This window comes from Acinetobacter sp. 1125_18A (genome assembly GCF_052824985.1).
Genome location: NZ_VTDG01000005.1, coordinates 1 through 114,193 on the forward strand (window position 1 = coordinate 1; position 114,193 = coordinate 114,193).

The window sequence follows — 114,193 nt, forward strand, 5'->3', positions numbered from 1 at the left end:
CGCAGTCAATCCAAGGTGTTGCAGAGCCGAAAATATATTGGCAAAATTCATTTTTTTATCAAACTTAAAATAATATTAATATTTATGAATATTTAATCAAAAAAAACGATTGAATCCTAGTTTATTGATCGGTTAATTTTTTAAAATTTGTAAAAAAATCTCAACATTAAATGCTTAATGTTGAGATTTATATTTTTAATTCAAATTGTTATATAGACTAAATGCTATTCGCTGTCCATCATTGACTGGCTCATACCGACTGTATTAAAACCAGCATCGACATATAGGATTTCACCAGTGATCCCATTTGCCCAAGGTGAGCATAGGAATAAGGCTGCATTACCAACGTCTTCAATCGTAACATTACGTTTTAACGGTGCAATTTTTTCATTAGCATCTAACATTTTACGGAAAGATTTAATCCCAGATGCCGCTAAAGTACGGATTGGACCTGCTGAAATTGCATTTACACGGATACCTTCAGCACCTAAGCTTGATGCTAAATAACGTACCCCTGCTTCCAAAGATGCTTTCGCCATACCCATAACATTATAGTTTGGCATAACAGACTCTGAACCTTGGTAAGTTAAAGTCAATAAACAGCCTTGGCGAGCCAACAATAAAGGTTTTGCTGCGCGTGCCATAGCAACAAAACTATAAGCGCTGATGTCATGGGCAATTTTAAAACCTTCACGATCTGTGACGTCCGTGAAATCACCATCAAGTGTATGCGCAGGTGCAAAGCCGATTGAATGTACAACACCATCCAAACCATCCCAATGCTTCGCTAATTCAGCAAATGCATGGTCAATTTCAGCATCCACAGCAACATCACAAGGGAAAACTAAAGTAGAACCGAATTGTTCTGCAAAATCATCTACACGTTTTTTTAGTTTATCGTTTGGATAAGTAAATGCGAGTTCTGCACCTTCACGATGTAATGCCTGAGCAATACCAAATGCAATGGATAATTTACTTGCAATACCCGCGATTAAAAAGCGTTTACCTGCCAATAGTCCTTGTGCCATGAAATTCTCACCTGATCAATTTTGTAAGCATAATGCCAAGTCTTGACCCATAACTAAATTGCATAATGCATCTTTTTTTAAAAGTTTACTAAAAACATAAAAAAAGCGCACTGAATCGAGTGCGCCTTTTCAAATCTATCAATCTATATAAAGGGAATGATTAATCATCACCTTGCAACAAGCTCAATAAACGTAAGAATGAATAGTACATCCATACCAATGTTGCCAATAAAGCGATACCACATAACCATTCATAAGCTTTCGGTGCACGTTGTGCAGCAGCAGATTCAATCAAATCGAAATCAAGAATCAAGTTCAATGATGCGATCACCGCAACAAATGCAGCAAAACCAATACCTAAAATGCTGCTTTCAAATAAGAATGGAATGCTTGAACCAAAAGCCAAACGCATAATGAACTGCACCACAAAAACCAATGCAATTGCGATAGATGCTGAAATCACAATAGATTTAAATTTTTCAGTTGCACGAATAATTTGGAATTTATATAAACCAAACATCACTAAAGTTGTAATAAATGTAGCTAAAAGTGCTTGTAATGGTACGCCCGGAAACTTCAGTTGGAAGATCACTGAAACACCACCCAAAAATGCACCTTCAAAGAACGCATAAGGAATAGCTAAAACACGTGCCGTATTCGGCTTAAATGTAGCAACCAATCCAAGAATCAAACCACCAATTGCACCGACCATTGCGGCAGCATAGGCAATTCCAACATTCATTGTGGTAAAGCTATAGAAAAAAATTCCAACACCGAGTATGGCCGCAATAACAGTCAATAAAACTGATTTTTGAATTGCGCCTTGTACAGTCATTGGCTGTTCATAATCTGCATACGTTTCCGCACGCGTTAAAATTGGGTTATTACTTTGCATAGTCAATCTCTTTGTAATAATTCAAATATATATAAGGATATTAAAACGTTTTTTATGCAAACAATTTGAACTGCTTGCTATTTTTTGTAACGAGTTGTCAGAGGACATCAGCTTTAGTATAGCTTAAAAAACCAAAATGCATAGCAAAAAAAGAGGCTAAAAAGCCTCTTCTTTCAATCTGATATGTAATGAGATTTAACCACTCAAATGATTAATCTTGATTGGCGATAAAGAAATACTGACGATAATATTTAAGTTCAGCAATCGAATCGCGGATATCATCCATTGCCAAATGTGAAGCATTTTTCTTTAGACCGCTCATAATTTCAGGTCTCCAGCGTTTTGCTAACTCTTTCACTGAAGACACGTCCAAATTACGATAATGGAAGAATTGTTCAAGTTCAGGCATTAAACGGTGCATAAAACGGCGATCTTGGCAGATTGAATTACCACACATTGGCGAAGTTTTAGGATTAATCCATTTCTTCAAAAATTCTAAGGTTTGCTGCTCTGCATCTTGCGCTGTGAGTTTACTACGACGTACCCGTTCAATCAGACCTGACTGACCGTGTTGTTTGGTGTTCCACTCATCCATTGCATTGAGGATAACATCTGATTGATGCACTGCGAGCACAGGGCCTTCCGCCAAAATGTTCAAATGATCATCTGTTACAATTGTCGCAATTTCAATGATCTTGTCATTATCTGTATCTAAACCTGTCATCTCTAGGTCGATCCAAATTAAGCGGGTATCCGGAGTGCTGCTCATATAGTGCAATCTTATTAGGCCAATAAAAAATGAATAGTAGCAAATTTCTTGCATCTTCGCTGTAATTCATTCGCCTGTCATGGTATTTTTGCCTTCTCATTTTTAAGGTTTTTAGGATATGAATGGCTTTAATTCGTAAACGTCGTTTAACTGAACAGCAGCAACGCCGCATTCAGAAACAACATAAAACACGTCAAGAAGAAATCGACACTTCCAATGACCTTGAAGGTCTTGTTGTTCAGCATTATGGACGACAACTCGAAGTACAAGCCCTTTCTGTTCCTACTCAACATCCGCAAAAACCCATCGTCAATGAAGGTGATCCAGAGCCCTTTTGGAAACCGATTGAATTAGGCAGTGTCTGGCGCTGTCATACACGAACCAATTTAGAGCTGTTAGTGACGGGCGACAAAGTTCAGTGGCAAGCAGATCCAAATACAGGTTTAGGCATCATCACTGCCATTCATCCAAGGACTTCATTGTTAACGCGTCCCGATCGTTATCATAAAGTTAAACCTGTCGCAGCCAATATCAGTTTAATCGTCATCGTCTTTGCAACACTGCCTGAGCCAGCACCTACGCTGATTGATCGCTATTTGGTGGCATGTGCAGATGCGGATATTCCAGTCCTTTTGGTGTTAAACAAATCAGATTTACTCAAAGAAAATGATCCTATTTTAGATCTCATTAAAGAATATCAAGACTTAGGTTATGAAGTACTGATCACTCAGTCTGAAGGTGATATTAGCGAATTAAAGCAACGACTCGACAATGAAACCGTTGCTTTCGTTGGGCAATCAGGTGTCGGCAAAAGTACCTTGATTAATGTCATCGTTCCTGATGCAGAACAAAAGACCAATATTATTTCTGAAAACTCAGCACTCGGACAACATACAACCACCTCTACCCGTTTGATTCGTTTTGGTGAAAATGGTGCTTTGATCGACTCGCCCGGCATCCGTGAATTTGGGCTTTGGCATTTGAGCCTAGAAAAGATTGATGCAGGCTTTCCTGAAATCTCTAATTTGATTGGACATTGCCAATATCGTAATTGCACCCACACGCATGAGAAACAGTGCGCAATTAAAAAAGCGGTAGAAAATGGTGAAATTCTAGCCAGACGACATGAAAGTTATTTACGTTTAATTGAAGAAATCACTGATGCGCAACAAAAAAATTAAATTTCTTCTTTGAGAACCTTGAAGCGGTGATTTTGATCACCATATATATACGCTATACTCGACGCAATTTTTGATTGTAATTAGGTGACTTGTGGAACGTTGGTTTGAGTTTATGGGGAATCACCCCTTCTTATTTGGTATTTTAGGGGTACTGGCGATCTTGTTCTTTATTTTTGAAGGACAACGCAGTGGTCGTAAGATTTCACCACAATCACTTGGTATTTTAGTGAAAGCTAAAAATGCGATGTTGATTGATTTACGCGATGCTAAAGATTTCCGTGAAGGTCATGTGAGTGGCAGCCGCAACATTCCATACAGTCAAATTGCCAGTCACATTGAAGAGTTAAAAACTGCTGACCGTCCTTTAGTATTTATCTGTAACTTAGGTCAAGTTGCAGGAAGTGCTTTACAACAAGTCGGCCATGCAGACAGCTATCGTCTTGATGGTGGTATCAGTAACTGGAAAGCCCAAGGCTTGCCATTAGTTAAAGCTAAAAAATAAGCTTAAGGAGCTCAACATGACTGCTGAAGTAAAAGTATATTCAACAACTTTTTGCCCATACTGTGTACGTGCGAAATCTCTACTTGAGCGTAAAGGTGTTGCTTTTACCGAAATCAATCTCGATGAAGAAGCACCTGAAGTTAAGACTGAGCTGATCCAGAAAACTCGACACCGTACAGTGCCACAAATTTTTATTAATAATGAATTTATCGGTGGTTTTGACCAGCTTTATGCTTTAGAAAAAGCCGGCAAACTCGATGAGTTACTTGGTTAATCCACAACTTAATTAATGAATCACTTCTTAAAATTTAAGGAATAAAGAATGAGTGAAGAACAACAAGCTCAACCACAACTTGCTTTAGAACGTATTTATACAAAAGACATTTCTTTTGAAGTACCTGGGGCTCAAGTTTTTACCAAAGAATGGCAACCAGAATTAAACATCAACTTGTCTTCTGCTGCTGAAAAAGTGGATGCAACCCACTTTGAAGTGTCTTTAAAAGTTGTTGTGCAAGCGAACAATGCTGGCGATACAGCATTTATCGTCGATGTAACACAATCAGGTATTTTCTTGATTGATGGTATTGAAGAAGACCGTCTTCCATACATCTTAGGTGCTTACTGCCCGAACATTTTGTTCCCATTCTTGCGTGAAGCAGTTAATGATCTTGTAACGAAAGGTAGCTTCCCTCAATTACTTCTTACGCCAATCAATTTTGATGCAGAGTTTGAAGCAAATATGGAACGTGCCCAAGGCGCTGCTGCTGAAGGCCAAGCTTAATTTCTCAATAATTAAGTTTAAAAGACCGCACTATGCGGTCTTTTTTATATTTGATCAGATAAAAATCACCCAAACTTCACAACCGTGGGTGATGCAATTTTTTATAATTTAAACATCACAATAAGCATGAACAATAACAATGCCATTTACTCCCTTACATTTGGGCTTAGGCGCAAGCTGTAAAGCCATTGCAAATAAAAAATTTAGCTTGTTAATTTTCTCTGGTGTTCAGGTTTTGATGGATATAGAACCTCTATTTGGCATCATTCGAGGCTGGACCACACTCCATTTATATACCCATAATTTACTTGGTGCTTTGTTGATTGCTTTGCTTGCAGTCCCCATAGGTAAAGTAATGAGTGAGTTTTGCTTACGCCACTTATTCAAACAAGCAAACTGGCAGATCACATGGCAAGTGGCGACAGTCAGTGCTTTGGTCGGTAGTTTTAGTCATATTTTTTTAGATGCTTTGATGCATGCAGATATGTATCCCTTTTATCCACTAAGTTATTCTCAAGTTTTACTCAACATGATTCCCTACAGTTTTATTTTTTATGGGAGTTTAATCAATTTTATTTTTGCCGCAATTGTTTGGCTTATCCGTGAGGAAAAATCATGATTCATCGATTGTTCTAAAGGTTAGATTAATCCGAGCCGTATGCACTTTCTTTGTTGGGGCTAAGCGGTGCAACCAATATGTTTGTGTGGTGTCTTTCATGACCAGCAAACTGCCATTTTCGAGAAAAACCTCAATCTTTTCTTGGCTATTTTTATGTTTAAAGGCAAATTTTCGAACTGCGCCTAGGCTTAAAGATGCAATTGCACCATTCTTTTTTAGATCTGTTTCACCATCACTGTGCCATGCCATACCCTCTTCACCTGTATGGTAAAGATTCAGTAAACAAGAATTAAATGTTTCACCCGTGATCAATTCAATCTGTTGTTTCAGTTCGAGTAATTCTTCAATCCATGGCAAGGCATATTTGGAGCTATTTGAATAAGTGTATTCAAAAGCGCGATCTCCATACCAAGCCACTTTCCGTTTGGTGATAATCTTTTTGCCAAAAATAATCGCTTGGTCATTTTGCCATTCAATATGCGTTAGCAATTGCTCAAAATAATCATTGGCGATGGCTTCATCCATGATTTTTCCGAAATAATTCACTGTTCCATCTTGTGGAAGCAAATTCTCATGGGGATCGGTTAGAAACTCAAGTTGTTGCATTTTTCCATTTCACATAGGCTGATTTCATACAATGTCCACACGGGCGAAATTGCAATGCCAAGGCTTCGGCTTCACTACTAAAGAACACCCGATTGGCTTTTAACATACGCTTGCCCGAACCACAGTTTAAACGTCCATAAATTTTTAGCTTTTGATTGCCTGCAAATAAAATTTCAGCATTCCTGATTTTTCGATATAACGCCAAACGCTCAATGTCATCATGCTTAATCATCATTTAACTCACAGCATCATGAAAAATAATCCCCAATGTATAACGCTCCCCTGTACGCACCTGACTGACAGCATGCTTCATATTGACTCGATAATAGCCATTAGTGCTTTTCTTGGGTCTAAACTGCGTGGTAAAAATTAACACATCCCCTTGATCAGGTTGTAAAACAATGGCTTTTGACTGTGCTCGTGGTACTTGCTCAGTCAACACCAACTCACCACCGGTAAAATCGCTATTGACTTGACTAAGAACAAATACCATTTGGATCGGAAAATAGACCTCGCCATATAGATCTTGATGTAAGGTATTAAAACCATCTTGCTGATAGTGCAAAATCAAAACAGTGGCCTTATTTTGACCCGCTTGTTGGCATTGTTGTAAAAATTCAAGATGTGAATCTGGATATTGTCGATCCAACTTTAAAGCATCAGACCAAGCATTGGCGATAGGAACCAGATACGGATAAAACTGAGTTCGAAGCTGTTGAAGCAAGTTTGGTAGTGGATAATTAAAATATTTATACTCGCCATATCCAAAACGATGTTGCTGCATAGTGACGGTTTTTCGATACAGTTGTTGATGGTTATAATGACTTTTGATCAACTCACACAATTCATCAGATAAAAAGTCTTTAAGGATTGAGTAGCCTTGCGTATGCATCTGAGCATGGATTGACTCCCAATCTAAACCCTCAATTTTATTGAGCAACGCTTTTGCTTGTTGTGAATTAAACGCTGGCATGTACTTGCACACCTTCCCAGCCAATCATTGCGGCTTTACGTGTTTTTCCCCAATGGTATTCACCTAAAACACCTGTCGCTTGAATCACACGATGACATGGAATTAAAAAAGCCACTGGGTTATTGCCAATCGCAGTACCGACTGCACGGGAAGCTTTTGGATTTCCAATCTGTTCTGCAAGGTCTGCATAGGTCGCCAATTGTCCCATCGGGATTTTAAGCAAACTTTCCCAAACTTTAAGCTGAAAATCAGTACCTTTTAGATGCAGCTTAATTTGACTCCATGGTTTTTGTTCAGATGAGAAAATGGCCAAAGCATGTTCATGTAAGGCATCTGCTTGCTGATAAAATCTTGCTTTAGGAAATTTTTCAACGAGTGCACTATAGGCATCTTGCGCATGCTCCACAAAAGACATAAAGCAAATCCCTTTGGCTGTTGAAGCCACTAAAACTATTCCAAAGCGTGTTTCAGCATACTGGTAGTGGATGGTTAAATTTTCTCCGCCACTTTTGTATTCAGCAGGTGTCATCCCTTCAATTTGTATAAATAGATCATGTAACCGACTGGTGCTCGATAGTCCTGTATCATAAGTCGCATCAAATACCGAATGCTCTTGTTTTAACAAGTTTTTTGCATGTTCTATGCTGATATATTGCAAGAACTTCTTCGGGCTGGTACCAGCCCATTCTGTAAATAAGCGTTGAAAATGTGCAGGGCTTAAATGAATATGCGCAGCCACCTCATCTAAATTCGGTTGTGCTTTAAAATTGTGTTTAATGTATTCAATGGCTTTTGCAATACGTTCAAACTGATGGTGCTGTTGCATCGCATTTCTCCTCACTTTTCTACATCTAACTTAACAGTTGTTATGCAATGAGCAAATCCGAATCGTGCTGAGTTTAGTGATTCAATATCGTTTAAAAATCTCCTCACAATAAAAAACCGTTAGTCATTAAAACTAACGGCTTTTAAATGGATAAATCTATTCTTCAAAATTACGTTCGTCAAAAAACAAGTAGTTCATACGCAATCTATATAAATTTACCTGATTCTTTGTATTATTGAATCGTATATGGTCGATCTATCGTGTGGCGACATGGATGTCGCTGTTGGGCGGGGGTACAGGACGTACCCCTCGCCCAACGGAAGATTTTTGTCACCTTTTCATCTCTGAAAAGTGAGGCATCGCCTACGCAAAGCTATTTAAACTTTAATTGTAAAGTATGGCATTGCAAGCGTTATAACCATATGAATCACGTTAATGAAAGTATATAAATATATGATTTATAATTTTGACCTTATTTATAAATCATCTAAATGCATATTTGCGCAATAAGACTATTGATAGATCTTATGCCCTTGATCACGTATTTCAGCAATTTTCTTGCCTTCCATTTTGGCATGATCTAAATGACCGCCTTTGACTAGCGCTTGAGTCTTATCAATTTGCGCAATCAATTGATCATATAACTGAGTCGAAGTCGGTGCACTGGCATCACCACGACCTTTAAGTTTGACTTTTTTAGCGTCCGTTGCAGCAGCACGCATATTATCTAAAGCTTTATTTGCTTCAGCGGCATTATTGGTTTGATTAAATGCTTTATAGTTTTTACCTAATGCCTGCATATTTTGTTGTAGCGTCGCAGCAAAAGTCATTGAGCTGAAACCTAAAGCAGAAATCATCATGACGGTGGCTAAAGTTTTTTTGATCATTATGATCTTCCTTAAAACTGTGGCTATTGTTGGGTGTAAAAAAGCCCATTGTGGCTATTGTCCATTTCCAAGATTAAACATAGTTTAAAAGCACAAAAAATAGCAAATAAAAATGCAACGAATTCGTTGCATTTTTATATTCAGAAATAATCAGAGAAAGGCTTAAATTGGTTCAATCTCATGGTGTAAGGCATCGTGGATCGCTTCAACCAATTGTTGTGCAATCTCTTGTTTCGAGGCTTTCTCTAAATCACGCTTTTCCATCTGATACTGTTCTGCAAAAAACACGGTCATCGCATTTTGATCAGAAGCAAAACCAATATCAGCACGCGAGACATCATTGCAGGCAATCATATCGAGTTTTTTTGCAACCAGTTTTCCTGCTGCATATTCCTCTACATTACGGGTTTCAGCCGCAAAACCCACCATAAATGGGCGCTTTGACTGCTGTGCAATGGTCGCCACAATATCAGGGTTTTTCACCAACGAAACATTCAGCTCATCACCCGCTTTCTTAATCTTATGTTCCGCAACTTCTGCCACACGATAGTCAGCGACAGCCGCAGTTGCAATAAACACGTCACAGCCTTCCTCAAGCTGATGCATGCTTTCATCAAGCATTTTTATTGCAGAAGAAACATTGATACGACGCACGCCATTCGGAGTATCCAAACTGACTGGACCAGCCAATAGTGTCACTTTTGCCCCTGCTGAATAACAGGCTGCCGCAATAGCAAAGCCCATTTTCCCTGTACTGTGATTGGAAATATAACGTACAGGATCAATCGCTTCACGTGTTGGTCCCGCAGTAATCACCACACGTTTTCCAGCAAGCAAGCCAAACTTTTCAGCAATCGCACGTTGTGCTTGATGGAAGTAATTTTTAACTTGTTCAGCTAAATCTTCAGGTTCAGGCATACGCCCTAAACCAACATCACCACAAGCTTGTGAACCCGCTTCAGGCATAATCACATGTACGCCATCTTCAACTAAAGTATTCAGATTACGTTGCGTCGGCTTAGCTGCCCACATTTGCTGATTCATTGCAGGCGCAACCCAAACAGGTGCTTTGGTTGCCAAATACAAAGTACTGAGCAAGTCATCAGCCAAACCCGCGGCGAACTTTGCGATGGTGTCACAACTTGCAGGTGCAACTAAAATCAAATCGGCCCAACGCGCCAATTCAATATGCCCCATTCCCGCTTCTGCTTCAGGATCTAATAATTCGGTATGAACTGGATTGCCTGATAAGGCCTGAAAAGTTAAAGGGGTAATAAATGCCTGTGCACCTTTGGTCATTACCACGCATACATTAAAGCCGTAATCCTTTAAACGACGTACCAGGATTGCACTTTTATAGGCGGCAATACCGCCTGTTACAGCGAGGATAATATTTTTATTAGAAAATACACTGAGATCAAAACTCACTATCAGGCTACCTTTCAGTTGCAGTGGCGCTCACAATATCATTAAATAGTCTATCTCCCAAGTCATTCAAGGGAGAAAAATCAGAAGTAAAATAATTTTAAAATGTGAAAAATAATGAATCATTCAATCAAACAATGGCCTGAACAAGAACGTCCACGTGAAAGATTACTCTTACAAGGGGCGCACAGCTTATCCGATGCAGAATTACTTGCGATTTTTCTACGCTCAGGCTCAAAACAACACTCTGCTGTTGAATTAGCACGCTTACTCATTCAACATTTTGGTCATTTAAATGCTGTATTTGATTCGTCTTTAGACGATTTAAAACAATTTCATGGCATTGGCGAAAGCAAGTATTCACAACTGATGGCGGTGAAAGAACTGGGGCGACGTTACTTGAAACATCAACTGAATCAAGGTTTAGACTTGAGTCGTTCTGATTTAATCCGAGATTATTTACGTTATGAATTGATCGGAGAATCTCAAGAAGTCTTTGCTGTACTGTGTTTAGACAGCCAGTTACGTAAATTGAGTTTTAAAAAACTATTTTATGGTTCAGTCAATTACTGCAATATTTCCATCAATCAATTATTACGATATGTCATACAAAAACATGCGACTTTTATCGTTATTGCCCATAATCACCCTAAAGGTTTTGCCAAGCCTTCACGTGAAGATTACGATTTAACTCAAGAAATATTAAAAGCCTGTCAACTGCTTGAAATAGAATTATTGGATCATATGATCATTGCTGCTGAGCAAAGCTACTCCTTTGCTGAACACGGACTCATCAAACCCAAAACTTTCCCTACAAATGTGATTGACAAGCACCTTTGAAGCGGTGAAGATCACTAAAAAATATAGATTTAAAAGTATGATTGTCCGCGATCAAAACGATACCCTTAAAATATTACTCTCTTGGCGTGGTACGATTTTACCCAAAGTGCTGCCACCGCTTGGTTTTGTGATGCTGATTTCTGCAATTGTGGGTGGCATTGAGTATACCAATTTATATCGTTTTCCTGAATTACCCTTGGTTGGCTTTACCCTGATTGGTGTGGTGCTTTCTATTTTTCTAGGCTTTAAAAATACCGCCTGTTATGACCGTTGGTGGGAAGCGCGTAAACTTTGGGGAATGCTGATCGCCAATGCACGTCACTTTGACCGTGATTGTCGTATATTCCCTCAAGGGCGTCGTGAACGGATCATTCAACATGTGATTGTATTTGCAAACTTATTAAGAGATCGTCTGAGACATCAAACAGCAAATCCAGATGCGCTGGTGGAAACCAGTGGTATGAGTCAACAGGCACTGACACAGTTGTATCAACAAACCAATGCGCCGCAATACACGCTGAGTTTGATCCAATGGGAATTGATGCAAGCGCTCAAAGAAGGCGAAATTTCCGACATTATCTATACCCAATTAAATGAACATGTAAATGAGCTCAGTTTGGTACAAACCGGTTGTGACCGTATTGCAACCACTCCTTTGCCTTTTGCTTATTCAGTTTTATTAAATCGTACGGTCTATTTTTTCTGCTTTATGCTGCCCTTTAGCTTAGGTTCATTACTGGGTTTAGCAACACCTTTGCTGGTGGGTATTTTAGCCTATACTTTTCTGGGGCTAGATGCTTTAAGTACCGAGATAGAAGAACCTTTTGGTACGCAAAGTAATGATTTACCTTTAGATTCAATGGTAAGAATGATTGAAATTGAATTATTGGGAACTCTAGGGAAACCGACTCCTCCACCGATTCAAGCCCATGATCACAATTTACTTTAATACATCAGTTTCTGATTTTATTGCCCTTTTTAAAGAGAAGTTAAAGTAAAGGCCGAGCACTGAAAATGAAATATGTGGTTATCTTTAAGGCACAGATCAATACGCTTGATCAACAGTATTTTCAAACTGCACAACTTTTACGAGAGAAAGCATTGAGCCAGTTTAACTGTCAAAAATTTGAGTCTCTTTGTGAAAATGATTTTGAAGTTGCGCTTTCTTATTGGAATACACTTGAAGATATCCAGGCTTGGCATAAAGATGCAGAACATCAAGCAGCTCAACGAATTGGTAAACAACAGTGGTATAAAAAATTTAGTGTTGAGATTTGCCAAATTCAAAAAAGCTATTAGCACTAGATCACTTAAAAATCGGTCTATTTAGGAATGTAGATACTAAAAAATAGAATCAAGATAATCCCATTACATCTTGTTCAGTTTCTAACGCACTTCAAATTCAGATTCAGCTGGGTCAAAACGCCAAGTGCGCACAATCCGCAGTTCAGAAATATCTTTCATTTTTGAATCAAAACGTCCAAAAGGTGCTCCTTTACGCACTGAGTTTTTGGCAGCTTCATCGAGGATTGAATGACCTGAGCTTTCAATCAATCGTATAGCACGAATCCCCCCCTCATTATTGAGAATGACCATTAAACGGACCTCACCCGAAAGACGCTGCTGTTTGGCAAGATCTGGGTAATATCGGTTTCCATACATCTCAACTTTTTCGCGAAATTTATCTAAATATCCAGCAGATGCATCTTGTTTGGCTTGAATACCATCTAAGGTTTTAATTTTTTGTTGTTTACTAAAATTTTGTTGTTTCTGCAAATATTGAGCTTCTAAACTCGCCACCATTGCCGTTTTAGCCTGCATCTGGCTCTGCAACTCTTCCATGGCCTTTTTACGATCGTTTTGTTCCGCCTGCTTTTGCCAGCTAAGAACCGTCATTAATACTTTTTCTTCGAATTTCAATTCTCGTTTTTGCTGTATTTGCTCTAAAGCTTCGAGTTGCTGATCACCCGCACTCTTGTCTTCTGCTTGCGCTGGCATATCACTTGAAATACGATGCTCTTTACGGAATGTTCCAGAACCTTGCTGATTTGCTTGCGCTAAAAAGTCTGCATCTTTAATTTCATCTTCACTTGGGCGAATACTGATTGCGATTTCTTTTGTGCTGGTATTATTTTCTTGTGGCATTCCAAATTGAACAGATAAAAAAAGTACATGTGCAATGACAGCTGCAGAAACAGCTCCAACAAATAATGCGTCTTGCCACCAATACTCAGAATGCTGTGTATTGGCAAATAATTTTTTTATCATGACATTAATCCGACAAAATTCCCCAATCGCCAAATTTAAAATTTATTAAAATAAGTTTAACTTTACATTATTCACAAACTTTGTGACTTATTTAGTAAAAGTAAAAACGTAATTTTAAAACACTCAAAATGGTGCAATGTTTTTTGTTAAACTGCAATCGTTAGACTTGTATTTTTTTAATAATCGACAAGTTTATCGCCTTAAAAAATGATGATGATTTGGGACAATACTTATGCCGACGCTACTTTCTAACATTGTTAAACGTATTCGACAAGTATACCAAAAAGCAGAAGGTTTTATAGAAGAAGAACGCGAGTTTCCAGTATCACAAGTATTTTTAAATGCGACCTTTAAACGTTTTGTCACCGACAACGTCAAAATTTTAGAAGATTTACATGCCGACCTGCATGATGATTGGTTAAAACTTTATGCCACACTCAATGTCAAAGGCATGCATTTGGTTCTTTCTGTAGATCTTAAGTTAGTTCAAATGGAACTCAACAAAGATATGCAGTTGATTGTTTTTGAACAAATCAGCAACACCCAAGTGATCGAAGCTAGCTATCCCAATGTTTGGTATAAGATGGGCGTAAATACTGCTTTATTCTTCTATCAAAAGGTACTGAAAAAAGATCCTTTAGGAATGATCCTAGAAAAATTTAATGTCATTACCGTAAAAGATGAATTACTTCACTTAGATCTGAATCGTTGGTTAGGAAAAAATCGTTCTATTATGGACACATTAAACAAAGTCCATGTGAACCATGCAGAATTACGTGAAACTGAGTTGGTGGTGATTGGTAATGTAAACCTAACCGCTTTATTTAGTAAATTTAGAGAAGATAAAGACCCAGACTGGGACGAAGATGATTATCTTGAAACTGAAGTTACACCGATTGAGCAAAAGAGTTAAGTCTCAAATTGCAGATTAGATTTCAAGTTATCGCAATCAAAATGTATACATAAATTCACAGGATTAGAAATAAAGTGAATATTTTCTCTTTAATTACACCGCATAATAGGTGTCATATCCAAAAATACTTTTAAATGCATAGGACATTTAATGATGGCAAAAACGTTATTTAAAACATTAAGTATCGCAACTGGTGTTTCAACTGCAATGTTATTGGTTGGATTTTCAAGCAATGCTCTTGCCATGAGTCCGTTCCAAGCAAGCTACCAGTTTGCCTATAATGGTAAAAACTTAGGTACTGCGACCCGTACATTGAGTCAAAGTGGCAATAACTGGACCTATGTATTTGCAGCAAAAGCAGCAGCAATTGCTTCTGCAAGTGAAACAAGCCGTTTTAGCTTTACCAATGGTCAAATTAACTCAGGTAGTTTTAGTCGTACCAGTAAAGTGTTGGTACATAATGACACCATGACCATTAACTTTAATCCAAACAGCAAAACCATTAACACCAAGAAAAAAGATCAGGCACGTTCTTTCCCATGGAAAGCAGGTGCTTTAGATGAGTTAAATGCTGAATTACAAGTACGTGAAGACTTAAAAGGTGCAGGTCTAAAATCAAGTTATTTGATTGCAGATGCAAAAGGTTTAGATGCGCGTCGCTTTGTTAAACAAGGCACAGAGTCAATTAAAACCCCTGCGGGAACCTATAACACGGTCAAAGTTGTACTCACCCATGACAATGGTGAAAAGAGTTCAATTTTCTGGTTAGCGCCTCAATTAGACTATTTACCCGTGAAAATGTCACATGTTGATGGTAAAACATCTTATAACCTAACCTTGACCAGTTACAAAAAGTAAGACATTTTTCACCTTTTGATCAATTTCAGCTTGCATTTTTTTTAGTGCTTTTTAAAATACGCCTTTGCTTTAAAAAGCACCTTGCCTCTAGAGGATTCTCCCTGTGCACGCACTAGAACAGAAAATCTTAGCTGAAGGTATCGTTCTATCTGATCAAGTTCTGAAAGTCGATTCTTTCTTAAATCACCAAATTGACCCTGTGATGATGCAGCTCATCGGTCAAGAGTTTGCTCGTCTTTTTAAAGATGCCGGCATTACCAAAATCATCACAATTGAAGCATCAGGCATTGCGCCTGCTGTGATGGCTGGTTTGGAACTTGGTGTACCCGTTATTTTTGCACGTAAATATCAGTCTTTAACCCTTAAAGATGATTTATATCGTTCAAAAGTATTCTCTTTTACCAAGCAAATTGAAAGCACCATTGCGATTTCTAAGAAACATATTAGCAAAGGCGATAAAGCTTTGGTTATTGATGATTTCTTAGCGAATGGTCAAGCCGCTTTAGGTCTTGCTGACTTGATTCATCAAGCGGATGCAGAAGTTGTGGGTATTGGGATTGTGATTGAAAAATCTTTCCAACCAGGCCGTCAATTGTTATTAGATAAAGGCTACCGTGTTGAATCTTTGGCACGTGTTGAATCTTTGGCAAACGGTACGGTAAGCTTTGTAGAAGAATAAGCTGGTCTTACTTCAAAAGTTTTCATTAAAAAAGAGTACTTTAGGCGCTCTTTTTTTTGCTTTTTGATCAGTAGCGTCTTTGTTTTACCTTTTATTTTGATCAAGCCCTCAGCTATATTGTGTAAATAAAGAGATAACTCAGGTAAATAATAAATGAGATCAATCACTCAAAAATTAGTTGATCTACTCGACGTACAACAATTGGATGATGGTCTATTTCAAGGGCAAAACACACGATTATTTGGATCACACCTTGTCGGTGGGCAATTGGTGGCACAAGCATTGATTGCCGCATCAAAAACCACCAATCGACCAGCACATTCATTACATGCTTATTTTATTCGCAGTGGTCGCACAGATATTCCGATTTTATATAAAGTTGAAAATTTAAGAGATGGCAAAAGTTTTTCGACTCGACAAGTCCATGCTTGGCAAAACGGCCATATTATATTTTCGGCCATGATTTCATTTGCCAATATTGAAGAGGGTTTAGAAAATCAAATTGAACCGCCTCTCTACCCTTCGCCAGATGAACTGATCCCAGAACAACAACTTAAACAAATGATTTATGAGAATGTTCCTGAACCTGCACGCGCAATATTTATGCGTCAATTTTTGATCAACATCCATCCTGTACAGCCATTCAATCCATTTAAACCGATAAAATTAGACACAAATTATGCTGAATATTTTCAAACCTTTGAAACGATTCCCACTCAACAAGATACACCCATGATGCACCAAGCCATTGCTGCATATTATTCTGACTATAACCTACTGACGGTTTCACTTAGACCGCATGGTGTCAGCTATGCGAACGGCGGTGTACGTAGTGCAAGTTTAGACCATAGCATTTATTTTCATACAGATTTTAGAGTAGATGAGTGGCTACTTTATGATATGAATGCCACAGTATCTAGCCAATCCAGAGGGCTTAATTTCGGCCGGATGTGGCAAGATGGTCGGTTGGTGTGTAGCGTTAATCAGGAAAGTTTAATGCGGCTGAAGCAATAATAAGATGTTTCTATAAGCTTGTGTCAATCATTCTATCTATTACATTCACACAAAATATAAAGACTGATCACGGTATTCAGTTACAATCAAAATCATGTCATATCCCTGACATGATTGTAACGATAGCGATAAGCATGACAAAAATGCCAGTAGTGAACGTGAATATAACGCTTAACCATAACTTAACGAAGACAAATGGACTTTGTTGAGTGAGTAAAAATCAATGACTGATGAACAAACAGTAAAGTGCCCAAAGTGTGGCGCTACAGACTTAGAACGCCGTGATCATGAACAACTTTTAGGCAAAGCAGGCAGTGTATTATTGACTTCTGCGGGTGCAGCAGCAGGAACTGTAGGTGGCGCTGCCTCTGGTGCTTCAATTGGTGCGGCTATCGGAACGGTTGCAGGTCCTTTAGGCGTTATTGTTGGTGGAACTGTAGGAACCTTCGTAGGCGCAATCAGTGTTGGAATTACAGGTGGATTTCTAGGAAATCGCTTTGGTAAACGAGCAGGTGTGATTGTTGACCAAAATATCTTTTTTGATTACCAATGTAAAAAATGTAATCATCGCTTTAATCTAAAATAATAAAATATCAATATGATAAAGAACTTCTCTTTTTATCCATTAGACGCCAGATAAAAGAGAAGTCTTTGAATTTTTATCTAGATCTCGCAAGAGCATCAAAAATTATGGGTTTAACTTTTTAACCGTTTCACCTAGACGTTTGCCCTGTTCTACACATAAAGCTTTTTCATCGGAACTTAAGTTTTGGTCATGACGTGGTCCACTGACATGACTGACTCCATACGGCGTACCGCCTGATTTGGTATTGGATAAGGCTGGATTGGCATTGGTCAGCCCCATGATCATCATGCCATGATGAAACAATGGCGGTAACATCGTTAATAATGTGCTTTCCTGTCCACCATGCATTGACCCTGACGCGGTAAATACACAAGCAGGTTTATCGTGTAATGCACCATTTAGCCAAAGGCTGGTGGTTTGATCCCAAAAGTATTTCATTTCAGATGCCATATTGCCAAAACGTGTTGGTGAACCTAAAGCCAATCCTGCACAATTTTGTAAATCATCCAATGTACAATAAATATCGCCATGTTCTGGAATACTGGCTTCCGCTTCTTTCACAACAGTGGAAAGATTCGGCACAGTGCGAATTTTTACTGCGACACCCGCTGCTTCTACCCCGTTGGCAATCAAGTGTGCCATCTCTTTGGTAGATCCATATTTACTGTAATAGAGTACGAGAACATAAGCTTGCATAGAGATTTCTTGATTTCAACATAAGAAAATAAAACTATACGGTATTTTTCTGCTTTTTTGGGTAAGCTAGACAATGAAAATGCAAGATATGCCGAAAAATAATTGAGATCAAAGATATATATGCTTGAATTACTTAAAAAACTACCCTTCTATGAAAAAACTTGGTTTCAATTCATTCTTTTTGTACTTGGTCGTTTTGAAGCAGATCGTTGTCGTGAACAAGCGGGATCGCTGACCTATACGACATTATTTGCTGTTGTTCCAATGTTGACTGTTTTCTTGGTTATTATCTCATCAATCAAAGCCTTAGAGCCTGCTAGACAGCAACTCCAGCAGATGATTTATAGTAATTTCTTGCCGAAAACCAGCATTGCTTTTGATAAAGCTTTTAATGTATTTACCGAGAACTCAAGTAATTTAACTGTTATTGGTGTGCTGTTTTTATTCATTACCACAGTACTGATGCTTACCAGTATCGAAACGGTTTTTAATCGGATTTGGCGTGTTCAAGAAACGCGTAATGGCATCATTGGCTTTATGCGTTATTGGACCATTATTTCTTTAGGCCCGATTTTATTGGGGAGTGCCTTTGTCATTTCATCAACATTGGCCTCTATGAATGTTTTAAGTAATAACTTTGCAGGTTATGAAGTTGATGGTACAGCGTTACTTGGGGTCATTTCGTTTGCACTGACTACTTTAGGCTTTTTCATTTTATATTGGACGATTCCAAATCGCAGTATTCCTGTTCGAGCGGCCGCGATTGCAGGTCTTTTTGGTGCGATTGCATTTGAGCTACTTAAAAACCTATTTGGTTTTGTTATGGCAAATTTCACCAGCTATACCCTTGTTTATGGTGCTTTTGCTGCTGTACCAATTTTCCTGTTGTGGATCTTTTTATCGTGGAATATCGTCTTATTGGGTGTGGAAATCAGCTATGCCCTTACCGCATTTCATACAGGTAAAATCCAAACCCGCCATCCTGTGTTGATGATGCTCGATATTCTGGAATTATTTTATAAAAAACAGAAAACGGGTGACGTGGTGACTGATGCAGAAGCACTAAATATTTTAGGTCGTGGTGAAATTGGACGCTGGCCAGTTTATATCCAACTTCTAGAAAAACAGAATTTGGTTAAATGTACTGACAATAATGAATATGTGCTGGTCAGAAATTTAGATGAAATTGATTTCTGGTCATTCTATACATCATTGCCTTATACCCTCCCTCGTCGTCATGATGTTGAACATGTCCATGATGATGATGTTTGGATGAAACATATCGGTCCAACTTTAATTGAATCCGATGAATATTTGGCAGCCAAGTTATCAATTCCGCTTTCAACCATTTTGGATGATAAGTAATTTTAACCCAGATAGATAAACAACTTCCCTTTCCAAGCCGTGCCAATTGGAAAAGGAAGTGATATTACTTTTTAGATGAATCGTTATAATTTCGCAATAGCCAAAACCACTGCATAAAACGGATAAAAGACACCACAATGGTATTAACCTGTCTTTTTTATAGGATATAATTCAAAGTAGACAAAAGATCTTTTTATTCAGGCAATCTTTGCATGACGATAACAAAAACAAGCGATAAAAATATACTGACTCAACTCAGTACCAATGATGAAATTGTTGCACCGCTGTGGCTAATTTTTCGACATGATCCTGCACTGTCTGCTTATCCTGAACATGGGCATGCTTGGGGCGAATTTATTTATGCCTTTAATGGGGTGATGGAAGTCAATATTGATCAAATTAATTATATTACGCCACCTCCATATGGAGTTTGGTTACCGCCAAATACGCAACATAGTGGTTTGAATCGGACTCCTGTTTCGCATGCAACTTTGTATATCCACCAATCGTTATGTAGTGCCTTACCTCAACAAGCAGGGATTCTTTTAACCTCACCCTTGGTTTCAGCGATTTTACAGCACACCAAACAACATCCAATGCAAACATCTGAGCCTGAATATTTGCGACTATTACAGGTGTTACTTGATCAGTTACAACATGCTGAGTTAATCGGTAGTTATTTACCCCATACCAATCATGCTGCCTTAAAACAAGTTTTGGATTTTTTACATGCCCACCCTGCTGACCACAGTACGCTAGAGGCTTTAGCCCAACGGATTAATATGACTGAACGTACCTTGGCAAGGCTGAGTCAAAAAGAGTTGGCAATGTCACTCAATGAATGGCGACAACGCCTTAAAGTCATGAAAGCCATGTCTATGCTCAATGAGGGAAAAACGGTTGAAAGCATTGCACTGGATTTAGGTTATGCCAATGCTTCTGCTTTTATCAATATGTTTAAACGTTGGATGATGCGTACCCCAGACCAGTTTAGAAAATTGTTGCGTCACTAAATCAACTTTTTAAATTTTGAGTAGATGAAGTGGAATGATCTAAATACTAATAATAAACAATCTTCCCGACCAATCTAAATGTCGATCTAAAAATGCATGGGCTGAATTTAACTTTGGGTTATGTAGTAATTTACCAAAGTCATCCAGCTTTTCTGCTTCTTTGCTATCAAAGCGTTTCGTCCAAGCTTCTGCACGATAGCTAAAAAATAGCGATGCTGTAAATTTCAACTGATAAATAAAGCGGGATATATCGCAAAAGTTAGTGATGAATTATTGTTTTATAAAACTGTAGATAATAAAAAACCCAATGCGTATTGATTATAAATAAACACTGGGTTGCTTGAATTTTAAATGCTTATTTTACAAAAGTTTTCCAAACAAAATCTTGGCTTTGACCATGTAAAGTCATACTCAATTGATCACCAGAAGCCAATGCTGCAACACCTGCTGGTGTCCCTGTCATCACCACATCCCCTGGTTCTAAAGAGAATACTTGGCAGATGTCTGCAAGTAAGTAAGCAATATCAAAAATCAATAAAGCCGTATCGCCTTTTTGTCGAACTTCATCATTGACTGCAAATTCAAATGTAACAGCCGACCAATCTTTAATATCATCCACACTGACCCAATCTGCCAGTACACATGAGCCATCAAAAGCTTTTGAACGCTCCCAAGGCTGGCCTTTGCCCTTTAAGTCATCTTGGAGATCACGTAAAGTTAAATCTAAGCCTAAAGTCACCGCACCAATCGCATCCAATACTTTATCTAAATTGGTTTCGCCCTTAAGTGGCTTGTCGATACGTAACGTCAGTTCACACTCATGGTGGCAATTTCCCCACGCCTCATTCCAAGAGATACCGTCTTGCAATGAAATCAAACTACTGGGCGGCTTGATAAATAAGACTGGACGATCTGGAATTGCGTTACCTAATTCTGCTGCATGCGCTGCATAACTACGACCGACACATACAATTTTAGATGGACGTGTACTCATATTGTTCCCTTCTTATTGCTCAGCGTTAAAAACTTTATAATTCCAAATTACTTTTTAAAAGTATTGATAAAAATCGTTTGATCTGCGGGTGTAGCAAATGCTCGTTTAGGCACAATCACCACAGTACGATTTTTTAATTCGATCATATAGGTAAGCTTGCCTTCTGCAAATTTATCTACATCTGAATAATGATGAACTTGCTTTGGACGACCACTACTGAATAATTCCATATAGTCTTGAAATAATTCAATACCTTGTTCGCTTTTACCAAATTGATATTTAACGAATTGGCGTTTAAACATCATCGGTAAAAACCAATAGCGCATCAGCATTTGCAGAACTAAGAAAAAAGCACCTAAGCAAACATAATATTTACCCACACCCTCTAAACCGAGGTAAATCCCCCAAACCATGATTCCGATGCTGACCAAAGGCGTGAGAAATTGGCTAATTTGCTTTTTACCAAAAGTTGCCAGTTTAAAACCGTCTTGAGATTCTTCTAAATTAAGATAATAACGTGCAGATAATGCAGGCTGGGTGTCTGACATAGTTGCTTCAATACAAATATTTTACGATGCCAAGATATTACACTAGATTTTTCCAGCGAGATGCGGATTTTCATCTTGTTTTACAGAACACCTCTATTTTTTAAAAGTGAATCCTTTTAGGGTCTTTCATACAAATGGTTTTTATAAAAACAAAAGATTGCCGCTTATCAAGGCGCAAAAGGAATTGTGATGAAAGCTTTTTATTTAAATATCGGTCTAGTGCTCTTAATCGGTATCAATCAAATCAGTTTCGCGAAATTGGTCACTTGGACCGATAATATTCCCAGCGCATTAAAGCCATTTGACAATAATGCCCAGCAAATTGCGGCAATTGCTCAAGACAATATCTTAATTTATGCCCATCCAGCGACCAAGACGTCGCTACCAACATTCAGCAAACAGCCCCAACCTATAGCTAAATTTTCAACAGCAGCCATTGTTGTGCCTGTAAGTAGCCAAGAAGTTGCTAAAACATTAAGCAATTACACGCAATATGTTGGGTTATTCCCGACTTTAAAATCAGCAAAAGTCATCGAAACAGCAGGACCTGTCAGTCAATTGAAATATCGTATTTCCATCCCGACACCGATACCTGTATTGAATTTTAATGAAGATGTGGTGATGCAACATCAAATTGGACAAAATAGCATTTCAACCATGGTGATTGATGGCCCAATTCCTTATGCATTAGGGAAATTTGAATGGTTCAATTTAGCTGACAACAAAACCTTAGTGACCCTGACACAATGGGGCGATTTAAACCAACCGCAGGGTTTCCTATTTAAGAAAATTTTAAATGCTTTCCCTGAAGTAAAACTGGCGATTCCAAATGGTTCGAGCGCCTTTGTTTTAGAAGCACTCAAAAATAAATACACGGCTAAAAAAGTGACGGCATTAAATGCAGGGCAACTGCCTAGCCCACAATTAAATACAGCTCAAATCAATAAAATTGTTCAGGTCAGTGCCAACGCGCAACAGCCCGTCAGTATTGTACTTAATCCTGTTACTGTACCTTATACCCATGGTCGGGAAGTTTTACGCTTTACCACAAGCTATCAATATTTAAATGCCACCCCGCTACAATTACAACGTTGGACACAACCCTTATCCTATAAAGAAATTTTTCCAAAACAAATCAAAAGTATTAAAACCACAGCGATCAACACACAAGGACAAGATGCAGACTTTAAAGTCAGTGTCGGATTGGGGGTTATTAGCATCCCATTTGATTTTAAAATGCGTTTTAGCTATCCCAAAGCCACTGAAAATAACTTCTATGCCAATGGCGGTGATCTACGTTATCTCAAAGGTCAAATTCAATTTTTACCCCAAGGCAATAACACCTTACTCAAAATGACCACCACCATCAAAATTGATGAAAAAGCACCATTTCTACTCAAAGCAGCACGCAGTTTACCCTACCATGAAATGTTACCGGCACTGGGTGCAAATGCAATTTTTGCTCAAAAAGTAAAGTAGTGCTGATTGGGCTTTTAAAACTCAATTAATCAGCCAGATGTTTGATTGTTGTGCCAATATTAAATAGGAAATATAACGGGATTGCGACCAGATCACCGACTAAAGTGACTGGGGTTAAGGCGACTTTCTGCAACAGTGTTTTAGAATGTAGTGAGTATTTGGTTTTTCCTTGTGTATACATCGCAATCGTATAGTTCTGATTAAAGTTTTGAAATTTCATATTTTTAATTTCAGCGTTTAAACCCACAATACGCCCAACCAATCCAATTTTTCTTTGATAAAATTCAGAGTTTTCCTGACCATATTCGTACTGACTCAGTCCAAGTCGAGATAACCTATTTTCTTCCTGTTCAGTTAAATTGTTTTTTGCATAATACAGTTCAATATCACCGCTAAATTGAGTTGCTTGTGGATTTTTTTGATCATCGCTTTCAGGCATTAAAGACAAGCTAAAATGCTTGTCACTCGGACGGACTGGTTTGATCCGCCAATACTTGGGGTCTAAATCAGATTGAATGGTCTCTAAAATTTCCTTATTTCCAATATCAATCATATACGCATATTTTTGCCCAACCACGATTAAGGAGCGATCTACATTGTTTCTATCATGGCTATGTTTTGAGGAAGCATTTTCTTTTAAATAGGCAAAACCGACAATTTGATCCTGATCTACAATCACACGATCTGTATGGGTTGAAACCACTTTACCCGTCGCCAACCTGCCAGAATCACTGTTATTCCAAAGAATGGCGGTACATCCGATCATTTGACTGATGAACAGCACGATAAACAATGAGAAATATTTATGCATGAATGATTGGCCTTATTTTTATTATCTCACTCATTGTGCCATTTTTTAGGCACAAAAAAACCGCAATAAAGCGGTTTTTTTAAATATTTTATCAAGTTGGTGCGCTCAGAGAGATTCGAACTCCCGACCCCTTAGTTCGTAGCCAAGTGCTCTATCCAGCTGAGCTATGAGCGCGACGTCTTGATGGGACGCATTATACGCCTTTTCATTTTTTTGTTAAGGATTATTTCAATAGTTAAACACCAAGTGTTTAGTATTTGGGCTATTTATCTTTAAATCGACAAAAAACCTAGAATTTATGCATTTATACACTGCTTGCATGCTGTTTCATTTGAAATTGAATTAAATATTTTTCAGTAAACAACCAAAATAAATAGCCAACTACACTCAATAGGACTCCAGCCGCACACACGGTATACCATCCCCAATGACCATAGAGTGTTGTTGCCAGTAATGATCCCACAGCACTGCCCAATGCATAAAACAACATATAAGCACCAACCAATCGCCCATGTAATCGAATATCGGCTTGGAAGATCAGACTTTGATTAATCACATGAAGTGATTGAATGGCCACATCGAATAAAATAATCGCTAAAATAAAAATCCAAATTGAAAAATATAAGCTGGTTAAAATGAGCCAAGCTCCGATCAGTAATAGAAACGCATATTGTGTAACACGCTGCGCATAGCCACGATCAGCCAACCCACCAACACGGATTGCCATAACTGCACCAATAGCACCAATAATGCCTAAAAAACCAATCAAGCTATGTGAATATTCAAAAGGCTGAACAGATAAAGGAAATACCAATGCATTCCAAAACAGATTTAAATTGACGAAAATGATGAAAGCAAGTACGCCTCTAATCTGTAACACTCTATTTTTAAACAATTGTTCAAACAATGAAAAGATCATCTGGGAATAAGTAGATTGCTGAATAGGATCTTTTTCGATACGGATAACAGCTAAGTATTTCCATAAAAACACACTGATCATACTCATACATAGTACAGAGAATATATATACCCCTTGCCATCCAAACCAATCCGCTAAACTACCAGACAGTACCCGAGATAAAAGTATGCCAATCAATACACCAGCTTGGACTGTACCGACGATTTTGCCGCGTTCATCAGCAGCTGCCAAAACTGATGCATAAACAATTAAGCCTTGGGTCATCGCTGTGCCCAACATGCCCACAATCAGCATACTCAATAACAACGTGAAAATATGATCTGAAAAAACCAACGAGATTAAAGCTAGGCATAAAATGATGGACTGAAACAACATCAAAGATTTTCGTGGTAATAAATCGCCTAAAGGCACAATAAAAATTAATGCAATGATTGATCCCACTTGAGTCAATGAAACAACTAACCCCACCCACAAATAATCTAATTTAAAATCTTGGGCAATCAAATCCAGCAATGGCTGTGCATAATAAACATTTGCAACACTCAATCCAGCAGCACACGCCAACAGCATCACCAAGGCTGGAGAAAGCTGAGATCGCTGCTGTTCTCTTGTTTTATTGCGCTGATGATGATCTGTTTTGTTCATTTTGCACCAATCCGGTTTTAATTTGCAACCAGATTAAATTACGCAATCTTGTTTTAAATTGCAACTAGATTTATAGTCTATTTTTTAAAATGAAAGGAACGACTGATGAATCAAGACAGATATGAAGCTTGCCCAGTTGCACGGTCAGTGCAATTGATTGGAGATCGTTGGGCTTTATTGATCATTCGCGAAGCTTTTGATGGGGTAAAACGATTTAGTGATTTTCAAAAAAATTTAAATGTCGCCAAAAATATTTTATCTGATCGTTTGGCTAAACTTATTGATGCTCAAATTCTAAAGAACCAACCCGCTTCTAATGGCTCAGCCTATTTGGAATATGTGCTCACTGAACAAGGTTACGCACTGTTCCCGATCATCGTGGCATTACGTCAATGGGGTGAGCAATTTTTATTTGCTGAGGATCAACCACATTCTATTTTACTTGAGAAAAACACAGGTGATGAATTAGCACTTATGCAACCTATGACAAAAAAAGGAAAACATCTACTTGCACAAGATACCTTTGTGAAAAAGATCAATTAAATGCAAATCATGTTTTCCCAGTTAAAGTCGATGATATTTTTTAAAGAGCAAACTTAAGTTTTAAGGGTTTTACTCAACCAATAAATCTTTTGGATTAATGCTATCACCGTAGACAGGTTTTAACGTCTTTTCATAGGCTTGCTGGATAACCCCCGCTTTAGATAATTTTTCTAAGTCTTGATTCAACCAATCCAATAATTCTTTATCGCCTTTTTTGACTGCAGGTGCAATTAAATCATGCTGACCTAAGCTGGTAATACCCACGGTGTAATTTGGGTTCTCTTTTGCCCAAGCCAGTACCAATAAATTGTCATGTGCCAAAGCCACACCACGTCCATCTTTCAGCGCATCAAAGGTCTCTGTATTCTGCTCGTACTTTTGTAATTTAATTTCAGGATGTGATTTGCTAAAGAATGAGTCTGCTGTCGTGCCTTTATTGACCAATAAAATTTGATCTTTAAGCTGCGCAATATCTGTAATCGGCTTAGCTTTAGGTGATACAACGCCCAAAGAAACCTTTAAATAAGGCTTGGCAAAATCGACAACTTCCTTGCGTTCAGGTGTCACGGTGAAATTGGCAAAAATAATATCCACCTTATTGGCTTTAAGGTACTCCACACGATTGGCAGCTTCCGTTAAAACAAATTGAACTTTGTTTTCATCTCCCAATAGGTCTTTGGCAACATGCTTGGCAATTTCCACATCAAAACCTTGGTTTTTACCTTGTGCGTCCAAGTAACCAAAAGGCGGCTTATCACTAAACACCCCGATACGAACCACACCATTTTTCTTAATTTGCTCGATACTTGAGCTGGTTTTTTCAGGTTCAGCAGCTTTTTCAGTTGTTGACGCGTTTTTATTACACGCCGCTAACCCTAAGCTAAGCACTGAAGCCGCAAGTAGATGAGTCAGCTGTTTTATTGATATATTCATTTAATTTTCCTCTGATCTAATTTCATATTTAAACAATGATTTCTTTTCATAGTTAAACGCTTTAATGCAATTTTTATTTCGGTGTTACATCCAAAAAGACTTGAGCATCCACAGTTCCACCGTAAACAGGCTTTAAGGTCTGATCATAAATCTTCTGAATTTCACCTGTTTTTTGTAAGCTTGAAATTTCAGTATTGAGCCAATTTAGAAGTTGGCTATTGCCCTTTTTCACTGCAGGTGCAATAAAGTCTTGATTACCAATTTGTTGAATTCCCGCCGTAAATGTTGGATTCTCAGCTGCCCATGCCAAGGCATAAGTACTGTCTTGAGAAATTGCATCACCACGACCATCTTTCAATGCATTAAAGGCATCAGTATTTTGTTCAAACTTTAATAAATTAATTTTTGGGTAATTCTTAGTGAAATAAATATCTGATGTCGAGCCTTTATTGACGATCAAGGTTTTGCCTTCAAGCTGCTGAATATCTGTAATCGTCTTGGCTTTAGGCGATACGATGCCTAAAGCAGCCTTTAAATACGGTTGAGCAAAATCAACCACTTGTTTACGTTCAGGAGTGACTGAAAAGCTGGCAAATACCGCATCTGCTTTACCCGATTTTAAAAACTCCACACGGTTAGCAGCCTCAGTCACCACAAATTCAACTTTATTTTCATCCCCAAGCAAATCTTTGGTCACTCTTTTTGCTAAAGCGATATCAAAACCTTGTGGTTTACCTGCACTGTCCACATAACCAAATGGTGGATTATCTGCAAAAACAGCCACACGAAACACGCCCTGCTTTTTAATCTGATCTAAAGATTGATCATTCTGGGTATTTTGCTCCGCTGATGCATTTGGTTCAGTTGGCTGACTACATGCGCTCAACATTCCCATACATAAGGCCATACTCAATGTTCTAACAACGTTGGAAATATTAAAAAAATTCGATGGTTGAGTTAAATAAGATAAAGCCATACATCCTCATTTTTATAGATCATTATGTGTTGCTATTAGGGTGAATATTGATGTCTAAATTACTGTTAGTAATTCAACATATTTAAAAAGGCTTTTGCCCGTTCAGTCTGTGGATGCTCAAAAAATTGTTCAGGTGTGGCTTGCTCAATAATTTTGCCTTTATCCATAAAAATAATTCGGTCTGCGACTTTTCTGGCAAAAGACATTTCATGAGTCACGATCAACATGGTCATCCCTTCATGTGTAAGTTTTAAAACTACATCTAATACTTCACGGACCATTTCAGGGTCTAAAGCAGCGGTGATTTCATCTAGCAGAATCACTTGAGGCCGCATCACCAATGAACGCACAATTGCGATACGTTGCTTTTGCCCACCCGATAACTGTCGCGGATAATCTCGCTTACGATCGTATAAACCGACACGTTTCAACAATTCGTCTGCGACTTTCTCAGCTTCAGCTCTTGTTCGTTTTTGAACTTTTAAAGGACCTAATAAAATGTTATCAATCACATTCATATGCCCAAAAAGTTCATAGTTTTGAAACACCATGCCAATTTTTTGGCGTACATCCACCCACGCTAAATCTTTGCCCAATACACCTGAGCCAGCTAAATTGATTGTGCCACCCTGAATTTTTTCCAAGCCATTGATACAACGTAACAATGTGCTTTTCCCACATCCCGATGGACCAAGGATCACCACGACTTCACCCTGTTTTACGTCCAAATCTATGCCTTGTAAAATATGACTTTCTGCAAATGATTTCTGTAAATGTTGTATAGATAACAAAGTCATGATTACTCCCAAACTTTTTCTAAATGCGTCGCTAAACGGGATAAGGGATAGCAAATGATGAAATATAAAATAAAGATCAAACCATAAATCCAAAGAGATGCATTCGGAACAATTAACAGCGAATTTTCAATAATTTGCTGTCCAACTTTAATCACTTCGACCACGCCAATCAGCACTGCCAAGGAGCTGGTTTTAATCATACGCGTGAATAAATTGATTGCGCCCGGCGTGACTCTTTTTAAACTCTGCGGGAAAATCACATAGCCCAAAGTTTGGATAGGACTCAGGCCAAGTGCATGTGCAGAATCGCGTTGATGTTGATCTATCGATGTGATGGCAGCACGGACTAAATCGCCCATTTCAGCAGTCCCCCACAATACAAAAACCACAATACATACCAGTACTGCTGAGAGCTGCCAGTTAAACCATGTTGCAAAGCCAAAATAGAAAACAAACAATAAAACCAGAATAGGAATAATCCGAATCGCTTCTAAATACAGTCGACACAAACTTTTAATCAGTAAATTTTTTGACGTCATAATGACACCGAAAATCGTGCCAAAAATTGCTGAAAAAAATACCGATATAAAGGCTATTTTTGCAGTAACCCACAGCCCTTCCAGTAATCGTGCAAGGTGGCTGGGTTGAAACAGATAATCAAATTCCATGGCTCACCTTCCGACTACGGTATTCCAGATAACTGGTGAGAATAGACACAGGCAATAAAATAATCAGATAAGACATGATCAAGAGAAACAATGCTTCTGTGGTTTTATAATCCATACCAATTAAGTCTTTGGTGACAAACAATAGTTCCACCACCGCGATGGCACTCACCACAGAACTTTCTTTAATCAGAAATAAACAATTTGCACCAATTGCAGGAATTGAAATTGCTAGAGCTTGAGGGAAAATCACATATTGAAAAACTTGCAGTGGATTCAGTCCAATACTTTCACCCGAATCAATTTGTCCTTTGGCCACAGCTTGTAAACCTGCACGAAAGGCTTCAGCCATATAGCTTCCACCTAGAAAGGTTAGACCAATGACCCCACAGGTAAATCCATCAATTTTAATCCCCAGTTTTGGTAAACCGTAATAGAGAAAAAATAGCTGAATCAATAAGGGTGTATTGCGTGATAATTCAATGTAAATTTTGGCAATTTTGTCAAAGACCCGTACCCGATAGGTAATGAGAATACTGCAAATTAAACCAACCAATATTGCGAGAATAATACTGATGATTGAGATTTTGAGTGTCGTCACCATTGCCGAAGCAAACTGTGGCATCACACTGTAGATATATTGCCAATTCAAAGAAATCGTCCAAAATAATTATTTTATTGTTACGCTCTAAAGCAGAAAAAATGATTTGAAACTATCTTACAGTGAGAATTTTGTCTAAATAAATATGATTATCAGATAAGCTTTTCTATAAAAATAATGCTGGATAATGCTTACTTTTTTTAGTGAGAAAAATAAGCGTAGTTAAAATTGAACAATCATCGACCCGAAGCAATTATTCGGCATTCACCACGTCTAACAATTCCATACATTCAGCACAGAAGATGACAGATTCATTTTCTAAACTTTGGATTTGCAATTCATAGACAAAACCTGTCAGCGTGCGATTACAGCCATCACACTGTTGCAGGTTGAAATGACAAATAAAATCAACATGCTGGTAAATATAATATCCATCTGTATATTTCTTCATGTTCTTCTTTCTAAAGCTTCGGTTATTTTATTATTTTAAAGTTTTTAGCTCTAGAATAGATGTTGCAATCCTTGCTCTGCGACAAGAATAGACGTGTATAAATTTATAAAATGTTCTGGATCTAAACACAATTGTCTTATTATACTAGTCAATTAATACTTCAATAAAAAAGTAAAAACAAAATGGGACACTACTCGAATTTACGAATTTCTTCAAACCTAGACCAAACAGAAGAAAAAAAATCCAATGATGAAATATATATAGAAGTTAAATACTTAATTCCTTTATTTTGGTTGGCTTTATTTAAGCTAGAAGATATCTCAGCACTAAAAGATCAATACAACGAAACCTATTACGTCTTCCGTGCAACGATCTTAAAAAGCTGTGAAACGTTTAAATCTAGACTCAATTTATGGTCAAAACTCTATAATGATGAAAAGGCAGAAATTTTAGCAAAACTATTTTTACAATATTTAGAACATATACCTACATTTTCAATTGAGTTAAATATCAACGACCTTCTAGGAATGCACTTAGATATTAATAGCATAGATGCGAAAAACGAAATGACTGATTTAATCAATTTTATTGATAATATTCAAATTAATCCTCAAAACCATTCATTGTCAAATGATTGGATTACACCTCTATCACTATTATCTCTTGAAATACCTCAGGATAGAAAACAACTTGATGGATTTGGTGAGACACTACTTCCCTGTCCTGAAGTCGATGAGTGGTTGAATCAAGTTCATTAGAACTAACGGTTTATTCACAATTTAATTTTATAGATTACCAATTATATTATTTCATAAATATTCCTATAAAAATTCAGATGATAAAAGGAAAAAATGGGACATTACTCAACACTTTTAATTTCATCCGATCTCGATAGAACCACGGGTGAAATGGATGAAAATGAAACCTATCAAGAAGTTAAATACTCGATTCCATTATTTTGGTTGGCCTTATTTAAAGTTGAAGACATTACCACTCTTCAAGATGAAGATGGCTTAAGCTATTACGTCTTTCGGGCAACGATCTTAAAAAGCTGTGAAACGTTTAAATCCAGACTCAATATATGGTCAGCACTCTATAATGATGAAAAAGTAGCAACTTTAGCGCAATCATTTTTACAATATTTACAACGTACTCCAACATTTTCAGTCGAGCTTAATATTACCGATATTATGGCAATGATGATTGATCCATTTAGCATAGAAGCTAACAATGAAATGGTGGATATGATCGATTTCATCGAAGAAAAACATCGAGATCCCAAAAGTCCATCACCATCCAAATATTGGCTGCCAAAATCTTTTGAACTTAAAACACCCCAAAATCGATATTTAGATATCGATGGTTTTGGAGAGTCTTTACTGCCCTGTTTTGAGGTGGATAGATGGTTAAATAATCATGAAAAAACACAACAGCCTGTTAAAAATAAACTCAATGCGTCTTTTGATGAGATCCATTTTTATCGAATGCTGCTGTCCAAAGCTGAAATCTCGCCAAACAGTTCATTTGGCTTTAAACATCGGTTTTTATTTCTGACGCGAATTAAAAATAAGGCATTACGCAAATGGCTCTTTCAAGTATTCTTCTTTAATGAAATGCTATTTTTCTGTTTATTGTGGCTTAGTCTAAGTTTAATCAGCATCTTTTTTCTTTTTAAAATTAGCACTTTTTCCTATTTAGAGATAACTGGCATTTTTATTGGGCTTATTGCATTTAGCTATTTTATTTTTCGAAAAATAGCCAAGAGAATTAATATATTCAACCAACTAAAATCACCGGCCTAAAATCATCGATCTAAATTTCAGGCACAAAAAAACCGCAACGTATGCGGTTAATTCTTCAAGTTGGTGCGCTCAGAGAGATTCGAACTCCCGACCCCTTAGTTCGTAGCCAAGTGCTCTATCCAGCTGAGCTATGAGCGCAATACTTGTGTTGCCAAAAGGCATTCGTTACATCATGATTAACTTATTGGTGCGCTCAGAGAGATTCGAACTCCCGACCCCTTAGTTCGTAGCCAAGTGCTCTATCCAGCTGAGCTATGAGCGCGTCATAAGTAATCGTTGGCGGTGAGAGAGGGATTCGAACCCTCGATACAGTTACCCGTATGCATCCTTAGCAGGGATGTGGTTTCAGCCACTCACCCATCTCACCGTAACGAGCCGCCATAATACAAACTAAAACCCGATTCGGCAAGTGATGACATTAAAAAAAATAGAGAAATTTACTCAATTAAATACTTTTTAAGCGATTTTCATCATTTTGTTGTTTTTTTATGCTGTAAAATAATCACAATCTACAAATACCAAGAAAAATTCTCTAAAAACTAAATTAAAAACACAATATTGCAATCAATTACGTGCAGTATTCCACTGTATGTCTTATGCTAATCCTATCTTCTGACTAGAAACCAAATACATCATGAAAAATTGGGTCGATCCTGAAGCCAAAGCTGAAGCTGAGCGTTACGACAATCCCATTCCAAGTCGTACCCTTATCCTAGAAATCATTGAACGAAAACAAGAAGCATTGTCACATGCAGATCTTGTTGAACTGCTTGAAATTGTCGATCAAAAAAGTATAGATGCGCTCAGCCATCGTTTAAGTGCAATGGTGCGTGATGGTCAGTTGATGAAAGATGGTTTTAAATATCAGCTGATGGCAGATCAACCTACCCTAGACGCTACGGTTTATGTCAACGCTAAAGGTTTAGGCGTTGCAAGCTTAGATGGTAAGAAAGATGAATTCCTTCTCCCTGAGCGCGAATTACGTCAAGTCTTCCATGGTGACCGCGTTAAAGTCCAACAAACTTCTGTAGACCGTAAAGGTAAAGCTTGGGGCTATATTACCGAGGTGACTCAACGTCGAGTTAAACAACTGATCGGTAAAGTTGCAGAATTTGAAGGTGAATACTTTATTCAACCTGCACCTCCCAATGCACATCAACCCATAACTTTAGAAAAAGAACTGATTGAACATGCCAAAGCCAAAGTAGGCGATGCATTACGTGTTGAAATTGATGACTATCCAACTCGAGATGAGTTTGCGACAGGTCATGTGATTCAGTCAATGGCGGATAAAGCAGATACTGAAATCATTATCCCGCAAACCATTTTAGAATATGGTTTACCTTATGAATTCCCAGAAGAAGTCATCAAAGAAGCTGAAGCATTTAAAGAACCTTCTGCAAAAGATCGTCAAGGCCGTATAGATTTACGAGATTTGCCTTTAGTCACCATTGATGGTGAAGACGCACGTGATTTCGATGATGCAGTCTATGCGGAAAAACGTCCTGGTGGTGGCTATCGTGTCGTTGTCGCGATTGCAGATGTCAGTCATTATGTCCGTGTTGGTAAACCTTTAGATGATGAAGCGCAAGAACGTGGTACATCGGTGTATTTCCCACACTATGTATTACCAATGTTGCCTGAAGCACTTTCAAATGGCTTATGTTCTTTAAATCCACATGTTGACCGTTTATGTATGGTGTGTGATTTAAATTTAAGTCGTGCTGGTAAAGTGACTAAATTTGAATTTTATCCGTCAGTGATGCATTCAAAAGCACGTTTAACCTATACCCAAGTTGCACAATATTTGGATGGCGACAGCAATGCAATTCCTGAAGATCGTGATGTCCGTAAATCGGTCAATACGCTCTACCAATTGTATGAAACTTTAAAAGGTTTACGTACACAACGTCATGCAATGGAATTTGAAACCGTTGAAACCTACATGACTTTTGATGAATTGGGTGGAATTAAAGAAATTTTACCGCGTTCACGTAATGTTGCGCATAAGCTTATTGAAGAATGTATGTTGCTTGCTAACGTTGCAGCAGCAGAATATTGCTTAAAAAATGAAGTTCCAATGTTGTATCGTGTGCATGAAGCACCAGAGTTTTCACGCATTCAAAAAGTAAAAGACTTTGTAAAATTATTGGGCTTTAAATTCCCTGACCAACCGACACAAGCCGATTATCAAACGGTGATTGAAGCAACCAAAGATCGTATTGATGCACCGAGTATTCATGCGGTGTTGTTACGTTCAATGATGCAAGCCTACTATGGTCCAAAAAATGTGGGGCACTATGGCTTGGCTTATGAAGCATATACCCATTTCACTTCACCAATTCGTCGCTACCCTGACCTGCTATTACATCGTGCGATTAAAGCCAGTTTAACCAACAAAAAGTATCCTCTTTCAGGTGCAGCATTAGAAGATGCGGGTGAACATTTCTCTGCAACTGAACGCCGTGCAGATGAAGCTTCGCGTTCGGTTACTTCATGGCTGAAATGTCACTATATGCAGCAACATTTAGGCGAAGAATTTGTTGGTGTGATCAGTGCAACCGCTGAATTTGGTTTATTCGTAACCCTAAAAGATTTATATGTGGATGGTATGATTCACGTGAGTCAATTGGGCGATGACTACTTTGTTTATGACCAAGTTAGTCAAAATTTAGTTGGTCAAAATCGTGGTCAAGCCTTTGGCTTGGGTGACGAAGTCAAAATTAAAGTTGCTGGGGTTAACCTAGAAGAACGTAAGATTGATTTTGAATTGTTACAACAACTGTCGCATGCGGGCCGTGTAATCCGTAGTCGTGCACCACGTGTTGCAAAACCCGTTGCCAAAGAAGAAGTTTTTTCTGAACGTCCTGTCAAAGTTAAATCTGAATCTGACAGTGGGAATGCCAGCGAAGATGGGGAACGTCCCATTCGAAAGAAAAAGCCCAAAGGAAAACCCAGCTCTTACAATAAGAAACCTGGAAAAAGTGCTGCAACTCAGCCTGAAACAAAGGCTAAAGATAAAGTGAAGAAAAAGGCTAAAGCAAAAAAGAAAAAGTCGAACGCAAAAGCAAAGACTGAGTAATTTTACTTACCACAAAATCAGAGAGCTTCGGCTCTCTTTTTTATCATTAAAATTTTAAATTTGAATACGTCTAAAAATACTTTTCTTGTACCCTCATAGAGTCTTCCTTGTTTTATAATGCATCTATAGCGACTCAAATAACTCTAGAAATAACAGCATGAAAATTAAAAATATACTATCACTCTCAATACTGCTACTCAGCTGTGTAGCTTCTGCTGAAACCATCACCTTTACAACCCAAGCGATTCCTTCAAAATACATAGACTTTTCAGGAAATATTCCCTTTATCCAAGGCAAAGGTTTTGAAAAAATCAACCAACAGATCAAACACGAACTTTTGGCAGATGATGCTACACGTATCGACTTTAGTTCAGGAAAGATCTATCAGGATCAAAACTATTTAAGTGTTTATACCCATTTAGAAATTGAAGGCGGACAAAGCTATTATCGTGAAAAGTATTATGTGATCGATTTAAAAAATAAACAGTTCGCAACATTGTCCCAAATACTACAAAAATATCAATTGTCTGCAGCACAAATCTCAAATGAAATTGCTCAGCAACTTGACCCATGTATTGAAAATAAAACAGCAACGCTTTCTAAAACGTCTAATGACTGTGATAGCGCAGATCTGCAATACCTATACCGATACTATGCTGAAGATCGAAATTTTATTGCGCTAAAAAATGCAAATGGCTTTTATCTTAAAAAAGATATTTTGGGCATCAGTTTTGATGCGGGCGCATATTCTATCCCTTTTGAATACAACCTCAAAACCAAACAAGTCCATTAACATCTGTGTTAATTTTATTGTCACACCTTGATTTCCCCTGCCAGAAGCCCTACATCTATCTATAACTTAAGAAATGATTTGGCATAAAGCTCATGACACTAGAACAGGCAACGTTGCCAGTACCGCAATTTGATCAAATTAGTTTAGATCAACTCAAACAAAATATTGAAAAAGCCATCCAAGACGGTCAAAACTTTTTAAATGACTTGGTCCAAGTCCCTGAAAGCATTCAACAACAACTTGCAGTGATCGAAAATGTAGATTCACTTGAAAATAACATGAGTGAATCTTGGGGAATTTTGTCACACCTCAACGCAGTGATGAATAACACTGAAACGCGTGAAGTCTATCAAGCCTTATTGCCAGGTCTAAGTGAATACTACACCCAGATCGGTCAACACGTTGCTTTGTTCCAAACTTATCAAAATGTTTATGGTCATGCGATTTTTAGCGACTTGCCAACGGCGCAACAAAGTGCAATTAAGCTGGCTTTACGTGATTTTAAACTTTCAGGTGTTGCCCTCGAAGGTGAGGCTAAAAAACGCTATGCAGAAATTTCAGCACGATTATCACAACTGTCTTCTGATTTTTCTAATCATGTTTTGGATTCAACCCAAGCCTATAGCAAAACTTTAACCACGGATCAGCTTAAAGGTCTACCGCAAGGCAGTATTGAATTACTCAAACAATATGGTCAACAACGCGAACTAGATCAGCCTGTTGCTACCTTAGATATTCCATCTTATTTGGCCATCATGACCTATGCAGAAGATCGCGCGCTCCGTGAAGAAATCTATCACGCTTATGTTACACGCGCCTCAGATCAAGCCAGCGATACGCAATTTGACAATGCACCCGTGATGGTTGAAATCCTCAGCTTACGTCAGGAAATGGCCAAGCTTTTAGGTTTTGACAATTTTGCAGAATACTCACTTGCTTCAAAAATGGCACCCGATGTGGCCACTGTTGATCAATTTCTGGTTGATTTAGCAGAGCATGCACGTACACCTGCATTAAAAGAAATCGAAGAACTCAAAGCCATTGCCAAACAAGATGGCATAGATGAGCTAAAATCTTGGGACAGCGGTTATTATTCTGAAAAACTAAAAGTTCAACAGTTCAACCTTTCTCAGGAAGATTTAAAACCATACTTCCCTGCGCCTAAAGTGATTCAAGGCTTATTTAATGTGGTCAATCGTTTATATGGAATTCAAGTCATTGAACGCCAAGCACCACTTTGGCATACAGATGCTCATTATTATGAACTAGAAGACCAAGGCACTGTGATTGGTGGTTTTTACTTTGACCTCTATGCACGTAACGGTAAACGTGGTGGTGCATGGATGAGTGGTTTCCGCTCGCGTATGCAAACCGAAACGGGGTTACAAAAACCAATCTGCTATATGGTTGGGAACTTTACCCCACCTGTCGGTGATCAGCCTGCCCTATTAACGCATGATGAAGTCAATACCTTATTCCATGAGTTTGGTCATGGCTTACACCATATGTTGACCGAAGTAGACAATATTGCAGTTGCTGGAACACACGGCGTTGCATGGGATGCCGTGGAGTTACCTAGCCAGTTTATGGAATTTTGGACATGGGATACGGAAAGCTTGGCTTTAATCAGTGAACATATTGAATCTAAAGACTCACTTCCTGAGCATCTTTTAAAAGCATTACTCGATGCTCGTTTCTTCCAGTCAGGTATGCAAACTTTACGACAAATTGAGTTTGCACTGTTCGATTTAACCATTCATAAACTTACACCTGCACTAAATGCCGAACAAATCCAAGCAACTTTAGATGATATTCGCCAGAAGTATGCAGTTTTAGCAACAGCACCTTATAACCGCTTCCAAAATGGTTTTAGCCATATTTTTGCGGGCGGTTATGCTGCTGGTTATTATTCTTATAAATGGGCAGAAGTTTTAGCAAGTGATGCTTTTGACCGCTTTGAAAATGAAGGTGTGTTTAATACCCAAACTGGACAAGAGTTCCGTAAGGCAATCCTTGCAGTTGGCGGAAAAGATACAGCACTTGATGCATTTATCAATTTCCGTGGTCGTGAACCTAAAATAGATGCATTATTACGTCATCAAGGTTGGACGAATAGCTAAAAAAACGCTTAAACTAACGGCCAAAATTGTTTAAAGTGTGGTGGGTGTATGAATATTAGACGTCGTTTCATTGCTGGTGCAAAATGTCCAAAATGTGAAGCGATGGATCGTATTGTTATGCTCACCCAAGGCGATGCTGAATGGATTGAATGCATCGAGTGTGGATATTCTGAAAATCGCCCTACCCATGTAGATGCGCCTGAAGAACCTGCTATACCTGATGAAATTGGGGTCATTCAATTCAAGCCTCGCTCTTCAAAATAGATCGGACCGAATAAAATGCATATAGAACAAAGAAACAATTCAAAATTAATGTGGATTATTGCAGGCGGGTTGGGGGCAGTTATCGTTTTAATTGCTATTTTTTTCTGGTTAAATAACACCTCTGAAAGCACCCAAATCAATGAGCCATTGAATCAGACTACACCTGCTGCGAAGAAAGTGGAAGCAACGGCACCCCCTGTGGCAACGCCTGTTGAACAAAGTGCTGCTTCAGAGGCTGCCAATGTAGAATTGGTCAAAGCATCCATTTTAAAAGATAAAATTCCTGAAAATGCCAGTTTAGCTAAAGAAGAAGTGGCTAAACTAGAAGATATCCAAAAACAACTTGATGATCAGCAACAAAACCTTAAATCACAACATGCTGATGCGGATCAATTGATTAAACTTAAGGAAGAGCAAATCAAGCTACTTCAACAGCAAATGGTCGCACAAAATCAATAATTTTTGATCATGTGCAAAAATGACGATCTGATATCAGAAAGCCTTAACCTCTTTATAAGTTAAGGCTTTTTTCAATTTAAACAATAGACATTTCAATATTTTAAAGTGAGTCCAATGACTGCTGTGTTGATTTTTTCCATTGGATTGGCTTTTGGATAATTTGCGCCAATAGAATTCCACAGAGTGTTAAACCACCACCAACCAAATGAAAAACTTGTAAATGTTCACCCAAGAGCACCACGGCAATTAAAGCTGTAAACACAGGCAATAAATTCATAAAAATACTATTTTTATTGGGTCCCAAATGTCTTACACCTTCAATCCATAGATAAGACAATAAAATCGATGAGAAAATACTGGCATACAAAATCAAAGGAATGGTCTGTTGATTCAGTTGCATTTGTGATGCGGGTAAAAAGATAAAAAACGGCAAAACATATAAGATGGCAAAGCTCGACATCACAAAATTCGATTGCCATGCAGGGATCGGCATTTTCCAACGTTTTAACAGCACACCATATAAGGCGTAGCCAATTGCGGCAAGCAACATCAAGCCATCTCCAAGATGCATACCTTGGCTAAAAACTTGGGCAATATGCCCATGACTCAATAAATACAAAATGCCATAGAATGATAAGAAGCCTCCGATCACTAAGCCATAGCTAATCTGATCTTTTAAAATCCATGTACTTAAAATAATCGTCAATAATGGAATCAATGCTGTCACAATCGCCATATTGGTCGCTGTTGTGGTTGTCGCTGCTTGATAAGACAAAAATTGGAATAAGGATACAGAAAGAAATCCACCTAAAGCCAAATGTTTCCAATACTGGCGAATAATATGGCGATTTTTCCAAGTGGGAATCAATACAAAAGTACTCATCACCGCGAGCGCAAAAACCAAACGATAAAATGTAATCGCCACAGGTGAAATTGCATGACTTGCCATTTTAGACACAATCACATTTCCAGCCCAAAATAAAATGGCAAACAATGGGTAGAAATAAGCTTTTTGAAACATGCTGCTCTGCCTATACAGAAAGATTCAACCATGTTAAAAAATAATCATTTTGTATTTGTACGACAAAATGACAACAACTATCGCAAAAAGGACATTATGCTTGAGGACTAAGCAATTCCACGAATGTGTGATTGGCAGTGCCGTATTGAATGAGGAGTAAATCGTGGGGAATAATTATGATCATGGATTTTTAGATTATCCAATTTATGCCTTTACTGAAAATTATTCCCATGGGCATATTGAAGATTGGCATAGCCATGAACGTATCCAACTGATTCATACGCTTTCTGGTGTTCTCCGTATTCAAACGACAGAAGGAACATGGGTCACGCCACCGGGACGCGGTGTATGGATTCCAGCATATAAGGCTCATGCGTTACTGATCAGTGGTGATGTGCAAGCTTATGGTGTATTTATTCAGCCAGATGCGCGTTCAAAATTAGTCAATGAGTGTCGTGTTGTCACGATCTCGCCCCTGCTAAAAGAGCTTATTCGCTCAGCGATGCAGATTCAAACCACAATCCATCCTCAAAGTCGTGAAGCACGATTGCTTGAACTAATTTTAGATGAGTTGGAACTCCTCCCTGTTCTACCATTTAACTTACCTGAGCCACAAAATATTAAATTGCAAAAGCTTTGTGCTGAAATCAAACTTGATCTCAGCCATACATGGACACTCGAACATGCCGCCCAATTTTTACATGTTAGTCCGAAAACCCTTACTCGGCATTTTCAGAAAGAAACCAATATGCATTTTAGTCATTGGGTACGTCAGGCAAGGCTGATGCAAGCCATGACTGATTTGGCAATGAATAAATCTATTTTCAATGTTGCACTTGATTTGGGCTATGACAGTGCCAGTGCCTTTAGTGCCATGTTTAAACGTGAAACCAGCTTGACGCCGAGTGAGTACATTCAGCAGTTTCAATTTAAAGATCACTAAATCTATTCAAAGCCACAGACAGAAAAAAAGCGCCCGAAGGCGCTTTTTAGACATTCAATTATTTACTGGCATACCAGTCAAACAAGTTAAACATGTACGGCGCATAGGTCACAATCACCAATGCTGAGAACAGCACCACGATTGGCAAGATCCAACGCTCATAACGATAGTAGAAGCTTGTATATTTGGCTTTTGCCTCAGCATCGGCGGCGGCAACCTCTGCATCACCGACCGAGAGCCTCGTCAGCAAATGGTTGAGCGCAACAGGTGGCGTAACATAACCAAACTCAAATGCAACCAGTACGATCATCCAGAAGTGAATCGGATGAATACCATTTTCAAATGCAACTGGCGCAATCGTCGCAGCAACAAGAATCACCGCACCAAATGGATCTGTTGTCATACCAATTAATGCAAGTAACAATGCCATAAAGCCAAGTGTCACCAAGATACTACCCAGATGCGTTGGAACCATGGTCACGATTTCACTACGTTCAATCAGACCACCAACACTTGCAGACAACGCCATCAGGATAATTAACGCACCAATATGACCAACACTTTCCGATGTTGCAAAACGAATTGCGCTACGGAAGCCACGTTTTGTTTCAGCGGTATCACCATGCTCACGTAAGTATTCAGAATTTTTTTCATGCTCTAGAGCAAGCGCTTTATTTGGGTTTTCTGGTATCGGTAATTTATTACCAAATAACTTATCAAATAAAATAAATGCCAATAACATGATTGGAAGAATTACAGGTGCAGTAAATTCATCCATTTTCGTGTCCAGACCAAACTGATAGAAGCCAATCACGACAGCAACAATCAAGATATATGGAAGCACTGGAACGAAAGCACGCAACATACCTGGGACAGCAGTTTTCGGTGAGTTAATACGGAACTTATTCTCTGCAAGGAATAACGACACCCCTAAGAAAATAAATGCGGTTAACCAGAATACATAAATACCATGATCAAATAACTCGTCTGAAGTTACATGACGGCTATCCAGCATTGAAATTAAAATCACCAAGAGACACGGACGTAATACAACACCCAGTGAACCTGACATTGCCGAAACAGCCAATGCATATTGACGACGTGCACCTGAATTCCACACTTCTTTATAGATAATCGCACCAGCAGCAACAACGAAGATTCCCGAAGCACCTGTATATGCGGTTGGAATTGCTGCACCAATCAAAATGATCCACGTCAACGTTTCAGGCGCTAAGTTCCAAGGACGAAGAATCGCCAAGAAAAGATCCATCACGCGTGTTTGGGTCAATAACATCCCTGCCCAAATAAACAGTGCTAAATTAAGGAAGATATTTGAAAATTCAGTCAACAAGCCAAGGTAAATACCTTGCCCCATTGGGTAGTCCATAAAGAAAGTAAACGCAATACCTGTCACAATTGCCATAAAGGCATATAAAGGTATGCTCAACAGCGCAAGGCCAAATTTACCGCCTTCTTCAGCATTTTCTGGTGTACGGAATAATTTAAACAGGCTGATGACTGTCAAGACAACGAACAGGATCATCCATAGCCAATAGACTCCAATCGTTTCAAGGGTCGATTCAACACCAGAATTGAGTACTGAACGATATTGGCTAATGACCGAGAAGCTCAGTAAGGCATTCCCCAGTACCATCGCAATATTATAGACTTTAAAATCAAGCTTAGTACGCGCTGGACGTAGCCCAATATGATGCATCTTCAATGATGCTGTAATTGCAGCAATCACCACCATCAAAATCAGGATGAGTACGCGATGTTCAGAGCCCCATTTCAATATCCAGAAGAAACCCGTTTCCATCGAACGATATGAACGAAGGGATGGATGATCTTCCATATGTTTGATCGATTTATCATAGAACGCATACTTCTGTTCACAATCCGTTTGAGCTGAAACGAATGAAGCGCGAACATCTGCTTCTGGTGTTAAACCAAAAAATGCCGCATCAGGATCACTGGCTTCCTGTTGCATTTTTTCTTTGACAAGCTTATCGATATCTACATTGCGGTCACATGAAGGTTTGTTGGGCTCAGCACGTAAAAAGGAATATTGCATTCCTATTTTTTCATCTCCATATAGGCGTTCACCTAAACGAAGCATTTGCCCATGAATCATATCCCCTGTCCCAATGATCAAGGTCAGGAGAAGCAGAATAAGGATGGAAAAGGTTGAGAACCACTCATTCCAGAGATAACTGAGTAGACCTAATCCCGATCTATTATTTACAGGTTCTTGCATTGTTATTCCAGTTTTTATAACCAGTGTACAATCGCTTGCACAGCTTATCTTTTATTATTAGGTGAGAGGTAAAATCCTTTACCAATACCCATTCCTATCATCACCACTCAAATTTGCCCTAATTTTCCTAAGAAAAACATGACAAAGATTAATTTTTTTGGCGAGCTTTTTGTCAACTCATCTATAGTCTTATCATTAAATGTGAAAAAACAACTAAGTACTTATATTTTTTACAACTAAAATAGATGTAACATTCACATAATTAACCACAAATGAGAATCAGCATCCATTCATTACAAAGTATTCATTCAAATTTATTTTTTAAATATCTTTACACTTCTATGTGCTTAACCTCATCAAAATAATGAAATTTTATAGAATAATACTTCATACAAATAATATTCTTGATTCATTGTCTATTTCATAACATTAAGTCGAAAAATTAAGCTCAAGATGGCACAAATACTTCCAAAAATCACCCCAAGCAAATGCGCCTGTATTAAAACAGGATGACCAATCAATTGTTCAGTTTGTAGTGCACCAAAAAAATGTTCCCATGCGATTTTGCCGAAGATGCATAACAATACGATGAAGGCAAAATTTCGTTCTGGCTTTTCTTTTAAACTGACGATTGCACAAAATACAAACAGACCATGAAGAATGCCAGACAAACCTGCATAAGCAAAAATATGAGGATAAATCAGATAAAAACAGAGACTGAGTAAAGGCGGTAAAATAAGCAATAAAGCAATAAAAACTTGCTTTTTAATGTTTGGAAATAAAAAGGGTAAACAAGCCAAAGCTAAAACATTTAAAACATAATGAATCCATCCCACATGAACCCAATGCCCTGTCCACCAGCGCCAAGGCTGGCTTAAAAAAACATCGTGCTGATAAATGAAATGAGTTTGAAAAAGCTGAAGAATTGCAAAAAAAATGATACTGGTTGCAATAAACAATATATTTTTATCTAACTTGTGTTGTTCCATGCTACACCATAAAAAAAGAAGAGCTGTCGCTCTTCCTCTATTCTAACCAATTCATGCAATTGAATACTATGGATTTGCTGCAGGTTCGTCAGCTGAAGCACTTGGCTCTTCAGTCGGTGCAGGTAAATCATTAAACAATTCATCATCACCCGTAGAGGCTTGTTCATCCCAGAATGTGGTCATTCCATCATCTGCTGCACGAACACCGGTATGTTCCGTCCAATAACGATCGGCAATACCTTGAACCATTTGACCGGCCATACCATCTAATAATCTAAATTCAGGGTTTACTGGCTTATCATCTGCACGCGATGCGGCATAGGCTTTTAACGCCGCTCTTAATTTAGCATCATCACCACTGGCTTGCGCTGCAACGGCATTCATTGCAAATGCTAAACGAACACCTTTCTGTTCTGCGATTTGCATTGATTGTTGTAAGGTCTGTGTTGGATCAGGCTTACCATCTCCTGCACCTGGTAACAATATCCAAATCACTGCACGTGTCGCCATTGGCGCACCCCAGAATTTGTTATTGTCTAAACATGCCATACCACGTTCGACAATCGCAGCAATATCTTTCGGTACATTCACTGCACCGCCAGAGTTAATGTCATTGGTCATCGATTGCAAACCACTGAGCATACCAATTAAATAGATGGTTTGATCTAAGTCCTTACGCATGGTTGGACAAGAATCACCTAAAGTATATTTATATTTTGCCTGCCAACGTTCTGCAAATAATTGATAACCCGTGTATTGACGTTCTGCGGCAAGGGCTGCCCAACGTTTTTGTTCTATACGAGCATCTTGCGCTTCAGTCACTTTACCGTCTTTTGAAGCACGTAAATATCTGAGTTCTGCATCCAAAGCACGATTTTCTGCACACATCCCCGCAGCTGAATATAACAATACTGCCATACGGGTTGGGTCGGCCCCCATATCTTTTGTTGCCATAATCGCTGGCGTTAACGCATTGCCTGAGTTGCATGCCATATCAGTATCATTGCCCGCCAAAATGGGTGGGACGATATGTTTTTCACTAAAGCCAAGCGCAACATTGGCACCTGATTTTACAACATATGAACAACCTGATAACACAGATGAGGCAACAACAGCGGTCAGCATCAATTGACCAAGCTTGTGGACCTTAGACATACTTCCTGTCCTCTATATAATTGTGTTTATATCCCTTTTAAAATAACAATATCAGATGCAATCTCTGAATAACAGAGTAATAGCTCTAATTTCATCTGAAGAATTTGCCACAATATAGAAAGTATTCAATTGACCTGATCTGGTTTTTATACAAATTTTAAGCAAAAAAAAGTAGCATTGCGACGGTTCAGCACATGCTACTTGTTAAAAGGTAAACTCTTTAAGAGAGTTTATTGGTTTTAAGTCTTTTAAATTTGCTACCGTTAACACTGTTAGCGTTAGCTTTCTCAATCTGTTCCCTCAGCATAGTTCCTAGTCTTCCAAATATAATTGCAAAAACAATTGCAACCACTAAGAACCAAAACGTATGAATTTCACCCATTTGGAAATTCCTCCTCGCTGTTGGTAGTTTTAATTTACATGCAAGATCAGATTTTTACAGAGATAATTGTCGGACAATTTTACAATTGCGCTATTTTGTATATATTTGGTCTAACAATGAATATTAAATAAGCAAAAATATAAATAAAGCTATGTTTTATTTAAATTAAATTAAAATTATATTTTTTATACTTGTTAGACAATTAACTTAATTTAACCCGAGATTTTAAAGATTTCCACTGTATTTTGCTCACTTGATCTTGCCAAATGATTAAACTTTTATTGTTTTTCTCACAAAAATACACTGCGATATAAAATCGATGATCAATCATTTGCTGAATTTGTACATGATGAATTTGATTGGAATCCTCATATTGTAGGGTCCACTGATCTAAATCAAAATGTTCTAAACTTCGGACTTGTGGACGCATTCTAAATCTTTTTAGACTGAAGCATGCCAACAACAGCAGTAATACACTTATCCATACAGTGATAATGGAGTACAGTACTATAAAAATAATTGTTAAACACAAAAGCTGAAAACCCAGTGCAATACGACTGGGTTTAATTTGATATCGTTGGTGAGTTTTTAACTCATCCGTGGACATAATCTTTAAGTTTATTGATCAAGCTTCTGAGTTCAGGTCGAGGTGGCTCTGAAACTTCCATAAACCAATCCAATAAATCTGGGTCTTCCTGATCAACTAACTCTTTAAACAAGGCTTTTTCTTGCGCACTTGCTTCTAAGTAATATTGTTTTACGTATGGGTCAAAATATACATCAATCTCTTTTAAACCGCGACGAGCACGATAAATCACTTTACGTTCTTCTAAAGTAAGTTCTTCTGACATCATTTTCCCCCAATGGTTAATTCTGACTTAGTTTACCCGATTCCCGATCAATTTCTCGCTAAATTCTTCTAAATGACCAAATTCATCATTTAAAAATGAGTTTTGAGCATTCATCTCATTGCGACAAATAAGCAATTCACATAATTTCAACTCACTAAAACCCATATGGATATTATAAAAATGCAATCAGGTGCTATCCGACCTTTAACCAATATGTTGCCTCGTAAATTGTTTAATTCCGATCACGATGCTTTTCGTGAAACAGTACGTAAATTTTATGAAAAAGAAGTTGTGCCAAATATTGCTAAATATGAACAGCAACAACATGTAGATCGCGATTTATGGAACAAAGCAGGTGAAATGGGTCTGCTCTGTGCGACTATGCCTGAAGAATATGGTGGCTATGGCGTAGATCGCCTCTACAGTATGATTCTGATTGAAGAACAAGCCTATGCAATGGATTCTTCTACAGGTTTTTCTTTGCACTCGGATATTGTTGCCAACTACATCAACAACTTTGGTAATGAAGAGCAGAAAAAAAATTGGATTGCTAAAATGGCTTCTGGAGAAACCGTCACAGCCATTGCGATGACAGAACCGGGAACAGGCTCAGACCTACAAGGTGTTCGCACCACCGCTGTTTTAGATGGGGATGAATATGTAATCAATGGTTCTAAGATCTTTATTACCAATGGTTATCTATGCGATATGGCAATTGTCGTATGTAAAACAGGCAGTTCAGAGAAAGGTTCTGCCAACCTATCTTTGATTATTGTTGAAGCTGACCGTGCTGGCTTTAGCAAAGGAAAACCACTCAATAAAATTGGTATGAAAGGACAAGATACTTGCGAATTGTTCTTTGAAGATGTTCGTGTGCCAAAAGAAAATTTATTGGGTATGGAAGGCATGGGTTTTATCATGCTGATGAAAGAGTTGGCATGGGAACGTATGCTGGTCGCGATTATCTGTCAAGCAGGCGCAGAAGCAGCGCTGGCACATACCGTTCAATATACCAAAGACCGTAAAGCATTTGGTAAACCGATCGGTGCTTTTCAAAATACACGTTTTAAACTTGCTGAAATGCGCACAGAAATTGATTTCTGCCGTGCTTACCTCGACCGTTGTATGGAATTACAACTTGAAGGTACATTAGGTGTTGATGCTGCAGCTGCCGCAAAATACAAAATTTCAGAAGTATTCTCTAATGTGGTTGATGAATGCCTTCAATTACATGGTGGTTATGGTTATATGCTGGAATATCCAATTGCACGCGCTTATATCGATAATCGGGCAAATCGTATTTATGCAGGTACAAACGAGATTATGAAAGAACTGATTTCCCGTTCTTTATAATTTATCTGATCATTGTTAAAGGAGCTTTGGCTCCTTTTTCTATCACCAAGCATTCTTTTTAAATCAATTTTTATGTCGCAATAAATAAGGAGCTTTCGCTCCTTGTTTATTTCATAGCTTGTTTATTTTGCTATTTCTTAGTTTGATTGCTTCTAGGTTTGATTAAGAAACCAGTTTAGGCTTTTTTGCGAGTTGCGCTTCACGCTTATGAAATTTTAAAACACCATCTTCAAACTTGGCATTTTTAAGTTCTTTACGATCTGCTAAATAGTTATTCGACACTTTCCAAGGTGCATGCTTACCTTGTTTTGGCATCACATCCGCCGCACGAGCAATATACCCTGAGCTTAAACTACCCATCACCGTATCTTCCATCAATTCAGTTGCATCACCTTGAGGAATAACTTCGTCATAGCCCTTCTTGTCCATATAGTTTACAAGACGGCAAATATACTCACCTGCGATATCAACTTTTAATGTCCATGATGCGTTGATATAACCAATGATCATTGCCATATTTGGCACATCGCTAACCATCACACCCTGATACAGCATGTGTTGAGACGTATTCATTGGTTTATTATCAATTGTAGCTTTGATACCACCCAAGATTTGGATTTCTAAACCTGTTGCTGAAACGATGATATCCGCATCTAAATGCTTACCAGATTTTAATTGGATACCTGTTGCGGTAATTTTCTCAATTTGATCTGTTTCAACGCTGGCTTTACCAGAACGTAAAATCTTAAATAAGTCACCATCTGGCACAACACATAACCGCTGATCCCACGGATTATATGTTGGGGTAAAGTGTTTCATATCCACTTTACCTTTTAATTGCATTTCAATCGATTTGAGTAAGAACTTACGCAGTAACTTCGGTTGTTTTTGTGCAAGCGCATAAATACCGCGTTGCATACCAATATTACGTGCACGGGTTAACTTATATGCCACATCTTCAGGTAAAACCTTACGCATTTTGTCATAAACAAAATCAATAGATGGGATTGAAGCAATATAAGTTGGTGAACGTTGCAACATGGTCACATGTCCTGCTCCACCTTTTGACATCGCAGGCACTAAGGTAATAGCTGTTGCACCACTACCAATAATCACCACTTTTTTACCCGTATAATCTAAGTTTTCAGGCCAAAATTGTGGGTTAATAAATTCGCCTTTAAAATCATTTTTACCTGGATAATCAGGTTGATAACCTTGGTCATAATTATAATAACCTGTACATCCGATTACAAAGTTTGCAACCCACGTATTGAGTTTTTGATTTTCATCTTCAATTTGTACGACCCATTTTTTAATTGATGAATCATAATTTGCAGTACGTACACGTTGATTAAAATGAATTTTATCTTTTAATTTAAATTCATCGACAACTTCAGCAACATAGCCTTTAATCGAAGCGCCATCTGCCAAGACATTGGCTTTTTGCCATGGTTTAAAATTAAACCCAAAAGTAGACATATCTGAATCGGAACGGATACCCGGATATTTAAATAAATCCCAAGTACCACCGAAGCTCTCACGACGCTCAATAATTTCAAATGAACGTTGTGGTGAGTGTTTTGAAAGATGCGCAGCTACACCAATACCAGAGATACCTGCACCAACGATAAGAATATCAACTTGCTTTTCCATGTTGTTTTTATAACCTTTTTAAGAGTACTTTTTTATTAAAGCACAAATCTGACAATACGCAATGTCAAGTTTGCATTTTTCTGACGAAATTTAAGTCAATTTGGGACAAAACCATAAATTGTCCAACAAAAAGGCATAAAAAAAGGCCGGTGAAACACCGACCTTTTTCGAACAACCGATTGTTCTGTGACGTGAGTAATTAGTTTACTTCACGATCCACAAGTTCTACATAAGCCATCGGTGCAGCATCACCTGCACGGAAACCAGCTTTAAGAACACGTAGATAACCGCCGTTACGCTCTTTGTAACGAGGGCCAAGAACGGTAAATAATTTACCAACTGTTGCTGCTGAACGAGTACGAGCAAACGCCAAACGACGGTTTGCTACAGTATCGTTTTTAGCTAAAGTGATTAAAGGCTCAGCTACACGACGTAACTCTTTTGCTTTAGGCACAGTAGTTTTAATTAACTCATGCTCAAACAAAGAATTAGCCATGTTTTGAAACATCGCTTTACGATGGCTGCTGGTACGGCCTAATTTCACACCACTATTACGATGACGCATGGTGATAGTCCTACTTAATTAACGGCTACGATAGGCGAAACGATCGTCCATACGGAGACTAGCTGGTGGCCAGTTCTCTAAACGCATGCCGAGCTGTAAGCCCTTAGAAGCCAGAACATCTTTGATCTCAGTAAGCGATTTTTTACCAAGGTTAGGAGTTTTAAGCAACTCAACCTCAGTACGCTGTACTAGATCACCAATGTAGTAAATATTTTCTGCTTTCAAACAGTTAGCAGAACGAACAGTAAGCTCTAGATCATCAACTGGACGAAGCAAGATTGGATCAACTTCTTCACGTGGCTCTTGAGCAACTGGAGCTTGATCTTTCTGAAGATCAACAAAAATTGCAATTTGTTGTTGCAAGATTGTTGCCGCTTTGCGGATAGCTTCTTCAGGATCTACAGTTCCATTCGTTTCAAGATCAATGACGAGCTTATCAAGGTCAGTACGTTGTTCTACACGAGCATTTTCAACTGTGTAAGACACACGTTTAATCGGGCTATAAGAAGCATCTAACTGTAGACGACCTACAGGACGCGTTTCGCCTTCAGGGAAACGTGAGTCAGAAGTTTCATAACCACGACCTTGAGAAACTTTCAAGCGCATTTTTAATGAGCCTGAAGCACTTAAAGTACCAATCAGATGTTCAGGGTTAACCACTTCAACATTATGTGGTAAACGAAGGTCAGCAGCAGTTACATCGCCAGGACCTTGTTTTTCCAATGTCAAATATGCTTCGTTTTGATCGAACAGCTTAATAGACAATCCTTTTAGGTTCAGCAAGAGCTCGACGATGTCCTGCTGCAAGCCTTCTAAAGTACTGTACTCGTGCTCGACACCCTCTATCTCTACTTCAACCACGGCTGCGCCAGGCAAAGAAGACAAAAGGATGCGACGTAAAGCATTACCAAGAGTATGACCAAAGCCACGCTCTAATGGTTCAAGAATCACTTTTGCCGAGGTCCCGCTTGCCGCTTCGACCTTGATCGCTTGCGGAGTTAGAAACTCGTTTGCAGTACGCGTCATTATTGCTACCTCAAGGATTATTTAGAATACAATTCTACAATCAAGCTTTCGTTGATTTCAGCAGGTAAATCAGAACGATCTGGTGCAGCTTTAAATGTACCTTCAAGTTTTGAATGATCTACTTCAATCCAAGCAGCTGTTCCACGTTGAGCAGCTAATTCAATTGCGTTTTTGATACGTAATTGTTGTTTAGCGCTTTCGTGAACTGCAATCACGTCGCCCGCTTTAACTTGGATAGACGCGATGTTAACACGACGACCATTTAAAGTGATTGAACGGTGAGATACCAGCTGACGAGCTTCTGCACGTGTAGAACCAAAACCCATGCGATAAACAACGTTATCGAGGCGGCTTTCAAGCAATTTCAACAAGTTTTCACCTGTTGCGCCTTTAACACGAGCAGCTTCTTTGTAGTAGTTACTAAATTGACGCTCTAAAACACCGTACATGCGACGTACTTTTTGTTTTTCACGTAATTGTAGTGAATACTCTGATTGTTTAGCACGGCTTTGGCCATGTTGACCAGGAGCTTTAGCAGATTTTTTTGTTTTGACGTCAAATGGTTTAACGCCAGATTTTAATTGCAGGTCTGTCCCTTCGCGGCGAGAGAGTTTGCATTTTGGACCAATATAACGAGCCATGAATGTTTCTCCTTACACGCGACGTTTTTTAGGTGGACGGCAACCGTTGTGCGGAATCGGTGTCACGTCGGTAATGCTGTTAATTTTATAACCCACTGCACCTAATGCACGAACCGCAGATTCACGACCTGGACCAGGACCTTTTACAAGGACGTCCAAGTTTTTCAAACCGTAATCTAAAGCAGCTTTACCAGCAACTTCAGCAGCTACCTGAGCAGCAAACGGAGTTGATTTACGTGATCCACGGAAGCCTTGTCCACCTGAAGTAGCCCAAGCCAATGCATTACCTTGACGATCAGTAATCGTAACAATGGTGTTATTAAAAGAAGCGTGAATGTGTGCAACACCTTCAGAGACGGTACGAGTGACCTTCTTGCGTGCGCGAGTATCTTTAGCCATCTTTTAGCTTCCAGAAATCTTATTTCTTAATAGGTTTGCGCGGACCTTTACGGGTACGTGCGTTAGTTTTGGTGCGTTGTCCGCGAACAGGCAAGCTGCGACGATGACGAAGACCGCGGTAGCAGCCTAAATCCATTAAACGTTTAATGTTCATGGAAATTTCGCGACGTAAGTCACCTTCGGTCGGAACCTTAGCAACTTCTGCACGAATCGCATCAAGCTGAGCATCATCTAATTCACGAATTTTAGTAGTAGTCGTAATACCTGCAGCAGCTAAAATGTTTTTAGCTGTGTGGCGGCCAATACCAAAAATATACGTGAGAGAGATAACAGCATGCTTGTTATCCGGAATGTTTACACCGGCAATACGAGCCATTCAAATTTCTCCAAAAAGGCAGTAGAGATAATCAACCGCCCCACAAAAATCTTGAGGGGCGGATAATAACCTAATTAGCCTACTGAAATCAACAGGTCTTAATTAAATTAACCTTGACGCTGCTTATGACGAGGTTCTGCGCTGCAAATTACGCGAATAACCCCATTACGACGGATAACTTTACAGCTACCACAAATTTTCTTTACAGAAGCTTGTACTTTCATGATGAAACCTTCTAAGTGCGCTTATCCCTTAGGATGAGCAGTCGTTTTTCTCATTAACGATTGATCGTCATACTGATGTGATGTCAAATGGGCTTGAAGCTGAGCCATAAAGTCCATAACAACAACAACTACGATAAGTAATGAGGTACCACCCAAATGGAATGGAATACCAAAAGAACTTTGTAAAATCATCGGCATTAAACAGATGACTGTAATGTAGATTGCACCAATAAACGTCAAACGATTAAGAATATGATCTAAGTAACGAGCAGTTTGCTCACCTGGGCGAATACCAGGTACATAAGCTCCACTGCGTTTCAAGTTCTCTGATACTTCTTTCGGGCTAAAAACAAGCGCCGTATAGAAATAACAGAAAAAGATAATTAACGCACCGAAGAGCACTAAATACAACGGTTGTCCAGGCGATAATACCAATGCCAAATCTTGTAGGCTACGTTTTACAATTCCTGCATTTGGATCAGCACTGCCTAACCATTGACCTAAACTTGCAGGGAACAACAATAACGAACTTGCGAAAATTGCTGGAATAACCCCTGCCATGTTGATCTTCAATGGCAAATGCGTTTGCTGTGCAGTGAATACACGACGACCTTGCTGTTTTTGAGCATAGTTCACAGGTATACGACGTTGAGCTTTTTCAATAAACACAATCGCTGCTAAAACAGCAACTGATAGCAATCCAAAGATAGCCAAACCAATTAAACTTGATTGGCCATTATCTACCGAAGTAAATGCTTGGATCACTAAGTTTGGTAAACCAGCAACAATACCTGCAAAGATAATCATTGAGATACCGTTACCAACACCACGTTCAGTAATTTGCTCACCTAACCACATTAAGAACATGGTACCTGCAACTAACGATGTTAGCGCTGGAATGTAAAAAGCCAGTCCTGAAGTCAAAGTAATACCTTGACTGATTAGACCAGCACACATCCCGATACCTTGGACTAATGCAAGTAAAAGGGTGCCGTAACGCGTATATTGATTAATCTTACGCTTACCTTGCTCGCCTTCTTTCTTCAATGCTTCTAACGAAGGCACCACGGTCGACATTAACTGCACAATAATAGATGCAGAAATGTACGGCATGATACCTAGCGCCAGAATGGACATTCGTTCTAATGCTCCACCCGAGAACATGTTAAACAAACCTAAAAAAGTACCTTCATTAGCTTTGAAAAAACGTTCTAGAGCAACATTATCAATACCTGGCAGCGGAATATGCGCTCCTAGTCGAAAGACTACCAATGCACCAATCAAGAACATTAATCGGCGAATAATTTCACGATATTTCACATGAAATGGTTGACCTTTCATCATGTTAACATGACCTGAAGAACTAGGAGACATAGTCACTCGCGATTACTCCTCGACTTTACCGCCAGCAGCTTCAAGAGCAGCTTTAGCGCCTTTAGTCAATGCAACACCTTGAACAGTGAATGCACGAGTGATTTCACCAGAAAGAACAACACGAGCACGCAACATATCTTTACGTACAACATTCGCAGCTTTCAAAGTTTCAAGTGAAATAATATCACCTTCAACTTTAGCAAGTTCAGACAAACGTACTTCAGCAGTTTTCAAAGCCAATTGGCTTGTGAAACCGAATTTAGGTAAACGACGATATAACGCAGTTTGACCACCTTCAAAGCCTGGACGAACGCCACCACTTTTACGTGATTTCTGACCTTTGACACCACGGCCACCAGTCTTACCGACACCAGAACCGATACCACGGCCTAAACGACGATTATCACGTTTTGCACCTTCAGCAGGTGCAAGCTCATTTAAACGCAGAGTCATGGCTTATTCCTCTACACTAACCATATAGTAGACTTTGTTGATCATACCACGGTTAGAAGGTGTATCTATTACTTCTACTGTATGACCAATACGACGCAGACCTAAACCTTGTAGGCAAAGTTTGTGATTTTTCAAACGATGCGAAGAAGATTTAGTCTGGGTAACTTTAATCGTTTTCATGATTGATTACCCTAAAATTTGTTCTACTGAAAGACCACGTTTAGCAGCAACTTTCTCAGGAGACGTCATATCACGTAAACCATTAAAAGTTGCATTTACAACGTTAGCCGCGTTAGTAGAACCATAACATTTCGTCAATACGTTACGTACACCAGCAGCTTCTAAAACTGCGCGCATAGAACCACCAGCGATTACGCCAGTACCTTCAGATGCAGGTTGCATGTAAACACGGCTAGCGCCATGACGAGCATGAATAGGATGTTGTACAGTACCATCAACAAGATCAACAGTGATCATGTTGCGGCGTGCAGCTTCAAGTGCTTTAGAAATAGCAGCTGGAACTTCACGCGCTTTACCGCGACCAAAACCTACACGACCATTACCATCACCCACAACAGTTAATGCTGTGAAAGAGAAGATACGACCACCCTTAACAACTTTGGCTACACGATCAACGGCAACCAGCTTTTCAACAAGACCTTCGTTTTGTTCAACTTTAGCCATGATTAGAACTCCAAGCCGTTTTCACGAGCAGCATCAGCCAAGGCTTTGATACGACCATGATATTTAAAACCAGAACGGTCAAATGCAACTTTAGTTACACCAGCAGCCTTTGCACGTTCTGCGATTAAAGCACCTACTTTAGTAGCTGAATCTACATTACCTGTAGTTCCGCTACGTAAAGATGCATCCAAAGTAGAAGCTTGCGCTAATACTTTGCCACCATCTGCAGAAATAACTTGAGCATAGATGTGACGCGGCGTGCGGTTTACACACAAGCGAGTCGCACCCAATGCACGAATGTGCAAGCGTGTGCTTTTCGCACGACGCAAACGGGATTGTTTCTTTTCGTTCATAAGAACCTCGCGCCTTATTTCTTCTTAGCTTCTTTACGAAGAACAACTTCGTCAGAATAGCGAACACCTTTACCTTTATACGGCTCTGGTGGACGATAACCACGGATTTCTGCAGCAACTTGACCTAACAATTGCTTGTTAGCTGATTTCAAAATGATTTCAGTAGCAGTCGGAGTTTCAGCAGTTACACCTTCAGGAAGAGCGTAATCAATCGGGTGAGAATAACCAAGGTTAAGGTTCACAACTGTACCTTTAACCGCAGCTTTATAACCAACACCGATAAGTTGTAACTTACGTTCGAAGCCTTCATTAACACCTTTTACAAGGTTATTAAGAACAGCGCGAGCAGTACCAGCTTGCATCCAAGAATCGCGAGATTCTTTAACTGGAGCAATATGAAGTTGACCTTCTTCCTGTTTAAGCTCGACCAGCGCATGCAGGTTGAAAGACAACGTACCTTTGCTGCCTTTCACTTCGACCTGCCGGCCGTTCTGAGTAACTGCTACACCGTTAGGTACAGTTACTGGGGCTTTAGCCACACGAGACATGAGGAATCACCTATTAAGAAACAAAAGCAATAACTTCACCACCAACGCCTGCAGCACGTGCAGCGCGATCAGTCATGATGCCTTTGCTTGTAGAAACAATTGCAATACCTAAACCTTGCTTAACGCTCGGAAGTGCATCTTTACCGCGATACTGACGTAGACCTGGACGGCTTACGCGTTTCACAGTTTCGATAACTGGTTTGCCTTCAAAATATTTTAAAGTAATTGTCAAAGTAGCTTTGCCTTCAAGATCAGCAACTTCTACATTTGAAATGTAACCTTCTTGTTGAAGTACGTTTGCAATTGCAACTTTCAACTTAGAATTAGGCATAGAAACAGTTTGTTTCTTTGCCATTTGTGCGTTACGAACACGTGTTAGCATGTCGGCAACGGTATCTTGCATACTCATTTATAGTCGCTCCTTACCAGCTTGCCTTAACAACGCCCGGTACATCACCCTGCATTACTGTGTCACGTAATTTGTTACGGCTTAAGCCGAACTTACGGAAGTAACCATGAGGACGACCAGTTAAACCACAACGGTTACGAAGACGTACTGGAGACGCATTACGTGGTAATGCTTGTAACTTCATCATCGCTTCGAAACGTTCTTCATCAGATGCATTTACGTTTGCAATCGTAGCTTTTAATTCAGCACGTTTTGCAGCGTATTTAGCAACTGTAGTTTCGCGTTTCAATTCGCGATTAATCATACTTTTCTTAGCCATATCGACCTCTTATTTGAACGGGAAGCCGAATGCACGGATTAGCGCACGGCCTTCGTCATCAGTACGAGCAGTCGTAGTGATAGTAATATCCATACCACGAATACGATCGATCTTATCAAAATCGATTTCAGGGAACATAATTTGTTCCTTGAGACCCATTGAATAATTACCACGACCATCGAATGATTTCGCAGAAAAACCGCGGAAGTCACGAATACGAGGGATAGCGATAGAGATCAAACGGTCTAAGAATTCGTACATTTGTTCGCCGCGTAAAGTTACTTTACAACCAATCGGCCAACCATCACGGATTTTAAAACCAGCGATTGATTTGCGCGCTAATGTAAGAACTGGTTTTTGACCAGCAATAGCTTGCATATCCGCCAAAGCGCCATCTAACAATTTCTTGTCAGCTGAAGCCGCACCAACACCCATGTTGATGGTGATTTTAGTAATGCGAGGAATTTCCATCACATTGCCCAAACCAAGTTCTTCTTTCAACTTAGCTCGGATTTCGTCGTTATAACGTGTTTTAAGTCTGGCCATAGCCTAGTTCAACCTATTACTTCGCTACCGCCACTGATTCACCATTTGATTTGTAAACGCGAGTTTTCACGCCTTCAATCACTTGGTAACCAACACGGTCAGCCTTTTGGGTTGCAGCATTAAAAACTGCCACGTTTGAAATATGAAGCGAAGCTTCTTGTGTAACAATAGCGCCTTCAGCACCTGTTGCACGGTTCGGCTTTTGATGCTTCTTAACTAAATTAAGGCCTTCAACCTTAACTTGGTCATTTGAAACAGACAAAACAGTACCCTGTTTGCCTTTTTCTTTACCTGCGATCACAATTACTTGATCGCCTTTTCTAATCTTAGCCATGATTGCCTCTATTATAGAACTTCAGGAGCCAATGAAATGATTTTCATGAACTGTTCAGTACGAAGTTCACGAGTCACTGGTCCGAAAATACGAGTGGCAATCGGAGCCTTGTTGTTGTTCAAGATAACTGCAGCATTATCATCGAAACGGATCACAGAACCGTCTGGACGACGAATACCGAATTTAGTACGAACTACAACTGCATTCATCACGTCACCTTTTTTAACACGGCCACGCGGAATTGCTTCTTTTACAGTAACTTTAATAATGTCGCCAACAGAAGCATAACGACGATGTGAACCACCAAGTACTTTAATACATTGTACGCGGCGAGCACCACTGTTGTCTGCTACGTCTAGCATACTTTCGGTCTGAATCATTGCCCTACTCCAAAACCGAGCATCACCGGTCGCAATTTCGAAAGGCTCAAAGAGTACTCGAAATTGACCGATGATGCAACAAGAACGTCTAATTACTCAGCAGCTGCTTCAATAACTTCCACTAAAGTCCAAGCTTTAGTTTTTGAAATTGGGCGGCTTTCTTTAATGGTTACAACATCGCCAGTTTTAGCAGTGTTGTTCTCATCATGAGCGTGTAATTTTGTTGAACGGCGGATTGATTTGCCATACAACGGGTGTTGAACGCGGCGTTCAATAAGTACAACAATAGACTTGTCCATTTTGTCACTTACTACTTTGCCTGTTAACGTGCGAACTGTTTGCTCACTCATTGTGCGTTCCCCTGTTTTTCGGTAAGGAGGGTCTTGATACGAGCAATAGTCTTACGAGTTAACGCAACTTCATGCGATTTACCCAATTGACCAGTTGCTTTCGCCATACGAAGACGGAATTGGTTAAGCTGTTGCTCATCAAGCAAAGCTGCCAACTCTTCTACCGATTTTTCACGTAGATCTTTAGTTTTCATTACATCACCGTCTTAGTAACGATAGTGGTTTTAAATGGAAGCTTAGCAGCTGCAAGCGTAAACGCTTCGCGTGCCAATTCTTCACTAACACCATCCATTTCGTACAAGATCTTACCTGGTTTGATTTGGCAAACCCAGTATTCCACAGAACCTTTACCTTTACCCATACGAACTTCTAATGGTTTTTCAGTAATTGGTTTGTCTGGGAAAACACGGATAAAGATCTTACCACCACGTTTAACACGACGGCTAATTGTACGACGCGCAGCTTCGATTTGACGAGCAGTCATTTGACCACGCTCAACAGATTTAAGTGCGATTGTACCGAAAGATACTGTGCTACCACGATGCGCTAGACCAGTGTTACGGCCTTTTTGCACCTTACGGAATTTAGTACGTTTAGGTTGCAACATGGATTATTCTCCTTTTTCAGCAGAACGATCATTGCGACGACCACGACGCTCTTGACCTTCACCACGACCGCGACCGCGTTTAGCTGGACGTTCTTCAGCAGGAGCAGGGTTCATGACTTGTTTCATGCCACCTAAGATCTCGCCACGGAAAATCCAAACTTTAACACCAATCGTACCGTAAGTAGTTTCAGCGCGCATAGTTGCATAGTCGATGTCAGCACGAAGTGTATGTAAAGGTACACGACCTTCACGATACCATTCAGTACGTGCAATTTCTGCACCACCTAAACGACCAGAAACTTCAACTTTGATACCTTTAGCACCAGCACGCATAGTGTTTTGAACCGCACGCTTCATAGCACGACGGAACATTACACGTTTCTCTAATTGTGAAGCAATTGCTTCAGCAACTAAACGAGCGTCTAAGTCTGGGCGATCGATTTCGTTGATGCTTACTTGCGCTGGAACACCCATAATCTTGGTAAGTTCACGCTGTAATTTCTCAATGTCTTCGCCTTTTTTACCGATAACGATACCTGGACGAGCAGTGCTAATTGTTACTTTAGCAGCGCCTGTAGGACGTTCGATAAGAATATTGCTGATCATCGCGCTTTTAAGTTTTTTAGTTAAAAACTCACGAACTTGAAGATCTTTAAGCAAGTATTCAGCGTATTGTTTCGGACTCGCATACCAGTTGGCGTTATGACGTTTTACAACACCAAGGCGGATACCGATTGGATGAACCTTCTGACCCATATCAAACCCCTACCTTAACGGTAATGTGACAAGTACGCTTAGTAATACGATCTGCACGGCCTTTAGCACGTGGCATAATACGTTTAAGGCTAGTGCCTTCATCAACGTAAATCGTAGTAACCTTAAGGTCGTCTACATCTAAACTGTTATTGTGTTCAGCGTTTGCAATTGCAGATTCCAATGCTTTTTTCACTACAACTGCAGCTTTTTTGTTGCTGAAGTTTAAGATATTAAGCGCGTGAGCAATAGATTTGCCACGGATTAGGTCTGCAACCAAACGAGTTTTTTGTGCCGAGATAGCGGCACCGCGTAATTTAGCAGTAACTTCCATCATAGCACCTTAACGTTTAGACTTCTTGTCAACACCGTGACCACGATAGGTACGAGTTGGCGCGAATTCACCGAGTTTGTGACCAACCATATGTTCAGATACGATCACTGGAACATGGTTACGACCATTATGTACAGAAATTGTTAAACCAACAAAATCCGGGAGGATCATCGAACGACGCGACCAAGTTTTGATCGGCTTACGGTTATTAGCCGCGATAGCCGCTTCAACCTTAGCGAACAAGTGCGCATCGACGAATGGGCCTTTTTTCAGAGAACGAGGCATTGTCAGATTCCTTTACTTGTTACTTAACGCGACGGTCGCGAATGATCATCTTAGTCGTACGCTTATTGGTACGAGTTTTGTACCCTTTAGCTTTTTGACCCCATGGGCTTACAGGTTGAATACCTTTGTTACGCCCTTCACCACCACCATGTGGATGGTCAACTGGGTTCATCGCCATACCACGAACGGTAGGACGAACACCACGCCAGCGTGCAGCACCTGCTTTACCAAGTGAACGAAGGTTGCTTTCTGAGTTAGATACTTCACCTAACACAGCGCGACATTCAACGTGTACTTTACGCATTTCGCCTGAACGAAGACGAATGATTGCGTAAGAACCGTCACGACCCAACAACTGAGCAGAAGTACCAGCAGAACGCACTAATTGTGCACCTTTACCGATTTTAAGCTCAATGTTATGTAATGTAGAACCGATAGGCATATTACGAAGCGGTAAGCAGTTACCTGGACGAATTGGAGCATCGTTACCAGATTGTACTTTATCGCCAGCACGTAAGCCTTTAGCAGCAATAATATAACGACGTTCACCGTCAGCATATTTCAATAAAGCAATATGTGATGTACGGTTAGGATCGTATTCAATACGTTCAACTACAGCAGGGATGCCGTCTTTGTTACGTTTGAAGTCAACGATACGGTAGTTTTGTTTATGACCACCACCAACGTGACGAGTTGTAATGTGACCGTTATTATTACGACCACCAGTACGTTTTTTAGCTTCAACCAACGGTGCATAAGGCGCGCCTTTGTGAAGATGATTATGAACCACCTTCTCTACAAAGCGACGTCCTGGAGACGTTGGCTTACATTTTTGAATTGGCATAATTTTCGTCCTTATTCCGCTGTGCTTTCAGCGGTATCGCCCAAGTCAGCCATTTCAACATCTTGGCCAGCTTTCAGGGTGACGTATGCTTTTTTAACATCAGAACGACGTCCTAATGTTTTACCAAAGCGTTTAGTCTTACCTTTAGTGATAGTCGTGTTAACTTTAACAACTTCTACACCAAATAATTGCTCTACTGCTTTTTTGATTTCAAGTTTGTTTGCATCGATAGCAACTTTAAAAACTTGAACACCAGCAGTTTCGCCTAGAACTTGTGCTTTTTCTGAAAAAACAGGCCCTTTTAGGACTTGATAGATACGTTCGTTGTTCATCCGAGTTCTACCTCAATCTTCTTAGCAGCCGCAACAGACATAACAACTTTATCAAACGCAATCAAGCCAACAGGATCGATCCCAGCAGCATCAACCACATCAACGTGTGGAAGGTTACGAGCAGCTAAATATAGATTTTCATCTACAGCTTCAGTAACGATTAATGCGCGAGTAGCGTTCAAGCCGTTTAGTTTTGCAAGCAATTCTTTAGTTTTTGGAGCTTCAACTGCAAACTCTTCAACCAATACAAGACGATCTTGGCGAACAAGTTCAGCTAAGATACATTGCATTGCACCGCGGTACATTTTGCGGTTTACTTTTTGAGACCAATCTTGTGGACGAGCAGCAAAAGTTTTACCACCACCAACCCAGATTGGGCTACGAATAGAACCAGCACGAGCGCGGCCAGTACCTTTTTGACGGAATGGTTTTTTACCACCGCCAGAAACGTCTGCACGTGACTTCTGAGCTTTAGAGCCTTGACGACCACCAGCTAAATAAGCTGTAACAACTTGGTGTACAAGAGCTTCATTAAATTCACGTCCGAAAGCAACTTCAGACAATTCAACAGCAGAGCCGGAAACAGTTTTTAAATTCACGTTATTTCCCCTCAGGCCTTGATCGTAGGACGAACGATAACGTCGCCACCAGTAGCACCAGGAATCGCACCTTTAACAACAAGAACTGAACGTTCTGCGTCGATAGATACAATTTCAAGACCTTGTACAGTTACGCGATCATCACCTAAGTGACCAGGCATTTTTTTGCCTTTGAACACGCGACCAGGAGTCTGGTTTTGACCTGTAGAACCAATTACACGGTGAGATACTGAGTTACCATGTGTAGCATCTTGCGTACGGAAGTTCCAACGCTTAACACCACCCTGGAAGCCTTTACCTTTTGATTGACCAGTAACATCAACAACTTGACCTACTGCGAACAAATCAACACCGATAGTGCCACCAACTTCACGACCTTCAAGATCAGCTTCTGCAACGCGGAATTCTTTAACTAAACGACCAGCAGCAACACCAGCTTTCGCAAAGTGACCTTTCTGAGCATTTGTTACGCGAGATTCGCGACGTTCACCAGTAGTGATTTGAATCGCTTGATAACCATCAGTTTCAAGCGTTTTGATTTGAGTGATACGGTTAGGATCAACCTCAATCACTGTTACAGGCACAGAAACACCAGCATCTGTAAAGATACGTGTCATACCGCACTTGCGACCGACTAAACCAATAGCCATGTGCATAAACCTCTAAAAAAGCGGCCTAATTAACTTATAGAGCGTTAATTAACCGAAAGCCTTAACCCAATGCGATCTGAACATCAACACCAGCTGCAAGATCCAACTTCATCAACGCATCTACAGTTTTATCTGTAGGTTGAACGATGTCGATCAAACGTTTATATGTGCGGATTTCATATTGGTCACGCGCATCTTTGTTCACGTGTGGTGATGTTAAAACGTTAAAACGTTCGATGCGAGTAGGCATCGGAATTGGACCACACACTTGTGCGCCAGTACGTTTTGCTGTTTCTACGATCTCTTGAGAAGATTGATCAATTAAACGATGATCAAAAGACTTAAGACGGATACGAATTCTCTGGTTAGACATACCAGTTAACTCCAAGCCAAATATATAAAGAATCACCCTTGACGCATCTCACCCCACTAAATAAGGTAAGTGTCAAAGGCAGTGAAAATCACTAAGGTCGTGATCGATGCCACGACTGTAACGATCTGAATGACTTTCTTCGCCATTCACCCCACCATATCGGAGGGTCGCTCATTATAACGATTGTTTAACACTTAAGCAAACTTATTTGGACATTTTTACCTTTTTTTGAGTAATTAATTATAAATAAAGCGCTTATTATTTAAACACCAGCTTAAACCCTTAAAACGTAGTCAATCGCATGATTGAGCAACTGATTCCCAATCACATAATCCGTTTGTTGCGATTTTTTTAGCTTCAATAATGATTGACTGTGTACTCCACTAAACACCATATCTTCTTCTTCATGCTCAATGAAGATTTTTAGGCTATGCGGGGTGATTTCTGGATGGAACTGAAACCCCAATACATTTTTGCCAATTTGATAAAGTTGGTTGGGACATGCTGGATTCTCCGCCAAACGAATTGCGCCTTTAGGAATATCAAAGGTCTCACTATGCCATTGCATGACATTGACCCGCTCAGGCAATTGGAAATAACCTTCTGGCACATGGTTGCTTTTATTAACCAAGGTCCAGCCAATCTCTTGCACAGTATTACGCCGAACATTGGCACCTAGAGCATTGGCTATCAACTGCCCACCCAAACACAGGCCGATTGCGGGCTTTTCCGAAGCCAAATAACGGCGTATCCATCGTTTTTCGACCTTTAACCAAGGATAGTTGGCTTCATCATTTACACTCATTTCCCCACCCATAATGATGAGTAAATCCACATCATTGACATGCGGCAAAGCTTCTATTTCTAATTGTGAATCTGTGGGTAAAGCAAAAAATTCTGTTGCAGTAATTTCTGCGCCCATTGCTTTTAAATACTCATAACAGCTACCAAAGCCCTCACCTGCAATATGCTGAAAATAATGCACTTTAAGTTTTTTCATGTTATCACCTATTCTTGTTGTATCAATTACGCTACAAATCACAAAACATAGTTGGATAAATGCAAAAATGAAGCCAATATCAATTTTATTTATTATTTTTCACAATTTATTGCTTTTCGTCACTGAGCGATTATGTTTTGCTTACTTTAGTCCGGCTATTAACAAAAATTGAGTATTCCTGTGAAACAAAAACCAGTTACTGCTTTAATTCATTCTTCTCGTAAAGCACCACAATATATAAATACAATACAGCCTCCCCTATTTCGTGCGTCAACAATTATATTTGAAAATACCGATGCACTATTTAATCGCCATTGGACAGATCGTTATGACTATAGTTACGGCACACATGGTACACCGACAACGTTTACCTTAGGCGATCACATTGCCCAAATAGAAGGTGGTGAATATTGTTTACTTGCACCTAGTGGTTTATCTGCGATTAATCTAGTCAATTCATGTTTTTTAAGTCATGGAGATGAAGTCTGGGTTGCAGACAATATCTATGGTCCCAACATGGAACATCTACGTCATCTTGAAAAAAGTTATGGCATTATCGTTCAAGTTTATAATCCTATCGATGCAGACACATTCCAACCCAATGAAAATGCCAAACTGATTTGGTTAGAGGCCGCAGGTTCAGTCACACTCGAATTTCCTGATTTGGTGAGGTTAGTCAAAAAAGCCAAAGCAAAAAATATCCTCACGGCTTTGGATAATACCTGGGGCGCTGGCCTAGCGTTTAATGCCTTTGATTTTAGTCATGAACATTTAAGTGTAGATATCAGCGTACACGCCTTAACCAAATACCCAAGTGGCGGCGGCGATATTTTAATGGGATCAGTGGTCACTCAAGATAACGCTTTACATCATAAGCTGTTCCGTATGCATGCCATTCAAGGTATCGCGATTTCAGGTGATGATGCTGCACAAGTACAGCGTAGTTTGGCCTCAATGCAAATTCGTTATGAGCATCAGTCGCAAAGTGCTTTAAAGATTTTAAATTGGTTAAAGAGTCAAAATGCGTTTGCTCAAGTTTTACACCCTGCAGATTCTGACAATATAAGTCACACCTATTGGAACCAGATCTGTCAAACAGGACAAAGTGCTGGCCTGGTTAGTGTTATTTTTAAACCTGAGTTTGATATCAACAAAATCAGAAAGTTTTGTGATCATTTATCCTTATTTAAACTCGGTTTTAGTTGGGGTGGTCCTGTTAGCTTAGTCATGATTTATAATCTGACTGACATGCGTCATTTAGAACGCGCACATCTAGAGCAAGGTCTATTGGTTCGTTTCTGTATTGGCTTAGAGCATCCAGACGATTTAATCCAAGATATTCAAAACGCTCTTCAAGCCATTCAAGCTTAATATTTTAACCCAGCAGGCTTAATACATAATATCTGGGTCTTTGCTATATCAAATGATGGCAAGGGCCTTACACTCACCTCTAAACACGATTAAGCGCAGAGATCATTCAGCAAAAAGTACATATAGCTTTCACTTATTCTCTCTGTATTTCAAGAAACAATCCGCACCACCTTACATTCAAATTCAACAATAAAAACAGATTTACAACATCATCATTTAATGCAATTTTGTATAACAACAATGATATAAATATTGAGTCAGATAAAGAACATCCAAACTCAAATTAAAGCTATAGGAATAACAATGGGCACACCAATCGTCATCGCAAAAAAAACCTCAGATACAACACAAGATATTGTATTACATTCACAATTTGCTAACCGTCATGGTTTAATTGCAGGCGCCACCGGGACAGGTAAAACCATTACCCTTAAAGTGCTTGCTGAAAGTTTTTCACGGATTGGTGTACCCGTATTTCTTGCCGATGCCAAAGGTGATGTTTCCAGTATAGCCAAAGCTGGCTCAACCAATCCTAAATTTGAAGAACGCATTAAAAGCTTGGGAGTAGACAGTGTTCCTTTTGCGGCGTCACCGACTATTTTTTGGGATTTATTTGGTGAACAAGGACATCCGATCCGTACCACAATCTCTGAAATTGGCCCACTGTTACTTTCGCAAATGCTAAATTTAAATGACACTCAAGAAGGTGTGCTTTCAGCGGTGTTCCGTGTTGCAGATGATCAGGGCTTACTGTTAATTGATTTTAAAGATTTAAAAGCCATGCTGACTTATGTCAGTGAAAATGCTGCGGCTTTAAAAGCAGAATACGGCAATCTCTCACCAGCAAGTTTAGGTGCTATTCAGCGTAATCTATTGGCTTTAGGTGATCAGGGCGGTCAACGTTTCTTTGGTGAGCCAAGCCTTGATATTATGGATTTTATCCAAACTGATGCCAATGGACATGGTTATATCAACCTATTGGCTGCGGATAAGCTGATGAACACACCAAAGCTCTATGCAACCTTCCTGCTTTGGATGCTTTCAGAATTATTTGAAAAGCTACCTGAAGTCGGTGACTTAGATAAACCCAAATTGGTGTTCTTTTTTGATGAAGCGCATTTGCTCTTTGATAATGCCAGCCCAGCATTACAAGAAAAAATTCAACAAGTGGTCCGTCTAATTCGCTCTAAAGGTGTCGGAATTTATTTCATCTCACAAAGCCCATTAGATATCCCAGAAAATGTTTTAGGACAACTGGGCAACCGTGTACAACATGCCTTACGCGCGTTTACCCCTAAAGATCAAAAAGCAGTAAAAACTGCTGCTGATACCTTCCGTGCTAATCCAGAGTTTAAAGTAGATCAAGCGATTACAGAATTGGCTGTCGGTGAAGCGCTTATTAGTTGCCTAGATGAACAAGGTACGCCTCAAGTGGTTGAACGAGCGATGGTGATGCCACCCTACTCATCATTTAGCCCAATTACTTTAGATGAACGAAAAGCATTGATGGCGCAAAGTATTGTTGCGGGTGTTTATGACAATGAAGTGGATCGTGATAGCGCTTATGAAATGCTACAGCGTAAAGTTTCTGATAGCTCACAACAGCAGGTGGCTTTTGATGCAGTGGCTCAACAAGCCAAGCAATTAGAAGAGCTCACAAAGCAACAACAGACTCTCGATAAGCAACAAGCCAAAGAGCAAGAACGCATAGAGAAAGAGGAAGCAAAAGCTGCAGCTGCACGTGCCAAACTGACTCAAGATGTGATCGGAACTTTTGCTAAAAGTGCCGCAAGAACCTTAGGCGGTCCTACAGGGCAAAAACTGGTCCGCGGTTTGTTAGGTTCATTATTTGGTGGCCGTTAATTCTTTTAAACACAAATATGAGGAGCGTTAGCGCTCCTTTTTTATTCCTCATTTTATAGCTTATGTTCTTGCTTATGTTTTTATTTGCTTATCCCGCTTATCAAGCTCGCTAAACATATCTAAAAACATATCTAAAAACTTATCAAAAAATTCATCTAAAAAAGCTTAAAAATAAGTTCAATGATTTCAATCAATAAAGCTTAAGTTCAAAATAAACCATAATTATTTTATGTGTTTTTCTTAAAGGTGTATTGCAAATACATTTTATAAGGTATATTTTAAATACATCTTATAAATGACAGCCAAGAGAGATCAACAATGACTCCGCAGCAAATTGACCTTGTAAAAGCAACAGTTCCTGTTCTTCGCGAAAATGGTGTAGCACTTACCGGTTATTTTTATAACCGCATGCTCGGCAATAATCCTGAATTAAAAGAAACCTTTAACATGGGGCATCAACGCAGTGGTGCTCAGGCGCAAGCCTTGGCTGGTGCTGTTTTAGCATATGCTGAAAATATTGAAGATCCCTCAGTACTTTTGCCTGTGGTTGAACTGATTGCCCATAAACATGTCAGTCTGAATATTCAAGCACCTGATTACAACATTGTCGGTGAAAACCTATTACATTCAATTAGTGAAGTATTAACTATTTCGATGGAAGATCCATTGATTGATGCATGGGCTGCAGCTTATGGGCAATTGGCCGATCTATTTATCAGCACTGAAAAAGCGATTTATGAGCAGCACCAACAAACTCAAGGCAGTTGGTTAGGCTGGCGTAAATTTAAAATCGCTAAAAAAGTGAATGAAAGTGAAGAAATTACCTCTTTCTATCTTGCACCAGTCGATGGTGGCGCATTACCTAAATATGAAGCGGGTCAATATATTTCAGTGCGCGTATTTGTTGAAGCATTAGGCTTAAAACAACCACGTCAATACACGCTATCGACAAGCCCACAAACAGACTATTTACGTATTTCAGTTAAACGTGAAGATGAAAAAGGTGATTTGGCAAGTGGTTGGGTATCAAATACTTTACATGGCTTAGCTGAAGGTTCAGAAATTGAAGTGTCTGCTCCAACAGGTAACTTCTACCTGATTGATAGTAGCAAACGTAATGTCTTCATTAGTGCGGGTGTAGGTTTAACCCCAATGATTGCAATGCTTAACCAATTGGTGACTTTAGACATGCCTCAACCGGCTAGCTTTATTCATGCATGTCGCAGTAGCCAAGTACATGCGATGAAACAACATATTCAAGAGCAAAAAACTAAATTCCCACGTCTCAGTACATTTACAGCTTATGAGTTCCCACATAGCGGTGATGTTATAGGTGAGGACTATGATGTGGCTGGTCGTTTAGACTTGGCAACGGTTGATACAGCACTACTCCCAGCCAATGCTGATTATTATCTTTGTGGCCCAATACCATTTATGCAACAACAACACCAAGCATTGGTTGCTCGTGGTATTAAACCTGAACAAATTCATAGTGAAGCGTTTGGTACGGGTGGTGCAGGTATCTAAATCTACATCCGTTCTTTATAAGGCTGGTCTATGATAGACTGGCCTTATTTATTTCAGGATGAGATACATCTTTACCCATAGATGAGCAGCCTACATGCAACTAAATAAATTTACCGACTATGCCCTGCGCATCTTAATGTACATCGCGCCTCCAAAAGATGTGCCTTATACGATTGCTGAAATTGCAGAAGATTTACATGTTTCAGAAAATCACTTGGTCAAAATTGTGCATTTTATGGGAAAACAAGGTTGGTTGATTACCACACGAGGTAAAGGCGGTGGTTTGCGCTTAAACCCAGATATCTTAGAATTTCGCTTAGGATATATTGTACGAATTCTCCAACGTGATGCACAAATTGTAGAGTGCAATACGCCACCTTGTGTGCTACGTCCACGCTGCGGCTTAAAGGGTATTTTAGATCAGGCCGTTGAACAGTTTTATCAAAGCCTAGATCACTATACTGTTGCCGATGTTCTCAACGCTCCACCACAACATCCAAAGATCGTAAACTCGCCTATTCCCAATCTCAATGTTTAAGTCACAAAAGCTCATCGCCCAGCATCTTAATAGCCAATATTTCAGTTAACACGATCAAAATTCGCTTGAACCTCCGACTTCCTTTATAATGCACTTTGTTTATCCGTTTATTGAAGTTGAAATATGCATCGCAGCAGTGGAAAGTCTAAAAATAGTAAGACCTCAAGCGCCCCTAAACAAAAAATCAGTTATGAAAAAAAGGCTGATCCTGCGATTTCAGAATACTCAACTTCATCTTTGAACTGGTTGCGTAAAGCTGAATTTCTAATGAGTGCGCCTAAACTGAATCTTTGTGTAGAAGATACTGGTTATGAAGTTGCCTTTGCAGGCCGTTCAAATGCAGGAAAATCAAGTGCTATCAATGCATTGACCAATCAAAAGCAATTGGCACGCGCGTCGAAAAGACCGGGCCGTACGCAAATGATTAACTTTTTTAGTTTAGGTAATCCAGATCAACGCCTTGTCGATTTGCCAGGTTATGGTTATGCGGCTGTACCTGAAGCAATGAAAATTGTATGGCAAAAAGAACTTGAGAATTATTTGATTCATCGAAAAAGTTTACAAGGTCTGGTTCTACTCATGGATATTCGCCACCCTTTACAACACTTCGATGTGATGATGTTGGAATGGGCATATTCACGTCACTTGTTTGTGCATGTGCTGTTAACTAAATCCGACAAACTCAACCGTGGCCCTGCCAGTAAAGTATTGTTAGATGTACAAGAGCAATTGAAGAAAATGAAGTTGAATTTTTCTATACAACTGTTTTCATCACTCAACAAACAAGGTCTAGAAGAACTCGCTTCGATTATGGCGGGTCGCTTAAATTACACCTTAGACAAAACTTTAGATTTTGATATTGATTCAATTCCTGAAGCCACTGAAGATGATCTGGATGATGAGTTCATTGATCAAGACCAAGAATCCGAATTCAATAGTGAAAATATTGATGGAAATGTAGATGAAAATCCACAAGCATAAATAAAAAAGTCTTGTCTAACAAAATTCATCACATATTGATACTGGAATGTCCTAAATTGCTAATAACTATTTAGGACATTTTTTTATACTTGAATAATAAAGTGTGAAATCACCAAAGAAAAATTAGGACACTGTGATGAAGTTACTCGCTAAATTAAAGAACAGTCGGATTGGATCGTCTATTCAGTACCACATCAAACCACGTAAAGTGAAATTTGAATGGCAAGATACCCCTGTCGATTGGATTCCAAATCAGCCATTTGTCAGCTACTTTATCAATGAAATTAACAATATTCTTCCAGCAGGTGAATTTTGGTTTTGCCGTTTATACAATCGTGTTTTACCCAAAATCACAGATGAAAAATTAGCTGAAGATGTTCGTGCTTTTATCCGCCAAGAAGCCATGCATGCTCAAGCACATGCTTCGGCAAATAAAGAATACTTAACTGTGCGTAATATTGATATTCAACGTAATCTTGAGATTATGGATTTCTTGTTTGGCAAATTACTTGCAGATCAACCACTCGGCTTTAAAGTACCCAAAGTCCTCGATCATCAATGGGATTTGTTCCGCCTAGGTATCGTCGCCACTGTTGAACATATGACTTGTGTCTTGGGTAAATATGCGCTTTATAATAAAAAATGGGCGGAACTGGGTGCAGATCCAAATATGCTTGATTTAGTCAAATGGCATGGTGCCGAAGAGATTGAACACCGTACAGTGGCTTTTGATCTTTATCGCCATTTGGGCGGTGGTTATATTTCTCGTTATTATCAAAGTGTTATCGTGATTGCCGCTGTATTAGGCTTATGGGTTGATGGTGCTGCACATATCATGGGGCAAGACCCACGTTATGCAGATAAAAAACCTGCTTTCTATAAGCCTTGGATTTGGCGTGAATGGGCAAGTATCGCACAATCAGATAATCGCTTAATGCCACATCCATTATGGTTGGTTTCACAGCAATTGGGCTATTTAATGCCTTGGTATGATCCAGTACATGAAGCTAAAACAGAAGATGCGATTGCTTATTTGGATCAATCCCCAGCAGCAAAACGTGCATTGCCTAGAGTTGCAGCATAATAACTATTGAATAGTGATACTGAAATCAAATAAAAAAAGCAGGATTTAGTCCTGCTTTTTTTGGTCAATCTTTTAGAACAAGATTCTAACCATACACTAAGTTGGACTTTCCATATCTTTGGTGTTTCGGTCAACAACCACACTAATCATCATATCCCCTTGTACATTCACTACAGTACGTACAGTATCGAGAATACGGTCAATTGGCAGAAGAATGGCAATTGCCTCCGCTGGCAATCCCACAGATTGTAGCACCATAATCATGGTGACCATGCCCGCACTTGGAATACCTGGTGCGCCCAATGAAGCAATCATCGCAGTCAGACAGACAATCACTTGTTGGGTAATTGATAACTCTAAACCCATTAAATTGGCAATAAAAAGCGCTGCTGCTGCTTCATAAAGTGCTGTTCCATCCATGTTCAACTGAGAACCAAAAGGAATCACAAAGCCTGCAATCTGCGGACGCACACCTAAATTTTCTTGAGTACACTTTAAACTCAAAGGCATGGTTGCAGAACTTGAACTGGTTGCAAATGCTGTAATTAATGCTGCACGCGTTCCTTTAAAAAAGGTAATCGGATCCATTTTTCCAAAGATCCATAACAACAATGGCAGAACCACGACACCATGAAATATGGTGGTTCCCGTAACAACAATAGCAAACTCGGCAAGACGGCTTAAAATAGAGATGTCTTCTGTTGCAATCAGCTTTGCCATCAAAGCAAAAATACCAATCGGCGCAACTTTCATCACCCAACCCACTAACATCATCATGATGTCAAAAAACTGACGTGCCAGTTGTTTGATTGAATTAAAGCGCTCTCCACCATGTACCAGTGCCAAACCCAATAACAAAGCAAACAGCACGACTGCCAAAACATTGCCGTCACTAAATGCTTTAAATGGATTGATGAGGGTATTTTGAATAAAATTGGTTAAAAACGAGCTGGGTGTCAGTGAATCTGGGCTTTTATGTTGATTCATTGCATCTTGAAACATTGCAATGTCCACACCTTGTCCTACATTGAATAGATGTGTCGAGGCTAAACCGAGAATAAGTGCCAATGTCGTTGTGGTCACACAACAAGCCAATGTTATTTTCCAAACTCGACTGAGTTGACTGCCCGCTTCTAAGTTTGAAACACCCACCAAGATTGAACTAAAAATAAGTGGAACCAAAAGCATTTTTAATAAACCAATAAAAATACTACTGGCGATGCTCAAACCATAAATGCTGGCATCTAAAAATTGAGTATTGGGGAATTGATTTAATAAAAATCCAAATGCCACACCAAGAATGGCTGCAATAAAAATTTGGGTGTTTAAACTCATCTTCGCTGACTATTATAAATATTTACACGTTGAACTATGCCATTGAAGTTATTTAGAATCGAGCATTTTTTTGTCACAAGCTCTGCTAAAAAATAGAAAAGCCATCATAGATGATGGCTTATTTCTAGGATTTGAGTATCAGTATAAAGTCTTATTGGTTTTCGATTTCACGTACCCGCATCAAGCCTTCTTGCACCGTACTACAAACCAATTCGCCATTTTGCCACATGCGACCAAAATTCAGACCGCGTGAATTTGCACTGACTGTTGCATCCATATCGTACAGCATCCAATCATCTGCTTTTACTGGTTTATGGAAATAGATCGTATGATCAATACTGGCACATTGCAAACTTGGCGAGAGGTAATTGAGACCATGCGGCCGCAAAGCAGTCATCATCAAGGTATAGTCCGAATAAAACGCAACAATTGCCTGATTTAAGGAAATATCATCCGCCTGTTCTGCAGCTAATGGCTCATGCGTACGCAAATAATGAGCATAAGACGGCGCTTCAGGTTGTGGTTGAAATGGATTGGTCACATTGATCGGACGAATTTCTACCTGACGTGGACGCATAAATGCAGCGCGAATATTTTCTGGGATAAAACTAATTAAATTTTCTTTAAGCTCTTGCTCTGCTTTTAATTCATCAGGTGCAGGATATTCTGGTTCAGCAATTTGATAATTCAAGCCTTCTTCAGGTGTTGCAAATGACACCATCGCTGAAAAAATGGTACGCCCATGCTGGATTGCACGTACTTGACGACTTAAGAAGCTTTTGCCATCACGTAACCGATCAACCTCATAAATGATTGGGGCATTGATATCACCGCCATATAGGAAGTATGCATGTAAAGAATGTACGGGGCGATCAGCGGTATATGATGCTGCCCGCAGTGCTTGTCCTAAAACTTGCCCACCAAAAACACGCTTACCAACTAAATTTCGACTTTGACCACGAAAAATATGTTCTTCAAGTTTTTCAAGGGTTAAAAGCTCTACAAGCTCTTGGGTTAAAGCATTCATAAGTGACCTTTCTATATACTGAATACTGACTTTATTCCAATGGATAGAACAAAGTATCCATATTTTAGAGATTTAACTCTATTTTGCCATAAGTCCTGAGAGAAACATTAAATTTTCATAAACTGTATTGTCACTTCTCTTGTGCTGATGGATTGTTTAAAATACGTTTTTTAACGATAAAATCTGACAAGCGACCCGCAGTTTGTCAGAAAATGACATACTGTTCTGTGCTTTAATTACAGAAAATATTTTTTATCCGCTTTATTGCGTGATTCACCATTGGCTAGGAGTATTTATGTCCAAGAGTGGCTTTGGTCAAATGTATCGTCGACTTTCGAGTAAAATACTTGACCTTGTGGTAACACCACATGTTCTTGGAGAGGTTCCTACAGAAGCTCAACCTTTAGACCCTTCAACTGAAAATTCTGAGCTCATTCAGCCCACAACTCAAAAAGTTGTCTGCTATGTTCTGCAGAATTACTCACGAAGTAATGCTTTAGTTGTTGATGGTGAAACACGTCGTTTGCAGCTTCCTCCTGCACTTGACCCATTAATGATTGGCAATAGTCGCGAAAAAGCTGCGATTTTATTTTTACAACACCAAGATGAAAACAATTATTTTAATCCACCTACGCATGCTTATCCGCCGCGTTTAGTTAGACTGATTGAATCACTTGATCAAAATACTGATTTAGATATTGAATTAATCCCTGTCACAGTACTGTGGGGACGTTCACCAGATAAAGAAGACTCTTGGTTTAAACTGTTATTTACTGACACTTGGGCAACGCCAAGTAAAGTTAAACAGTTGATGAACATTGGTTTACATGGTCGACAGTCATTCCTTGAATTCCATGAAGCGCAATCACTTAGAGCATTGGTCGATCATGCGAAAATTGATCATCCAAATATTTCACCAGCCACTTATATTGTCAATCAATTAAATGACTACTTAGATCGTCAGCGTGAGGTCATTCTCGGTCCAGATTTATCTGATCGCCGTAATGTCATGCAATCACTGATTAAAGCCCCTGATGTACAGGATGCAATTCGTAAAGAAAGTATTCGCTCAAAAATCAGCATGATTGATGCTGAACATAAAGCAATTGGTTTTGTAAATGAAATTGCATCCGACTATTCTGCATCGGCTGTACGCTTTGCAGATATGGCTTTGACTCGTCTATGGACACAACTTTATGATGGTGTTGAAGTACATAACTTCAATACTGTACGCGAGTTAGTCAAAGACTATGAAGTGATTTATACGCCTTGTCACCGTAGCCATATCGATTACTTGTTGTTGTCTTATGTGATTTATAAACGTGGTTTGATGGTACCGTATATTGCTGCCGGCGATAACCTTAACATGCCATTTGTCGGTCAATTACTGCGTGGAGGCGGTGCATTCTTTATCCGTCGTTCATTCCGCGGCAATGCACTTTATACATCAGTATTTAAAGAATATTTATTTAGTATCCTGTCTAGAAACACACCTCTTGAATACTTTATTGAAGGTGGCCGTTCTCGAACTGGGCGTTTGTTACCCCCGAAAACTGGCATGCTCGCAATGACAGTACATGGTCATTTGCGCGGCCGTGCCAAACCGATTGTCTTTATCCCAACCTATGTCGGTTATGAGCGCTTGATGGAAGGCGCAACCTATGTCGGTGAAATGAATGGTAAGCCAAAAGAAGCTGAATCCATTTGGGGAATCTTGCAAACCCTGAAAAAAATTGAGCGTATTTTTGGTAAAGTGCATGTCAATTTTGGTGAACCTGTTTTCTTAGATGACTTACTCAAAGCACATGGCGCTGATCAAATCACCATTGAACATAATGATGATCCAATCCCGCAAGAAGTCTCAGATGCAGTAACCAGCTCGGCAAATGCGATTCTGGAAAATATCAACCGTGCTGTGGTGATCAACCCTGTTTCTTTATTGTCACTGATTTTATTGGCAACTCCAAAACACACACTTGATGAAGAAATCTGCATTAAACAGCTTGATACATATCGCAAGTTATTAACTGCAAATCCTTATGACAGCCGCACTCAGGTCACGCCATTATCAGGTAAAGAAATCATTGCCTATGGTATGAAACTGAAATTGATTAAACGTGTCCAGCACGTCCTTGGCGATATTATTGCCATTGAAGATAATCAAGCAATTTTACTGACTTACTTCCGCAATAACATTTTGCATGCCTTTGTTTTACCGTCGCTGGTCGCAGCATTGGTCGAACATAATGGCAAGATCAGTAAGTCTGATTTACTTAATGTGATTCGTACCCTTTATCCATTCTTAAAAGCAGAGTTGTTCTTAAAATGGAAAGATAGTGAAATCAAGGCTCAAGTGACTGAATATGTCGATGCTTTGGCTCAAGCGAATTTAATTTTTGTCGATGATGAAGATTTTATTTTCAGCCCTGCGCCAAACTCAGAAGACCATAATCAATTGGCTGTTTTAGCTGCTCCAGTACGTCAAAGTCTTGAACGTTATTACATGACGCTGGCTTTAATTACTCAACGTGGCTCTGGAAATATCTCGATTCGCCAAGTTGAAGAATTAAGTCACTTGGTTGGACAACGTTTATCTGTATTGTATGAGTTCAACTCACCTGAGTTCTTTGATAAAGCGTTATTCCAAAGTTTTATGAAAGTCTTAACTGAACAAGGCTATATCAAAACCAATGAAGACCATGCCATTGTTTTTGATGAGCAGTTTAGAAATGTTGCGCAATATGCCAATTTGGTGCTTGATGATGTAACTTTGCAAATGCTTCACCATATCACCTCATTTACAGATGAGGAGTTAAAAGAAGCTTTAGATGCTTTAGCCGCTCAACAAGCCAAGAAGCGTTTAAAGCGGAAGAAAAAATAAAAGCTTTAAAGTGCCTTTTTCCTTTAGTAGAAGGTTGGGATGATTACCTCTCCCTAACCCTCTCCTGCAAGGAGAGGGAACTTCTCAAGTCCTCTATAATAAACAATACTGAACCAACCCATTTTAATATCTAACAATTTTTTAGTTCATTTACAAACTTATCTAAAACGTAAAATGATCCTTGAAAATACCTAGTATATTTTAAGGTTTAAATTCTTCTGATAATCAAGATAGCAATTTTGATGTGCCCACTTAAATCCTGTTGCAAGCATCCTCTCCGCAAAAATCTGCTTCCCTGTTTGATTGGAACTTTCTAAAACCAAGTGCGATAAATTCAACTGTTGTTGGAACCATAAAATTATTTCATGCAATGGTAGCGGTTGATTATTTGTACAAATATATGATTTTTCTGGATGTTCCACGTGAAGCAAATGTGCTAAGAAATCTGCAAGGTCATCTATATGGATTCGATTTGACCAATGAATATTGGGATAGCTTGGCGTGGTTTCTGCAAGCTTAACCATACGAGCAACGGATGTGCCATAAATCCCAGTTGGGCGCACAATCACACATTTAGATGGATAAGCCTGTTGCCATCGCTGCTCCATTGCCAATAACAACTGCCCCTGTTGATCACTTGGAATAGGCATTGACTCATCATCAATACATTCACCACGGTTTTCCCCATAAACACGTGTCGATGAAACCACAATAATTCGTTTGAGCGGATGGTCTTTTAAAGCCTTCACAATCGGCTGCACCGAGCCGACATAGGTTTGTTGATAATTTTCGATAGCACATAGCGGAGAATTTCGAGATGGTGCGAGCAATACATACACCACATCGACAGGCTGAATTTGCGCTAAATCGAGTTGTTGAATGTCTTGAATCAAATGTTGTGCGAAATCATCATCTTTCGCACTTCGGCTAACTGTAGTAATTTGGTGATCTTGCTGAAATAATTGTTTGGCAACACGTTGCGATGTTTTACCATAACCAATAAATAGAATATGCATTACACGACCTATTCTTTGAAACCGATTTTCAAAATCAATCAAACTTAAGTTGAGGGGACATGGCTGCCGTCCATCAATTGCAAGGGGTTGGCAATGCCGCCGCTGCTTTACTTGAAAAACTAAATATTTTCACCACAGATGATTTGCTGTTTCATTTGCCACGTGATTATGAAGATCGTAGCACGATCATTCCCATGAACCAATTACAAGTCGGTCGTAGTTATCTCATGGAAGGCGTGGTCAGATCAATCGATATGCCACCTGGTAAACGCAAATCGATGGCGATTTTATTGCAAGATGATTTTGGCAAGGTTACCTTACGCTTTTATCATATCTATAAAGCACTCACAGATCGTGCTAAAGCGGGTAATCGTTTAAGAATCTTTGGGGAAGTCCGTGTTGGCGCTCGTGGCCTTGAACTTTACCATCCTGAGATCCAGTTAATTACTGAACATACAGCGCTCCCTAAAACGCAACTGACAGCAATTTACCCTGCCACCGAAGGCTTAACCCAACCCAAATTACGTGAATACGTTAAGCAAGCTTTAAACCAGCACGCTGATGCTTTACCTGAGTTATTACCTGAAAAGTTCACCAATGGTTACGCGCTTAAACAGGCGCTGGAGTATATTCACCACCCTCCTGTAAATGCCAATATGCTACAACTTTCACAAGGCTCTCACCCTGCTCAACAACGTTTAATTTTTGAAGAATTGGTTGCACATCAAATCAGCCTATTAACCCGACGTGCTTATATTCAACAAATTGCAGCGCCAGCATTTTCAACCAGTAAAAAGTTTGCAAAAGCCTTATTGGCAAGCTTACCTTTTGAAATGACCAATGCACAAAAACGTGTATCAAACGAAATTGCCAAAGATTTAAAACAAAACAAACCCATGTTGCGACTGGTTCAGGGCGATGTAGGTGCAGGTAAAACATTGGTTGCAGGTGTTGCGGCTTGTCATATTTTGGAAGAAGGCTGGCAAGTGGCGCTGATGGCACCGACTGAGATTTTAGCTGAACAGCACTATATCAATTTTAAGAAATGGTTCGAGCCACTCGGTTTAAATGTGTCATGGCTTTCAGGCAAACAAAAAGGCAAGGCACGCGCTGCGGCTGAACAAACCATTAAGGATGGAACTGCCAATATTGTAGTGGGTACCCATGCTTTATTTCAGGACAATGTTGAATTTTCCAAACTTGGTCTCGTAATTATTGATGAACAACATCGTTTCGGGGTAGATCAACGTCTAGCTTTACGTAATAAAGGCGTGGATAACACCACGCCACACCAACTGGTCATGACAGCAACACCAATCCCTCGCACACTGGCAATGTCTGCCTATGGTGACCTAGATACCTCAGTGATTGATGAATTGCCCCCTGGACGTACTCCCATTCAAACAGTCACGATTCCACTTGATAGACGCGAAGAAGTGCTGAATCGTATCACCACCAACTGTGCTGAGGGTAAACAGGCGTATTGGGTCTGTACACTGGTCGAACAATCAGAAACTCTCGATGCTCAAGCAGCAGAAGCCACCTATCAAGAGATTAAAGATCGCTTTCCACAAATTAATATTGGCTTAGTCCATGGAAAAATGAAAGCCGATGAGAAGCAACTGGTCATGCAACAATTCAAAGACAATGAATTGCAACTGCTGATTGCAACGACAGTGATTGAAGTCGGGGTCGATGTTCCAAACGCTTCCATTATGGTGATTGAAAATGCTGAACGCTTAGGCCTGTCTCAGTTGCATCAGTTACGTGGTCGTGTCGGTCGTGGTGCAACCGCAAGTTTCTGCGCCCTACTCTATAAACATCCTTTATCACAAAATGGCCAAGAACGTTTACGCATCATGCGTGAAACCAATGACGGTTTTATCATTGCAGAAAAAGACTTAGAAATTCGAGGGCCAGGTGAATTACTGGGCACCAAGCAAACAGGAGATTTGGGTTTCCGTGTCGCCAAGCTAGAACGAGATGATCATTTACTCAATCAAGCACATTATGTTGCCAGTCAAGTACTAAAAGATGATCCAGAAAATGCTGAAGCTTTATTAAAACGCTGGTTACCTGAAGCGCCGAGATATGCGTATGTCTAAATAACAAGGAAGAAAAAATGATACCCGAAGTTCCTGTTCCATATGATCCAGAGTTTCAATCTCCAATTCCAACAATTTGGAGAGACACAATTATTTTGATTGTTGATTCTTTTAAAGATAAAGATTTTGCTCGTTTGAATACTATTCCGAATATTGAATTGATTGACCAAGAATATGCTTCAGAGCTTGTAGAATATATTGTGGACTATGGAGCCCATCTTATCAGTTTACCCAAAGACACTTGGAATACATCAGTATGTCTATACATGGAGGATGAATTCTGGAAAGCAATCATTGATCTATTTACTGCTGAGGAAGGTTGTAGTGACTTAATTCTTGATCTTCATATTTTTAAAAAACAAAATCAGTTTGAGTTTCAAATTAATGGTATCTATGTACCATAAACAAATTCTCATAAAATCAAAAGAAAAAGAAATTCTATGCTCCAATTTATCAACCAACTTCTCCATAAAAGCATACAAAGCCTTTCCCCTTGCCTCCTTTGTGGAATAGACCGACAACAACAGCATTCCCTTTGTAACACGTGTTGGAACGAACTTCCTTGGTATAAGCAGCATATAGAACGGCATCAACACCAGATTGTTTGTGCTCACCGTTACGACTTCCCAATTGATCGCATCATCCAAGTCTACAAATATGAACAGCAACTGCAATATCAGACGCTATTGGCACACAGTTTATTGAATTTAACTTTACCTAGAATTCAAGCCATCGTTCCTATGCCGATTTCTACAGCTCGTTTAAAAGAACGAGGCTACAATCAAATGCTGATTATCGCCAAAATCATGGCAAGACAATTAAATATCCCTGTATGGCAACCCGTGATTCGAGAGGCGCAACACTCACAAAAAGGTTTAAGTAGAATTGAGCGCTTAGAAAATATTGAATATCAATTTAAAATGATCAAAACAGAAAAAAGAAAATATAAAAAAGTACTGATTATTGACGATGTCGTGACCACAGGCAGCTCAATACATGCTTTAACCCTTGCTTTAGAAAACTTGGGCTGCCAGCAGATTTATAGTGTCTGTATTGCCGCAGCTCAATAAATTTTCATCATCGCTCAGCGATACAAATACTGTGAAGCAAACATAGCGAAAATTATGAATGGATTAAATTTGCTTTACACCATGGGATGACGATCTCTTTGGTCAATGGTGCTAAAAGCGTTTGCGCATCATCCAAATCAATCCATTTCATTTCAGCAATTTCTGCATTAATTTTGGGTGTTTGCTCTAGGTCAACTTGATAGAGATAACTCACCAATTGAAAGTCTGCTTCATTGGCTGCTTTTGTTTCAAAATGCCCAATAAACTGAGTAATCTCTGCTTGAACACTAATTTCTTCTAAAATCTCACGCAACATGGTCTGCTCAGGTGGTTCATTGGGCTCAAGCTTTCCACCAACCTGCATAAAAAATTGTGTATTTTGCTTTCTCACCAAGAGCAATTGATTTTTATCATTCAAAATCACAGCTGCCGCGACAGTAATTACATTCATAAGATTTAAAAATAGAATAAAAACACAATATATTGTGACAGCAATAAATTTAAAAACAATATATTGTGTTTTAGTTTTTAACCAAATGTACGATCTGCTTGATCTAATTTAACCAATTCTTCACGTTCTTTTACGCCCCATTTTGGTTCTGGCGCTTGATAGTGACTAAACTGGGTTAGAATTTCTTCGATCGAGGCAGAATCAATCAACTGATCTGTAAAACGCGCTTTAGAAAAACCTTTGTCTGTCGTGAGTTGAATAAATTTTAATAAATCATCATAAAAACCTTCAACATTTAAAAATGCACAAGGTTTTAAATGAATTCCCAATTGTGCCCACGTCCATTGCTCAAAAATTTCTTCAATGGTTCCTGCACCACCAGGCAATGCAATAAAGCCATCGGAAAGTTCAGACATTTTTGTTTTACGTTCATGCATATTTTTAACAATATACAGCTCGGTCAAATCTGGATGTGCCAATTCACGATCGACCAATCCCTGAGGGATCACACCAATCACTTTGCCTCCTGCTGCCAAAGCACTGTCAGCGACGATGCCCATTAAGCCTGAACGGCCACCACCATAGACCAAAGTTTTCCCTTGCTTGGCGATTGTTTCACCAGTCAGCTCTGCAACATCAGCAAAAATTTGATCCGTACCTAATGATGAACCACAAAAAATAGCAATAGAATTCATAAATTTAACCTAACTTTAATTTTGTCATGCTAAAAATGCAGACGACCAATCAAGATTTTTTTTACAAAACAGCAATGTAATGAGTGTTTTTCCTAAAATCCTTGTCTAAAATACACACATCAAATCGACACCACACTGCGCAAGGGAGAAAAGACATAATGCTTGAAGCCTTTTACGCCACTGAGCGCGGTAGCTTAGAAGATGCAACAATTAATGGTGGATTCGACCTACATCCTGAATTGGTATGGGTTGACCTCATTGCACCTTCACAAGAAGAACAAGAATGGGTTTTAGATGCTTACCAGCAAAATTTACCAACTCTTAAATCTTTAGAAGACATTTCATCCTCTGCACGATTCTACCGTGATGATGATGGGATTCTACATATCAGTACTTATTTTTTAACAAAAAATAAAAATTACCAAGTTGAAGGCGATCCCGAAGATACTTCAAACATGCTTGCCAATGTGCAAACGGTTGCATTCATTTTGCATAAAGACCGCTTATTTACCTTACGTGGTGAAAAGCTGGTTGCCTTTCGTGCCTTTCGCGCACGTGCACGCCGTAATGACTATGAAATTGAATACAAAGATCCGACATGGATTCTTTTAGGCTTATTAGAAGCAAAACTAGATGAGCTTGCGGATATCTTAGAAGATATCCACAAAGACTTAGAGTTATATTCCACAGAAGTCCTCAACGTACGTCATCGTGAAATGATTTTAGATTTAGATGACATGATTACCCGTTTAGCACAAAAGGAAGATATGCTTGGAAAAGCGCAACTTTGTCTGATTGACTTACGTCGTGTCTTAACCTTTTTGTCTCGTCCTCGCGCATTGGGGAGCCATATCTATGATGCAGATATTCGAGAGTTAAGTGAGGATGTACGCTCCCTTGTAGAACATGATGCGTTCTTGTTTCAAAAAGTTCGATTCTTGCTTGATACCACTTCTGGATTTATTAACACTGAACAGAACGATACCATTCGTCGATTCTCTATCTTACCCAGTATGCTTGCGCCACCGATGTTGATTGCCAGTATTTATGGGATGAACACTGAGATTCTGCCATTTGCCCATGGCCACTGGAGCTTTTATGTCGTAATTACCATCTTAATTGCTTTCTTCGTGGGGCCTTTGGCTTACTTTAGATGGAAGAAATGGATTTAAATACCGTCTTCCACTTATTGGATTGAGTTGAGATTTACCACTGCTCAAAGCAGAAAGAAAAATGAGTCAATAAAAAAGCACCTTTAGGTGCTTTTTTACATCAATCTTGCATAGGCTAAATTAATTTCAAGTCATCTTGCAAATGGCAAGCTTGAATAATTTTCATCATCTTTTCAGGCACTGCTTTAAACTGCAGTCCCTGAAGATTTGGTGTTTGACGTAACCACTGCACAAACACAGATAAAGCAAGGGTACTGCCATGTTCAAGCTGTGATAGATTCACAGTTATTGGAAAATTTTTCTCATTTTGAATCACTTTCAAACCATTTAAATAATAGCTTTCAGCATTCTCGTAAGCAATTTTACCGCTAACATATAATTCCTGATTTTTAAATTCAATCACTCGCTTGCACCTATCTATGTTATGAGCTTACTTCTTAACAGCAGCGTCTGCATCAGGCTTGAATGTTGCAATTGCTTTATCAATATTGCCGCCATTACGTTGCACATTCGCAGCAAATTGGTTACGGAATTGCAAACCTAGATCGATACCTGACACATTCAAATTACGTACTTTCCATTGGCTACCTGCATCAGACAATTGGAAAGATACAGGGATCTTTTCGCCATTGTTATTGAAGTCTAAAGTAACGACAGGAAACTTGCTGTTGGTTGCCTTATACGGACGCATTGAATACGATTGATTTGAATACTTCGCAAATGCGCTACCATAATTCTCAATCAAAGTATTACGGAAGTTTTGTTCAAATTGCGCACGTTGAGCAGGGGTACTGCTATTTGCATAAGTTCCCATCACAATACGTGTAAACGCTTGACCATCGACATAAGGATCAAGGTTTTGGCGAACAATCGCTTTCACAGTAGCAGGGTTTTGCAATTTACCTTGATCTGCTTTTAAGCGCGAAATCAGGCCATCAGCAACACGTTTAACAAATGCTGGTGGTGCTTCTGCTGGAGCCGCTTGAGCCGCAGTCGCCACCATAGTTGCCAAAATAGTTGCAGTAAAAGTTTGTTTTAACAGCATGTTCATTTTCAATAACTCCTCTAATGCCTATTCAACAAATGAAGTTTGAGCATCAGTTGTTTCAGTGGATGCAGATGCATCTTTAGCTTCCGATGCGCCAGTTGATGATTTTCCTGCACCACCCGTAATAAATTTGGTAATCAAATCTTCTAGATCCATCGTACCTTGGGTATTTTCAATACTTTCACCACGTTTAATGTAGTTAATGCCGCCGCCTGGTACGATTTTCAAATATTTTTCGCCTAAAAGACCATTGGTTGCGACCATTATGTAAGCATCTTCATCAATATTTGTGATGGATTTCATGTTACCTAACAGTTGCGTTTCCATTTCTTTTTGTTTCTCAGGTGTCGCAGCCTGATAATCAGCACTGTAATGTAAATCACCTAGCGCATTTTCTTTTACTTTTTTCAACTGTTCTGCATTGAAGGTGGTCAATGAACCATCCAAATCGAATCTAACCGTTGCATGACGTGTCACAGGATCAAGTGTAATCGCATCAACTTGTCCAATTTTAACACCACTCATGGTCACCTTGGCACGCGGTTTTAAACCATTCACATTGTCGAATGTTGCAGTCATTTCATAACTGTCTTTTAAGTTTGTACCGACCAAGCCACTCACTTTCATGGCTAAAAAGAATAGAGCAAGACCAAAAATGATGACAAAAATACCGACGGTCAGCTCACTAGCACGTGATTTCATTAAACACCTCCGAACATGACCGCAGTCAACACGAAATCAAAACCTAAAACACATAACGATGAATACACAACAGTACGTGTCGTAGATGTTGCGATACCTTCAGATGTTGGTTCACAAGCATAACCTTGATACACCGCAATCCAAGTACAAATTAAAGCGAATACTAAACTTTTAATGATGGTCCCGTTAAACACATCTTTCATAAACTGGGTGCTACTCAGAATACCACTCCAGTATGAGCCTTCGTCTGCGCCAAGAAAATCAACACCGACCATTTTGCCACCCATAATACCAATCGCAGCAAAGATCACAGACAGCATCGGTAAACTCACAATACCTGCCCATAAACGTGGAGAAATCACACGCTTTAACGGATCAACACCGATCATTTCCATACTGGATAATTGTTCAGTTGCCTTCATTAGGCCAATTTCAGCAGTCAAAGCAGAGCCAGCACGACCAGCAAAAAGCAAGGCAGCCACAACAGGCGCAAGTTCACGTAACAAGGTTAAAGCCACAGCCGCGCCCAACATGGCTTCACTACCAAAAGTGACCAAGATGTTATACATCTGCAAACCGAGTACTGCACCAATGAACAGACCAGATACAGCAATGATCAATAAAGACAGTACGCCTACTCGATACATCTGATAAATGAAAAGTTTTACACCAAGTATTGTTGGCAAAGAGAATAAAATGCGCAACAACATGAGCATTGCAACACCAATGCCCTGAACACGTTCTAGAACGCGTCTACCCAATAAGGCAATAGCATTCATGAACTAACCTCATTACTTAAATAGGCTTGATGACTAAATTGATAATCAACAGGACCTTCAACCGAACCTGTTAAAAATTGCTGTACAAATGGAGAAGCGTGTTGTTGCAATTGCTCAGGTGTCCCCTCGCCTTGCACCTTACCTTCAGCCACAACATAAATATAGTCAGCAATTGATAATGTTTCATCAACATCATGTGAAACAATAATTGTTGTTAGATCTAAAGCATCACGTAATGATCGAATTAATCGGGTCAAAACCCCCATCACAATCGGATCTTGCCCAGCAAAGGGTTCGTCATACATAATCAAGTCTGGGTCAAGCGCAATCGCACGAGCAAGCGCCACGCGTCGATTCATCCCGCCAGAAAGTTCTGCGGGCATTAACTTTTCAGCACCACGCAAACCAACCGACTCTAATTTTAGTGCCACCAACTCAGCAATTAAATTTTCTGGTAATTTTGTATGTGCGCGAATTGGAAAAGCAACATTTTCATAGACGGTCATGTCGGTAAATAACGCACCACTCTGAAATAACATCCCCATACGCGCACGTGCAGCAAAAAGCTCATTACGTGACATTGAAGCAATGTTTTTCCCATCAAGTCGTACTTCACCAGCATCTGGGCTAAGCTGACCACCAATGAGCCGTAATAAGGTTGTTTTACCCGTTCCAGATGGTCCCATGATTGCGGTAATTTGCCCACGACGAATCTGCAAACTCACATTATCGTAGATAACGCGTTCACCTCGGTTAAAACTTAAATTTTTGACTTCAATTAAAGCTTCAGCTTCGGAATGACTGTGTTTATTCATAGCTGAACTTTTTCCTGCATTTATCAGCCCACATACTATACTCTTAAATATCTATATGTTTTGTAATTAAAAGATAATAAAAAATCATAAAGAATATTCATCTTTATAAACAATGTTACTTGGGCTATTTTTTAGTTTTTTACTTTTAAATTTTATTTAATGAGCAAATAGATTATCTAAAAAGCAGGCTATAAAAAAAGTACCCAACATTTGAGATCAATAAAAGTGAGAACATATATAACATAATTACCTCAAAGAAATCATCAACTTTATTAGATTCAATTTTTCATAAGTTAAGTCTAACTGTTTTATTAAATAAATTGAACTATGTCACACTTTATTCTACCAAATACTTTTTAACTTGCAATAAAAAACCAGCCTTCAGGCTGGTTTTTTATTAAAAATATCTAATTAATCGTTGAATTTGCGACGCGGACGGTCTGCATTGAATTCACGTTTTGGACGGTCTTCACCACCAAATTCACGCTTAGGACGATCTTCACCGCCAAACGCACGTTTAGGACGATCTGAATTAAATTCACGCTTCGGACGGTCTTCACCACCGAATGAACGCTTAGGACGATCATCACCGAAAGAACGTTGTGGACGGTCACCAAAACCACCTTCACGACGTGGTGGACGATCACCAAAATCACGCTTAGGACGATCAGCAAAACTGCCTTCACGACGTGGTTTGTAATCTACGCTGTTACCACGGTTGTCATCATTCGAGTTAAAACGAGGTTTATCGTTAAAACCGCCTTCACGACGTGGACGATCAGAGTTGAAATCACGCTTAGGACGATCTTCGCCACCGAATGAACGTTGTGGACGGTCACCGAAGCCACCTTCACGACGTGGTGGACGATCACCAAAATCACGCTTAGGACGGTCTTCACCACCGAATGAACGTTGTGGACGATCACCGAAACCACCTTCACGGCGTGGTGGACGATCACCAAAATCACGCTTAGGACGGTCATCACCATAAGATGGACGATCACCACGTGGTTTGTCATCGAAGCTACGACGTGGACGATCATCACCGCCTTCACGACGTTTGAAGTTTGATTCACCTTCAAAACGACGACCACCGCCAAAACCGCCACGACCGCCTTCACGACGACCACCACCGTTACTACGACCACGACCGCCACCATCACGACTACCGCGAGCTGGAGGTGGAGATGGCTCTAAACCTTCGATTTCAGAAACACTTAAACGCGCTTCTAAATAATCTTCTAAAGCACGGATCTTACCGCGTTCACGGTAAGTTGCTAAAGTGATTGCTTTACCAGTACGACCCGCACGACCTGTACGACCAATACGATGCACATAATCTTCATTCTTCATTGGAAGACCGAAGTTAATTACGTGAGAGATTGTTGGTACGTCAAGACCACGAGCAGCTACGTCTGTAGCAACAAGAATTTTTGCACGACCTTCACGGATACTGCGTAAACGACGGTTACGTACAGTTTGTGGCATAGCACCATGAAGCGCAACAACTGAAAGACCAGCTTCTGCAAGCTCTTCAGCAAGCATATCTGTATCTTCTTGAGTTGAAGCAAATACAACTGCTTGATCTACGTCTTCTTCATTTAACCAATGCGTAAGCAATTTTTTCTTATGCTCAAAGCCATCAGTCCAATGTAAAGTTTGGGTAATATCAGTATTTGTAGAATGACCTGTTTCAATTGCAATACGTTCAGGTTCGTTCATCATGCGTTCAGCAAGATTAATGATACGTGGTGCAAATGTTGCAGAGAACATTAATGTTTGTTTACGATTTAAAGCTAAATCGCTGATTGCTTCTAGGTCTTCAGAGAAACCTAAGTCAAGCATACGGTCAGCTTCATCGACGATTAAAGCATCAACTAAATCAAGTTTAATTTGACGACGGTTTACAAGATCAAGTAAACGACCTGGAGTCGCAACAACAACTTGTGCACCTTTTAATTGTTGGATTTGCTTACCAAAAGGCATACCACCCATGATTGCTGCAACACGTACACCTTTCATATGGCGTACAAATGCAATCGCATCTTGACATACTTGTTGTGCAAGTTCACGAGTAGGTGAAATCACCAAGATATTTGGTTGAGTTACTGCTTTCATACGATCTTTAAATGGTACAAAAGTATCTTGACCAGCTAAAGCGTTTAACGTAGGGAGTAAGAATGCAGCAGTTTTACCAGAACCAGTTTGGCTTGATACTAGAAGGTCTTTTCCTTCTAAAGCCGCTGGAATAGATAGTTCTTGAACAGGAGTCGGCGTAGTAAAACCAAGACTCTCGAGTGCTTTCTGTAGCGACTCGTCTAATGAAAATTCAGCAAAAGTTTTGCTCATAGAGATATTCACCCTAATGTGGGTGCTCCATTAATATATGGTCTGATGGACATCGGCAAAAAGCGGCACAGCAATAATCGCTGAAAATATAGAATCAGCGGCGATCCGAGAACGACGATGCGTATAACGCACATTTGATAACAGCCGCAACCTGAAGGAATCGCTTAAGCGATTGGGTGGGGCGCGAAATATTGTCCTCTCTTTGGACCGGACGCGCATACACAATATAGAAGAGAAATGTTCAGGTAATGAACGAAATTTAGTGCGTGCGCAGAGTATAGCAGAATTTATAATAATGTCACGAAGTTTTATTGTTTTTTCCTGTATTGTATTAAGTCATTCATTATCATCAGGAATTAAATAAAAAACTTGATCTACAGCTAAACTTTCATCCTCAAAATATCTGCTACAGCTACCGCTAAACACTCCACGGTAAACTCGCCTAGAATAATCGTATTGGATTGCCAATGATATGCACTCTTAGCGTCCCCCAATAAGTCGTATTATTTTTATATAAGTACTATTCGCTAGGTCTTGCAATCACGAAAGTTTTAACAACGACATTCCGTATTAATAGTATCGCATTAAATCGCAACGCATAAAAAAGCCCTCATAAAGATGAAGGCTTTTTAAAACTCAATCTACACAAGTATAAATTACTTCGCAGCTTCACCCCAAGCAGGAACAACAGCTTGCATCAATGGTTTTAACATTTTCATAGAACAAGCAATCACTTGACCATTTTCCATAGAATCTGAACCACCACGAGCATCAACGACTGTACCACCCGCTTCTTTCACCATAAGTTCGCCTGCTGCGATATCCCAAGGTTTTAAACCGAGTTCAAAATAACCATCTAAACGACCAGCTGCAACATAAGCCAAGTCCAATGCAGCAGAACCCGCACGACGATATTGTGCGCCAGCTTCAGTTACATTTAATAATGATTCAAAATGGTTTTTCGCATAAGAAACAATCTCACCATTACGTTTAGCGCGGTAAGCATGACCTACACCCATAAAGGTATTTTCAAGACTGTCTTTAACATTCACACGAATACGACGTTGATTCAACATTGCGCCACGACCACGGCTTGCAGAGAATAGCTCATCTTTCACAGGGTCATAGATAACACCGTGTTGAGTTACACCTTTATGTTGAACTGCAATAGATACACAGAAATGTGGGAAAGCATTGATAAAGTTTAAAGTACCATCAAGAGGATCAATCACCCAACACCAATCAGCATCGTGACCTTTACCTTCTTGTAGCCCAAACTCTTCACCAAGGAAGCTGTGATTTTTATAACTTTTACGAAGCGTATCAATAGTCAACTGCTCGATATAACGATCTACACGAGTTACTGGACCATCAATACCTTTTTCTTCGACTTGTAGATCGAGTTTATGACGATTTTGATGCGCTTTTAAAAGCTCTTGACCAACTAACTGAGCCGCACGCGCAGCCATCACCACCATAGGTTCCATTGAACACCCACTACAAATTTGAAGATACTGATAAAGAATAATGCATAAAAGCGCCGACATTTTAGCAAATATCGGCGCTTTTTGGGAAATTTTGTTGCTAAAATTTTACAACTTTAACTTTTACATGAGGTTAAACGTGTTGTACCAGCTTTAACCAAGCCTGTTCAATCGAGTTTTGAATACCTTTTACATCTAAACCACAGTCTTGGAGCATTTCAGAATGGCTTGCTTGTGCGAGGAATTCATCAGGTAAACCTAGGTTTAAAATTGGCTTCACAATTTGCGCCTGTGCCAAGAACTCATTTACCGCACTACCTGCACCCGCCATTACAGCATGTTCTTCAACAGTTACAAATAAGTGAGTTTTGTCTGCCAAATCACGAATAATCTGTTCATCCAATGGTTTCACAAAACGCATATTGATCACACGAATTGCAATATCCAACTTTCGTGCCAGTTGTTTTGCTGATTCAAGCGCAGGTTGAACTCGACTACCAAAGGCCAAAATCGTGATACCTTCTTCGTGTTCAGTATTGAGTTCTAACAATACTTCAGCTTTACCAATTTCCAGCTCAATCAACTGTTGTTGAATTTCTACACCTAAACCATTACCGCGTGGATAACGTACTGCAGTTGGGCCTTTGTATAGATATGCTGTATGCAACATTTGACGACATTCGTTTTCGTCTTTTGGCGCCATGATCACCATATTGGGTACGGTACGCATATAAGCATAATCATACGCACCAGCATGCGTAGGACCATCTTCGCCGACTAAACCTGCACGATCAATACCAAAGGTCACATCAAGATTTTGTAAAGCGACATCATGAATCAATTGGTCATAACCGCGTTGCAGGAAGGTTGAATAAATCGCCACAACTGGCTTCAATCCTTCACATGCCATACCCGCAGCTAATGTCACGGCATGCTGTTCTGCAATTGCAACATCAAAGTAACGCTCTGGAAATTGTTTAGCAAACTGTACCATGCCTGAGCCTTCACACATGGCAGGCGTAATTGCGAGTAATCTGTCGTCTTGTGCAGCTTCATCACAAAGCCATTGCCCAAATACATCTGAATATTTTGGCGCTACATTTTTAGTTGCTGATGCATTAATTTTGCCAATCGCATGATATTTAATTTGATCCGCTTCAGCAGGTGCAAACCCCTTACCTTTCACGGTATAGACATGGATCAGGCGTGGCCCTTTACGCTTTTTCAGCGCATTAAAGACTTGTACCAATTGCTCCACATCATGACCATCAAATGGGCCAAAATAATCAAAACCAATCGCTTTAAATAGATTATCCGCAGCATCAGTCGCAGATTGATGTAAACGAGAGTTGTAGTTCCATTCAGGGCAATCCTGTACAAAAGCTTGCCCATCTTCATCAATATTGATGAATTGCCCTTGTTCCCAAATTGCAGCTAAATGCTTTGCAAAACCACCCGTGCTACATGAAATCGACATATCATTGTCATTGAGCACCACCATCAAATCAGCATTATGCGCCACTGCATCATTCATGGCTTCAAATGCCATTCCAGCAGTCATCGCACCATCACCAACGATGGCAACAACTTCACAAGGGTCTTTTTGATAACGACGTGCCAAAGCCATACCCAAGCCAGCAGAAATTGCAGTCGATGAATGTCCTACACCAAAAGTGTCAAATTCAGATTCATCCCGTGCTGGAAAAGCCGCCAATCCATCTTTAGAACGGATGGTCATCAATTGCTCACGGCGTCCTGTAAGGACTTTATGTGGATACGCCTGATGGCCCACATCCCAAACTAAACGATCTCGTGGAGTTTCAAAACAATAGTGTAAGGCGACTGTTAATTCTATAACGCCAAGGTTTGCACCAAAATGCCCGCCACTTTGTCCAGCAGCATACAAAATAAATTGACGCAATTCGTCTGCGACCTGCGGCAATTGGCTTTGCTCAAACTGACGTAATTGTTGAGGATGATTAATTTCATTCAACAAAGGCGTAACAGGACGATGACTAGGTATTTCGGTATACAACATATGTGGCAAAGCCTTCTAAAGCCTGGCAAATCTAGCTAGGTAAACGGGTTAGCATGATTGTGAGAACCAATGATATCACATTCAATCAGCCACATTTATAATGATGCGTCATTGGAACTTCCAAGTCAGCAAGTGTGCTCTTGGTGTCAATTATCATGAATAATCTATCTATATATCAACTATTATCGTGTGCTTTATACAAAAAAGAAATTTTTATAGCAATGTTATCTATAAAAACATGCTTTACAAACCTACCAATGTCCAAGCATTACGCTATACTTTAGCCAATTTCTAAACAAATAGATGGAAGATTCTGTGTCAATAGAGTTTGTTGCCACTTCAAAATTACCCACTGCTTATGGTGATTTTAAAATTTCTGTATTTCAAGATCCACAAACAGGTGAAGAGCATGTTGCTCTTTCTAAGGGTTTAGAAATCGCGCCTACAAACCCCGTTTTAGTTCGTATTCATTCAGAATGTTTAACTGGCGATGCCTTTGGTTCATTAAAATGTGACTGTGGCCCTCAATTGCACAACACCATGAAAATGATGAATGATGCAGGCCAAGGTGTGATTTTATATTTGCGCCAAGAAGGTCGTGGTATTGGTTTGACCAATAAAATCCGTGCTTATGCTTTGCAAGATCAAGGGCATGATACCGTTGATGCAAATTTATTGTTAAACCTACCTGCTGATGCACGTAAATATGATATGTGTAGCATCATGCTCGATCATTTACAGGTTAAACAAGTCAGGCTAATTACCAACAATCCATTAAAATTAAAAGCTTTAACAGATTTAGGTATTGATGTATTAGACCGTGTACCGTTGACAGTGGGCTTAAATAAGTTCAATGAAGATTATTTAAAAACCAAACATGATCGTATGTCACATATGTATGAGAAAGATGATTTTTAAATAATCACTAAGTTAAATAATAGGAGACTGAACTAATGAAATTAAGCTCAACCTTATTTGCAATCAGTCTCCTTTTACTCAGCACATATTGTCAGGCATCTGATTCAAAAACCCAATCTGCAACCATTCAACAATTAAGACAGTTTCAACAACAAGACCATTTCTTGCCCGATAATTTTTTATATACGGGAATCAAAAATCCTCAATTAAAGCAAAAACTCAATCAAAATATAGCCGATACAAGTCAAGCTTTTATTAAACTTTATGAGAGTCATACACCGCCCTCTAAAAAACAATTACTTAAAACTCTTGCTGATGGCATCAATCAAATTGACCCATACAGCCTAGATACAGATGATAGAGAACAAGTTGCTGTTAGCTATGAAAAATTTTTAGATATTATTGGCCTAGAAAGCTCAGATGGTATTTTAAATACTTGGGTATATGGTGAAGTCATTAATAAGTTAATTGAACAAAAGAAATCAGTAAAACCATAACCTCTCTTATTAATTCACTAATTTTTATAAATAAAACATCAAGAAAGGTTTTGCTATCGCGGATGGCGACAGGGATGTCGCCGTTGGGCAAGGGTGACAGGAGTCCCCTTTGCCCAACAAAGGATTTTTGTTTCTTTTCATCCCTGAAAAGAAAGGAATCATCTACACTTCTTCATCTAAATTTTTAAATACAATATTTTGTAAAATATAATCAAATCGTCATCGAGAAAATTTGCGTTTCAGGCTTTCTACGCTTTAAATGCAAATCAAACGCCATACAAATATTACGGACAAAAGGCTTCCCTTGCTCCGTGATCACAATCCGATCCGCTTCAATGTTCAATAAACCATCATGCTGCATTTCAACAAGCTGTTGAATCACATCACCACGCTCAGCAAAATCCATCGTTTGATCTGACCAAGAGGTTTGAAAGGTACACATCAAATTCAAAATATGCTGACGAATCTTTAAATCTTCGACACTTAGCACATGCCCTTTCACCACAGGAATTTCATCATTTTCAAGAGAGCTGTAATAGGCATCTAAATTTTTTTCATTCTGTGCAAAGCTATACCAACTATCACTGATTGAAGAGAGGCCCAATCCGATCATGACTTGTGTTTTTGATGAGGTATAGCCCATAAAATTACGATGCAAAGTACCTGCATGAAATGCTTGATACATCTCATCTCGATCTAAAGCAAAATGATCCATCCCAATCTCATGATAACCATGGGCTAAAAGTTGCTTTTTCCCTTCTTCATACAGGGTTCGCTTCATTCCATCTTTGGGCACATCATGATCTTTAAACCCACGCTGTCCATTGCCCTTAATCCAAGGCACATGCGCATAACTATAAAAAGCCAAGCGATCTGGCATTAACGTATTAGTCAAATCAATGGTATGCAACACATCTGCTAAATTTTGAAATGGCAAACCAAAAACCAGATCATGGGAAATCGATGTATAGCCAATGTCACGTGCCCATTGCGTCACTCTTTCTACATTTTCAAAGGGCTGGACACGATGAATGGCCTTCTGAACAGTCTCATTATAGTCTTGCACCCCATAGCTGACACGGCGAAAACCGAGCTCATACAAGGCTTGTAAGTGTTCTCGCGTGGTATTATTAGGATGCCCTTCAAAACTAAATTCATAACCAGCCGCAATATTGGCTTTGGCTAAAATACCCTGAATTAATTGTTGTAAATGCTTAACTGAAAAAAATGTTGGTGTTCCACCACCCAAATGGATTTCTTTAATGATGGGTCTGTCTGCTAACAACTGACAATATAAGTCCCATTCTTTTAAAACGGCTTGAATATAGGGTTGTTCAACATCATGCCGTTTCGTGACTTTTTTATGGCATCCGCAAAATGTACATAGACTTTCACAAAATGGTAAATGAATATAAAGACTGATGCCTTCAACGTGATTAGACTCATCAAAAGAGCGCTTTAAGGTCTGTTTCCATTGTTGCAGCGAAAATGATGCCTCCTCCCAATATGGAACCGTTGGATAACTGGTATAACGGGGTCCAGCAACATTGTATTTTTGAATCAAGGAACAACTCATATTCACTGCTCGATACGCAATTAACATTCAAAATGAAATAAACCCAAAAATTGAATTTATCCTCAATACATTGTGCTGAGCTTAAAGATAGATTTCAACCTAGCGAATTGCTCGGGATTCCCTAGCGTGTATCCGCGATATCCAAAGATTTTTCAGGCTCATTCGATTCATTCACACCAAGTTCAAAACATGCCTTTATGATGACTTGGTTTTGTTTTTTTAGCGTTTTATGTTTTGATGTAGAAAATTTTTCAATTCTCCTTTGAGGATGATCATGCAAAACCCGACTTCTGCAGATATTCAACGTGTTCGTGATTTCCTAACAGATTTACAAGCTCGAATCTGCTCTGCCCTAGAGCAACAAGAAAAATTAGGCCACGGCACTGCAACATTTGAAATTGATGACTGGCAACGCCCTGAAGGCGGTGGTGGTCGTTCACGTGTTCTACAGAATGGTACTGTGATCGAAAAAGGCGGGGTGATGTTTTCTCACATCAACATTTCCAAACTGCCAGCTTCAGCAACAGAACGACATCCAGCAATTGCTGGAGCCAAAGCACAAGCCTTGGGTGTTTCTTTGGTCATTCATCCAACAAATCCCAATGTTCCAACATCTCACGCCAATGTACGGCTATTTGTTGCAGAACCTGAAGGACAAGCACCAATTTGGTGGTTTGGTGGTGGTTTTGATCTCACGCCTTTTTACCCAAATGATGAAGACGTTTTATCTTGGCACCAAACAGCATTTGATCTGTGCGCACCGTTTGGTGAAGAAATTTATGCGGAACATAAACAATGGTGTGATGATTATTTCTATTTAAAACATCGTGATGAACAACGTGGTATTGGGGGTTTGTTTTTTGATGATTTAAATCAATGGGATTTTGAAAAATGCTTTGAATATATCCAAGCGGTCGCTAATGGTTATTTAAATGCTATTTTGCCTATTTTCCAAAGAAATCAGGATAAATCATTTACACAAGCCCAACGAGACTTCCAACTGTATCGTCGTGGTCGCTATGTTGAATATAATTTGGTTTATGATCGCGGGACTTTATTTGGCTTACAAACTGGTGGTCGAATTGAATCTATTCTGGTCAGCATGCCACCGCTTGCAGCTTGGTCTTATCGCCCAGAATGGGATGAAAATAGCCCAGAAAAATGCCTCACTGATCATTATTTAAAGCCTAAAGACTGGTTGTCGATATTAAAATAATCTCCCGCCATTTATGCTTCATCGTTTAAAAAGCTATCTTTCATTCAAGATAGCTTTTTCACTTAAACCGCTGAATACTTCTGAGAAAATAACGCTTGAAAGATTTACTCACAATTAAAATGAGAATAATTCACGATAAGAATACTTTTTTAATTTAATATATGCTCAAACTTGAGCTAAGATACCAACCTTAAAATTTCCTTAATTTTTTTGAAAAAAGTCTTAGCGTTTAAAGAATATTATAGCAGTAGAAACCAGAGGTAGGTATGAGGAATTTATTAGAAAATCACAAGGTTAGTCTTTCATTCAGTATTTTATTTTTATTAGCATGCTCCATTTCAACCACCATCATTTCCAAAGACCTTCTTTCTGACAGTATCTCAATTACTTCTAGTGTTGTTTTATCTGCTGGTTTTCTCGTTGTTTTTGCTATGATTTTTCTTGATTTCTTAGAGTCAGTTTGCAATCCATAAAGCATCATTTTTGAAGCACAACATTTCCCTCAAAACCTTCCTCTTAAAAACAAGCTTTAGCGCGATTAAAAAAACGCTCTAAATCATCAATTTATTCAAATTTTAGCATAAGCTAAACCGCATATAATTTGGTTGTGTCATCCATTTTCACGTATATTGTCGACATTCTCTAAAAATCAACACAATCAATACTTGGACATTTGGCATGAGTAAACTTTTCGCAGTCATTGGAAATCCGATTGAACACTCTCGTTCACCTGAACTACACCATGCCTTTGCAGAAAAGACTGGTATTGATCTCAACTATGTAAAACGTCTTGCTCCACTCGATGGCTTTACCACAAGTGTAACTGAATTCTTTGCTCACAATGGTGTAGGTATGAATGTTACTGTGCCATTTAAAGAACAAGCTTTTGCCTTATGCCAACAACTAACAGAACGTGCAAAAATCGCCAAGGCAGTCAATACGCTTTGGATGGAAAACGGGGTATTGCATGGTGACAATACGGATGGACAAGGTTTAGTCGATGCGATTAAAGCGCTAGACTGGACTTTAGACAACGCAGATATTTTGATTATTGGTGCAGGCGGTGCAACTCGCGGTGTGGTTTACCCTCTGGTAAAAGCCGGAGCTAAAAAGATTGTGATTGCCAACCGTACCCGTTCACGTGCGGAACAATTGGTGGCAGATTTACAAAGCGCTGTTCCTGAAGCAGAACTTTCCGCTTGTAGCCTAGATGAATTAGATGGGCAATTTGATCTTGTTATCAATGCGACTTCGGCAAGCTTAACGGGTGATGCACTGATTCTTCCTGAAACCTTAACCTTTCACCATGCTTATGAAATGGCCTATGGCAAACCTTCAAGCTTTATCGATCAAGCCAAAGCGCGCCAGATTCCAAGCTCAGAAGGCTTCGGGATGTTGGTTGGGCAAGCCATAGAAGCGTTTTATATTTGGAATGGGGTCCGTCCGAATTTAAAAGATTTTCTTTAATCATAGATATATCTTTGTTTCAAAAAATCCATAAAAAAGAACCTCAATTGAGGTTCTTTTTAACAACACCAAGATCAATTACTTTAACTTGGCATCACTCAAGATCTGATAGGTTTGCTTAAATAAATCATAATCAATAAATTCAGTCGCGTCTTGATCTAAGCCAGCAACAACTTGATCGTTAAATTTATTGCGTTTAAACGCAGTATAAGACTTGGCTAAAATCTTCGCTGTTTTGATAAAGTCTGCACGTTGCCCTTTTTCAATCTCATTTTCCGCTTCAAACTTCTGCATATAATATTGCGCAAAAACGGCTTCAGTGGTTTTGTATTTTTTGACTAAATTCTGAATTTCTAAAACACTTTGTTTATCTTTCCAGACTTTAGCCACGATCTCATCAACAGCATTTCCAAGCCCATCATCATATTGGTGGTCATCTTCCAAATGATGCTTTTTCTGTAAAGCTTGGATCTGTTTTAAAGCTTGACCTTTCGGATTGTAAATCTCTTCATCAGAATAAGAATATGCATAAATCGCTGCAATTTCCTGTAAATCTTGAGCAGAGTATTGTTTAATTAGCTCAGGTTTTTCTGCAGTCAGTTTGGCAATAAATACGGCTTTATAGGTTTTTTCATATAAACCCGTTTGTGCATAAACTTGTTCAGCCAACTGTGCTAAACGCTCATCTAAAGTTAAGTATTTTTGTTCTGAACGACTGCCTGTATCACCTGAAACACCCGCAATACCGCCTACAGCTTGCTCCATAATGCTGCCTTTAAAGATATCTTTAAATGGTTTGGCTTGCTGTAAAACACTCTGATCGATCTTGCTGGCATTTCCATAATTAAGGAATTGCATATCCATCTTAACATTCAGTTTACGATTTAATTTATCAAAATCCACACCCAAATCATAATCTGCTTTTACCGCCCGACCTTTGTTATCTAAAGTCAGATCGACGATTAAAGGATTACGTTTGTTTTTAGGCGGCAAACTGGCTTCAACTTCAGTATGATGTTGATTCCACAATTGTTTAAATTGTTGAGCATCAACCAACTGGTCTTTGGCATAGCCTGTAAAGGTTTTGACAAGCGCTGCATTACTTTGCTGCTCTAAAGCTTTACTGGCTGAAGATCCATCATCCTTTGGTTCAGCACTTAAAACATCAATTTCATAATGATACTGACAATATTCCACATCACCAAAACGTGGATTAGCTTTTGCTTTTGTTAAGTCTTCACATTGTTGTTCAGTTAAAATTTTCTGACGCTCTGCTGATGCGTCTTCAGACTCAGCTTCAACGTTATCATCTTCCTGATCGGCAACATCAGAAGTTTGGCTAGTGGCATAGTCTTCATCATCTTCAACTGTTTTTTTAGCCGCGTCTTGTGCATCTGCATAAACAGCATCCACCTCTTCTTCAGACGCTTCATGAGATTGACGATTGACGGCACTATAAAGTTGATACATGGCACTAGCGGCATCAGCCACACCTGCATCATCAGTACGGATCCCCGCTGAAGCTTCTTCTACTGCTTTCATTGCAGCTTGTGCCGCCTCGTTAGCAGCATCGCTTGATTGGCTTTCTCCAGCAGTATCTAAGAGTTTTGCAATATTTGTAGGACTCAATCCAAGCACTGAATTCATGAAATATTGACGATTCACTGTGGAATACAATTGCCCTTGCAAAAACATTTCTTCAATGCTGGTAGTTAAGCGGATTTTTTCGACGATACCTGCTTGCTTCTCAGCTGAACTCACCGCAAGATTTTCAATTTGATTCGGGGAAGCAATCAAATAAGAAGTTGCGCCTGATTGTTTAAGAAACTCAACCAAGGCTTTTCCATTCACCTTGGCAATATCATCTTTGTATTTAGAAAAATCATAATAGGCATATTTATTCTGATCTTGTGAATTGGCCAAATAAGGCATTAAAGAAAAAATATGGGTATAGAATTTATAATTATTGAGATCCAATACTGTAGGAACACGCATTTCCACAGAAAGGTTGGGTTTTTTATACTGCGTTTCTAAGTTAAACGATGCCATTTTCTGACGATAATTCACAGTTCCATCATAACGAATCTGTAAATCATTCACGATATTTTGTACAACATCTGCGCCCATACCAACAAAGCGATTTGAATACTTAGAATCTTGCTTAGCAATTGCTTGATAAAGTTCTTTTTTCTGTGCATCGGTTAATTTAATTTTTTGATCTCTTAGATACTGATTGACCTTTTTTTCAATTGTAGGATCTAATTGCTTTGTATCAGCTGCGTTGGCTTTCTGAACGCTATCAAGTCGAACCTTGACTTGTCCACGATAATCAAAATTCGGATATTCATACAAGGCATTAAAGCCTTGAATTGCACGTTGCGGAGCGTCTTGATCTGCATTTAAAGCATTGCTTTTAATCACATGTGTAGAACATGCCGATAAACTCAAACCCAATAGACACAATGTTAATTTTTTTAAATGCATGATAGTTCTACCCACTTGAATATTATAATGACAATAAAAACAACAAGGAAACAATAAAAAACAAAGTGTACAAGACTATCAAAAAATCAACAAATTCACATGTGCTTTTTCTACCAAATTCGCATTTCTGACAATTTTTTTAGAGAGTCTTATCAATGTAATTCCCATATGATTATGAATAATGAAGCTATAGATTGAAAATCCAAAACTATTTTTAAATTAGGATTAAACACATGCCAGCATATAAAGCGCCGCTCCGTGACATACGTTTTTTAATGAATGAAGTTTTTGACTATTCTGCACATTATAAAACACTATCAATTGGCGAAAATGCCGATGCTGATACTGTCGATATGATTTTAGAAGGTGCTGCAGATTTTTGTGAAAATGTACTTTCTCCACTGAATCAATCTGGCGACGAAGAAGGTTGTCATTTTAAAGATGGTGAAGTCACGACACCAAAAGGTTTTAAAGAAGCCTATAACCAATTTATTCAAGGTGGCTGGCAAGGTCTGTCTTATCCTGAAGAGTTTGGTGGCCAAGGTTTGCCGATGTCATTAAACCTGATCAAATCTGAAATGATGGGGACTGCAAACTGGTCATTCACCATGTACCCAGGTTTGAGCATGGGTTGTATGAATACCATTTTGCAATTTGGTACAGACGAACAAAAAAATACCTATATGCCACACCTGACTGCAGGTACATGGTCAGGAACAATGTGTTTGACTGAACCACAATGTGGTACAGACTTAGGTCAAGTAAAAACTAAAGCTGAACCTAATGCTGATGGTACTTATGCAATTACAGGGACAAAAATCTTCATCTCTGCCGGTGAACATGATTTAACTGAAAACATTATCCATATCGTTCTTGCGCGTCTTCCAGATGCACCAGCAGGTACCAAAGGTATTTCATTATTTATTGTGCCTAAATTCATCCCTACAGCTGAAGGTACAGTGGGTGAACGTAATCCTGTGACTTGTGGTTCTATTGAACACAAAATGGGTATTCGTGCATCTGCAACTGCAGTATTGAACTTTGATGGCGCAACAGGTTATTTGATTGGTGAAGTGAATAAAGGCTTACATGCAATGTTCACGTTCATGAACACAGCACGTATTGGTACTGCTGTACAAGGCCTTGCTCACGCGGAATTATCATTCCAAGGTGCTTTACCATACGCAAAAGACCGTATGTCTATGCGTGCTCTATCTGGTAAAAAAGATCCAGATAAAGTGGCTGATGCAATCATTCACCATGCCGATGTACGTCGTATGCTTTTGACTCAAAAAGCATTTGCAGAAGGCGGTCGTGCCATGATTTATCACGCAGCTCAGCTTGCAGATAAAATGACCGATGCAATGTTACAAGGTGATCAAGCAAAATTTGAAGAATATGATGATAAGCTTGGTTTCTATACCCCGATTCTCAAAGGTTTCTTAACAGAAATGGGGCTTGAATCTGCGAATTTGGGTATGCAAGTGTTTGGCGGTCATGGCTATATCAAAGAGCATGGCATGGAACAAATTGCACGTGATGCGCGTATCGCGACTTTGTACGAAGGTACAACAGGTATTCAAGCACTGGATTTAATTGGCCGTAAAGTGCTGCTTTCATCTAAAGGCAAAGTGGTTCGTGAATATACCGCTGAAATCTTGAAATTCTGTGGTCAACATGCACGCAACAAATATATGCGTCGTTTTGCCTGGGATTTAACCAAGATCTGTGCGCAATGGAATGCTTTGACTGTTCGTATCATGCTTGCAGCACGTAAAGACCGTGAAATCGTATCGTCTGCTTCTGTCGATTTCTTGATGTTCTCTGGTTATGCAATGATGGCTTACTACTGGGCACAACAAGCAGCAGTCGCTTCTGAAAAATTAGCGTCTGGTAACGGTGCTGAAGTTCCTGAGTTCTATAAAGCAAAAATCAAACTTGCAGATTTCTACTTTGAACAATTATTACCACGTTCACAAGGTCATGCTGAGTCTATGGTGAATCCATCTCGTACCATGATGGCACTTGATGCAGAACACTTTAGTTTTGATTACTAAAATTTAAAATTTCTGAAAAAACAAAAGAGCACTACGGCGCTCTTTTGTTTTTAAGATATAACAGTGCAAGCTACACTATAGTGATATTCATTCACTTTTATCGAAATCACAGTCTTAAAAACCCGTAACTTAAAGATGCCCTTAAGCAATCGCTTTAATGCTTTTAAAAATTGATCTGTTTAAAAGCCAACAGAAAATTCTGTCATCCCCTACTATTGAGTTTTAGATGCAGGTTGAGTAATGGTTTTAATCAACTTAAATCGATTTTTTTCAAGCACATAAAAACGTGTAGTCACTTGATCCACTGCATAGTTTTGATCCATATGCTCTTCTTGTGTGACTAAGAGACGGCTGTTTGAACGTGTTGCAATCACATCTTCAGTCCGTTCCTCACCACCAAAGCCATCCGCTAAAAGCTGACCCGTACGTTTATTGACAAAAGAATAGACTCTACATCCCCCGCCACAGCCCCACATGGTGGTGACATATTCACCGGCAAAATCTGTTTTTTGTGTTAATGCATCTCTTAGTCGAGTGCGAAACATATTGGCACTTGGATCTGCAAGATCAAGTTTCGCGGTCTTGCCTGTATACACAGCTTTAACAGGATAGTCGCTAAATTGAGGGACAACGTTTTTTGCATATGCCAGCGATAGGCTTGCCACAGCAAATAACATACTGATTAGAAACTTATTCATTGTGATGACCTTAACTTTTAATAGATTATTGTTTTAAGTCAGATCATAACAAAAGCTAAATTGTTGTGCTGTAGATTTATAGAAACTCTTCCAGCACAGAATTTAAAAATACATGACCTTGCGCTGTACATGCCAACTGTGTGTCATCATTCAACATCAATTTACGCTGTTTTAATGAACCAATCACCTGATCTAAATCAGACAAATTCAATCCTGTACGTTCAAGATATATTTGGGCATGAACACCCTCATTTAAACGTAAAGCATTCATCATAAATTCAAAAGGCATGTCTTGTTTTTCAATACGTTTAAATTGCAAATGTTCAGCAGGCACTTTGGCTAAGTAGTCTTTAGGCAAACGGGTTTTTTGAAAACGGTATACGCCATCAGCTTGGGTAATTTTGCCATGTGCTCCCGCCCCAATCGCTAAATAATCGCCAAATTGCCAATAATTTAAATTATGCGATGACGGTTTTTCTTTACGCCATGCAGACACTTCATAATTGATAAAGCCATTGGCCTTTAAATATTGCTCACCCTGTTCTTGAATGGTTTCCAAAACATCATCTACAGGCAAAATAGGTTGAGTGCGGAAAAAAACCGTATTCGGTTCAATGGTCAATTGATACCATGAAATATGGGTTGCCCCATTTTCGACGGCAAGTCTTAAGTCATATAAGGCTTGTTCTAAAGTCTGTTCTGGCAAACCATGCATCAAATCTACGTTAACCCGTTGAAAACCCGCTTGTTTGGCATGTTGAATGGCAGAAACAGCATCATCATTGGAATGGATACGCCCCAGCTTTGTTAAATGATCAGGATTAAAACTTTGTACCCCAAGCGATAAACGATTAATTCCAACATCTAAATAATCTGCAAAAGGATCATGTTCAACCGTCCCTGGATTGGCTTCCAAAGTAATTTCACAATCCTGCTCAAACGGGACTAAAGCTTTTAACTGGGTAAAAAGCCACTGATAACCTTGTGCGGAAATCAATGACGGTGTTCCACCACCAATAAACACACTATGAATTTTACGTCCCTGAGCAAAATCTACTTGGGTTTTAAAATCTTCAACCAGTGCCAATAAATATTCTTGCTCTAAATCTAAAGACAGCTTTCCATCGGGTACAGCATGTGAGTTAAAGTCACAATACGGACACTTACGGACACACCACGGCATATGGATATAAAGCGACAAAGGTATATTTTGAGGTGTTAAATCAGTCAAAGAAGGCTCAGAACAAGTTTAGAGAGTGATTATTTTAACATGACTTCTACCATCCGATTAGAACAAGTCATGAATTTGCTTTAGACTGAACATTAACAATAAAAGTAGATGAAGAAGAATGCTGAAATTATCGAGTCAATTATTGTTCCTTTTACCACTCACCATGGGTATTGGCATTGCCATGACCTTTCAAACCGCTATCAATACTCAATTGCGCGAATATCTGCATTCTCCATTACAAGCTGCCCTTTTATCCTTTTTAGTTGGTACACTATTGCTCGCTATTTTGGTGATTGTGCAAGCTGAACAGAGACCAACCCTTTCAAGTTTAGCGGTGATACCTTGGTATCTTTGGCTAGGTGGCTGCTTAGGTGTTTATGCAATCAGTATGAGCATTTATACTGCACCGAAACTGGGTTTTTTAACCCTGTCAGGCTTAATCATTTTTGGACAAATTGCAATGTCGATGATCGTTGACCAATTTGGACTACTGGGTACAGATAAAACGCCAGTAAACTGGCAACGTCTTTTAGGTGGCGTGGTGATTTTTATAGGTGTGCTTCTCACTCTACAACGCTAACCAATCTATTTTCTAAGCACATTTAAAACGAGTATTTACTGTGTCTGCATCGATAAAAGCCACAACTACCCGCTTTGAATTAAAGCAACTTTTTAACTTAATGCTCCCAATTTTAATCACTCAGTTTGCTGCAGCAGGCTTTGGATTGATTGATACCATTATGGCTGGGCATATGTCTCCCGAAGATCTTGCCGCAATTGCTGTTGGTGTAGGTTTATGGATTCCTGTCATGCTGCTGTTTAGTGGCATCATGATCGCAACCACGCCTTTAGTGGCAGAAGCCAACGGCGCACGCACCCCAGAAAACATCCCTTCGATTGTTCGTCAGTCTTTATGGGTTGCCTTATTGCTGGGTATTATTGGCATGCTGGTTTTACAGATCATTCCTTTATTGTTGCCTTTGGTTGGTGTGCCTGAATCTTTATTACCTAAAGCCAGCTTGTTCTTACATGCGATTGCTTTTGGGATGCCTGCTTTTACCATGTATTCAACATTGCGGGGCTATTCAGAAGCTTTAGGCTACCCTCGTCCTGTCACAGTGATTAGCCTTGTTGCGCTTGTGGTACAAATTCCGCTGAACTTTATTTTTATGTATGGAATTGGGCCTATTCCACACTTGGGAAGTGCCGGCTGTGGTTTTGCAACAGCCTTGTTGCAGTGGATCATGTTCATCACGATTAGCATCTATATTTTAAAAGCCAAACGCTACCAAGCCACACAACCCTTAAATATGTTTGAGAAAATAGACCGCGTACTGATTAAACGTATCCTCAAACTGGGATTACCAATTGGTTTGGCGATTTTCTTTGAGGTCAGTATTTTCAGTACAGGTGCAATTGTACTCAGTCCGCTTGGTGAAGTTACCGTTGCAGCACATCAAATTGCCTTATCCATAACATCACAATTGTTTATGATTCCGATGTCATTGGCTTTAGCGCTGACCATTCGTACAGGGACTTATTTTGGCGAAAAGAATTGGTATGCGATGCGTAAAGTCCAGAAAGTTGGATTAATGACCAGTACCTTATTTGCCTTTATCACCATGTTACTCCTGTTAATTCTACGCCCTCAAATTGTGTCCGTTTATACCAGTGACTATGATGTTTCCCAAGCAGCAATATATTTAATTTTATTTGCGATTGGCTACCAACTTATGGATGCATGGCAAGTCAGTGCTGCGGGTTGTTTACGTGGAATGCAAGATACCAAAGGCCCAATGTGGATCACCATGCTGGCCTACTGGATCATCGCTTTCCCTGTTGGAATTTATTTAGCACGCTATACCGATATGGGCGCCGCTGGGGTATGGACAGGACTGATTATCGGACTGACCATTGCCTGTGTTTTATTATTAACGCGTCTGTATATGAACAATAAAAGGTTGAGTCAGGCTTAAATTAGAAACGTTTATATTTAACGCGTTTACCTAAAAATAATGCTGTTTAAATACAGCATTATTTTTTATAAGTGTCCTTTATTTTACTCAGATTGAAGCTGATAGGCTTGCTGAAACTTTTCAGACATCTCAGATTCATTGCCAACCTCTTTTACAATGGCTTGCCCGACAATGACATCAGTCCCATTAAATGTCATCGTCGGAGAACCATATAACTCATAGCCGTCATTTAAAGCTTTACTGACCCGTGCACAGAAATTCACATCATCCTTACCAGTTAAATAACGATAAACTTTCATGATCCAACAACGATTAAAATATTGAAGAATATTTTAATCCAAAACTCCTGAGAAGAAACCGATAGCGTGCTGGGTATTTTAAGATTAAAAATAGCCAAGTAGAAACAAACGCTTAACAAATTAGAGTAGGCAGTTTAACAATAGTCGCCTATGATCAAAATGAATTAAACGTCTAATCCCAATTAAAGGATGGTTACGAATGTCGAAAAGTACCAGTACCCCAGGTCGCCGCTTTATGAAACTTGCGAGTATGACTGCAAGTATCGCGACGAAAACGGTATCAAATTCAATTCGTAACTTTAATGCGGATGAAGAACAAAAAAATGAAGCGCGCAGTAAGCTGTTCCAAGATATTGGTGTTCAAATTGCAGATACCTTAGGAGAAATGAAAGGTGCTGTGATGAAAGTTGGTCAAATCGCCTCGCAATATAAAGATATCTTTCCACCTGAAGTCGCACGGGCAATTGCTAAATTGCAACGTCAAGCGCCTGCAATGCCATTTGCTGAAATTAAACAACAAGTAGAACGCGAGCTAGGCAAACCGATTGATCAAACCTTTCTGCATTTTGATGAACAACCCTTCGCAGCAGCATCTATTGGTCAAGTCCACAAAGCCATGTTAAAAAATGGCACTGAAGTTGTGGTCAAAGTACAATATCCTGGGGTAGATGAAGCTTGTGAAAGTGACTTAAAACAGGTTCGTTTGGCATTACGCTTAATGGGTGTTTTAAAAGTAGATAAAAAATTACAAGATCGCTTATTTAAAGAGATTCAAGACAGCTTACATGAAGAACTCAATTACGAAATTGAGGCACAAAACTTGCAAGTTTTTAGAACATTCCATCAAGCTTTGGACACAAAAATCATTATTCCCAAAGTGTTTACAGACTATTCGAGTCGTCGCATCTTAACCCTAAGCCTTGAAAAAGGTGAAAGTATTGAAACTGCAAGTACTTGGGATTTATCTGTGCGCAATGAAATTGGTCGCCGCTTAATCTTGGCATTGGGTCAACAAATTTTCTTCTTAAAACGTTTCCATTGCGACCCTCATCCTGGCAACTTTGCTTTCCGTGAAGATGGCAGTGTGATCATTTACGACTTTGGCGGTGTAAAAACCTTATCCAATGAAATCATTACTCATTTCAAAGCCTTGGTCAGAGCTGCACGAAAACAAGATATTGTGACAATTGAAGAGCATTTAACGGTTTTAGATGCGTTAGCTGAAAAAGGTAAGTTTCCCGTAGAATTGTATGAGGCATGGCTTGAAATTTTATTACGACCGCTGACTACACATTATGATTTTGCTGAAAATTCAGCACATCATGATGGCATCAAACTGGTGAAAAAATCATTGAAGTATTGGGATGTATTCAAACCATCGCCAGATACTTTAATGGTAAATCGTACGATTTCAGGACAATACTGGAATCTGATTCAACTTAAAGTCAATGATAATTTAAAAGATCTCTTTGAAGAGCTGGTGCCTTTACAAGACTAAGTTGTATTGATGTTTTTTATTGAAGTCGATTGCATCCAATTCATTTAAAAGTGACATGATCAATGCATTCATTTTAAAAAATTTCGTTATGCACTTCATCTAATTTTAAGGATAAAACTTTACATTAAACTTATATTTGAAGTCTAAGCCAGATCCTCCTGCTTAGGCTTCTTTTTTATCTCACTTTTTTCCAAGTTCGATATACAACATTAATACGCATCAAATGAGGTACTTTACAAGTTAAATGTAATATTATAACATTACACCATGTTTAAATAATTAGAGGTTAAAACCATGCGCCAAGGTATCCACCCAGAATATCGTCAAGTGTTATTTCATGACACCAATGCCAATGCATACTTTGTTATTGGTAGCACCATCAAGACAACAAACACCAAAGAATATGAAGGCACACAATATCCTTATGTCACACTCGATATATCCAGTGCTTCACATCCTTTCTATACAGGTGAAATTCGTCAGGCAAGCAATGAAGGTCGTATTGCCAACTTCAATAAGCGCTTTGCCCGTTTTAAACGTTAATTGAACTGTATGTTGTGTCTAAGCCTAAGCTTCCCTCAGCTTAGGCTTTTTCATTTTGAATATTGCACATTATTTTGTGGATAAAAGCATTTGAAAAATATAAAAGCCAATTGCTAAACAGATCACACCAACGATCACACTAGAAACAGTATAAGCCAAAGCTATTGAAAACTGTCCCTGCCGAATCAGCTGGAATGTTTCCAGACCAAAACTGGAAAAAGTTGTAAAACCACCGAGGATTCCAACCATTAAAAATAATCGAGTTTCATGCTGTAAAATAGGATAGCGCTGGGTAAAAGCAAAAAAAATCCCAGCCAAGAAACAGCCCAAGATATTGATCGACCATGTTGTCCAAGGGAATAGGCTATGTGGTTTAGAAATAATAAACCCTGCACCATAACGTAAACTTGCACCAATTGCCCCACCGCATGCGACCAATAGCCAATTCATGTTTAGATATCCTTAAAACTTTTTAAAAAACGCATTTAGCCACCATCCGATTTTTTACAGCTCAGCTTGTTTATAAGCAGCTTGTGTATAAGCGGATAGTTATCCACAGATTAACATGGAGAAGCTTAACGATCTAATTTAAGTGGCAACTCATTTCTGACATAAAAGTCCAAAGTTGGCACAACAAAGGCAAATACATCTTGTTCACGAACACCCCATTGTTGTAGCAAGGGGCAAGCAATATTAAGCACTTGCGCAGGCAGAACCTGACTAAAATCAAAAGGCATTTCAATATCCCCTTGTGATAGTTTTTCAGGTTGATCGACCCATTCTACCCATGCATGGTCTTGTTCAGCCAGATATTGAATGGCCTCATCCCATGAAGAGAATAAATTTTGCCACGCCTCAGGCAAGCGCGGATCTGTATTGATTTGAACCGTGCTGGATAATTGATAAACTGGATCAAGTTCGAGTTCTGTTTGAATCAGCTGTTCAGAGACTTGATGAACAAATTTCTTTGCATATTGTGCTGGCATCGCATCACTTGCCAAACGCCCACTCAAAACATAAAGTTGCTGGTCAATCACAACTTGCTCGAAAATCACCGTTTTATCCTGTTGTGTAGGGGCAATATAAAAGCGCCAATTGCTTTGTTTCGGTGATGGCATCAATTTGCGTAATGGACCTAAAAAAGAAAAACCAAAATGTTCATGCTGATATGTCAGTATGGTAAAAATCGTTTTCCCTTGCTTTTCCCATAACTGAATAGGCTGTGGATAGCGTGAACGAACTTGATCTATATTCACCAACCACGACAAATACACAATATTCTTGACCTGACTTTGTAACTGTAGGAAAGGAATAAAACGCATCAAGATACGGCGTAGTTTTAATAATAATGGGCGTTCAGCAAAAAGACCGATCAGGCTCAAAATAAAGTTTGAATCTTGATTTTTAATATTATGACGATTCATACCGACCTATTTTTATGGATTTCGATGCTGTTATTTTAGCAAATATGGTTAAAGAATGGCCCATCTCAAAATATAAAATAGCATTACTGAATTATTTAACCATAGGCTATGATATTGGCACGATTTAACACGGAATTTTCACATCATGGCTCAAGAATTATTGAAACAACTTCAAGCAGGCGATGCAAAATTTGCAGATGTCATCAATCATATTGAAGCTCGTTATACCCACACCCCGACTGCATTCCAAAATGGTCAACAGCATAATGCTGCCACAGAGAACCAAGGCAGTGCCAAAGTTTTTTCTTTTGCACAATTAAATGATTTAGATCAACAACAAACGCTAAATCTATTTGCAGAACATTATGCTGCTGTTTTGGCAACACCTGATGCAACAGACCATCAGAACATTCGCCAATTTATGCAAAATGGTTGGAATGGCATCAAATTTGAAGGCGATGCTTTAACTGCAAAATAACAACAACACAATCAAGTCAGGGATCTATTCGATCCCTTTCTACACGATTATGGACGCTCATCATATTGAGGTAAACCGTCACAAATCGTATCCCACTCTGCTTTATAAGCAGTAAAAATATGCATTGTTGGCTTCTGTTCTAAAGCTGTATCTAAAGTTCCAATTCTTAAACGATAGGTATCTGGTGTCTCTGCTTTAATACTGATGATCGGTGAGCCACATTCTTGGCAGAAACAACGTGTTGTTGTTGCTGTCGATGCAAATTTTTTCAGTAATTCCTCACCTTTGGTAATTTTAAAATCTGCTTTTTGAATTGGCGCATTGGTCGCAAATGCTGTGCCATTGGCTTTACGACAACGTTGGCAATGACACTCGATCACCTCTCCAATTTCACCATGAATCTCATAGTGAATACCGTCACACAAACAACTTCCTGTATATATTTTTTCAGCAGACATTGAGAAAATCCCCCTATTTCAAAGGCTATTGGCAATAGCATCAAACTAGCATAAAAGTCGCGTTTTTAATCAAAACACCATCATTTTTTTTGCCTAATCTCATCTATTGAGATATTGATGTACACCCTCACCCGCAGCACGCCCTGTCGCAAAACACGCAGTCAATAAATATCCTCCTGTCGGGGCATCCCAGTCCAGCATTTCACCACAACAAAATACATGGGGATTAGATTTTAGTTGTAAATGCTGTGTTAATACGGCTTGCTTTACACCACCAGCACAACTGATCGCTTCTTCAATCGGACGAAATCCCTGAAGCTCAATTTTTAAATGCTTAATCTGGTGTGCGAGTTTTTCAGGAGTGTTCCACACTGATTTATCTACCAATTCACGAATCAGATTGGCCTTGGCAGCATCTAACCCTGCTTTTCGCCAGATATTGGTACTGGATTGCTTTTTGGACGGCTGTAATTTCTGTGTAAGCTGTTGAACAGTTTGATCAGGTAACAAGTCTAAATAAATCGACATCGGTTGATTATGCTGTACCAACTGACGTAATAATCGCCCCTGCTTATAGATGAGACCACTTTCTAGCCCATAATGGGTAATTACAATATCACCTTGTGTCTTCGCAGAATTTCCCACCCAAGCGTCTACACGTTTAAGAGGCTGACCAAAGACAGGTTGCATATAATTCGACCATGCCCGAACCACACCGGCATTGCTCGCTTGAAACGCTTCAATTTCAGAAGCAGGCAACCACTTTTGCCATGCACCATCACTACCTAAACGTGACCATGACACAGCACCACAAGCCAGAATAATCGCATCAAAATTCAAAAGCTGTGCTTGATTGTTCCTGAGATCAAGAATTTCGAGTTGTTGCTGCTTTAAATCTATTATTTGATGACGATAATGAAATTGAACGTGCTGTGCTGCCAACTGCTTTAACCAAGCACGTAACAAAGGCGCGGCCTTCATTTCTACAGGAAAAATTCGTCCTGAACTGCCCACATAGGATTCAATCCCTAAACCATGCATCCAATTTTGAATCCATCTCGCATCCCACTTTTCAACCCAAGGTCTTAACCATTCCACATGATCATAACGTTGAATAAATTGTTCAAATACTTCTGCATGGGAAATATTTAGCCCCGTCTTTCCAGCCATCAAAAATTTACGAGCAGCAGAAGGTTTCTGTTCAAAAACATGAACTTCATAATCAGTTGTAGATTGACTTAAAACATCTGCAGCCATTAAACCTGCTGGTCCTGCCCCAATAATGGCAATTTTCTTAATTGGCATCAGACGGCTCTGATATGTTTTCAACACTTTTACCCTGACGTGGTCCGACCTCATCAAAACGAGTTTGATAATGCTCAGGTTTAGCAATAATCAATTGCTGACACAATTCACCACGTTCTAAATATTTAATTTCAAAATGCGTACGTGCGGAATCTGATGCAATCGTTTGTTTTTCATAAGGCAGCTTCCAAACATCTTTTAGTTGCTGTTCTGCTTCAGCAATATATTCAGGAATATTACTGGCTAAAGTGATGCTGCCATTTGGAGATAATCTGGAAATCAGAAATTCAAAAAAAGGCATATTTAACCAGCGTTGCGCAGGATTATGCGGTTCTGGATTTGGATATAGAATAAAAAACTGTTGTACCTGATTGGGATAAAGTGCATGCACCACCCACGGTAATGCATCAGCATGAATAGGGGTTAAATTTGTTTGAGCTTCCAACTGATGCTGTTTTTGCATGGCAATATATTTTTCACGGGTTCTTTCTATCGCAATCAATTTCAGTTCAGGGTGCTGTTCAGAAAAGAGCAAGGCATGTTTGCCCTTTCCAGCCCCAATTTCTACACAAATTGGGTTATTTTCAATACATTGAAAATCACGAGGAGCATGCATACGCTGTGCTTGAAATTGACGAATCGACATAATCAGATCAAACTAACAAGAAATCGTTCACAAGTTTAACAACTCTTTACGGTTTTTGCTTTTTTTAAATGAGGATTTCCATATGTCTAAAACTTTTCCTTGCCCTCGCTGCGGTGAGCCTTC

Annotated in this window: 130 protein-coding genes, 4 tRNA genes and 1 pseudogene (1 of these 135 cut by a window edge); 48 read left to right on the plus strand and 87 right to left on the minus strand. The window is 39.3% G+C overall.

Annotated features, from left to right (window positions below; all coding sequences use genetic code 11):
* Positions 1–224: 224 nt before the first annotated feature.
* The 3 genes from FY049_RS10215 to orn form a co-directional block, all read right to left on the minus strand.
* The gene (locus FY049_RS10215) at positions 225–1,028 is read right to left on the minus strand and encodes an enoyl-ACP reductase FabI (protein ID WP_004725837.1); all 804 of its coding nucleotides are present in this window, start codon (positions 1,026–1,028) and stop codon (positions 225–227) included.
* A gap of 160 nt (positions 1,029–1,188) precedes the next feature.
* The gene (locus FY049_RS10220; RefSeq protein ID WP_004816949.1) at positions 1,189–1,923 is read right to left on the minus strand and encodes a Bax inhibitor-1/YccA family protein; all 735 of its coding nucleotides are present in this window, start codon (positions 1,921–1,923) and stop codon (positions 1,189–1,191) included.
* 211 nt (positions 1,924–2,134) lie between these two features.
* Complete coding sequence (gene orn, locus FY049_RS10225) at positions 2,135–2,692, minus strand: oligoribonuclease (protein ID WP_004725833.1); 558 nt, start codon at positions 2,690–2,692, stop codon at positions 2,135–2,137.
* Between the two features lie 122 nt (positions 2,693–2,814).
* On the opposite strand from orn, the gene rsgA reads away from it, so the two are divergent.
* The 5 genes from rsgA to FY049_RS10250 all read left to right on the plus strand — a co-directional run bounded on the left by rsgA (position 2,815) and on the right by FY049_RS10250 (position 5,775).
* Positions 2,815–3,873 carry a small ribosomal subunit biogenesis GTPase RsgA gene (gene rsgA, locus FY049_RS10230; RefSeq protein WP_004725830.1) on the plus strand — a complete coding sequence of 353 codons (1,059 nt, stop codon included), beginning with the start codon at positions 2,815–2,817 and terminating at the stop codon, positions 3,871–3,873.
* Positions 3,874–3,964: 91 nt separating this feature from the next.
* The gene (locus FY049_RS10235) at positions 3,965–4,375 is read left to right on the plus strand and encodes a rhodanese-like domain-containing protein (RefSeq protein WP_004725828.1); all 411 of its coding nucleotides are present in this window, start codon (positions 3,965–3,967) and stop codon (positions 4,373–4,375) included.
* Between the two features lie 16 nt (positions 4,376–4,391).
* Entirely contained in the window at positions 4,392–4,649 is a 258-nt protein-coding gene (gene grxC / locus FY049_RS10240; protein ID WP_004725827.1) for a glutaredoxin 3, read from the plus strand.
* 48 nt (positions 4,650–4,697) lie between these two features.
* Positions 4,698–5,156 carry a protein-export chaperone SecB gene (secB, locus tag FY049_RS10245; RefSeq protein ID WP_004725824.1) on the plus strand — a complete coding sequence of 153 codons (459 nt, stop codon included), beginning with the start codon at positions 4,698–4,700 and terminating at the stop codon, positions 5,154–5,156.
* Between the two features lie 139 nt (positions 5,157–5,295).
* Positions 5,296–5,775 carry a DUF4184 family protein gene (locus FY049_RS10250; RefSeq protein WP_151957010.1) on the plus strand — a complete coding sequence of 160 codons (480 nt, stop codon included), beginning with the start codon at positions 5,296–5,298 and terminating at the stop codon, positions 5,773–5,775.
* Here the strand turns inward: FY049_RS10250 and FY049_RS10255 are convergent.
* From FY049_RS10255 to coaBC, 6 genes are all read right to left on the minus strand, one after another.
* Positions 5,770–6,381: an alpha-ketoglutarate-dependent dioxygenase AlkB family protein gene (locus FY049_RS10255; RefSeq protein ID WP_004816947.1), complete on the minus strand. Its 612-nt coding sequence runs from the start codon at positions 6,379–6,381 to the stop codon at positions 5,770–5,772. The genes FY049_RS10250 and FY049_RS10255 overlap by 6 nt on opposite strands.
* Positions 6,368–6,613 (minus strand): Ada metal-binding domain-containing protein, encoded by a 246-nt coding sequence (locus FY049_RS10260; protein ID WP_056512381.1) that lies wholly within the window; start codon positions 6,611–6,613, stop codon positions 6,368–6,370. Before FY049_RS10260 ends, FY049_RS10255 begins: the two co-directional genes overlap by 14 nt.
* A gap of 3 nt (positions 6,614–6,616) precedes the next feature.
* A complete protein-coding gene (locus tag FY049_RS10265; protein ID WP_446083686.1) occupies positions 6,617–7,354 on the minus strand; it encodes a 2OG-Fe(II) oxygenase in 738 nt (245 codons plus the stop codon).
* On the minus strand, positions 7,341–8,180 hold the full coding sequence (locus FY049_RS10270) for a bifunctional transcriptional activator/DNA repair enzyme AdaA (RefSeq protein WP_151802579.1): 840 nt from the start codon (positions 8,178–8,180) through the stop codon (positions 7,341–7,343). Before FY049_RS10270 ends, FY049_RS10265 begins: the two co-directional genes overlap by 14 nt.
* Before the next feature lie 512 nt (positions 8,181–8,692).
* Complete coding sequence (locus tag FY049_RS10275; protein WP_004725812.1) at positions 8,693–9,067, minus strand: cytochrome b562; 375 nt, start codon at positions 9,065–9,067, stop codon at positions 8,693–8,695.
* A gap of 162 nt (positions 9,068–9,229) precedes the next feature.
* Positions 9,230–10,495: a bifunctional phosphopantothenoylcysteine decarboxylase/phosphopantothenate--cysteine ligase CoaBC gene (gene coaBC / locus FY049_RS10280; protein ID WP_446083687.1), complete on the minus strand. Its 1,266-nt coding sequence runs from the start codon at positions 10,493–10,495 to the stop codon at positions 9,230–9,232.
* A gap of 114 nt (positions 10,496–10,609) precedes the next feature.
* Between coaBC and radC the strand changes: the two genes are divergently transcribed.
* From radC to FY049_RS10295, 3 genes are all read left to right on the plus strand, one after another.
* Complete coding sequence (gene radC / locus FY049_RS10285; RefSeq protein ID WP_151957006.1) at positions 10,610–11,332, plus strand: RadC family protein; 723 nt, start codon at positions 10,610–10,612, stop codon at positions 11,330–11,332.
* A 37-nt stretch (positions 11,333–11,369) separates the two neighbouring features.
* Positions 11,370–12,281 carry a bestrophin family protein gene (locus tag FY049_RS10290; RefSeq protein WP_004725806.1) on the plus strand — a complete coding sequence of 304 codons (912 nt, stop codon included), beginning with the start codon at positions 11,370–11,372 and terminating at the stop codon, positions 12,279–12,281.
* Between the two features lie 65 nt (positions 12,282–12,346).
* Positions 12,347–12,631 carry an antibiotic biosynthesis monooxygenase family protein gene (locus FY049_RS10295; protein WP_056512243.1) on the plus strand — a complete coding sequence of 95 codons (285 nt, stop codon included), beginning with the start codon at positions 12,347–12,349 and terminating at the stop codon, positions 12,629–12,631.
* Between the two features lie 87 nt (positions 12,632–12,718).
* Here FY049_RS10295 and FY049_RS10300 read toward each other — a convergent pair whose 3' ends face one another.
* Positions 12,719–13,600 carry an energy transducer TonB gene (locus tag FY049_RS10300; RefSeq protein WP_004725801.1) on the minus strand — a complete coding sequence of 294 codons (882 nt, stop codon included), beginning with the start codon at positions 13,598–13,600 and terminating at the stop codon, positions 12,719–12,721.
* 232 nt (positions 13,601–13,832) lie between these two features.
* On the opposite strand from FY049_RS10300, the gene FY049_RS10305 reads away from it, so the two are divergent.
* The 5 genes from FY049_RS10305 (at position 13,833) to FY049_RS10325 (ending at position 17,650) form a co-directional block, all read left to right on the plus strand.
* Complete coding sequence (locus FY049_RS10305) at positions 13,833–14,513, plus strand: hypothetical protein (RefSeq protein ID WP_004725799.1); 681 nt, start codon at positions 13,833–13,835, stop codon at positions 14,511–14,513.
* Between the two features lie 153 nt (positions 14,514–14,666).
* Positions 14,667–15,371: a DUF3108 domain-containing protein gene (locus FY049_RS10310; RefSeq protein ID WP_446083688.1), complete on the plus strand. Its 705-nt coding sequence runs from the start codon at positions 14,667–14,669 to the stop codon at positions 15,369–15,371.
* 103 nt (positions 15,372–15,474) lie between these two features.
* Positions 15,475–16,050, plus strand: coding sequence for a xanthine phosphoribosyltransferase (locus FY049_RS10315; protein ID WP_004725796.1), 576 nt, complete (start codon positions 15,475–15,477; stop codon positions 16,048–16,050).
* A 153-nt stretch (positions 16,051–16,203) separates the two neighbouring features.
* The gene (locus tag FY049_RS10320; protein ID WP_446083689.1) at positions 16,204–17,064 is read left to right on the plus strand and encodes an acyl-CoA thioesterase; all 861 of its coding nucleotides are present in this window, start codon (positions 16,204–16,206) and stop codon (positions 17,062–17,064) included.
* Between the two features lie 223 nt (positions 17,065–17,287).
* Positions 17,288–17,650, plus strand: a complete 363-nt coding sequence (locus tag FY049_RS10325; protein ID WP_004725792.1) for a hypothetical protein — start codon at positions 17,288–17,290, stop codon at positions 17,648–17,650.
* A gap of 102 nt (positions 17,651–17,752) precedes the next feature.
* On the opposite strand, the gene wrbA is transcribed toward FY049_RS10325, so the two are convergent.
* On the minus strand, positions 17,753–18,346 hold the full coding sequence (gene wrbA, locus FY049_RS10330; protein WP_446083690.1) for an NAD(P)H:quinone oxidoreductase: 594 nt from the start codon (positions 18,344–18,346) through the stop codon (positions 17,753–17,755).
* Positions 18,347–18,466: 120 nt separating this feature from the next.
* Between wrbA and FY049_RS10335 the strand changes: the two genes are divergently transcribed.
* Positions 18,467–19,711, plus strand: coding sequence for a YihY family inner membrane protein (locus FY049_RS10335; RefSeq protein ID WP_004725788.1), 1,245 nt, complete (start codon positions 18,467–18,469; stop codon positions 19,709–19,711).
* A 212-nt stretch (positions 19,712–19,923) separates the two neighbouring features.
* Positions 19,924–20,724 carry an AraC family transcriptional regulator gene (locus tag FY049_RS10340; protein WP_446083691.1) on the plus strand — a complete coding sequence of 267 codons (801 nt, stop codon included), beginning with the start codon at positions 19,924–19,926 and terminating at the stop codon, positions 20,722–20,724.
* Positions 20,725–20,763: 39 nt separating this feature from the next.
* Here FY049_RS10340 and FY049_RS10345 read toward each other — a convergent pair whose 3' ends face one another.
* From FY049_RS10345 to FY049_RS10355, 3 genes are all read right to left on the minus strand, one after another.
* A complete protein-coding gene (locus FY049_RS10345; RefSeq protein WP_446083692.1) occupies positions 20,764–20,952 on the minus strand; it encodes a hypothetical protein in 189 nt (62 codons plus the stop codon).
* 127 nt (positions 20,953–21,079) lie between these two features.
* A complete protein-coding gene (locus tag FY049_RS10350; protein WP_446083693.1) occupies positions 21,080–21,718 on the minus strand; it encodes a fumarylacetoacetate hydrolase family protein in 639 nt (212 codons plus the stop codon).
* A 47-nt stretch (positions 21,719–21,765) separates the two neighbouring features.
* Positions 21,766–22,266: a YcxB family protein gene (locus FY049_RS10355; RefSeq protein WP_419355557.1), complete on the minus strand. Its 501-nt coding sequence runs from the start codon at positions 22,264–22,266 to the stop codon at positions 21,766–21,768.
* A 189-nt stretch (positions 22,267–22,455) separates the two neighbouring features.
* Between FY049_RS10355 and FY049_RS10360 the strand changes: the two genes are divergently transcribed.
* Positions 22,456–23,745, plus strand: coding sequence for an SRPBCC family protein (locus FY049_RS10360; RefSeq protein WP_419355556.1), 1,290 nt, complete (start codon positions 22,456–22,458; stop codon positions 23,743–23,745).
* 25 nt (positions 23,746–23,770) lie between these two features.
* Here FY049_RS10360 and FY049_RS10365 read toward each other — a convergent pair whose 3' ends face one another.
* The 3 genes from FY049_RS10365 to FY049_RS10375 form a co-directional block, all read right to left on the minus strand.
* Positions 23,771–24,556 (minus strand): hypothetical protein, encoded by a 786-nt coding sequence (locus FY049_RS10365; RefSeq protein ID WP_446083694.1) that lies wholly within the window; start codon positions 24,554–24,556, stop codon positions 23,771–23,773.
* Positions 24,557–24,653: 97 nt separating this feature from the next.
* Positions 24,654–24,730: transfer RNA gene (locus FY049_RS10370), tRNA-Arg, on the minus strand.
* A 130-nt stretch (positions 24,731–24,860) separates the two neighbouring features.
* On the minus strand, positions 24,861–26,120 hold the full coding sequence (locus FY049_RS10375) for an MFS transporter (RefSeq protein ID WP_446083695.1): 1,260 nt from the start codon (positions 26,118–26,120) through the stop codon (positions 24,861–24,863).
* 105 nt (positions 26,121–26,225) lie between these two features.
* Here FY049_RS10375 and FY049_RS10380 point away from each other — a divergent pair, with 105 nt between their 5' ends.
* Complete coding sequence (locus tag FY049_RS10380) at positions 26,226–26,663, plus strand: winged helix-turn-helix transcriptional regulator (protein ID WP_446083696.1); 438 nt, start codon at positions 26,226–26,228, stop codon at positions 26,661–26,663.
* Between the two features lie 69 nt (positions 26,664–26,732).
* Here the strand turns inward: FY049_RS10380 and FY049_RS10385 are convergent, their stop codons facing one another.
* From FY049_RS10385 to FY049_RS10410, 6 genes are all read right to left on the minus strand, one after another.
* Positions 26,733–27,596 carry a cysteine ABC transporter substrate-binding protein gene (locus FY049_RS10385; protein WP_446083697.1) on the minus strand — a complete coding sequence of 288 codons (864 nt, stop codon included), beginning with the start codon at positions 27,594–27,596 and terminating at the stop codon, positions 26,733–26,735.
* A 73-nt stretch (positions 27,597–27,669) separates the two neighbouring features.
* Entirely contained in the window at positions 27,670–28,503 is an 834-nt protein-coding gene (locus tag FY049_RS10390) for a cysteine ABC transporter substrate-binding protein (protein WP_411171920.1), read from the minus strand.
* A gap of 134 nt (positions 28,504–28,637) precedes the next feature.
* The gene (locus FY049_RS10395) at positions 28,638–29,369 is read right to left on the minus strand and encodes an amino acid ABC transporter ATP-binding protein (protein ID WP_446083698.1); all 732 of its coding nucleotides are present in this window, start codon (positions 29,367–29,369) and stop codon (positions 28,638–28,640) included.
* Between the two features lie 2 nt (positions 29,370–29,371).
* Positions 29,372–30,037, minus strand: coding sequence for an amino acid ABC transporter permease (locus FY049_RS10400; protein ID WP_004816904.1), 666 nt, complete (start codon positions 30,035–30,037; stop codon positions 29,372–29,374).
* Entirely contained in the window at positions 30,027–30,686 is a 660-nt protein-coding gene (locus FY049_RS10405; RefSeq protein WP_215904355.1) for an amino acid ABC transporter permease, read from the minus strand. The genes FY049_RS10400 and FY049_RS10405 overlap by 11 nt, the downstream gene beginning before the upstream one ends.
* Before the next feature lie 202 nt (positions 30,687–30,888).
* Positions 30,889–31,086 carry a hypothetical protein gene (locus FY049_RS10410; RefSeq protein WP_004816901.1) on the minus strand — a complete coding sequence of 66 codons (198 nt, stop codon included), beginning with the start codon at positions 31,084–31,086 and terminating at the stop codon, positions 30,889–30,891.
* A 182-nt stretch (positions 31,087–31,268) separates the two neighbouring features.
* Between FY049_RS10410 and FY049_RS10415 the strand changes: the two genes are divergently transcribed.
* Together FY049_RS10415 and FY049_RS10420 are read left to right on the plus strand one after the other, a co-directional pair.
* Entirely contained in the window at positions 31,269–31,844 is a 576-nt protein-coding gene (locus FY049_RS10415) for a hypothetical protein (protein WP_327857796.1), read from the plus strand.
* Between the two features lie 93 nt (positions 31,845–31,937).
* Positions 31,938–32,888, plus strand: a complete 951-nt coding sequence (locus FY049_RS10420; protein ID WP_446083699.1) for a hypothetical protein — start codon at positions 31,938–31,940, stop codon at positions 32,886–32,888.
* 61 nt (positions 32,889–32,949) lie between these two features.
* On the opposite strand, the gene FY049_RS10425 is transcribed toward FY049_RS10420, so the two are convergent.
* From FY049_RS10425 to FY049_RS10435, 3 genes are all read right to left on the minus strand, one after another.
* A tRNA-Arg gene (locus tag FY049_RS10425) sits at positions 32,950–33,026 on the minus strand.
* A 47-nt stretch (positions 33,027–33,073) separates the two neighbouring features.
* Positions 33,074–33,150: transfer RNA gene (locus FY049_RS10430), tRNA-Arg, on the minus strand.
* 15 nt (positions 33,151–33,165) lie between these two features.
* Positions 33,166–33,255, minus strand: a tRNA-Ser gene (locus tag FY049_RS10435).
* Positions 33,256–33,519: 264 nt separating this feature from the next.
* Here FY049_RS10435 and rnr point away from each other — a divergent pair.
* The 5 genes from rnr (at position 33,520) to FY049_RS10460 (ending at position 39,606) form a co-directional block, all read left to right on the plus strand.
* Complete coding sequence (gene rnr / locus FY049_RS10440) at positions 33,520–35,970, plus strand: ribonuclease R (RefSeq protein WP_446083753.1); 2,451 nt, start codon at positions 33,520–33,522, stop codon at positions 35,968–35,970.
* A gap of 157 nt (positions 35,971–36,127) precedes the next feature.
* The gene (locus tag FY049_RS10445) at positions 36,128–36,763 is read left to right on the plus strand and encodes a hypothetical protein (protein ID WP_446083700.1); all 636 of its coding nucleotides are present in this window, start codon (positions 36,128–36,130) and stop codon (positions 36,761–36,763) included.
* Positions 36,764–36,855: 92 nt separating this feature from the next.
* Positions 36,856–38,883, plus strand: a complete 2,028-nt coding sequence (locus FY049_RS10450; RefSeq protein ID WP_446083701.1) for a M3 family metallopeptidase — start codon at positions 36,856–36,858, stop codon at positions 38,881–38,883.
* Positions 38,884–38,937: 54 nt separating this feature from the next.
* Positions 38,938–39,147, plus strand: coding sequence for a YheV family putative zinc ribbon protein (locus FY049_RS10455; protein ID WP_171066870.1), 210 nt, complete (start codon positions 38,938–38,940; stop codon positions 39,145–39,147).
* Between the two features lie 15 nt (positions 39,148–39,162).
* Complete coding sequence (locus tag FY049_RS10460) at positions 39,163–39,606, plus strand: hypothetical protein (RefSeq protein ID WP_446083702.1); 444 nt, start codon at positions 39,163–39,165, stop codon at positions 39,604–39,606.
* A 100-nt stretch (positions 39,607–39,706) separates the two neighbouring features.
* Here the strand turns inward: FY049_RS10460 and FY049_RS10465 are convergent, their stop codons facing one another.
* Positions 39,707–40,627, minus strand: coding sequence for a DMT family transporter (locus FY049_RS10465; RefSeq protein WP_034614348.1), 921 nt, complete (start codon positions 40,625–40,627; stop codon positions 39,707–39,709).
* 163 nt (positions 40,628–40,790) lie between these two features.
* Here FY049_RS10465 and FY049_RS10470 point away from each other — a divergent pair, with 163 nt between their 5' ends.
* Positions 40,791–41,570 (plus strand): AraC family transcriptional regulator, encoded by a 780-nt coding sequence (locus FY049_RS10470; protein WP_224964327.1) that lies wholly within the window; start codon positions 40,791–40,793, stop codon positions 41,568–41,570.
* Between the two features lie 58 nt (positions 41,571–41,628).
* Here the strand turns inward: FY049_RS10470 and FY049_RS10475 are convergent, their stop codons facing one another.
* From FY049_RS10475 to FY049_RS10500, 6 genes are all read right to left on the minus strand, one after another.
* Complete coding sequence (locus tag FY049_RS10475; protein WP_151956994.1) at positions 41,629–43,827, minus strand: TRAP transporter large permease subunit; 2,199 nt, start codon at positions 43,825–43,827, stop codon at positions 41,629–41,631.
* Between the two features lie 416 nt (positions 43,828–44,243).
* On the minus strand, positions 44,244–44,816 hold the full coding sequence (rrtA, locus tag FY049_RS10480; protein ID WP_004725740.1) for a rhombosortase: 573 nt from the start codon (positions 44,814–44,816) through the stop codon (positions 44,244–44,246).
* Between the two features lie 66 nt (positions 44,817–44,882).
* Complete coding sequence (locus tag FY049_RS10485) at positions 44,883–45,971, minus strand: hypothetical protein (RefSeq protein ID WP_056512199.1); 1,089 nt, start codon at positions 45,969–45,971, stop codon at positions 44,883–44,885.
* 220 nt (positions 45,972–46,191) lie between these two features.
* On the minus strand, positions 46,192–46,353 hold the full coding sequence (locus tag FY049_RS10490) for a hypothetical protein (protein WP_004725737.1): 162 nt from the start codon (positions 46,351–46,353) through the stop codon (positions 46,192–46,194).
* Between the two features lie 202 nt (positions 46,354–46,555).
* Positions 46,556–46,783: a hypothetical protein gene (locus tag FY049_RS10495; RefSeq protein ID WP_004725735.1), complete on the minus strand. Its 228-nt coding sequence runs from the start codon at positions 46,781–46,783 to the stop codon at positions 46,556–46,558.
* Positions 46,784–46,946: 163 nt separating this feature from the next.
* Positions 46,947–47,204, minus strand: a complete 258-nt coding sequence (locus tag FY049_RS10500; protein WP_004725733.1) for an FAD assembly factor SdhE — start codon at positions 47,202–47,204, stop codon at positions 46,947–46,949.
* Positions 47,205–47,384: 180 nt separating this feature from the next.
* Here FY049_RS10500 and FY049_RS10505 point away from each other — a divergent pair, with 180 nt between their 5' ends.
* A complete protein-coding gene (locus tag FY049_RS10505) occupies positions 47,385–48,557 on the plus strand; it encodes an acyl-CoA dehydrogenase family protein (RefSeq protein ID WP_446083703.1) in 1,173 nt (390 codons plus the stop codon).
* Positions 48,558–48,719: 162 nt separating this feature from the next.
* Here FY049_RS10505 and FY049_RS10510 read toward each other — a convergent pair whose 3' ends face one another.
* The 30 genes and pseudogenes from FY049_RS10510 to FY049_RS10655 all read right to left on the minus strand — a co-directional run bounded on the left by FY049_RS10510 (position 48,720) and on the right by FY049_RS10655 (position 64,968).
* A complete protein-coding gene (locus FY049_RS10510; RefSeq protein WP_004725729.1) occupies positions 48,720–50,210 on the minus strand; it encodes a flavin-containing monooxygenase in 1,491 nt (496 codons plus the stop codon).
* A gap of 199 nt (positions 50,211–50,409) precedes the next feature.
* The gene (gene rplQ / locus FY049_RS10515; protein WP_004281488.1) at positions 50,410–50,775 is read right to left on the minus strand and encodes a 50S ribosomal protein L17; all 366 of its coding nucleotides are present in this window, start codon (positions 50,773–50,775) and stop codon (positions 50,410–50,412) included.
* Positions 50,776–50,793: 18 nt separating this feature from the next.
* Positions 50,794–51,801, minus strand: a complete 1,008-nt coding sequence (locus FY049_RS10520; RefSeq protein ID WP_004816876.1) for a DNA-directed RNA polymerase subunit alpha — start codon at positions 51,799–51,801, stop codon at positions 50,794–50,796.
* A 17-nt stretch (positions 51,802–51,818) separates the two neighbouring features.
* Entirely contained in the window at positions 51,819–52,442 is a 624-nt protein-coding gene (gene rpsD, locus FY049_RS10525) for a 30S ribosomal protein S4 (RefSeq protein WP_004725725.1), read from the minus strand.
* A 12-nt stretch (positions 52,443–52,454) separates the two neighbouring features.
* Positions 52,455–52,841 (minus strand): 30S ribosomal protein S11, encoded by a 387-nt coding sequence (gene rpsK / locus FY049_RS10530; protein ID WP_004281491.1) that lies wholly within the window; start codon positions 52,839–52,841, stop codon positions 52,455–52,457.
* A gap of 19 nt (positions 52,842–52,860) precedes the next feature.
* Positions 52,861–53,217, minus strand: coding sequence for a 30S ribosomal protein S13 (rpsM, locus tag FY049_RS10535; RefSeq protein WP_004725722.1), 357 nt, complete (start codon positions 53,215–53,217; stop codon positions 52,861–52,863).
* Positions 53,218–53,324: 107 nt separating this feature from the next.
* Complete coding sequence (gene rpmJ, locus FY049_RS10540; protein ID WP_000867907.1) at positions 53,325–53,441, minus strand: 50S ribosomal protein L36; 117 nt, start codon at positions 53,439–53,441, stop codon at positions 53,325–53,327.
* 21 nt (positions 53,442–53,462) lie between these two features.
* Entirely contained in the window at positions 53,463–54,782 is a 1,320-nt protein-coding gene (secY, locus tag FY049_RS10545) for a preprotein translocase subunit SecY (RefSeq protein ID WP_171066869.1), read from the minus strand.
* 45 nt (positions 54,783–54,827) lie between these two features.
* Positions 54,828–55,268, minus strand: a complete 441-nt coding sequence (gene rplO / locus FY049_RS10550; RefSeq protein ID WP_004725719.1) for a 50S ribosomal protein L15 — start codon at positions 55,266–55,268, stop codon at positions 54,828–54,830.
* A 3-nt stretch (positions 55,269–55,271) separates the two neighbouring features.
* The gene (rpmD, locus tag FY049_RS10555) at positions 55,272–55,448 is read right to left on the minus strand and encodes a 50S ribosomal protein L30 (RefSeq protein ID WP_004725717.1); all 177 of its coding nucleotides are present in this window, start codon (positions 55,446–55,448) and stop codon (positions 55,272–55,274) included.
* 6 nt (positions 55,449–55,454) lie between these two features.
* Positions 55,455–55,952 (minus strand): 30S ribosomal protein S5, encoded by a 498-nt coding sequence (gene rpsE / locus FY049_RS10560; RefSeq protein ID WP_004725715.1) that lies wholly within the window; start codon positions 55,950–55,952, stop codon positions 55,455–55,457.
* A gap of 2 nt (positions 55,953–55,954) precedes the next feature.
* Entirely contained in the window at positions 55,955–56,305 is a 351-nt protein-coding gene (gene rplR / locus FY049_RS10565) for a 50S ribosomal protein L18 (protein ID WP_004725713.1), read from the minus strand.
* 14 nt (positions 56,306–56,319) lie between these two features.
* Positions 56,320–56,853, minus strand: coding sequence for a 50S ribosomal protein L6 (gene rplF, locus FY049_RS10570; protein ID WP_004725711.1), 534 nt, complete (start codon positions 56,851–56,853; stop codon positions 56,320–56,322).
* Positions 56,854–56,866: 13 nt separating this feature from the next.
* Positions 56,867–57,262: a 30S ribosomal protein S8 gene (rpsH, locus tag FY049_RS10575; protein WP_004725709.1), complete on the minus strand. Its 396-nt coding sequence runs from the start codon at positions 57,260–57,262 to the stop codon at positions 56,867–56,869.
* A 13-nt stretch (positions 57,263–57,275) separates the two neighbouring features.
* Positions 57,276–57,581 carry a 30S ribosomal protein S14 gene (gene rpsN, locus FY049_RS10580; protein WP_004725707.1) on the minus strand — a complete coding sequence of 102 codons (306 nt, stop codon included), beginning with the start codon at positions 57,579–57,581 and terminating at the stop codon, positions 57,276–57,278.
* A 9-nt stretch (positions 57,582–57,590) separates the two neighbouring features.
* Positions 57,591–58,127: a 50S ribosomal protein L5 gene (rplE, locus tag FY049_RS10585; protein WP_004725705.1), complete on the minus strand. Its 537-nt coding sequence runs from the start codon at positions 58,125–58,127 to the stop codon at positions 57,591–57,593.
* Between the two features lie 16 nt (positions 58,128–58,143).
* On the minus strand, positions 58,144–58,461 hold the full coding sequence (gene rplX, locus FY049_RS10590; protein WP_004725703.1) for a 50S ribosomal protein L24: 318 nt from the start codon (positions 58,459–58,461) through the stop codon (positions 58,144–58,146).
* 11 nt (positions 58,462–58,472) lie between these two features.
* Positions 58,473–58,841 carry a 50S ribosomal protein L14 gene (gene rplN, locus FY049_RS10595; RefSeq protein ID WP_004725701.1) on the minus strand — a complete coding sequence of 123 codons (369 nt, stop codon included), beginning with the start codon at positions 58,839–58,841 and terminating at the stop codon, positions 58,473–58,475.
* 92 nt (positions 58,842–58,933) lie between these two features.
* Complete coding sequence (gene rpsQ, locus FY049_RS10600; protein WP_004725698.1) at positions 58,934–59,191, minus strand: 30S ribosomal protein S17; 258 nt, start codon at positions 59,189–59,191, stop codon at positions 58,934–58,936.
* Entirely contained in the window at positions 59,188–59,385 is a 198-nt protein-coding gene (gene rpmC, locus FY049_RS10605; RefSeq protein ID WP_004725696.1) for a 50S ribosomal protein L29, read from the minus strand. Before rpmC ends, rpsQ begins: the two co-directional genes overlap by 4 nt.
* Entirely contained in the window at positions 59,385–59,798 is a 414-nt protein-coding gene (gene rplP, locus FY049_RS10610) for a 50S ribosomal protein L16 (protein WP_004725694.1), read from the minus strand. Before rplP ends, rpmC begins: the two co-directional genes overlap by 1 nt.
* A pseudogene (rpsC, locus tag FY049_RS10615) lies at positions 59,738–60,554 on the minus strand (30S ribosomal protein S3). The gene rplP and the pseudogene rpsC overlap by 61 nt, the downstream one beginning before the upstream one ends.
* 1 nt (position 60,555) lies before the next feature.
* Positions 60,556–60,885: a 50S ribosomal protein L22 gene (gene rplV / locus FY049_RS10620; protein WP_004816873.1), complete on the minus strand. Its 330-nt coding sequence runs from the start codon at positions 60,883–60,885 to the stop codon at positions 60,556–60,558.
* Positions 60,886–60,894: 9 nt separating this feature from the next.
* Positions 60,895–61,170 (minus strand): 30S ribosomal protein S19, encoded by a 276-nt coding sequence (gene rpsS / locus FY049_RS10625; RefSeq protein ID WP_004281508.1) that lies wholly within the window; start codon positions 61,168–61,170, stop codon positions 60,895–60,897.
* Between the two features lie 19 nt (positions 61,171–61,189).
* The gene (gene rplB / locus FY049_RS10630; RefSeq protein ID WP_004725686.1) at positions 61,190–62,014 is read right to left on the minus strand and encodes a 50S ribosomal protein L2; all 825 of its coding nucleotides are present in this window, start codon (positions 62,012–62,014) and stop codon (positions 61,190–61,192) included.
* A gap of 11 nt (positions 62,015–62,025) precedes the next feature.
* A complete protein-coding gene (rplW, locus tag FY049_RS10635; RefSeq protein ID WP_004725684.1) occupies positions 62,026–62,346 on the minus strand; it encodes a 50S ribosomal protein L23 in 321 nt (106 codons plus the stop codon).
* The gene (gene rplD / locus FY049_RS10640) at positions 62,343–62,945 is read right to left on the minus strand and encodes a 50S ribosomal protein L4 (RefSeq protein WP_004816870.1); all 603 of its coding nucleotides are present in this window, start codon (positions 62,943–62,945) and stop codon (positions 62,343–62,345) included. Before rplD ends, rplW begins: the two co-directional genes overlap by 4 nt.
* 11 nt (positions 62,946–62,956) lie before the next feature.
* Complete coding sequence (gene rplC, locus FY049_RS10645; RefSeq protein WP_004816868.1) at positions 62,957–63,595, minus strand: 50S ribosomal protein L3; 639 nt, start codon at positions 63,593–63,595, stop codon at positions 62,957–62,959.
* A 61-nt stretch (positions 63,596–63,656) separates the two neighbouring features.
* Entirely contained in the window at positions 63,657–63,968 is a 312-nt protein-coding gene (rpsJ, locus tag FY049_RS10650) for a 30S ribosomal protein S10 (protein WP_004725677.1), read from the minus strand.
* A gap of 274 nt (positions 63,969–64,242) precedes the next feature.
* Complete coding sequence (locus FY049_RS10655; RefSeq protein ID WP_004725673.1) at positions 64,243–64,968, minus strand: type 1 glutamine amidotransferase; 726 nt, start codon at positions 64,966–64,968, stop codon at positions 64,243–64,245.
* Positions 64,969–65,148: 180 nt separating this feature from the next.
* Here FY049_RS10655 and FY049_RS10660 point away from each other — a divergent pair, with 180 nt between their 5' ends.
* The 6 genes from FY049_RS10660 to FY049_RS10685 all read left to right on the plus strand — a co-directional run bounded on the left by FY049_RS10660 (position 65,149) and on the right by FY049_RS10685 (position 72,332).
* The gene (locus FY049_RS10660) at positions 65,149–66,339 is read left to right on the plus strand and encodes a PLP-dependent transferase (protein WP_327857801.1); all 1,191 of its coding nucleotides are present in this window, start codon (positions 65,149–65,151) and stop codon (positions 66,337–66,339) included.
* 303 nt (positions 66,340–66,642) lie between these two features.
* Entirely contained in the window at positions 66,643–68,202 is a 1,560-nt protein-coding gene (locus tag FY049_RS10665; RefSeq protein ID WP_262781805.1) for a DUF853 domain-containing protein, read from the plus strand.
* Between the two features lie 318 nt (positions 68,203–68,520).
* A complete protein-coding gene (gene hmpA, locus FY049_RS10670; RefSeq protein ID WP_154129674.1) occupies positions 68,521–69,729 on the plus strand; it encodes an NO-inducible flavohemoprotein in 1,209 nt (402 codons plus the stop codon).
* A 94-nt stretch (positions 69,730–69,823) separates the two neighbouring features.
* Complete coding sequence (locus FY049_RS10675; protein WP_004725666.1) at positions 69,824–70,267, plus strand: RrF2 family transcriptional regulator; 444 nt, start codon at positions 69,824–69,826, stop codon at positions 70,265–70,267.
* Positions 70,268–70,390: 123 nt separating this feature from the next.
* A complete protein-coding gene (yihA, locus tag FY049_RS10680) occupies positions 70,391–71,248 on the plus strand; it encodes a ribosome biogenesis GTP-binding protein YihA/YsxC (RefSeq protein WP_419355547.1) in 858 nt (285 codons plus the stop codon).
* A gap of 136 nt (positions 71,249–71,384) precedes the next feature.
* The gene (locus FY049_RS10685) at positions 71,385–72,332 is read left to right on the plus strand and encodes a metal-dependent hydrolase (protein ID WP_056512178.1); all 948 of its coding nucleotides are present in this window, start codon (positions 71,385–71,387) and stop codon (positions 72,330–72,332) included.
* A gap of 96 nt (positions 72,333–72,428) precedes the next feature.
* Here FY049_RS10685 and FY049_RS10690 read toward each other — a convergent pair whose 3' ends face one another.
* Both FY049_RS10690 and FY049_RS10695 read right to left on the minus strand, forming a co-directional pair.
* Positions 72,429–73,667, minus strand: a complete 1,239-nt coding sequence (locus FY049_RS10690) for a dicarboxylate/amino acid:cation symporter (protein WP_004725660.1) — start codon at positions 73,665–73,667, stop codon at positions 72,429–72,431.
* 151 nt (positions 73,668–73,818) lie between these two features.
* The gene (locus FY049_RS10695; RefSeq protein ID WP_004725658.1) at positions 73,819–74,694 is read right to left on the minus strand and encodes an acyl-CoA thioesterase; all 876 of its coding nucleotides are present in this window, start codon (positions 74,692–74,694) and stop codon (positions 73,819–73,821) included.
* Positions 74,695–74,989: 295 nt separating this feature from the next.
* On the opposite strand from FY049_RS10695, the gene plsB reads away from it, so the two are divergent.
* A complete protein-coding gene (gene plsB / locus FY049_RS10700; RefSeq protein ID WP_446083704.1) occupies positions 74,990–77,575 on the plus strand; it encodes a glycerol-3-phosphate 1-O-acyltransferase PlsB in 2,586 nt (861 codons plus the stop codon).
* A gap of 191 nt (positions 77,576–77,766) precedes the next feature.
* Here the strand turns inward: plsB and FY049_RS10705 are convergent, their stop codons facing one another.
* The gene (locus FY049_RS10705; RefSeq protein ID WP_446083705.1) at positions 77,767–78,591 is read right to left on the minus strand and encodes an NAD(P)H-binding protein; all 825 of its coding nucleotides are present in this window, start codon (positions 78,589–78,591) and stop codon (positions 77,767–77,769) included.
* Between the two features lie 59 nt (positions 78,592–78,650).
* Here FY049_RS10705 and recG point away from each other — a divergent pair, with 59 nt between their 5' ends.
* From recG to FY049_RS10720, 3 genes are read left to right on the plus strand one after another with little or no spacing between them, the layout of a single operon-like run.
* Positions 78,651–80,696, plus strand: a complete 2,046-nt coding sequence (gene recG, locus FY049_RS10710; RefSeq protein WP_034614392.1) for an ATP-dependent DNA helicase RecG — start codon at positions 78,651–78,653, stop codon at positions 80,694–80,696.
* 17 nt (positions 80,697–80,713) lie between these two features.
* A complete protein-coding gene (locus FY049_RS10715) occupies positions 80,714–81,100 on the plus strand; it encodes a DUF7668 domain-containing protein (RefSeq protein ID WP_056512165.1) in 387 nt (128 codons plus the stop codon).
* A gap of 36 nt (positions 81,101–81,136) precedes the next feature.
* On the plus strand, positions 81,137–81,766 hold the full coding sequence (locus tag FY049_RS10720) for a ComF family protein (protein WP_056512164.1): 630 nt from the start codon (positions 81,137–81,139) through the stop codon (positions 81,764–81,766).
* Between the two features lie 52 nt (positions 81,767–81,818).
* Here FY049_RS10720 and FY049_RS10725 read toward each other — a convergent pair whose 3' ends face one another.
* Both FY049_RS10725 and FY049_RS10730 read right to left on the minus strand, forming a co-directional pair.
* Entirely contained in the window at positions 81,819–82,217 is a 399-nt protein-coding gene (locus FY049_RS10725) for an NUDIX hydrolase (protein ID WP_446083706.1), read from the minus strand.
* 77 nt (positions 82,218–82,294) lie between these two features.
* Positions 82,295–82,912 carry an LOG family protein gene (locus FY049_RS10730; protein WP_004816846.1) on the minus strand — a complete coding sequence of 206 codons (618 nt, stop codon included), beginning with the start codon at positions 82,910–82,912 and terminating at the stop codon, positions 82,295–82,297.
* Between the two features lie 158 nt (positions 82,913–83,070).
* Between FY049_RS10730 and FY049_RS10735 the strand changes: the two genes are divergently transcribed.
* Entirely contained in the window at positions 83,071–84,084 is a 1,014-nt protein-coding gene (locus tag FY049_RS10735) for a magnesium and cobalt transport protein CorA (protein ID WP_004725641.1), read from the plus strand.
* A gap of 115 nt (positions 84,085–84,199) precedes the next feature.
* On the opposite strand, the gene FY049_RS10740 is transcribed toward FY049_RS10735, so the two are convergent.
* The 8 genes from FY049_RS10740 to dxs all read right to left on the minus strand — a co-directional run bounded on the left by FY049_RS10740 (position 84,200) and on the right by dxs (position 93,299).
* Positions 84,200–84,487 (minus strand): anti-sigma factor antagonist, encoded by a 288-nt coding sequence (locus FY049_RS10740; protein WP_004725639.1) that lies wholly within the window; start codon positions 84,485–84,487, stop codon positions 84,200–84,202.
* Positions 84,488–84,514: 27 nt separating this feature from the next.
* Positions 84,515–85,135: an MlaC/ttg2D family ABC transporter substrate-binding protein gene (locus FY049_RS10745; protein WP_004725637.1), complete on the minus strand. Its 621-nt coding sequence runs from the start codon at positions 85,133–85,135 to the stop codon at positions 84,515–84,517.
* Positions 85,136–85,156: 21 nt separating this feature from the next.
* Positions 85,157–85,834 carry an outer membrane lipid asymmetry maintenance protein MlaD gene (gene mlaD, locus FY049_RS10750; protein ID WP_004725635.1) on the minus strand — a complete coding sequence of 226 codons (678 nt, stop codon included), beginning with the start codon at positions 85,832–85,834 and terminating at the stop codon, positions 85,157–85,159.
* Positions 85,834–86,613, minus strand: a complete 780-nt coding sequence (gene mlaE, locus FY049_RS10755; protein WP_004725633.1) for a lipid asymmetry maintenance ABC transporter permease subunit MlaE — start codon at positions 86,611–86,613, stop codon at positions 85,834–85,836. Before mlaE ends, mlaD begins: the two co-directional genes overlap by 1 nt.
* Positions 86,610–87,428: an ABC transporter ATP-binding protein gene (locus FY049_RS10760; RefSeq protein WP_004725631.1), complete on the minus strand. Its 819-nt coding sequence runs from the start codon at positions 87,426–87,428 to the stop codon at positions 86,610–86,612. The genes mlaE and FY049_RS10760 overlap by 4 nt, the downstream gene beginning before the upstream one ends.
* Before the next feature lie 411 nt (positions 87,429–87,839).
* Entirely contained in the window at positions 87,840–89,777 is a 1,938-nt protein-coding gene (locus tag FY049_RS10765) for a DEAD/DEAH box helicase (RefSeq protein ID WP_244014199.1), read from the minus strand.
* Between the two features lie 656 nt (positions 89,778–90,433).
* Positions 90,434–91,264 carry an inositol monophosphatase family protein gene (locus tag FY049_RS10770; RefSeq protein WP_004725624.1) on the minus strand — a complete coding sequence of 277 codons (831 nt, stop codon included), beginning with the start codon at positions 91,262–91,264 and terminating at the stop codon, positions 90,434–90,436.
* Between the two features lie 130 nt (positions 91,265–91,394).
* Complete coding sequence (dxs, locus tag FY049_RS10775; protein ID WP_446083707.1) at positions 91,395–93,299, minus strand: 1-deoxy-D-xylulose-5-phosphate synthase; 1,905 nt, start codon at positions 93,297–93,299, stop codon at positions 91,395–91,397.
* A 315-nt stretch (positions 93,300–93,614) separates the two neighbouring features.
* Here dxs and ribA point away from each other — a divergent pair, with 315 nt between their 5' ends.
* Complete coding sequence (ribA, locus tag FY049_RS10780) at positions 93,615–94,217, plus strand: GTP cyclohydrolase II (RefSeq protein ID WP_016539373.1); 603 nt, start codon at positions 93,615–93,617, stop codon at positions 94,215–94,217.
* Between the two features lie 35 nt (positions 94,218–94,252).
* Positions 94,253–94,714: a DUF4844 domain-containing protein gene (locus tag FY049_RS10785; RefSeq protein WP_239044806.1), complete on the plus strand. Its 462-nt coding sequence runs from the start codon at positions 94,253–94,255 to the stop codon at positions 94,712–94,714.
* A gap of 211 nt (positions 94,715–94,925) precedes the next feature.
* Here the strand turns inward: FY049_RS10785 and hemN are convergent, their stop codons facing one another.
* Positions 94,926–96,290: an oxygen-independent coproporphyrinogen III oxidase gene (hemN, locus tag FY049_RS10790; RefSeq protein ID WP_327857809.1), complete on the minus strand. Its 1,365-nt coding sequence runs from the start codon at positions 96,288–96,290 to the stop codon at positions 94,926–94,928.
* Between the two features lie 274 nt (positions 96,291–96,564).
* Between hemN and hemF the strand changes: the two genes are divergently transcribed.
* Positions 96,565–97,506, plus strand: a complete 942-nt coding sequence (gene hemF / locus FY049_RS10795) for an oxygen-dependent coproporphyrinogen oxidase (RefSeq protein WP_105714590.1) — start codon at positions 96,565–96,567, stop codon at positions 97,504–97,506.
* A 286-nt stretch (positions 97,507–97,792) separates the two neighbouring features.
* Here the strand turns inward: hemF and FY049_RS10800 are convergent, their stop codons facing one another.
* Positions 97,793–97,987, minus strand: a complete 195-nt coding sequence (locus tag FY049_RS10800; protein ID WP_035371912.1) for a hypothetical protein — start codon at positions 97,985–97,987, stop codon at positions 97,793–97,795.
* A gap of 197 nt (positions 97,988–98,184) precedes the next feature.
* Between FY049_RS10800 and aroE the strand changes: the two genes are divergently transcribed.
* The gene (aroE, locus tag FY049_RS10805; protein ID WP_105714591.1) at positions 98,185–98,973 is read left to right on the plus strand and encodes a shikimate dehydrogenase; all 789 of its coding nucleotides are present in this window, start codon (positions 98,185–98,187) and stop codon (positions 98,971–98,973) included.
* Positions 98,974–99,051: 78 nt separating this feature from the next.
* Here aroE and FY049_RS10810 read toward each other — a convergent pair whose 3' ends face one another.
* Positions 99,052–101,457, minus strand: coding sequence for a hypothetical protein (locus FY049_RS10810; RefSeq protein ID WP_419279457.1), 2,406 nt, complete (start codon positions 101,455–101,457; stop codon positions 99,052–99,054).
* 233 nt (positions 101,458–101,690) lie between these two features.
* Between FY049_RS10810 and FY049_RS10815 the strand changes: the two genes are divergently transcribed.
* Complete coding sequence (locus FY049_RS10815; protein WP_004725609.1) at positions 101,691–103,514, plus strand: acyl-CoA dehydrogenase C-terminal domain-containing protein; 1,824 nt, start codon at positions 101,691–101,693, stop codon at positions 103,512–103,514.
* Positions 103,515–103,726: 212 nt separating this feature from the next.
* Here FY049_RS10815 and FY049_RS10820 read toward each other — a convergent pair whose 3' ends face one another.
* Positions 103,727–104,212 carry a hypothetical protein gene (locus tag FY049_RS10820; RefSeq protein WP_262781795.1) on the minus strand — a complete coding sequence of 162 codons (486 nt, stop codon included), beginning with the start codon at positions 104,210–104,212 and terminating at the stop codon, positions 103,727–103,729.
* A gap of 76 nt (positions 104,213–104,288) precedes the next feature.
* Entirely contained in the window at positions 104,289–105,443 is a 1,155-nt protein-coding gene (hemW, locus tag FY049_RS10825) for a radical SAM family heme chaperone HemW (protein ID WP_446083708.1), read from the minus strand.
* A 118-nt stretch (positions 105,444–105,561) separates the two neighbouring features.
* On the opposite strand from hemW, the gene FY049_RS10830 reads away from it, so the two are divergent.
* Together FY049_RS10830 and FY049_RS10835 are read left to right on the plus strand one after the other, a co-directional pair.
* Complete coding sequence (locus FY049_RS10830; protein WP_004725603.1) at positions 105,562–106,023, plus strand: DMT family transporter; 462 nt, start codon at positions 105,562–105,564, stop codon at positions 106,021–106,023.
* A gap of 40 nt (positions 106,024–106,063) precedes the next feature.
* On the plus strand, positions 106,064–107,419 hold the full coding sequence (locus FY049_RS10835; protein WP_166781771.1) for an MATE family efflux transporter: 1,356 nt from the start codon (positions 106,064–106,066) through the stop codon (positions 107,417–107,419).
* 83 nt (positions 107,420–107,502) lie between these two features.
* Here the strand turns inward: FY049_RS10835 and FY049_RS10840 are convergent, their stop codons facing one another.
* A complete protein-coding gene (locus FY049_RS10840) occupies positions 107,503–107,718 on the minus strand; it encodes a DUF1737 domain-containing protein (RefSeq protein ID WP_034616427.1) in 216 nt (71 codons plus the stop codon).
* Between the two features lie 199 nt (positions 107,719–107,917).
* Here FY049_RS10840 and FY049_RS10845 point away from each other — a divergent pair, with 199 nt between their 5' ends.
* A complete protein-coding gene (locus tag FY049_RS10845) occupies positions 107,918–109,216 on the plus strand; it encodes an ABC1 kinase family protein (RefSeq protein WP_004725597.1) in 1,299 nt (432 codons plus the stop codon).
* Positions 109,217–109,510: 294 nt separating this feature from the next.
* Positions 109,511–109,759: a type B 50S ribosomal protein L31 gene (locus FY049_RS10850; RefSeq protein ID WP_004816804.1), complete on the plus strand. Its 249-nt coding sequence runs from the start codon at positions 109,511–109,513 to the stop codon at positions 109,757–109,759.
* Between the two features lie 69 nt (positions 109,760–109,828).
* On the opposite strand, the gene crcB is transcribed toward FY049_RS10850, so the two are convergent.
* Together crcB and FY049_RS10860 are read right to left on the minus strand one after the other, a co-directional pair.
* Entirely contained in the window at positions 109,829–110,209 is a 381-nt protein-coding gene (crcB, locus tag FY049_RS10855; protein ID WP_446083709.1) for a fluoride efflux transporter CrcB, read from the minus strand.
* Positions 110,210–110,334: 125 nt separating this feature from the next.
* A complete protein-coding gene (locus FY049_RS10860; protein WP_224964343.1) occupies positions 110,335–111,183 on the minus strand; it encodes a DUF2071 domain-containing protein in 849 nt (282 codons plus the stop codon).
* Between the two features lie 145 nt (positions 111,184–111,328).
* Here FY049_RS10860 and FY049_RS10865 point away from each other — a divergent pair, with 145 nt between their 5' ends.
* Positions 111,329–111,661 carry a HopJ type III effector protein gene (locus FY049_RS10865; RefSeq protein ID WP_056512141.1) on the plus strand — a complete coding sequence of 111 codons (333 nt, stop codon included), beginning with the start codon at positions 111,329–111,331 and terminating at the stop codon, positions 111,659–111,661.
* Positions 111,662–111,708: 47 nt separating this feature from the next.
* On the opposite strand, the gene FY049_RS10870 is transcribed toward FY049_RS10865, so the two are convergent.
* The 3 genes from FY049_RS10870 to FY049_RS10880 all read right to left on the minus strand — a co-directional run bounded on the left by FY049_RS10870 (position 111,709) and on the right by FY049_RS10880 (position 114,076).
* Positions 111,709–112,119, minus strand: a complete 411-nt coding sequence (locus tag FY049_RS10870; RefSeq protein WP_004725587.1) for a GFA family protein — start codon at positions 112,117–112,119, stop codon at positions 111,709–111,711.
* Between the two features lie 99 nt (positions 112,120–112,218).
* Positions 112,219–113,424 carry a TIGR03862 family flavoprotein gene (locus FY049_RS10875; RefSeq protein ID WP_224965550.1) on the minus strand — a complete coding sequence of 402 codons (1,206 nt, stop codon included), beginning with the start codon at positions 113,422–113,424 and terminating at the stop codon, positions 112,219–112,221.
* Positions 113,414–114,076 carry an SAM-dependent methyltransferase gene (locus FY049_RS10880; RefSeq protein ID WP_333664876.1) on the minus strand — a complete coding sequence of 221 codons (663 nt, stop codon included), beginning with the start codon at positions 114,074–114,076 and terminating at the stop codon, positions 113,414–113,416. Before FY049_RS10880 ends, FY049_RS10875 begins: the two co-directional genes overlap by 11 nt.
* Before the next feature lie 76 nt (positions 114,077–114,152).
* Here FY049_RS10880 and FY049_RS10885 point away from each other — a divergent pair, with 76 nt between their 5' ends.
* Positions 114,153–114,193: the 5' end (the start) of a DNA gyrase inhibitor YacG gene (locus FY049_RS10885; protein WP_004725583.1), read on the plus strand. It continues 127 nt past the right edge of the window; only the first 41 of its 168 coding nucleotides appear in the window; the start codon lies at positions 114,153–114,155; its stop codon lies beyond the right edge, outside the window.

Excerpts from the sequence above, each read along its gene's own strand:
- FY049_RS10450 (WP_446083701.1), top strand. The coding sequence starts at position 36,856 with ATGACACTAGAACAGGCAACGTTGCCAGTACCGCAATTTGATCAAATT.
- rplC (WP_004816868.1), bottom strand. The coding sequence starts at position 63,595 with ATGGCTATTGGTTTAGTCGGTCGCAAGTGCGGTATGACACGTATCTTT.
- FY049_RS10265 (WP_446083686.1), bottom strand. The coding sequence starts at position 7,354 with ATGCCAGCGTTTAATTCACAACAAGCAAAAGCGTTGCTCAATAAAATT.
- FY049_RS10845 (WP_004725597.1), top strand. The coding sequence starts at position 107,918 with ATGTCGAAAAGTACCAGTACCCCAGGTCGCCGCTTTATGAAACTTGCG.
- FY049_RS10685 (WP_056512178.1), top strand. The coding sequence starts at position 71,385 with ATGAAGTTACTCGCTAAATTAAAGAACAGTCGGATTGGATCGTCTATT.
- FY049_RS10335 (WP_004725788.1), top strand. The coding sequence starts at position 18,467 with ATGCTTGAATTACTTAAAAAACTACCCTTCTATGAAAAAACTTGGTTT.
- FY049_RS10390 (WP_411171920.1), bottom strand. The coding sequence starts at position 28,503 with ATGGCCTTATGTATGGGAATGTTGAGCGCATGTAGTCAGCCAACTGAA.
- FY049_RS10875 (WP_224965550.1), bottom strand. The coding sequence starts at position 113,424 with ATGCCAATTAAGAAAATTGCCATTATTGGGGCAGGACCAGCAGGTTTA.
- FY049_RS10505 (WP_446083703.1), top strand. The coding sequence starts at position 47,385 with ATGCAATCAGGTGCTATCCGACCTTTAACCAATATGTTGCCTCGTAAA.
- FY049_RS10215 (WP_004725837.1), bottom strand. The coding sequence starts at position 1,028 with ATGGCACAAGGACTATTGGCAGGTAAACGCTTTTTAATCGCGGGTATT.
- rplF (WP_004725711.1), bottom strand. The coding sequence starts at position 56,853 with ATGTCTCGTGTGGCTAAAGCCCCAGTAACTGTACCTAACGGTGTAGCA.
- rsgA (WP_004725830.1), top strand. The coding sequence starts at position 2,815 with ATGGCTTTAATTCGTAAACGTCGTTTAACTGAACAGCAGCAACGCCGC.
- FY049_RS10260 (WP_056512381.1), bottom strand. The coding sequence starts at position 6,613 with ATGATTAAGCATGATGACATTGAGCGTTTGGCGTTATATCGAAAAATC.
- FY049_RS10310 (WP_446083688.1), top strand. The coding sequence starts at position 14,667 with ATGGCAAAAACGTTATTTAAAACATTAAGTATCGCAACTGGTGTTTCA.
- FY049_RS10365 (WP_446083694.1), bottom strand. The coding sequence starts at position 24,556 with ATGCATAAATATTTCTCATTGTTTATCGTGCTGTTCATCAGTCAAATG.
- FY049_RS10665 (WP_262781805.1), top strand. The coding sequence starts at position 66,643 with ATGGGCACACCAATCGTCATCGCAAAAAAAACCTCAGATACAACACAA.
- recG (WP_034614392.1), top strand. The coding sequence starts at position 78,651 with ATGGCTGCCGTCCATCAATTGCAAGGGGTTGGCAATGCCGCCGCTGCT.
- plsB (WP_446083704.1), top strand. The coding sequence starts at position 74,990 with ATGTCCAAGAGTGGCTTTGGTCAAATGTATCGTCGACTTTCGAGTAAA.
- FY049_RS10375 (WP_446083695.1), bottom strand. The coding sequence starts at position 26,120 with ATGAACAAAACAGATCATCATCAGCGCAATAAAACAAGAGAACAGCAG.
- radC (WP_151957006.1), top strand. The coding sequence starts at position 10,610 with ATGAATCATTCAATCAAACAATGGCCTGAACAAGAACGTCCACGTGAA.
- rplE (WP_004725705.1), bottom strand. The coding sequence starts at position 58,127 with ATGGCCAGACTTAAAACACGTTATAACGACGAAATCCGAGCTAAGTTG.
- rrtA (WP_004725740.1), bottom strand. The coding sequence starts at position 44,816 with ATGGAACAACACAAGTTAGATAAAAATATATTGTTTATTGCAACCAGT.
- FY049_RS10255 (WP_004816947.1), bottom strand. The coding sequence starts at position 6,381 with ATGCAACAACTTGAGTTTCTAACCGATCCCCATGAGAATTTGCTTCCA.
- FY049_RS10220 (WP_004816949.1), bottom strand. The coding sequence starts at position 1,923 with ATGCAAAGTAATAACCCAATTTTAACGCGTGCGGAAACGTATGCAGAT.
- wrbA (WP_446083690.1), bottom strand. The coding sequence starts at position 18,346 with ATGCAAGCTTATGTTCTCGTACTCTATTACAGTAAATATGGATCTACC.
- FY049_RS10460 (WP_446083702.1), top strand. The coding sequence starts at position 39,163 with ATGCATATAGAACAAAGAAACAATTCAAAATTAATGTGGATTATTGCA.
- FY049_RS10400 (WP_004816904.1), bottom strand. The coding sequence starts at position 30,037 with ATGGAATTTGATTATCTGTTTCAACCCAGCCACCTTGCACGATTACTG.
- FY049_RS10690 (WP_004725660.1), bottom strand. The coding sequence starts at position 73,667 with ATGAGTTTAAACACCCAAATTTTTATTGCAGCCATTCTTGGTGTGGCA.
- FY049_RS10815 (WP_004725609.1), top strand. The coding sequence starts at position 101,691 with ATGCCAGCATATAAAGCGCCGCTCCGTGACATACGTTTTTTAATGAAT.
- FY049_RS10360 (WP_419355556.1), top strand. The coding sequence starts at position 22,456 with ATGAAAGCTTTTTATTTAAATATCGGTCTAGTGCTCTTAATCGGTATC.
- rpmD (WP_004725717.1), bottom strand. The coding sequence starts at position 55,448 with ATGAAAACGATTAAAGTTACCCAGACTAAATCTTCTTCGCATCGTTTG.
- FY049_RS10270 (WP_151802579.1), bottom strand. The coding sequence starts at position 8,180 with ATGCAACAGCACCATCAGTTTGAACGTATTGCAAAAGCCATTGAATAC.
- FY049_RS10765 (WP_244014199.1), bottom strand. The coding sequence starts at position 89,777 with ATGAGCAAAACTTTTGCTGAATTTTCATTAGACGAGTCGCTACAGAAA.
- FY049_RS10655 (WP_004725673.1), bottom strand. The coding sequence starts at position 64,968 with ATGAAAAAACTTAAAGTGCATTATTTTCAGCATATTGCAGGTGAGGGC.
- rpsJ (WP_004725677.1), bottom strand. The coding sequence starts at position 63,968 with ATGTCTAACCAGAGAATTCGTATCCGTCTTAAGTCTTTTGATCATCGT.
- FY049_RS10820 (WP_262781795.1), bottom strand. The coding sequence starts at position 104,212 with ATGAATAAGTTTCTAATCAGTATGTTATTTGCTGTGGCAAGCCTATCG.
- rpmJ (WP_000867907.1), bottom strand. The coding sequence starts at position 53,441 with ATGAAAGTACAAGCTTCTGTAAAGAAAATTTGTGGTAGCTGTAAAGTT.
- secB (WP_004725824.1), top strand. The coding sequence starts at position 4,698 with ATGAGTGAAGAACAACAAGCTCAACCACAACTTGCTTTAGAACGTATT.
- FY049_RS10520 (WP_004816876.1), bottom strand. The coding sequence starts at position 51,801 with ATGACGCGTACTGCAAACGAGTTTCTAACTCCGCAAGCGATCAAGGTC.
- hemF (WP_105714590.1), top strand. The coding sequence starts at position 96,565 with ATGCAAAACCCGACTTCTGCAGATATTCAACGTGTTCGTGATTTCCTA.
- aroE (WP_105714591.1), top strand. The coding sequence starts at position 98,185 with ATGAGTAAACTTTTCGCAGTCATTGGAAATCCGATTGAACACTCTCGT.
- FY049_RS10770 (WP_004725624.1), bottom strand. The coding sequence starts at position 91,264 with ATGGAACCTATGGTGGTGATGGCTGCGCGTGCGGCTCAGTTAGTTGGT.
- rpsM (WP_004725722.1), bottom strand. The coding sequence starts at position 53,217 with ATGGCTCGTATTGCCGGTGTAAACATTCCGGATAACAAGCATGCTGTT.
- FY049_RS10295 (WP_056512243.1), top strand. The coding sequence starts at position 12,347 with ATGAAATATGTGGTTATCTTTAAGGCACAGATCAATACGCTTGATCAA.
- rplB (WP_004725686.1), bottom strand. The coding sequence starts at position 62,014 with ATGCCAATTCAAAAATGTAAGCCAACGTCTCCAGGACGTCGCTTTGTA.
- rpmC (WP_004725696.1), bottom strand. The coding sequence starts at position 59,385 with ATGAAAACTAAAGATCTACGTGAAAAATCGGTAGAAGAGTTGGCAGCT.
- yihA (WP_419355547.1), top strand. The coding sequence starts at position 70,391 with ATGCATCGCAGCAGTGGAAAGTCTAAAAATAGTAAGACCTCAAGCGCC.
- FY049_RS10490 (WP_004725737.1), bottom strand. The coding sequence starts at position 46,353 with ATGGGTGAAATTCATACGTTTTGGTTCTTAGTGGTTGCAATTGTTTTT.
- hemN (WP_327857809.1), bottom strand. The coding sequence starts at position 96,290 with ATGAGTTGTTCCTTGATTCAAAAATACAATGTTGCTGGACCCCGTTAT.
- FY049_RS10830 (WP_004725603.1), top strand. The coding sequence starts at position 105,562 with ATGCTGAAATTATCGAGTCAATTATTGTTCCTTTTACCACTCACCATG.
- FY049_RS10850 (WP_004816804.1), top strand. The coding sequence starts at position 109,511 with ATGCGCCAAGGTATCCACCCAGAATATCGTCAAGTGTTATTTCATGAC.
- FY049_RS10675 (WP_004725666.1), top strand. The coding sequence starts at position 69,824 with ATGCAACTAAATAAATTTACCGACTATGCCCTGCGCATCTTAATGTAC.
- rplN (WP_004725701.1), bottom strand. The coding sequence starts at position 58,841 with ATGATTCAGACCGAAAGTATGCTAGACGTAGCAGACAACAGTGGTGCT.
- rplV (WP_004816873.1), bottom strand. The coding sequence starts at position 60,885 with ATGGAAGTTACTGCTAAATTACGCGGTGCCGCTATCTCGGCACAAAAA.
- FY049_RS10300 (WP_004725801.1), bottom strand. The coding sequence starts at position 13,600 with ATGATAAAAAAATTATTTGCCAATACACAGCATTCTGAGTATTGGTGG.
- FY049_RS10350 (WP_446083693.1), bottom strand. The coding sequence starts at position 21,718 with ATGAGTACACGTCCATCTAAAATTGTATGTGTCGGTCGTAGTTATGCA.
- FY049_RS10395 (WP_446083698.1), bottom strand. The coding sequence starts at position 29,369 with ATGACTTTGTTATCTATACAACATTTACAGAAATCATTTGCAGAAAGT.
- rpsK (WP_004281491.1), bottom strand. The coding sequence starts at position 52,841 with ATGGCTAAAGATACTCGCGCACGCAAGAAGGTCACTCGTACCGTCTCT.
- rpsE (WP_004725715.1), bottom strand. The coding sequence starts at position 55,952 with ATGGCTAAAGTTGAACAAAACGAAGGTCTTGTTGAAAAGCTGGTTGCC.
- rplO (WP_004725719.1), bottom strand. The coding sequence starts at position 55,268 with ATGACTCTGCGTTTAAATGAGCTTGCACCTGCTGAAGGTGCAAAACGT.
- rpsS (WP_004281508.1), bottom strand. The coding sequence starts at position 61,170 with ATGCCTCGTTCTCTGAAAAAAGGCCCATTCGTCGATGCGCACTTGTTC.
- FY049_RS10250 (WP_151957010.1), top strand. The coding sequence starts at position 5,296 with ATGCCATTTACTCCCTTACATTTGGGCTTAGGCGCAAGCTGTAAAGCC.
- grxC (WP_004725827.1), top strand. The coding sequence starts at position 4,392 with ATGACTGCTGAAGTAAAAGTATATTCAACAACTTTTTGCCCATACTGT.
- FY049_RS10810 (WP_419279457.1), bottom strand. The coding sequence starts at position 101,457 with ATGCATTTAAAAAAATTAACATTGTGTCTATTGGGTTTGAGTTTATCG.
- mlaD (WP_004725635.1), bottom strand. The coding sequence starts at position 85,834 with ATGAAATCACGTGCTAGTGAGCTGACCGTCGGTATTTTTGTCATCATT.
- rpsN (WP_004725707.1), bottom strand. The coding sequence starts at position 57,581 with ATGGCTAAGAAAAGTATGATTAATCGCGAATTGAAACGCGAAACTACA.
- FY049_RS10380 (WP_446083696.1), top strand. The coding sequence starts at position 26,226 with ATGAATCAAGACAGATATGAAGCTTGCCCAGTTGCACGGTCAGTGCAA.
- rplX (WP_004725703.1), bottom strand. The coding sequence starts at position 58,461 with ATGGCTAAGATTAGAAAAGGCGATCAAGTAATTGTGATCGCAGGTAAA.
- rplP (WP_004725694.1), bottom strand. The coding sequence starts at position 59,798 with ATGTTGCAACCTAAACGTACTAAATTCCGTAAGGTGCAAAAAGGCCGT.
- FY049_RS10410 (WP_004816901.1), bottom strand. The coding sequence starts at position 31,086 with ATGAAGAAATATACAGATGGATATTATATTTACCAGCATGTTGATTTT.
- rpsD (WP_004725725.1), bottom strand. The coding sequence starts at position 52,442 with ATGGCTCGTTATATTGGTCCAAAATGCAAACTCTCTCGCCGCGAAGGG.
- FY049_RS10495 (WP_004725735.1), bottom strand. The coding sequence starts at position 46,783 with ATGCGTCCACAAGTCCGAAGTTTAGAACATTTTGATTTAGATCAGTGG.
- FY049_RS10305 (WP_004725799.1), top strand. The coding sequence starts at position 13,833 with ATGCCGACGCTACTTTCTAACATTGTTAAACGTATTCGACAAGTATAC.
- FY049_RS10500 (WP_004725733.1), bottom strand. The coding sequence starts at position 47,204 with ATGTCAGAAGAACTTACTTTAGAAGAACGTAAAGTGATTTATCGTGCT.
- FY049_RS10275 (WP_004725812.1), bottom strand. The coding sequence starts at position 9,067 with ATGATCAAAAAAACTTTAGCCACCGTCATGATGATTTCTGCTTTAGGT.
- FY049_RS10340 (WP_446083691.1), top strand. The coding sequence starts at position 19,924 with ATGACGATAACAAAAACAAGCGATAAAAATATACTGACTCAACTCAGT.
- FY049_RS10730 (WP_004816846.1), bottom strand. The coding sequence starts at position 82,912 with ATGAATTCTATTGCTATTTTTTGTGGTTCATCATTAGGTACGGATCAA.
- FY049_RS10840 (WP_034616427.1), bottom strand. The coding sequence starts at position 107,718 with ATGAAAGTTTATCGTTATTTAACTGGTAAGGATGATGTGAATTTCTGT.
- FY049_RS10485 (WP_056512199.1), bottom strand. The coding sequence starts at position 45,971 with ATGTCTAAGGTCCACAAGCTTGGTCAATTGATGCTGACCGCTGTTGTT.
- FY049_RS10445 (WP_446083700.1), top strand. The coding sequence starts at position 36,128 with ATGAAAATTAAAAATATACTATCACTCTCAATACTGCTACTCAGCTGT.
- FY049_RS10800 (WP_035371912.1), bottom strand. The coding sequence starts at position 97,987 with ATGATGCTTTATGGATTGCAAACTGACTCTAAGAAATCAAGAAAAATC.
- FY049_RS10870 (WP_004725587.1), bottom strand. The coding sequence starts at position 112,119 with ATGTCTGCTGAAAAAATATATACAGGAAGTTGTTTGTGTGACGGTATT.
- rplQ (WP_004281488.1), bottom strand. The coding sequence starts at position 50,775 with ATGCGTCATCGTAATAGTGGTGTGAAATTAGGCCGTACCAGCAGCCAT.
- hmpA (WP_154129674.1), top strand. The coding sequence starts at position 68,521 with ATGACTCCGCAGCAAATTGACCTTGTAAAAGCAACAGTTCCTGTTCTT.
- FY049_RS10385 (WP_446083697.1), bottom strand. The coding sequence starts at position 27,596 with ATGAATATATCAATAAAACAGCTGACTCATCTACTTGCGGCTTCAGTG.
- crcB (WP_446083709.1), bottom strand. The coding sequence starts at position 110,209 with ATGAATTGGCTATTGGTCGCATGCGGTGGGGCAATTGGTGCAAGTTTA.
- rpsH (WP_004725709.1), bottom strand. The coding sequence starts at position 57,262 with ATGAGTATGCAAGATACCGTTGCCGACATGCTAACACGTGTTCGTAAC.
- mlaE (WP_004725633.1), bottom strand. The coding sequence starts at position 86,613 with ATGAATGCTATTGCCTTATTGGGTAGACGCGTTCTAGAACGTGTTCAG.
- FY049_RS10355 (WP_419355557.1), bottom strand. The coding sequence starts at position 22,266 with ATGTCAGACACCCAGCCTGCATTATCTGCACGTTATTATCTTAATTTA.
- rplR (WP_004725713.1), bottom strand. The coding sequence starts at position 56,305 with ATGAACGAAAAGAAACAATCCCGTTTGCGTCGTGCGAAAAGCACACGC.
- FY049_RS10510 (WP_004725729.1), bottom strand. The coding sequence starts at position 50,210 with ATGGAAAAGCAAGTTGATATTCTTATCGTTGGTGCAGGTATCTCTGGT.
- FY049_RS10290 (WP_004725806.1), top strand. The coding sequence starts at position 11,370 with ATGATTGTCCGCGATCAAAACGATACCCTTAAAATATTACTCTCTTGG.
- FY049_RS10725 (WP_446083706.1), bottom strand. The coding sequence starts at position 82,217 with ATGAATGTAATTACTGTCGCGGCAGCTGTGATTTTGAATGATAAAAAT.
- FY049_RS10785 (WP_239044806.1), top strand. The coding sequence starts at position 94,253 with ATGAAATTAAGCTCAACCTTATTTGCAATCAGTCTCCTTTTACTCAGC.
- orn (WP_004725833.1), bottom strand. The coding sequence starts at position 2,692 with ATGAGCAGCACTCCGGATACCCGCTTAATTTGGATCGACCTAGAGATG.
- dxs (WP_446083707.1), bottom strand. The coding sequence starts at position 93,299 with ATGTTGTATACCGAAATACCTAGTCATCGTCCTGTTACGCCTTTGTTG.
- FY049_RS10465 (WP_034614348.1), bottom strand. The coding sequence starts at position 40,627 with ATGTTTCAAAAAGCTTATTTCTACCCATTGTTTGCCATTTTATTTTGG.
- FY049_RS10705 (WP_446083705.1), bottom strand. The coding sequence starts at position 78,591 with ATGCATATTCTATTTATTGGTTATGGTAAAACATCGCAACGTGTTGCC.
- FY049_RS10860 (WP_224964343.1), bottom strand. The coding sequence starts at position 111,183 with ATGAATCGTCATAATATTAAAAATCAAGATTCAAACTTTATTTTGAGC.
- FY049_RS10695 (WP_004725658.1), bottom strand. The coding sequence starts at position 74,694 with ATGAATGCTTTAACCCAAGAGCTTGTAGAGCTTTTAACCCTTGAAAAA.
- FY049_RS10735 (WP_004725641.1), top strand. The coding sequence starts at position 83,071 with ATGCTTGAAGCCTTTTACGCCACTGAGCGCGGTAGCTTAGAAGATGCA.
- FY049_RS10475 (WP_151956994.1), bottom strand. The coding sequence starts at position 43,827 with ATGCAAGAACCTGTAAATAATAGATCGGGATTAGGTCTACTCAGTTAT.
- FY049_RS10415 (WP_327857796.1), top strand. The coding sequence starts at position 31,269 with ATGGGACACTACTCGAATTTACGAATTTCTTCAAACCTAGACCAAACA.
- FY049_RS10760 (WP_004725631.1), bottom strand. The coding sequence starts at position 87,428 with ATGAATAAACACAGTCATTCCGAAGCTGAAGCTTTAATTGAAGTCAAA.
- FY049_RS10865 (WP_056512141.1), top strand. The coding sequence starts at position 111,329 with ATGGCTCAAGAATTATTGAAACAACTTCAAGCAGGCGATGCAAAATTT.
- secY (WP_171066869.1), bottom strand. The coding sequence starts at position 54,782 with ATGAAAGGTCAACCATTTCATGTGAAATATCGTGAAATTATTCGCCGA.
- FY049_RS10720 (WP_056512164.1), top strand. The coding sequence starts at position 81,137 with ATGCTCCAATTTATCAACCAACTTCTCCATAAAAGCATACAAAGCCTT.
- FY049_RS10320 (WP_446083689.1), top strand. The coding sequence starts at position 16,204 with ATGAGATCAATCACTCAAAAATTAGTTGATCTACTCGACGTACAACAA.
- FY049_RS10715 (WP_056512165.1), top strand. The coding sequence starts at position 80,714 with ATGATACCCGAAGTTCCTGTTCCATATGATCCAGAGTTTCAATCTCCA.
- rpsQ (WP_004725698.1), bottom strand. The coding sequence starts at position 59,191 with ATGAGTGAGCAAACAGTTCGCACGTTAACAGGCAAAGTAGTAAGTGAC.
- FY049_RS10420 (WP_446083699.1), top strand. The coding sequence starts at position 31,938 with ATGGGACATTACTCAACACTTTTAATTTCATCCGATCTCGATAGAACC.
- rplW (WP_004725684.1), bottom strand. The coding sequence starts at position 62,346 with ATGAACAACGAACGTATCTATCAAGTCCTAAAAGGGCCTGTTTTTTCA.
- FY049_RS10745 (WP_004725637.1), bottom strand. The coding sequence starts at position 85,135 with ATGAACATGCTGTTAAAACAAACTTTTACTGCAACTATTTTGGCAACT.
- FY049_RS10325 (WP_004725792.1), top strand. The coding sequence starts at position 17,288 with ATGACTGATGAACAAACAGTAAAGTGCCCAAAGTGTGGCGCTACAGAC.